The sequence below is a fragment of the Nodosilinea sp. FACHB-141 genome (assembly GCF_014696135.1).
Classification (GTDB): domain Bacteria; phylum Cyanobacteriota; class Cyanobacteriia; order Phormidesmidales; family Phormidesmidaceae; genus Nodosilinea.
The window spans coordinates 1-111,520 of record NZ_JACJPP010000011.1 but is presented as its reverse complement, the minus strand read 5'-3'; the positions used below and the strand labels follow the sequence as shown (position 1 = coordinate 111,520).

The 111,520-nt window shown below is 54.5% G+C and carries 120 protein-coding genes, 1 tRNA gene, 1 rRNA gene and 1 other annotated feature (1 of these 123 cut by a window edge); of the genes, 54 read left to right on the top strand and 68 right to left on the bottom strand.

What is annotated here, in order from left to right:
- Together H6F59_RS09140 and H6F59_RS09135 are read left to right on the top strand one after the other, a co-directional pair.
- Positions 1-516 carry the 3' portion of a histidine phosphatase family protein gene (locus tag H6F59_RS09140; protein ID WP_190697981.1) on the top strand. The gene continues 123 nt to the left of window position 1, outside the view, so 516 of the gene's 639 nt are visible here — the last part of the coding sequence; the start codon falls outside the window, past its left edge; it ends in the stop codon at positions 514-516.
- An 83-nt stretch (positions 517-599) separates the two neighbouring features.
- On the top strand, positions 600-1,814 hold the full coding sequence (locus H6F59_RS09135) for an acetate kinase (RefSeq protein ID WP_190697979.1): 1,215 nt from the start codon (positions 600-602) through the stop codon (positions 1,812-1,814).
- 44 nt (positions 1,815-1,858) lie between these two features.
- Here the strand turns inward: H6F59_RS09135 and H6F59_RS09130 are convergent, their stop codons facing one another.
- A complete protein-coding gene (locus tag H6F59_RS09130) occupies positions 1,859-2,407 on the bottom strand; it encodes an O-acetyl-ADP-ribose deacetylase (protein ID WP_190697977.1) in 549 nt (182 codons plus the stop codon).
- A gap of 459 nt (positions 2,408-2,866) precedes the next feature.
- Between H6F59_RS09130 and H6F59_RS09125 the strand changes: the two genes are divergently transcribed.
- A complete protein-coding gene (locus H6F59_RS09125) occupies positions 2,867-3,814 on the top strand; it encodes an alpha/beta fold hydrolase (RefSeq protein ID WP_190697975.1) in 948 nt (315 codons plus the stop codon).
- A gap of 59 nt (positions 3,815-3,873) precedes the next feature.
- Entirely contained in the window at positions 3,874-4,374 is a 501-nt protein-coding gene (locus H6F59_RS09120) for a hypothetical protein (protein ID WP_190697973.1), read from the top strand.
- 143 nt (positions 4,375-4,517) lie between these two features.
- Here the strand turns inward: H6F59_RS09120 and H6F59_RS09115 are convergent, their stop codons facing one another.
- Positions 4,518-4,814 (bottom strand): hypothetical protein, encoded by a 297-nt coding sequence (locus tag H6F59_RS09115; RefSeq protein WP_190522758.1) that lies wholly within the window; start codon positions 4,812-4,814, stop codon positions 4,518-4,520.
- A gap of 183 nt (positions 4,815-4,997) precedes the next feature.
- On the opposite strand from H6F59_RS09115, the gene trpS reads away from it, so the two are divergent.
- Both trpS and H6F59_RS09105 read left to right on the top strand, forming a co-directional pair.
- Positions 4,998-6,008 carry a tryptophan--tRNA ligase gene (gene trpS / locus H6F59_RS09110; protein ID WP_190697971.1) on the top strand — a complete coding sequence of 337 codons (1,011 nt, stop codon included), beginning with the start codon at positions 4,998-5,000 and terminating at the stop codon, positions 6,006-6,008.
- A 60-nt stretch (positions 6,009-6,068) separates the two neighbouring features.
- On the top strand, positions 6,069-6,992 hold the full coding sequence (locus tag H6F59_RS09105; protein WP_279308347.1) for a methylenetetrahydrofolate reductase: 924 nt from the start codon (positions 6,069-6,071) through the stop codon (positions 6,990-6,992).
- On the opposite strand, the gene H6F59_RS09100 is transcribed toward H6F59_RS09105, so the two are convergent.
- The 5 genes from H6F59_RS09100 to H6F59_RS26355 form a co-directional block, all read right to left on the bottom strand.
- Positions 6,978-8,354: a cytochrome P450 gene (locus H6F59_RS09100; protein ID WP_190697968.1), complete on the bottom strand. Its 1,377-nt coding sequence runs from the start codon at positions 8,352-8,354 to the stop codon at positions 6,978-6,980. The genes H6F59_RS09105 and H6F59_RS09100 overlap by 15 nt on opposite strands.
- 111 nt (positions 8,355-8,465) lie before the next feature.
- On the bottom strand, positions 8,466-9,710 hold the full coding sequence (locus H6F59_RS09095) for a glycosyltransferase family 4 protein (RefSeq protein ID WP_190697965.1): 1,245 nt from the start codon (positions 9,708-9,710) through the stop codon (positions 8,466-8,468).
- Between the two features lie 843 nt (positions 9,711-10,553).
- On the bottom strand, positions 10,554-11,096 hold the full coding sequence (locus H6F59_RS26025) for a hypothetical protein (protein ID WP_199325710.1): 543 nt from the start codon (positions 11,094-11,096) through the stop codon (positions 10,554-10,556).
- A 130-nt stretch (positions 11,097-11,226) separates the two neighbouring features.
- Positions 11,227-11,889, bottom strand: a complete 663-nt coding sequence (locus H6F59_RS09085; protein ID WP_190697962.1) for a DUF2301 domain-containing membrane protein — start codon at positions 11,887-11,889, stop codon at positions 11,227-11,229.
- Between the two features lie 59 nt (positions 11,890-11,948).
- Positions 11,949-14,195, bottom strand: coding sequence for a GAF domain-containing sensor histidine kinase (locus tag H6F59_RS26355; RefSeq protein ID WP_242021361.1), 2,247 nt, complete (start codon positions 14,193-14,195; stop codon positions 11,949-11,951).
- Between the two features lie 200 nt (positions 14,196-14,395).
- Between H6F59_RS26355 and rplS the strand changes: the two genes are divergently transcribed.
- The 8 genes from rplS (at position 14,396) to rplL (ending at position 18,573) form a co-directional block, all read left to right on the top strand.
- A complete protein-coding gene (rplS, locus tag H6F59_RS09075) occupies positions 14,396-14,761 on the top strand; it encodes a 50S ribosomal protein L19 (RefSeq protein ID WP_073609590.1) in 366 nt (121 codons plus the stop codon).
- A gap of 47 nt (positions 14,762-14,808) precedes the next feature.
- Positions 14,809-14,881: transfer RNA gene (locus H6F59_RS09070), tRNA-Trp, on the top strand.
- A 204-nt stretch (positions 14,882-15,085) separates the two neighbouring features.
- The gene (gene secE, locus H6F59_RS09065) at positions 15,086-15,331 is read left to right on the top strand and encodes a preprotein translocase subunit SecE (protein ID WP_190522747.1); all 246 of its coding nucleotides are present in this window, start codon (positions 15,086-15,088) and stop codon (positions 15,329-15,331) included.
- A complete protein-coding gene (nusG, locus tag H6F59_RS09060; RefSeq protein ID WP_242021360.1) occupies positions 15,331-16,029 on the top strand; it encodes a transcription termination/antitermination protein NusG in 699 nt (232 codons plus the stop codon). The genes secE and nusG overlap by 1 nt, the downstream gene beginning before the upstream one ends.
- Before the next feature lie 3 nt (positions 16,030-16,032).
- Positions 16,033-16,458, top strand: coding sequence for a 50S ribosomal protein L11 (gene rplK / locus H6F59_RS09055; protein WP_073609593.1), 426 nt, complete (start codon positions 16,033-16,035; stop codon positions 16,456-16,458).
- A gap of 92 nt (positions 16,459-16,550) precedes the next feature.
- On the top strand, positions 16,551-17,264 hold the full coding sequence (rplA, locus tag H6F59_RS09050) for a 50S ribosomal protein L1 (protein ID WP_190697959.1): 714 nt from the start codon (positions 16,551-16,553) through the stop codon (positions 17,262-17,264).
- A gap of 54 nt (positions 17,265-17,318) precedes the next feature.
- Positions 17,319-17,476, top strand: a sequence feature (ribosomal protein L10 leader region).
- Between the two features lie 67 nt (positions 17,477-17,543).
- On the top strand, positions 17,544-18,104 hold the full coding sequence (rplJ, locus tag H6F59_RS09045) for a 50S ribosomal protein L10 (RefSeq protein WP_190522740.1): 561 nt from the start codon (positions 17,544-17,546) through the stop codon (positions 18,102-18,104).
- 61 nt (positions 18,105-18,165) lie between these two features.
- Positions 18,166-18,573 carry a 50S ribosomal protein L7/L12 gene (gene rplL / locus H6F59_RS09040; RefSeq protein WP_190522738.1) on the top strand — a complete coding sequence of 136 codons (408 nt, stop codon included), beginning with the start codon at positions 18,166-18,168 and terminating at the stop codon, positions 18,571-18,573.
- Between the two features lie 393 nt (positions 18,574-18,966).
- Here rplL and H6F59_RS09035 read toward each other — a convergent pair whose 3' ends face one another.
- Positions 18,967-20,301, bottom strand: coding sequence for a TrkH family potassium uptake protein (locus H6F59_RS09035; RefSeq protein ID WP_190697956.1), 1,335 nt, complete (start codon positions 20,299-20,301; stop codon positions 18,967-18,969).
- 133 nt (positions 20,302-20,434) lie between these two features.
- Between H6F59_RS09035 and H6F59_RS09030 the strand changes: the two genes are divergently transcribed.
- On the top strand, positions 20,435-21,295 hold the full coding sequence (locus tag H6F59_RS09030) for a methyltransferase domain-containing protein (protein WP_190697953.1): 861 nt from the start codon (positions 20,435-20,437) through the stop codon (positions 21,293-21,295).
- A 78-nt stretch (positions 21,296-21,373) separates the two neighbouring features.
- On the opposite strand, the gene H6F59_RS09025 is transcribed toward H6F59_RS09030, so the two are convergent.
- A complete protein-coding gene (locus H6F59_RS09025; protein ID WP_190697950.1) occupies positions 21,374-22,714 on the bottom strand; it encodes a DUF3747 domain-containing protein in 1,341 nt (446 codons plus the stop codon).
- Between the two features lie 414 nt (positions 22,715-23,128).
- Positions 23,129-25,174, bottom strand: coding sequence for a hypothetical protein (locus tag H6F59_RS09020; protein WP_190697946.1), 2,046 nt, complete (start codon positions 25,172-25,174; stop codon positions 23,129-23,131).
- Positions 25,175-25,435: 261 nt separating this feature from the next.
- Between H6F59_RS09020 and H6F59_RS09015 the strand changes: the two genes are divergently transcribed.
- Entirely contained in the window at positions 25,436-25,618 is a 183-nt protein-coding gene (locus H6F59_RS09015) for a CsbD family protein (protein ID WP_190522730.1), read from the top strand.
- Positions 25,619-25,777: 159 nt separating this feature from the next.
- On the opposite strand, the gene H6F59_RS09010 is transcribed toward H6F59_RS09015, so the two are convergent.
- Together H6F59_RS09010 and H6F59_RS09005 are read right to left on the bottom strand one after the other, a co-directional pair.
- Positions 25,778-26,131, bottom strand: a complete 354-nt coding sequence (locus H6F59_RS09010; protein ID WP_190697943.1) for a Spx/MgsR family RNA polymerase-binding regulatory protein — start codon at positions 26,129-26,131, stop codon at positions 25,778-25,780.
- A gap of 116 nt (positions 26,132-26,247) precedes the next feature.
- Positions 26,248-26,475, bottom strand: a complete 228-nt coding sequence (locus tag H6F59_RS09005; RefSeq protein WP_190522726.1) for a Calvin cycle protein CP12 — start codon at positions 26,473-26,475, stop codon at positions 26,248-26,250.
- Positions 26,476-26,813: 338 nt separating this feature from the next.
- On the opposite strand from H6F59_RS09005, the gene H6F59_RS09000 reads away from it, so the two are divergent.
- Complete coding sequence (locus H6F59_RS09000) at positions 26,814-28,064, top strand: FIST N-terminal domain-containing protein (RefSeq protein ID WP_313887164.1); 1,251 nt, start codon at positions 26,814-26,816, stop codon at positions 28,062-28,064.
- 98 nt (positions 28,065-28,162) lie between these two features.
- Here H6F59_RS09000 and H6F59_RS08995 read toward each other — a convergent pair whose 3' ends face one another.
- Entirely contained in the window at positions 28,163-28,921 is a 759-nt protein-coding gene (locus H6F59_RS08995; protein ID WP_190697938.1) for a hypothetical protein, read from the bottom strand.
- Between the two features lie 168 nt (positions 28,922-29,089).
- A complete protein-coding gene (locus tag H6F59_RS08990; protein WP_190697936.1) occupies positions 29,090-29,815 on the bottom strand; it encodes a M15 family metallopeptidase in 726 nt (241 codons plus the stop codon).
- Between the two features lie 470 nt (positions 29,816-30,285).
- On the opposite strand from H6F59_RS08990, the gene chrA reads away from it, so the two are divergent.
- Entirely contained in the window at positions 30,286-31,560 is a 1,275-nt protein-coding gene (chrA, locus tag H6F59_RS08980; RefSeq protein WP_190697933.1) for a chromate efflux transporter, read from the top strand.
- Positions 31,561-31,581: 21 nt separating this feature from the next.
- Here chrA and H6F59_RS08975 read toward each other — a convergent pair whose 3' ends face one another.
- On the bottom strand, positions 31,582-32,280 hold the full coding sequence (locus H6F59_RS08975; RefSeq protein WP_190697931.1) for a response regulator transcription factor: 699 nt from the start codon (positions 32,278-32,280) through the stop codon (positions 31,582-31,584).
- Between the two features lie 210 nt (positions 32,281-32,490).
- On the opposite strand from H6F59_RS08975, the gene H6F59_RS08970 reads away from it, so the two are divergent.
- Positions 32,491-32,898, top strand: coding sequence for a DUF6713 family protein (locus H6F59_RS08970; protein WP_190697928.1), 408 nt, complete (start codon positions 32,491-32,493; stop codon positions 32,896-32,898).
- A gap of 124 nt (positions 32,899-33,022) precedes the next feature.
- Positions 33,023-33,967, top strand: coding sequence for a hypothetical protein (locus tag H6F59_RS08965; RefSeq protein WP_190697925.1), 945 nt, complete (start codon positions 33,023-33,025; stop codon positions 33,965-33,967).
- Here H6F59_RS08965 and H6F59_RS08960 read toward each other — a convergent pair whose 3' ends face one another.
- The 8 genes from H6F59_RS08960 to H6F59_RS08925 form a co-directional block, all read right to left on the bottom strand.
- A complete protein-coding gene (locus H6F59_RS08960) occupies positions 33,968-34,276 on the bottom strand; it encodes a DUF3181 family protein (protein ID WP_190697922.1) in 309 nt (102 codons plus the stop codon).
- Between the two features lie 16 nt (positions 34,277-34,292).
- Positions 34,293-34,577: a 2TM domain-containing protein gene (locus H6F59_RS08955; protein WP_190697919.1), complete on the bottom strand. Its 285-nt coding sequence runs from the start codon at positions 34,575-34,577 to the stop codon at positions 34,293-34,295.
- 28 nt (positions 34,578-34,605) lie between these two features.
- Positions 34,606-35,139, bottom strand: coding sequence for an RNA methyltransferase (locus H6F59_RS08950; RefSeq protein ID WP_190697916.1), 534 nt, complete (start codon positions 35,137-35,139; stop codon positions 34,606-34,608).
- A gap of 115 nt (positions 35,140-35,254) precedes the next feature.
- Complete coding sequence (locus H6F59_RS08945; RefSeq protein WP_190697914.1) at positions 35,255-35,902, bottom strand: DUF3386 domain-containing protein; 648 nt, start codon at positions 35,900-35,902, stop codon at positions 35,255-35,257.
- A 449-nt stretch (positions 35,903-36,351) separates the two neighbouring features.
- The gene (locus H6F59_RS08940; RefSeq protein ID WP_190697912.1) at positions 36,352-37,788 is read right to left on the bottom strand and encodes an aspartate aminotransferase family protein; all 1,437 of its coding nucleotides are present in this window, start codon (positions 37,786-37,788) and stop codon (positions 36,352-36,354) included.
- Between the two features lie 75 nt (positions 37,789-37,863).
- Positions 37,864-38,634, bottom strand: coding sequence for an anti-sigma factor (locus tag H6F59_RS08935; RefSeq protein ID WP_190697910.1), 771 nt, complete (start codon positions 38,632-38,634; stop codon positions 37,864-37,866).
- Positions 38,635-38,638: 4 nt separating this feature from the next.
- Positions 38,639-39,220 (bottom strand): sigma-70 family RNA polymerase sigma factor, encoded by a 582-nt coding sequence (locus H6F59_RS08930; RefSeq protein WP_190697908.1) that lies wholly within the window; start codon positions 39,218-39,220, stop codon positions 38,639-38,641.
- Between the two features lie 159 nt (positions 39,221-39,379).
- Positions 39,380-40,039, bottom strand: a complete 660-nt coding sequence (locus H6F59_RS08925) for a CHRD domain-containing protein (protein WP_190697905.1) — start codon at positions 40,037-40,039, stop codon at positions 39,380-39,382.
- Between the two features lie 226 nt (positions 40,040-40,265).
- Between H6F59_RS08925 and H6F59_RS08920 the strand changes: the two genes are divergently transcribed.
- Together H6F59_RS08920 and H6F59_RS08915 are read left to right on the top strand one after the other, a co-directional pair.
- On the top strand, positions 40,266-41,321 hold the full coding sequence (locus tag H6F59_RS08920) for a dipeptide epimerase (RefSeq protein ID WP_190697902.1): 1,056 nt from the start codon (positions 40,266-40,268) through the stop codon (positions 41,319-41,321).
- Positions 41,302-42,345 carry a DUF1611 domain-containing protein gene (locus tag H6F59_RS08915; protein ID WP_190697899.1) on the top strand — a complete coding sequence of 348 codons (1,044 nt, stop codon included), beginning with the start codon at positions 41,302-41,304 and terminating at the stop codon, positions 42,343-42,345. Before H6F59_RS08920 ends, H6F59_RS08915 begins: the two co-directional genes overlap by 20 nt.
- Positions 42,346-42,350: 5 nt before the next feature.
- On the opposite strand, the gene infA is transcribed toward H6F59_RS08915, so the two are convergent.
- The 21 genes from infA to rplC all read right to left on the bottom strand — a co-directional run bounded on the left by infA (position 42,351) and on the right by rplC (position 53,513).
- A complete protein-coding gene (gene infA / locus H6F59_RS08910; RefSeq protein WP_017297627.1) occupies positions 42,351-42,575 on the bottom strand; it encodes a translation initiation factor IF-1 in 225 nt (74 codons plus the stop codon).
- 57 nt (positions 42,576-42,632) lie between these two features.
- Positions 42,633-43,187, bottom strand: coding sequence for an adenylate kinase (locus tag H6F59_RS08905; protein ID WP_190697896.1), 555 nt, complete (start codon positions 43,185-43,187; stop codon positions 42,633-42,635).
- Entirely contained in the window at positions 43,187-44,500 is a 1,314-nt protein-coding gene (gene secY, locus H6F59_RS08900; protein ID WP_073609617.1) for a preprotein translocase subunit SecY, read from the bottom strand. The genes H6F59_RS08905 and secY overlap by 1 nt, the downstream gene beginning before the upstream one ends.
- A gap of 108 nt (positions 44,501-44,608) precedes the next feature.
- Positions 44,609-45,055, bottom strand: coding sequence for a 50S ribosomal protein L15 (rplO, locus tag H6F59_RS08895; RefSeq protein ID WP_190522691.1), 447 nt, complete (start codon positions 45,053-45,055; stop codon positions 44,609-44,611).
- 36 nt (positions 45,056-45,091) lie between these two features.
- Positions 45,092-45,613, bottom strand: coding sequence for a 30S ribosomal protein S5 (gene rpsE / locus H6F59_RS08890; protein WP_073609619.1), 522 nt, complete (start codon positions 45,611-45,613; stop codon positions 45,092-45,094).
- 66 nt (positions 45,614-45,679) lie between these two features.
- Positions 45,680-46,039 (bottom strand): 50S ribosomal protein L18, encoded by a 360-nt coding sequence (rplR, locus tag H6F59_RS08885; protein ID WP_190522689.1) that lies wholly within the window; start codon positions 46,037-46,039, stop codon positions 45,680-45,682.
- 3 nt (positions 46,040-46,042) lie between these two features.
- Positions 46,043-46,582 carry a 50S ribosomal protein L6 gene (gene rplF, locus H6F59_RS08880; RefSeq protein WP_190626129.1) on the bottom strand — a complete coding sequence of 180 codons (540 nt, stop codon included), beginning with the start codon at positions 46,580-46,582 and terminating at the stop codon, positions 46,043-46,045.
- An 81-nt stretch (positions 46,583-46,663) separates the two neighbouring features.
- Positions 46,664-47,065, bottom strand: coding sequence for a 30S ribosomal protein S8 (rpsH, locus tag H6F59_RS08875; RefSeq protein WP_035991897.1), 402 nt, complete (start codon positions 47,063-47,065; stop codon positions 46,664-46,666).
- A gap of 26 nt (positions 47,066-47,091) precedes the next feature.
- On the bottom strand, positions 47,092-47,637 hold the full coding sequence (rplE, locus tag H6F59_RS08870) for a 50S ribosomal protein L5 (protein ID WP_190522683.1): 546 nt from the start codon (positions 47,635-47,637) through the stop codon (positions 47,092-47,094).
- Between the two features lie 64 nt (positions 47,638-47,701).
- Positions 47,702-48,049: a 50S ribosomal protein L24 gene (gene rplX, locus H6F59_RS08865; protein WP_199308986.1), complete on the bottom strand. Its 348-nt coding sequence runs from the start codon at positions 48,047-48,049 to the stop codon at positions 47,702-47,704.
- Entirely contained in the window at positions 48,049-48,414 is a 366-nt protein-coding gene (gene rplN / locus H6F59_RS08860; protein WP_073609625.1) for a 50S ribosomal protein L14, read from the bottom strand. The genes rplX and rplN overlap by 1 nt, the downstream gene beginning before the upstream one ends.
- A gap of 8 nt (positions 48,415-48,422) precedes the next feature.
- Positions 48,423-48,674 carry a 30S ribosomal protein S17 gene (gene rpsQ, locus H6F59_RS08855; RefSeq protein ID WP_190522681.1) on the bottom strand — a complete coding sequence of 84 codons (252 nt, stop codon included), beginning with the start codon at positions 48,672-48,674 and terminating at the stop codon, positions 48,423-48,425.
- Between the two features lie 16 nt (positions 48,675-48,690).
- Positions 48,691-48,963, bottom strand: a complete 273-nt coding sequence (gene rpmC / locus H6F59_RS08850) for a 50S ribosomal protein L29 (protein WP_190697893.1) — start codon at positions 48,961-48,963, stop codon at positions 48,691-48,693.
- Positions 48,964-48,967: 4 nt separating this feature from the next.
- Positions 48,968-49,387 (bottom strand): 50S ribosomal protein L16, encoded by a 420-nt coding sequence (rplP, locus tag H6F59_RS08845; protein ID WP_190522676.1) that lies wholly within the window; start codon positions 49,385-49,387, stop codon positions 48,968-48,970.
- Between the two features lie 55 nt (positions 49,388-49,442).
- Entirely contained in the window at positions 49,443-50,177 is a 735-nt protein-coding gene (gene rpsC, locus H6F59_RS08840) for a 30S ribosomal protein S3 (RefSeq protein ID WP_190522674.1), read from the bottom strand.
- 66 nt (positions 50,178-50,243) lie between these two features.
- Positions 50,244-50,600, bottom strand: a complete 357-nt coding sequence (rplV, locus tag H6F59_RS08835; RefSeq protein WP_190522672.1) for a 50S ribosomal protein L22 — start codon at positions 50,598-50,600, stop codon at positions 50,244-50,246.
- A 24-nt stretch (positions 50,601-50,624) separates the two neighbouring features.
- A complete protein-coding gene (rpsS, locus tag H6F59_RS08830) occupies positions 50,625-50,903 on the bottom strand; it encodes a 30S ribosomal protein S19 (protein ID WP_190522670.1) in 279 nt (92 codons plus the stop codon).
- 48 nt (positions 50,904-50,951) lie between these two features.
- Positions 50,952-51,815, bottom strand: a complete 864-nt coding sequence (gene rplB, locus H6F59_RS08825; RefSeq protein WP_190697890.1) for a 50S ribosomal protein L2 — start codon at positions 51,813-51,815, stop codon at positions 50,952-50,954.
- A gap of 53 nt (positions 51,816-51,868) precedes the next feature.
- Positions 51,869-52,171 (bottom strand): 50S ribosomal protein L23, encoded by a 303-nt coding sequence (locus tag H6F59_RS08820; protein ID WP_190524364.1) that lies wholly within the window; start codon positions 52,169-52,171, stop codon positions 51,869-51,871.
- Positions 52,167-52,799: a 50S ribosomal protein L4 gene (gene rplD / locus H6F59_RS08815; RefSeq protein ID WP_190697887.1), complete on the bottom strand. Its 633-nt coding sequence runs from the start codon at positions 52,797-52,799 to the stop codon at positions 52,167-52,169. Before rplD ends, H6F59_RS08820 begins: the two co-directional genes overlap by 5 nt.
- Before the next feature lie 78 nt (positions 52,800-52,877).
- The gene (rplC, locus tag H6F59_RS08810; RefSeq protein ID WP_190697884.1) at positions 52,878-53,513 is read right to left on the bottom strand and encodes a 50S ribosomal protein L3; all 636 of its coding nucleotides are present in this window, start codon (positions 53,511-53,513) and stop codon (positions 52,878-52,880) included.
- Between the two features lie 469 nt (positions 53,514-53,982).
- On the opposite strand from rplC, the gene ndhN reads away from it, so the two are divergent.
- The 15 genes from ndhN (at position 53,983) to H6F59_RS08735 (ending at position 66,022) form a co-directional block, all read left to right on the top strand.
- A complete protein-coding gene (ndhN, locus tag H6F59_RS08805) occupies positions 53,983-54,450 on the top strand; it encodes an NAD(P)H-quinone oxidoreductase subunit N (RefSeq protein ID WP_190522662.1) in 468 nt (155 codons plus the stop codon).
- A gap of 72 nt (positions 54,451-54,522) precedes the next feature.
- Complete coding sequence (gene ldpA, locus H6F59_RS08800) at positions 54,523-55,839, top strand: circadian clock protein LdpA (RefSeq protein WP_190697881.1); 1,317 nt, start codon at positions 54,523-54,525, stop codon at positions 55,837-55,839.
- Positions 55,832-57,706, top strand: coding sequence for a R3H domain-containing nucleic acid-binding protein (locus H6F59_RS08795; protein ID WP_190697878.1), 1,875 nt, complete (start codon positions 55,832-55,834; stop codon positions 57,704-57,706). The genes ldpA and H6F59_RS08795 overlap by 8 nt, the downstream gene beginning before the upstream one ends.
- A 151-nt stretch (positions 57,707-57,857) precedes the next feature.
- Entirely contained in the window at positions 57,858-58,259 is a 402-nt protein-coding gene (psb27, locus tag H6F59_RS08790) for a photosystem II protein Psb27 (RefSeq protein ID WP_190697875.1), read from the top strand.
- A 166-nt stretch (positions 58,260-58,425) separates the two neighbouring features.
- Positions 58,426-58,539 (top strand): 50S ribosomal protein L36, encoded by a 114-nt coding sequence (gene rpmJ / locus H6F59_RS08785; protein ID WP_071527191.1) that lies wholly within the window; start codon positions 58,426-58,428, stop codon positions 58,537-58,539.
- A 212-nt stretch (positions 58,540-58,751) separates the two neighbouring features.
- Positions 58,752-59,135 (top strand): 30S ribosomal protein S13, encoded by a 384-nt coding sequence (gene rpsM, locus H6F59_RS08780; protein WP_190522654.1) that lies wholly within the window; start codon positions 58,752-58,754, stop codon positions 59,133-59,135.
- Positions 59,136-59,303: 168 nt separating this feature from the next.
- Positions 59,304-59,696 carry a 30S ribosomal protein S11 gene (gene rpsK / locus H6F59_RS08775; protein WP_073609638.1) on the top strand — a complete coding sequence of 131 codons (393 nt, stop codon included), beginning with the start codon at positions 59,304-59,306 and terminating at the stop codon, positions 59,694-59,696.
- 68 nt (positions 59,697-59,764) lie between these two features.
- The gene (locus tag H6F59_RS08770; RefSeq protein ID WP_190522652.1) at positions 59,765-60,712 is read left to right on the top strand and encodes a DNA-directed RNA polymerase subunit alpha; all 948 of its coding nucleotides are present in this window, start codon (positions 59,765-59,767) and stop codon (positions 60,710-60,712) included.
- 104 nt (positions 60,713-60,816) lie between these two features.
- Positions 60,817-61,167, top strand: coding sequence for a 50S ribosomal protein L17 (gene rplQ, locus H6F59_RS08765; protein WP_190522649.1), 351 nt, complete (start codon positions 60,817-60,819; stop codon positions 61,165-61,167).
- A gap of 45 nt (positions 61,168-61,212) precedes the next feature.
- Positions 61,213-62,085, top strand: coding sequence for a tRNA pseudouridine(38-40) synthase TruA (truA, locus tag H6F59_RS08760; RefSeq protein ID WP_190697873.1), 873 nt, complete (start codon positions 61,213-61,215; stop codon positions 62,083-62,085).
- Between the two features lie 82 nt (positions 62,086-62,167).
- Positions 62,168-62,626 (top strand): 50S ribosomal protein L13, encoded by a 459-nt coding sequence (gene rplM, locus H6F59_RS08755; protein ID WP_190522645.1) that lies wholly within the window; start codon positions 62,168-62,170, stop codon positions 62,624-62,626.
- Positions 62,626-63,039: a 30S ribosomal protein S9 gene (gene rpsI, locus H6F59_RS08750; protein ID WP_190697870.1), complete on the top strand. Its 414-nt coding sequence runs from the start codon at positions 62,626-62,628 to the stop codon at positions 63,037-63,039. Before rplM ends, rpsI begins: the two co-directional genes overlap by 1 nt.
- 126 nt (positions 63,040-63,165) lie before the next feature.
- Positions 63,166-63,414: a 50S ribosomal protein L31 gene (rpmE, locus tag H6F59_RS08745; RefSeq protein WP_190697867.1), complete on the top strand. Its 249-nt coding sequence runs from the start codon at positions 63,166-63,168 to the stop codon at positions 63,412-63,414.
- Positions 63,415-63,471: 57 nt separating this feature from the next.
- Positions 63,472-64,572 (top strand): peptide chain release factor 1, encoded by a 1,101-nt coding sequence (gene prfA / locus H6F59_RS08740; RefSeq protein WP_190697864.1) that lies wholly within the window; start codon positions 63,472-63,474, stop codon positions 64,570-64,572.
- 115 nt (positions 64,573-64,687) lie between these two features.
- Entirely contained in the window at positions 64,688-66,022 is a 1,335-nt protein-coding gene (locus H6F59_RS08735) for a DNA repair exonuclease (protein WP_190697861.1), read from the top strand.
- Here the strand turns inward: H6F59_RS08735 and H6F59_RS08730 are convergent.
- The gene (locus tag H6F59_RS08730) at positions 66,015-66,761 is read right to left on the bottom strand and encodes a sulfite exporter TauE/SafE family protein (RefSeq protein ID WP_190697858.1); all 747 of its coding nucleotides are present in this window, start codon (positions 66,759-66,761) and stop codon (positions 66,015-66,017) included. The genes H6F59_RS08735 and H6F59_RS08730 overlap by 8 nt on opposite strands.
- A gap of 174 nt (positions 66,762-66,935) precedes the next feature.
- Between H6F59_RS08730 and H6F59_RS08725 the strand changes: the two genes are divergently transcribed.
- Positions 66,936-69,461 (top strand): M48 family metalloprotease, encoded by a 2,526-nt coding sequence (locus H6F59_RS08725; RefSeq protein WP_190697855.1) that lies wholly within the window; start codon positions 66,936-66,938, stop codon positions 69,459-69,461.
- 687 nt (positions 69,462-70,148) lie between these two features.
- Positions 70,149-70,598, top strand: a complete 450-nt coding sequence (locus H6F59_RS08720; protein ID WP_190697852.1) for an RNA-binding protein — start codon at positions 70,149-70,151, stop codon at positions 70,596-70,598.
- Between the two features lie 93 nt (positions 70,599-70,691).
- Here the strand turns inward: H6F59_RS08720 and H6F59_RS08715 are convergent, their stop codons facing one another.
- The gene (locus tag H6F59_RS08715) at positions 70,692-71,147 is read right to left on the bottom strand and encodes an SRPBCC family protein (RefSeq protein WP_190697849.1); all 456 of its coding nucleotides are present in this window, start codon (positions 71,145-71,147) and stop codon (positions 70,692-70,694) included.
- Positions 71,148-71,389: 242 nt separating this feature from the next.
- On the opposite strand from H6F59_RS08715, the gene H6F59_RS08710 reads away from it, so the two are divergent.
- Both H6F59_RS08710 and ppk1 read left to right on the top strand, forming a co-directional pair.
- Entirely contained in the window at positions 71,390-73,051 is a 1,662-nt protein-coding gene (locus H6F59_RS08710; protein WP_190697846.1) for a mechanosensitive ion channel, read from the top strand.
- Positions 73,052-73,293: 242 nt separating this feature from the next.
- The gene (gene ppk1, locus H6F59_RS08705; protein ID WP_190697843.1) at positions 73,294-75,462 is read left to right on the top strand and encodes a polyphosphate kinase 1; all 2,169 of its coding nucleotides are present in this window, start codon (positions 73,294-73,296) and stop codon (positions 75,460-75,462) included.
- Here the strand turns inward: ppk1 and H6F59_RS08700 are convergent.
- Together H6F59_RS08700 and clpS are read right to left on the bottom strand one after the other, a co-directional pair.
- Positions 75,451-76,323: a CPBP family intramembrane glutamic endopeptidase gene (locus tag H6F59_RS08700; RefSeq protein ID WP_190697841.1), complete on the bottom strand. Its 873-nt coding sequence runs from the start codon at positions 76,321-76,323 to the stop codon at positions 75,451-75,453. The genes ppk1 and H6F59_RS08700 overlap by 12 nt on opposite strands.
- A complete protein-coding gene (gene clpS / locus H6F59_RS08695; RefSeq protein ID WP_190522622.1) occupies positions 76,316-76,603 on the bottom strand; it encodes an ATP-dependent Clp protease adapter ClpS in 288 nt (95 codons plus the stop codon). Before clpS ends, H6F59_RS08700 begins: the two co-directional genes overlap by 8 nt.
- Positions 76,604-76,914: 311 nt before the next feature.
- On the opposite strand from clpS, the gene H6F59_RS08690 reads away from it, so the two are divergent.
- Positions 76,915-77,313, top strand: coding sequence for a hypothetical protein (locus tag H6F59_RS08690; RefSeq protein WP_190522620.1), 399 nt, complete (start codon positions 76,915-76,917; stop codon positions 77,311-77,313).
- 138 nt (positions 77,314-77,451) lie between these two features.
- On the opposite strand, the gene H6F59_RS08685 is transcribed toward H6F59_RS08690, so the two are convergent.
- Positions 77,452-77,685, bottom strand: a complete 234-nt coding sequence (locus tag H6F59_RS08685; RefSeq protein WP_190522619.1) for a hypothetical protein — start codon at positions 77,683-77,685, stop codon at positions 77,452-77,454.
- A gap of 316 nt (positions 77,686-78,001) precedes the next feature.
- On the opposite strand from H6F59_RS08685, the gene H6F59_RS08680 reads away from it, so the two are divergent.
- The 3 genes from H6F59_RS08680 (at position 78,002) to H6F59_RS08670 (ending at position 81,921) form a co-directional block, all read left to right on the top strand.
- Entirely contained in the window at positions 78,002-78,319 is a 318-nt protein-coding gene (locus H6F59_RS08680; RefSeq protein WP_190522617.1) for an STAS domain-containing protein, read from the top strand.
- A 78-nt stretch (positions 78,320-78,397) separates the two neighbouring features.
- Positions 78,398-81,052, top strand: coding sequence for a TIGR03960 family B12-binding radical SAM protein (locus H6F59_RS08675; RefSeq protein WP_190697838.1), 2,655 nt, complete (start codon positions 78,398-78,400; stop codon positions 81,050-81,052).
- Between the two features lie 23 nt (positions 81,053-81,075).
- Positions 81,076-81,921: a hypothetical protein gene (locus H6F59_RS08670; RefSeq protein ID WP_190697835.1), complete on the top strand. Its 846-nt coding sequence runs from the start codon at positions 81,076-81,078 to the stop codon at positions 81,919-81,921.
- 50 nt (positions 81,922-81,971) lie between these two features.
- Here the strand turns inward: H6F59_RS08670 and H6F59_RS08665 are convergent, their stop codons facing one another.
- The 4 genes from H6F59_RS08665 to H6F59_RS08650 all read right to left on the bottom strand — a co-directional run bounded on the left by H6F59_RS08665 (position 81,972) and on the right by H6F59_RS08650 (position 85,064).
- Positions 81,972-83,081: a substrate-binding domain-containing protein gene (locus H6F59_RS08665; RefSeq protein ID WP_190697832.1), complete on the bottom strand. Its 1,110-nt coding sequence runs from the start codon at positions 83,079-83,081 to the stop codon at positions 81,972-81,974.
- A 487-nt stretch (positions 83,082-83,568) separates the two neighbouring features.
- Entirely contained in the window at positions 83,569-83,874 is a 306-nt protein-coding gene (locus H6F59_RS08660; RefSeq protein ID WP_190697829.1) for a hypothetical protein, read from the bottom strand.
- 38 nt (positions 83,875-83,912) lie between these two features.
- Complete coding sequence (locus H6F59_RS08655; protein WP_190697826.1) at positions 83,913-84,575, bottom strand: DUF938 domain-containing protein; 663 nt, start codon at positions 84,573-84,575, stop codon at positions 83,913-83,915.
- Positions 84,576-84,683: 108 nt separating this feature from the next.
- Positions 84,684-85,064 carry a hypothetical protein gene (locus H6F59_RS08650; RefSeq protein ID WP_190697823.1) on the bottom strand — a complete coding sequence of 127 codons (381 nt, stop codon included), beginning with the start codon at positions 85,062-85,064 and terminating at the stop codon, positions 84,684-84,686.
- A gap of 116 nt (positions 85,065-85,180) precedes the next feature.
- Between H6F59_RS08650 and H6F59_RS08645 the strand changes: the two genes are divergently transcribed.
- The 3 genes from H6F59_RS08645 (at position 85,181) to H6F59_RS08635 (ending at position 87,020) form a co-directional block, all read left to right on the top strand.
- Positions 85,181-85,324 carry a hypothetical protein gene (locus H6F59_RS08645; protein WP_190697820.1) on the top strand — a complete coding sequence of 48 codons (144 nt, stop codon included), beginning with the start codon at positions 85,181-85,183 and terminating at the stop codon, positions 85,322-85,324.
- 430 nt (positions 85,325-85,754) lie between these two features.
- The gene (locus H6F59_RS08640) at positions 85,755-86,255 is read left to right on the top strand and encodes a DUF2199 domain-containing protein (RefSeq protein WP_190697817.1); all 501 of its coding nucleotides are present in this window, start codon (positions 85,755-85,757) and stop codon (positions 86,253-86,255) included.
- A gap of 207 nt (positions 86,256-86,462) precedes the next feature.
- Complete coding sequence (locus H6F59_RS08635; RefSeq protein WP_190697814.1) at positions 86,463-87,020, top strand: hypothetical protein; 558 nt, start codon at positions 86,463-86,465, stop codon at positions 87,018-87,020.
- A 219-nt stretch (positions 87,021-87,239) separates the two neighbouring features.
- On the opposite strand, the gene H6F59_RS08630 is transcribed toward H6F59_RS08635, so the two are convergent.
- The 5 genes from H6F59_RS08630 to H6F59_RS08610 all read right to left on the bottom strand — a co-directional run bounded on the left by H6F59_RS08630 (position 87,240) and on the right by H6F59_RS08610 (position 92,176).
- Positions 87,240-87,827 (bottom strand): general stress protein, encoded by a 588-nt coding sequence (locus H6F59_RS08630; RefSeq protein ID WP_190697811.1) that lies wholly within the window; start codon positions 87,825-87,827, stop codon positions 87,240-87,242.
- Positions 87,828-87,995: 168 nt separating this feature from the next.
- Positions 87,996-88,892, bottom strand: coding sequence for an ROK family protein (locus H6F59_RS08625; protein ID WP_313887160.1), 897 nt, complete (start codon positions 88,890-88,892; stop codon positions 87,996-87,998).
- Between the two features lie 68 nt (positions 88,893-88,960).
- Positions 88,961-89,755 (bottom strand): YdcF family protein, encoded by a 795-nt coding sequence (locus H6F59_RS08620; protein WP_190697808.1) that lies wholly within the window; start codon positions 89,753-89,755, stop codon positions 88,961-88,963.
- Between the two features lie 75 nt (positions 89,756-89,830).
- Positions 89,831-90,253, bottom strand: a complete 423-nt coding sequence (locus H6F59_RS08615) for a hypothetical protein (protein ID WP_190697805.1) — start codon at positions 90,251-90,253, stop codon at positions 89,831-89,833.
- Between the two features lie 132 nt (positions 90,254-90,385).
- Positions 90,386-92,176, bottom strand: coding sequence for a PP2C family serine/threonine-protein phosphatase (locus tag H6F59_RS08610; protein WP_190697802.1), 1,791 nt, complete (start codon positions 92,174-92,176; stop codon positions 90,386-90,388).
- Between the two features lie 213 nt (positions 92,177-92,389).
- Between H6F59_RS08610 and H6F59_RS08605 the strand changes: the two genes are divergently transcribed.
- Both H6F59_RS08605 and H6F59_RS08600 read left to right on the top strand, forming a co-directional pair.
- The gene (locus tag H6F59_RS08605; RefSeq protein WP_190697799.1) at positions 92,390-92,815 is read left to right on the top strand and encodes an NfeD family protein; all 426 of its coding nucleotides are present in this window, start codon (positions 92,390-92,392) and stop codon (positions 92,813-92,815) included.
- Between the two features lie 58 nt (positions 92,816-92,873).
- Complete coding sequence (locus tag H6F59_RS08600) at positions 92,874-93,830, top strand: SPFH domain-containing protein (RefSeq protein ID WP_190522587.1); 957 nt, start codon at positions 92,874-92,876, stop codon at positions 93,828-93,830.
- A 243-nt stretch (positions 93,831-94,073) separates the two neighbouring features.
- Here the strand turns inward: H6F59_RS08600 and H6F59_RS08595 are convergent, their stop codons facing one another.
- The 5 genes from H6F59_RS08595 to H6F59_RS26720 form a co-directional block, all read right to left on the bottom strand.
- Positions 94,074-95,726 (bottom strand): ATP-binding protein, encoded by a 1,653-nt coding sequence (locus tag H6F59_RS08595; protein WP_190697797.1) that lies wholly within the window; start codon positions 95,724-95,726, stop codon positions 94,074-94,076.
- Between the two features lie 63 nt (positions 95,727-95,789).
- Positions 95,790-97,508 (bottom strand): EAL domain-containing protein, encoded by a 1,719-nt coding sequence (locus tag H6F59_RS08590; RefSeq protein WP_190697796.1) that lies wholly within the window; start codon positions 97,506-97,508, stop codon positions 95,790-95,792.
- Positions 97,509-98,184: 676 nt separating this feature from the next.
- On the bottom strand, positions 98,185-99,750 hold the full coding sequence (locus tag H6F59_RS08585) for a peptide ligase PGM1-related protein (protein ID WP_190697792.1): 1,566 nt from the start codon (positions 99,748-99,750) through the stop codon (positions 98,185-98,187).
- 244 nt (positions 99,751-99,994) lie between these two features.
- Positions 99,995-101,476, bottom strand: coding sequence for a D-alanyl-D-alanine carboxypeptidase/D-alanyl-D-alanine-endopeptidase (gene dacB / locus H6F59_RS08580; RefSeq protein ID WP_190697789.1), 1,482 nt, complete (start codon positions 101,474-101,476; stop codon positions 99,995-99,997).
- A 34-nt stretch (positions 101,477-101,510) separates the two neighbouring features.
- On the bottom strand, positions 101,511-103,721 hold the full coding sequence (locus H6F59_RS26720) for a transglycosylase SLT domain-containing protein (protein WP_190697786.1): 2,211 nt from the start codon (positions 103,719-103,721) through the stop codon (positions 101,511-101,513).
- Between the two features lie 206 nt (positions 103,722-103,927).
- Between H6F59_RS26720 and H6F59_RS08570 the strand changes: the two genes are divergently transcribed.
- The 4 genes from H6F59_RS08570 to H6F59_RS08555 all read left to right on the top strand — a co-directional run bounded on the left by H6F59_RS08570 (position 103,928) and on the right by H6F59_RS08555 (position 109,334).
- Positions 103,928-105,421: a leucyl aminopeptidase gene (locus H6F59_RS08570; protein ID WP_190697783.1), complete on the top strand. Its 1,494-nt coding sequence runs from the start codon at positions 103,928-103,930 to the stop codon at positions 105,419-105,421.
- Positions 105,422-106,255: 834 nt separating this feature from the next.
- Positions 106,256-107,044, top strand: coding sequence for a hypothetical protein (locus H6F59_RS08565; protein ID WP_190697780.1), 789 nt, complete (start codon positions 106,256-106,258; stop codon positions 107,042-107,044).
- Positions 107,045-107,377: 333 nt separating this feature from the next.
- Positions 107,378-107,680 carry an RNA-binding protein gene (locus H6F59_RS08560; RefSeq protein ID WP_190697777.1) on the top strand — a complete coding sequence of 101 codons (303 nt, stop codon included), beginning with the start codon at positions 107,378-107,380 and terminating at the stop codon, positions 107,678-107,680.
- 160 nt (positions 107,681-107,840) lie between these two features.
- A complete protein-coding gene (locus H6F59_RS08555) occupies positions 107,841-109,334 on the top strand; it encodes a YcjF family protein (protein ID WP_190697774.1) in 1,494 nt (497 codons plus the stop codon).
- 160 nt (positions 109,335-109,494) lie between these two features.
- Here H6F59_RS08555 and H6F59_RS08550 read toward each other — a convergent pair whose 3' ends face one another.
- The 5 genes from H6F59_RS08550 to rrf all read right to left on the bottom strand — a co-directional run.
- Complete coding sequence (locus tag H6F59_RS08550) at positions 109,495-109,785, bottom strand: hypothetical protein (RefSeq protein WP_190697771.1); 291 nt, start codon at positions 109,783-109,785, stop codon at positions 109,495-109,497.
- 141 nt (positions 109,786-109,926) lie between these two features.
- The gene (locus H6F59_RS08545; protein ID WP_190697768.1) at positions 109,927-110,334 is read right to left on the bottom strand and encodes a biopolymer transporter ExbD; all 408 of its coding nucleotides are present in this window, start codon (positions 110,332-110,334) and stop codon (positions 109,927-109,929) included.
- A 39-nt stretch (positions 110,335-110,373) separates the two neighbouring features.
- Positions 110,374-110,832, bottom strand: a complete 459-nt coding sequence (locus tag H6F59_RS08540; protein ID WP_190697764.1) for an EVE domain-containing protein — start codon at positions 110,830-110,832, stop codon at positions 110,374-110,376.
- The gene (gene tsaE / locus H6F59_RS08535; protein ID WP_190697760.1) at positions 110,807-111,313 is read right to left on the bottom strand and encodes a tRNA (adenosine(37)-N6)-threonylcarbamoyltransferase complex ATPase subunit type 1 TsaE; all 507 of its coding nucleotides are present in this window, start codon (positions 111,311-111,313) and stop codon (positions 110,807-110,809) included. Before tsaE ends, H6F59_RS08540 begins: the two co-directional genes overlap by 26 nt.
- A 101-nt stretch (positions 111,314-111,414) precedes the next feature.
- Positions 111,415-111,520 (bottom strand): 5S ribosomal RNA (gene rrf, locus H6F59_RS08530); the annotation flags it as partial.

The following is a 111,520-nucleotide window of genomic DNA, read 5'->3' as shown; positions in this document are numbered from 1 at the left end:
GACAAATACCAGCTCCTGCCCTGGCAGGCCATTTACGCCAGCCCGCTGCGGCGCACCGTGGCGACCGCTACCCCCATTTGTAAGGCGACGGGCCTGACGATGGAGCAGCGCGACGGGCTGAAGGAAATGTACTTTGGCGAGTGGGAGGGCCAAACCCACGAGGAGGTGGAGCGCCGCTATAGCAAAGACTACGTTCGCTGGCTGGCCGAACCCGCTTGGAACCCGCCCACTGGAGGCGAAACGGGGGTACAGGTGGCTAGCCGCGCCGCCCTGGTAATTGCCGAAATTGAATCCAACCACAGCTCCGGCAACGTGCTGATTGTGTCGCACAAGACTACGATTCGGCTGATTCTCTGCAATCTTTTGGGTATCGATAGCGGTCGGTACCGCGATCGCATTGAGCTGCCCGTCGCCTCGCTCAGTGTGGTGCGGTTCGACCAGCATGGGCCAATGCTGGCCAAACACGGCGATCGCTCCCATCTACCCGAGGAGCTAGATTCAAGACCGGGAACGTAGGTACTAAGGAATGGCGATTTTAGATTTTGGGCGGCTGGTGGATCAGAAGGTGGGACGATAATGGCCAAATTTCGTAGGGTGCCATGAAAATTTTGGTGCTTAACGCCGGGTCGAGCAGCCACAAAAGCTGCCTGTTTGACCTCAGCCAAGGGGCCGAGGACGCTACGCCCCAACCCCTGTGGCGCGCCGCCCTTGACTGGACCCATCAGCAGGGCAAGGTAGAACTCTCCGCCAGCGGTGCAGGAGAATCGATTCAGCAGGTGCTACCCATTGCCGACAAAGCCGAGGGCCTGGAGGCGATGGTGAAGACCCTGGTGGAGGGGCCAACTCAGGTGCTAGAAAGCCTTTCAGATATTGACGCCGTAGGCCATCGCGTGGTGCACGGCGGTCGCGAGTACATCGACAGCGTGCGCATTGACAATCAGGTTAAAGCCGCGATTCAGCGGCTGATTCCGCTGGCCCCGGCTCACAACCCAGCCAACCTGCAGGGCATCGAGGCGATGGAGGGCATTTTAGGCCATGTGCCCCAGGTGGCAGTGTTCGATACCGCGTTTCATGCCCGCATGCCCGAGGCGGCAGCGACCTATCCCGGTCCCTACGCTTGGATCGAGCAGGGCATTCGTCGCTACGGGTTCCACGGCATTAGCCACCAGTACGTGGCCCAGCGGGCGGCGGATCTAATGGGGCAAGACATCGCCAGCCTGAAAATTCTCACCTGCCACTTGGGCAACGGCTGCTCATTGGCGGCGGTTAAAAACGGCGTCTGCGTTGATACGACCATGGGGTTTACGCCGCTGGATGGCTTGATGATGGGCAGTCGCTCAGGCAGCGTTGACCCTGGCATTCTCATCTATTTGATGCGGCAAGAGGGCTACACCGCTGACCAACTCGACCAGCTATTGAACAAAGAATCTGGGCTAAAGGGACTTTCGGGCCGCTCTAACGATATGCGCGCTGTGGCGGAGGCGATGGAGCAGGGCGATGCCCAGGCCAAGCTAGCGATTGAGGTATTTATCCACCGTCTGCGGCGCGAGATGGGGGCGATGATTGCCAGCCTGGGCGGGCTGGATGGGGTGGTGTTTACTGCTGGCATGGGCGAAAACAGTCCCCCGCTATGGCAGCAAGCCTGCGAGCCATTTGAGTTTCTGGGACTGCAGCTAAAGCCTGACCTCAGCAGAACCAAGGATGACCAGGATATTGCGGCGGCAGATTCAGCGGTGCGGGTGCTGGTGGTGCACACTCAGGAAGAGTGGGCGATCGCCCAGGCCTGCCACGATCTTCTGCAACAGGCCACCTGAGCCTCAGCAGCGACATGGCCTAAGTAAAACAGCTTCAGAGCTTATTAGCCGACTTCAGAGTTGTTTTTGCTCTTGTCCAGTACCGACTGATAGACCTGGTGAGCACGATCACTAAAGCAGACAAACCGGACCTGCTTGAGAGAAGATGTCTGATCTAGCGCTGCTTTGACGGTTGCGATCGCAATCTGAGCCGCTCGTTCTAGCGGAAAGCCATAGACCCCGGTGCTAATAGCGGGAAACGCCAGGGTGCGAAGGCCATACTCGCTGGCGAGGGCAAGGCTGTTACGGTAGCAGCTGGCCAATAGCTCATCCTCATTGTGGTGCCCCCCATGCCACACCGGCCCCACTGTGTGAATGACCCACCGGGCCGGTAAGTGATAGCCTCGGGTGATTTTGGCCTGCCCAGTCGGGCAGCCGCCCAGCTGACGACACTCAGCCAGCAGTTCTGGCCCGGCGGCTCGATGAATCGCCCCATCTACCCCGCCACCGCCCAGCAACGACTCATTGGCAGCATTTGCGATCGCATCCACATCCTGGCGCGTAATGTCGCCTTGCAGCACAAGCATTTGATCCCACACATCAGGGGTAGCCATAAGCAAAGTATCCTCACTGGCACCGATTTAATCCTGATTTCGGTAATGAATAAAACTCAGGTTATCTCTACACTAAAACATCCCTAGCCCGCTGCCCACATCTCTTCAATAACAAGTTATTTCATACCCTACGCGAACGAAGCATACAACTATTGGTTGATAACAATTACTGAATTAATTATTTAGGATTTTACCTTAAGGCATAAGCTAACCACTTCTAAAACTTAACAATAAGCACCCGAAACTCCAGCAAGGGTTGTCATATTTCCGCCAGTTAGTGCTAGCGCTCGCTAAGCTGATTATGACAGGAGCTAGTAACTTAATGTTTACGGTTCCAAGCATGCGGCTTAGGAATTGTCTTGAACCTGAAACCGTGAGCTGTATACCTTACATAATTTTCCACCTTTAGTGTGGCCGTCTACTAACTCCAGGTCCGCTCATTTTTTAGAGAGTAATATCATGTTTGTTCCACCCGGTTTTTCCAGTCGCTCTATCACAACCCGGTATGGCCGCATGGTTTACTACACTCCCGAGGGCCAGCCTTGGGAAGAACCAAATCGGCCAGAGGCCAAAGAGACCCTGGTCTTTCTCCACGGTTTTGGGGGTGGTTCTTCAGCCTACGAATGGTCTAAGGTGTATCCCGCTTTTGCCGCAGACTATCGAGTGTTAGCCCCAGATTTAATCGGCTGGGGCCGCTCAGATCATCCGGTGCGAGACTATTGCGTAGATGACTACATTGCGATCATTACCGAGTTTTTAGAGCAGACCTGTGACGGGCTTACCACTGTCATTGCCTCGGCACTGACGGCTGCTTTTACGGTGCGTGCGGCCATTAAGCGACCTGACTTGTTCAAATCGCTAATCATTACCACCCTAGCTGGGTTAGCCGAGTTTGGCCAAGACTATCGCCTCGGCGGGTTCGCCCAGTTTGCTCAATTTGTCAGCTTGCCCATCCTGAGTCAGCTACTCTACAACACGGGGGTAGCGAATAGTTTTGGCATTCGCAGTTTTTTAGAACAGCGGCAGTTTGCTCAGCCAGAGCGAGTTTCTTCAGAAATTGTTGAAGCGTATTTGCAATCAGCCCAGCAGGAAAATGCTGAGTATGCAGCCCTGGCTTTTGTGCGAGGTGACCTGTGTTTTGACCTATCGCAATACATAAGTCAGCTCACGGTGCCCACGGCAATTATTTGGGGCAAAAATTCTCAGTTCACTGGCCCAGATATCGGTCGCCGTCTTATGGCGATTAATCCCCAGGTGATTCAAATTTTTTATCAGCTCGATGATGTTAGATTTACCCCCTACCTAGAGCTACCTGGGGTCACCATTGGCTTAATTCGCAAATTTTTGCCCCAGCTTAATACTAGTGCAGCCTCAGATGCAAATGTCAGCACTTTGCCCGCTGAATGAGCAAGCTAATTAATCTACAAGTATTTTCTTAATCCTAGCAGCCATGGAGATAATGCTACGTGAGTAACCCTTCTCTTTTTGATTGGGTATCAGTACTAGGACCAATCTTATTCTCTTGGCCGCTGCTGATCACCGTCGTCTTGATATTGTTTTACAAACCTCTGTTTAACTTATTGGAGCAAATCTCAAACCAAAATATTCAAAAAGCTAAAATCGGCCCCTTTGAAATTGAAGAAGCCGAACAACCCTATGTTGAGTCTATCCAATTATTGCTAACTAGCCTGGTTTCTGAAGATGAGCTAAATCATTTGCAGCAGCTTAATAGTGGCGGCGAATCTACATCCTACGAAGGCACTACTGAGTTCACAACAGAACTAAAACGGCTGTCTAGCTTAGGCTTTATCAACCTGAAAGTAGACCTTGATAAAATGCCCAAATCAGGTGAACTAAAGCAACAGGTAGAACTCACAGAAAAGGGCAAACAATATCTGACCCTCCGGGACAGCCTTTTAGCCGAGCAACCTGAGCACAAAGACCAAGGCAAAAAAATTGAAACATAGACGAGGTTGAGCCGTTGCCTAGCTCACCCTTGTAGCAAAACTTGAGGACCTTGGCGCTGTTCGCAGCAGGTAGTTGTAGTTAGACGTAGGATAAGCTCTGGCATTGCCCATCCTACGAAGGTTTTACATTAAATTGCGCTTTCTTACTGCTCCTGCATCAGTCGCAGGTAGTTTTGCTTGAGCTGAATGTGGCTCTCGCTGAGGCGATCGGAGAGGTTTTTCTCGACCTCAGAGAGCTGTTCCCAAAACAGAGAAGAGCGCTGGGTGCCAATGTACTCTCGCCAAAGCTGCTCTAGCAATTCAGCGGCAACAGGGCTTTCGGTTTTGAGATCCCCGACTACCTCTTGAAAAGCCTGGTGGGCTTCGGGGTGTTGCTGCACTTCTTTGGCCAAGCCAATGGCGGTTTGTAGACGGGTCGACAGGTCGGTGGGGAGAGTCATAGTAGTTATGGATTTATGATTGCATTTTACAAATCTAAGCAACTTAACCTTTCCCGACAAGGAAAGCCTGACTATTGGTCAGTTGCTGGCTACTGCGGCGGGCAGAGATTGGGGTAGATTCATAGGGGGTTCGCCCGCTGGCGTTATGCCAATTCCTTTTACGTAGCTACACTCCCTAGACCTATGGCCAAACAGCGCATTCTTTCAGGCATTCAGCCAACGGGCAACCTCCACCTAGGCAACTATCTGGGGGCAATTCGCAACTGGGTTGATCTGCAAGAAGAATACGACGCCTTTTTGTTTATGGCCGACCTCCACGCCATTACGGTGCCCCACGACCCCAAGCGGCTGGCGGAGGATACCTATAAGGTGGCGGCCACCTACATCGCCTGCGGCATTGACCCCGACAAAGCCACTATTTTTGTGCAATCGCACCTATCGGCCCACTCAGAGCTGGCTTGGTTATTTAACTGCATCACCCCGCTCAACTGGCTAGAGCGCATGATTCAGTTCAAAGAAAAGGCGATTAAACAGGGTGAAAACGTCAGCATTGGTCTGCTCGACTATCCAGTGTTGCAAGCCGCCGACATTTTGCTCTACGACCCCGACCTGGTGCCTGTCGGCGAAGACCAAAAGCAGCACCTAGAGCTTACCCGCGACATCGCCGCCCGACTCAATTTTCAGTTTGGCAGCGAAGAAAATCCGGTGCTTAAGGTACCTGAACCAATGATTCGCGCTGACGGGGCGAGGGTGATGAGCCTGACTGACGGAACGAAGAAAATGTCGAAGTCAGACCCCTCTGACCAAAGCCGCATCGATCTGACTGATCCCACCGATGCGATTGTCAAAAAGATCAAGCGGGCTAAGACCGACCCCGAGCGGGGGCTGTGGTTTGATGACCCAGCCCGGCCTGAGTGCAACAACCTGCTGACGCTGTATATGCTGCTGTCGGGCCAGACCAAAGAGGCGGTGGCGATGGAGTGCAAAGAGATGGGCTGGGGCCAGTTTAAGCCGCTGTTGGCCGACACGGCGGTGGCAGCCCTAGAGCCAATTCAGAACCGGTTTAACGAGCTGATGGGCGATCGCCCCTACCTAGAAAGCATTCTCAGAACCGGGCGTGAAAAAGCGGGCGACGTGGCCAATGCTACCCTGGCTCGGGTAAAAGACGCCCTAGGCTACTCCAAACCGCTGTAGCTGGCGAGATATACTAATCAATTCAATCACCCTGTTTGTACAGATCCAAAGGAGGATGGCTTGGCTTCTGCACCCCTGGGTTATCGGTTGCGCACGGCGGCCCAAGCCGACCAGTTTTTGGTAACGGCAGAGGTCATGCCACCCAAGGGGGGCAACCCAGAGCACATGTTGGCTATGGGCCAAATGCTCAAGGGTCGGGTGCACGCCGTCAATGTCACCGACGGCAGCCGAGCGGTCATGCGCATGTCGTCGTGGGCAGCGTCGCTGCTGCTCCAGCAGCAGGGGATTGAAGCGGTGTGCCAAGTAGCCTGCCGCGATCGCAACCGCATTGCCCTCCAGGCTGACCTCATGGGGGCTCACGCCCTTGGGCTGCGCAACATTCTGGCTCTCACTGGCGACCCGGTTAAAGCCGGTGACCACCCCGAAGCGCGATCGGTGTTTGATCTAGAGTCAGTGCGGCTGCTCAAACTGCTCGAAAAACTCAATTTTGGCGTAGACAGCAACGACAAGCCCCTCACCGATGGCGCGCTAGATCTGTTTGCCGGAGCTGCGATCGACCCACAATCAACCAGTTGGTCGGGGTTGCAGCGGCGGTTTGAGGCCAAGGTCAAGGCCGGGGCGCAGTTCTTTCAAAGCCAGCTAATCACCGACTTCGATCGCCTAGCCAAGTTTATGGACCAGGTGGCGTCCGGCTATAACCGCCCCGTGCTCGCCGGAATTTTTCTACTGAAGTCGGCTAAAAACGCCAATTTTATCAACCGCAATGTGCCCGGGGTCAATATTCCCCAAGCTACTGTCGATCGCCTCGCCGCCGCCGCCGACCCGCTGCAAGAAGGAGTTAAGATCGCCGCCGAGCAGGTGCAAGCCGCTCAGCAAATTTGTCAGGGAGTACACCTGATGGCCGTGCGTCGCGAAGATTTAATTCCCCAAATTCTCGACCAGGGGGGAGTAGCGCCCGTCGATGCGGCCCTAGCCGAGCGGTAGTGCCTGACGTTGAGCCGCCCGCTGGGCTAGGGGTGTCATCCGCAAGTTTCCTGGTGGCGCTAGAGTCAGGCCGCGACGCACGGGTTTGAGCGGACGTCGCAGCCCCTCGGGTAACTCCAACTCCCAATGGCGCAGAATTGTCGCCAGCACTAGCTTCATTTCCATCAGCGCAAAGGCCGAGCCAATGCAGCTGCGGTGACCGCCCCCAAAGGGAACGTACTCGTAGGGTGAATACTGCCGCTCCAAGAATCGCTTGGGCCTAAACGCCTTGGGTTCAGGGTAGAGATCCTCCCGGTGATGCAGCAGGTAAATGTTTGGAAACAGCACCGCCCCAGACGGAAACTCGTAGCCCGCCACGGTCATCGGCTGGTTGAGAATGCGAATGCCCGTGGTGGGGGCGACAGGGTAAATGCGCAGGGTCTCCTGGCAGACGGCGGTGAGGTAGGGCAGATTGGCATCGGCCAAGGGATCGGCGGATAGACCTCCGGCATCTAGCTCTTGGTGTAGACGCTCATTCACCTCGGGTAGCCAGTGCACCCAGTACAGCGACCAGGCCAGAGCAGAAGCGGTGGTTTCGTGGCCTGCCACCAGCAGCGTCATCAGCTCATCATGGAGTTCGCCGTCGCTCAGGGGTTCACCTTGGGCATCGCGAGCGCTGATCATCATCGAGAGAATGTCGGTGCCATCGGGATAGGGTTGCTGACGGCGATCGCTGATCTCGGCGTAGATCAGAGCATCAATCTCAGATTTGATCCGCACAAACCTTCCCCAGGGGCTCATCGGCCCCCAATCTTTCTGCAGCCCTGGAAAGAAAATAAAGAAAGCGCTGAAGGGAGTGCCCAACCCCTCTAGCAGGGTACTGAGCAGCTGCCGCAGGCGATCGTAGCGATCGCCGTCACCCAGACCAAATACAGCTTTTAAAATTACCCTAAGGGTGATGTCCTGCATGGCGGCTCGCACGTTAAACGCCGTACCCGGCTGCCAGCTGGCCATGGCCTGTTTGGTCAAAGTGCAGATTACATCGCCGTAGGCGCGCATGCGATCGCCGTGGAAGGGCGGCATCAACAAGCGACGGTGGCGGCGGTGGCGCTCTCCATCCAGCAACAGCAGCGACTGGTTGCCCAGCAAAAAAGTCAGCCCACTCCCCGGACTCTGGGACGGAATGTGAAACTGAGCCGCATCGGCCTGAAAAATAGCCTGAATCACTGCCGGGTCAGCCACATAGATTGAAGGCGGCTTCTCCCCCACCTGAAACACCGACCCGTAGCGCCGGTAGTTGTCTTCAAAATAATCTAGCGGGCGCAGAATGAGCTTGGGTGCGCGCTGCCAAAAGGGGGTATTGGAGCCAGGAAGAGTAGGCATGCTGAAAAGACGTATAGGGCATTGAGGCGACAAGCATTCATCCAACTACTTCAATGCTAGACCATCCCAAAGGCATACCCGCCCCACCACCACAGGATTAATTTACCCTCACTAAGAACTGGTTAGAATTGGTTGTAAACGACTGGAGCTAAGCTGTTGCTGTTGATAGGAGCATCGCTCCAGGCTGTGCTTAAACAACCATCGGCGACTATCAGGTGTATCGCTGATCCACTGGTCGATCAGCTGATGCCACTTGACCGGCAGCTGCAATCTAGCCCAAGCATCAGCAGAGTTTAAAGATAGCGTCTGGTACAGCTCTGCGTTGGTCAGCAGAGTTTCAATACAGCGAGCCAGTGCAGCTACATCTTTCTCAGGAAACATCAATACATCTCGTCCTAGCTCGAACTTGCCTAAAAACATCGGGTGGTCAGAAACAATTAGCGGCGTTCTAACGGTCAAAGCTTCGTAAATGGTCAGGGGCAAGCCCTCAGGATAGGCATGGCGGCTAGGCACCAGTACAATATCAGCCCAACGCATTTTTGTTAGCACCTGATCGTGAGATAAACCACCCACCAGCGTCACCTGATCGTTTAACCCTAGACGATTAATTTCAGCTTTGAACCAGTCAAGGTCTCCCTTACCAATCAAGGTCAAGTTGGGAGTAATACCAGACTGCTTCAACTCTACTAAGGCATTTAGAGCATCATTCACTCCCTTCGTCTGAACGATGCGGCCGACATAGACAATGTTTTTATTGTCGATAGCTGCCTTCCCCAATTTTTTTGGCGCAAAATCTTTGGGAGTAATCTCGTAGGGGAAGTCCCAAGGGATAACTTTACTGGGCTTAACACCAATATTTTTTAGGGAATGACATGCGCTCAAACCATGGTTAGCAACTAAGTGAACAGCTTCGTTATTCAACGTGCTTGATAGGCGAAAATTGCGAAGCTTTGCCGATAGCCCGCTTCCTTGAAAGGAATCAGCAAACAGACCTATAACTTTTACATTATTTTGCTTGGCCCACTTGAACGCAGCGACCAACGGGAAATGAACCACCAGGTGGGTAGGCTTTTGCTCTTCAAGCAATTTCAACAACCGTCTTGGCTCTTTGTAAGGATCAAGGTTACCACCCACAGCTCTAAGGCCAGGCTCTAAAAGTTCGCTATATTCAGAACTGGTTTTACAGCAGAAATGGATAACCTCGTCAATCTGGCGACCTATTTCAATAGAGCTATTTATAGTATATTGATGGCTGAAATATTCTTGCTTACCTGACTCAGCAAGTAGGTTATAAGCCTCCCGAAAATCACCGGCATACTGAAGAATCACCAAACGCACTTGAGCTAAGGTAGACATAATTAATCAATTTACTAAATTTACGACTATAGCTTTGAGAGGTTAGCCACACAAAACACTGTGGGTGCAATCCGAAAATCCTTGAGGTAATAAATAGCTACACAAGCTAACCATCTACAAGCTAGGAGTGCAGCTTGTACTGAATAGATGACAAACTAGCCTTTAAAACTCTCTGCTTAGGAAAAGGACGGTGTTATTAATTCGATAGTTCCCTTTAAAGACCAGCATCATAAAATTTATCTCTTGCTGCTATTGGTTTTTTGGGGACATTTATGAGGGAAACTCTGCAACCTAGAGCATCGAGATTCTGAGCCGACCAGGAAAGCGCAAAGCTAAAGGGCAAGTCCTAGCTATCCACCACAGTAAGTTAGTAGATAAACACTAGCTCACAAGTACAGTCTATCTATAGCCAAGTGCTTCTGCTTTGAAAGAAGGTAAAATCTAAGAAAGCTTCAGATAAACTTCAAAAGTATAAATTCATTCAAGGTTAAAAAAGAAAATTAGCTTGCAGGCATGAAAAGCCATCACAAATTTCTAAGACTTTTGTAACCAAGTCAAATTTGAACTTGGGACATGAGTCCAGCCAGTTTGTTAGCCGCGTATTTTTTGTACTTTGCGACCTAAATATAGTGATAATAGAAATGCAAATATACCTTTGGGTAGATTGACGTTTTCTAGAAATGCAGACGCGGTGAGCCGGTTGAACGTCTTTGTAATCTCCTAAAGCGATCGCTACATGCCAAGCTTCACCAGCACAAATAACATGCTTTAGGCCCGCAATTACTACTACGGATGTATCGGCATCTTGCTACACCCCAAGGATCATTAGTACTTAGATTGAAGCTACAAGAACTCTCGTAAGAACTCGTAAGGTTCTATGTCCCACGAGGGTTCGGGCACTAAGTAGCTAAGGCGAGTCAGAATATCGGCCTCGACGGCGACCATGTGCTCGTGATCAAAAATTTCTGCCAGTGCTTGACGATCGCGATCGCGTAACGGGGACAGTGGGTTCGCCAACTGAGGCGCCAAATCCCTCAGAGAATAGAGCGCTGCTGTAGTCTCACCAACCGTCGGATCGGTTTGAGAACGGCGCGGCCTTGTAATGGACGCTCTTTCCGAGCCAGTTACTGTTTCTGGAATGCTGAAGGCCTCGCGCTGCATCCCTTTCGGCTTAGCCGCAACAGCTTGGCTAAAACCAAACAAGGCCTTGACCCACGGATCATCGCTCAGGGATGCTGTGCCTGAATCAGGTGTCTTCTTTTGGCCAGAGCGATCTAACCTCTGCGAATTGGATTGCGTGAAGGGTGGGGCGACTGCAGGAACAGGAGTGTTGCTCATATTGCCTAAGAAGAAATAGGTGCTGGCGAAATGAGACTCAAAGACCATCACTGCCCGTCGGCATAACATCTCAGTGGGTCATAGGGCTAGCACAAGCATATCCCCAGTATAAATGCGGAGGTAGACCAGTCACTCTACCCCTAAGCCAGTATTGTCAACAGAGCGTAAGCCTTGAAGCTTAGGCGTTTGAGCGCTGCTGTTTTAGGTAGGCAAAAACCGATTTATCGCCAATGTCAGGCACAATGGGCTGCACAGCTTTGCGCAGCGCAAATACCAAAAACAAAATTGCCCAGCCTGCTAGCAGGGTTTGCTCTGCCACCAGCGGCAGCATGCCAAATAGGTGACCCAGCAGCAGCAGTGGCACCAGGGGCGTGAGCAGCTTGGTCTCTACACGGTCAAAGCAAAAAGCTTCCTTAAAGAAGATGCCGGTCAGCGCTACGAAGGTAAAACCCAGACCCCACAATACCGCAGGAGTTTCCACTACCGTTTGAGCCAAGGGGCCGTCAATTCCGTGGGAAAGTGCCAGCGACGCCAGCCCGCCCACCAGCCAAGCCCCTTGCAGCGCTCGGTGCAGCGGCACTAGGTAGATATGAATTGTGGCCAAGCTCAGTCCCAGGCCTAGCCAAAACAGCGTGTAGAGCAGGCTGATAGACTGCACCAGAGTGGAATTTTGGTTAAACCCCAGGGCCAGAACCGTACCTAGGCCAAAGGCTAAAGCCGCCACCACCAAGCCCGTACGATAGAGCACGACCCCTCGGCGATCGCCCTGAGTAATGGTGTAGTCGCCAAATTGCCCGGTGTAGATCGCCGGCGAAGGGATCTCGTTTACAGCGCTGTCCATTGGCGTTTATCCAGTAGAGACTACGGTTGACTCGTGTCTCTATCTTATCGAGTTAAGGGCTATCGAGTGAGCGCCGGTTGCGTAGGCAGAGTGATGGTAAAACAGGTTTGCCCAGGATCACTAGTAACCGCGATGTCGCCCCCCAGATGGGCGACCAGCTTTTTCACCAAAGCCAGACCTAGACCTGTCCCTCCCTGCTTCCAGGGGTCAGCGCTGGGCACCCGATAAAACTTATCAAAGATCCGGGTCATTTCCTCTGCTGGAATCGTCACCCCACTGTTGGTAAGGGCAATGCACACCTGTTCGCTAGGAGCCGCCGGGTTAGGCAAAACCTCTAGCGTAATAGATTCCCCCGGCGGGGTATATTTGCACGCATTGTTTAGCAATTCAGCCAGCACTCGCTCTAGGCTAGCCAGATCGCTATACAACACTGGCAGGGTCGAAGTTGCCACTAACCTCAAGGTTTGATTGCGGCTCTTAGCGCGGGTCACAAAGCTGTCAATCCAGCCTGCAAGCCAGGGTTCTAGCAAAATTGGCTCGGGCTGAATGGGATGGTTGCCCACATCTAGCCGCTGGAGGTCGAGCAGATCGTTGATTAGGCTAATTTCGCGCTCACACTCCTCTTGCAAAATACTGTAGTAGCGGCCAATGCGGGTTCGCTCCGCCTTAGGTTTTTGCAGATCGGCAGTGAGGTCAAATTCTTGATTTAGGGTGACCCCTAGCAGTTGCAGTGCCACCCGCATGCTGGTCACCGGGGTGCGCAACTCATGAGAAACGGTGCTGAGAAAGTCGTCTTTGAGGGTATTGAGCCGCTCTAGCTCGGCCACCTGCGACTGGGCCGCCTGGTAAAGTCGCGCTTGGCGAATGGCGATCGCACATTGGTTAGCCACCTGCTGCACCAGGCGAATCTCAATGTCGTTAAAGCCGTAGTCGCGATCGTTGATCAGCCAAAGATCGCCCAGCACACCCCGATCATCTACCACCGGGCAGGCCAGCATGGCCACATAGCCCCGCACCGGGTTCGGCTCCACCGAGCAAAACTGAAAATACTGCCCGTCCAGCAGCTGATGGTACACCTCCGGGAAAGCCTCCATTTGAGCAACTCGGCCTTGGTACGACGGGCTAGAGCTGTTGTACTCGTAATAGATCGTCGAAGTGCCCTGCTCAAGGTCGTAGAGCGATGTATTCGACCCCTTCACCTCTAGGGCCTCGGTCAGCTCCTTCACCGCCGTCAGCATAATCTGATTGACGTCTAGGCTGTCGCGCACCCGGTCGGTAATCCGTTTAAGGGTCGCCTCAAACTCAAGGGCGGTCTGCAATTCCTCGGTTCGCTGGGCCACCTGCTGCTCCAGGTCAGTATTCAACCGCTGCACCTGATTGTACAGACGAGCCTGCTTAATGGCACCGCCCACCTGGGTTGCCACTTCTCGCAAGGTCTCGATTTCCCAGGCGGCCCAAGGACGGGGGTCGCTGTTGAGGGCACACACCAAACCGTAAAGAGCATCCCCCTGCACAATTGGCATCACCAGGCAGGCATTGACCTGGGCCTGGGCGAACTTGGCCAGATAGTCCGGTGGCAGAGAAGCCGAGGCCATATCGTCGATCACCTCCATCTCGCCTTGGCGGTAGCGCATCAGATCCGCCGGAATAAAGTTGAGATCGGTCTGAGCTGTGACCGCATTGGCCATGGTGCTACTGGCCGACTCAGCCACCACCCCGTTGTAGTCAGGGTCAAAACTATAAAACAGCACTCGGTCGATGCCCAAAAAGCGACGCACCTCGTTTACCGTCGTCTGCAGCAAGTCTTCAGAGTTGAGCGATCGCAGCAAGTGCTGAGCGATCGCCCCCAGCAGCCGCTCTCGCTCCGACTGCCGCCGTAGGGTTTGCTCCACCTCATGGAGAGGAGTCATATCCTGTAGACTCACCATCAGCTGAGGTTCGCTGTCAGCAGCCCCAAATCGTTTTACCGTCGCTAGCAGCCGACGGCATCCCCCCGCCGCATTGGCGATCTCCACCACAGCAGTTTGCTCATCGCCACTAGCCAAGGCTCGCTGGCCCGCCGCTAGCACTGGTTGGCCGATTCCCGACGGCAGTATCTCCACACCCTGCCGCTGGTCGCTACTAGCCAGTCGATCGCCTCCCAGCAGAGCAACACAGGCCCGGTTGTGAAAGCACCAGCGATCGTGAGCGTCCGTTATCCAGAGCGGCGTTGCGATCGCATCGAGCACCTCCCCAAGGTCGGCATTGGCGACCTCAGGTAAAGGTCGCTCTTCCTGGGGCAAGGGGTCGAGGGGCAGAGTAGACATAACCGTGGGGGCTTAGGAAGATTTAGGTAACAATAACCTTGGCAAAAAGCGGCGCATGCTCTACAAACACTATGCCCAGAGCCGCCAGAGAATACCCAGCCCAACCCCACAAAAATCCATTGCTGAAAAACATTGCCTAAGCTGTTTGCTTAGCGCCGCCCATGGTCTATAATCGTAGACTGTGCACATTTGCAGGCCCTATGAACGCAGAGGAAATCATCCGCTCGATTGAGGCGGAGCAGCTAAAGACCGACCTTCCCACCATCTACGTCGGCGACACTATCCGAGTTGGCGTGCGCATTCAAGAGGGTGGCAAAGAGCGGATTCAGCCCTATGAGGGCACCGTTATCGCCATGCGCAATGGCGGTATCAATCGCTCCATTACGGTGCGAAAGATTTTTCAGGGAGTCGGCGTTGAGCGAGTTTTTCTCGTCCATGCCCCCAAGGTGGCCAGCATTGCTGTGCTGCGCCGGGGTAAGGCTCGTCGGGCCAAGCTCTACTACCTGCGCGATCGCGTGGGCAAAGCTACCCGCTTGAAGCAGCGTTTTGATCGCCCAATCAACTAGAATTGAGTAAAGTTGGGCAGTGGTGCTACAGTGGCACCTGGTTTCATGCGTCCTTAGTTCAGTTGGTAGAACGCGGGTCTCCAAAACCCGATGTCGGGGGTTCGAGTCCTCCAGGGCGCGCTGAGTAAGGCAGAGACATTTCCCAAAGCTCTTAGACCTTAGGGCCCGCTAGAGCAGCGGGATCTGTCACTGCCCCCAACTCGTGATTAAACCAGGAGCCATCAGCCCTTCGGTCTAATGTTTTCTCAGGTTAGCTAAGCCGGTTTGCCGGTCCGTGTTTTCCCGTTAGTTCAGTGTGGATAAGCGCCAACAGGAGCCAAGCCAGTGGTTAAAAAAGACACCGCAATAGAGTCTAAGGGTAAGGCTGCAGACCCTCAGGTTGCCGAGCAGGGCTTTAGTGTGGTGACCTTCTTGCAGGGCACCAAGGAAGAACTGGGAAAAGTTGTTTGGCCTAGTAGACAGCAGCTCATCAGTGAGTCTGCCGCCGTTATCCTTATGGTTAGCCTTTCCGCAACGCTGATTTATCTAGTTGACCGACTGTTTGGATGGGTTTCGGGGCAAGTATTCTAATGGCGGTAACTGAAGAAGACTTCGACTACGATGACGCTCCTTTGGACGAGGATCTAGGGGCTGAACCTTCAGCAGAAAGAGCTGAGCAATCTACCGAAGAAGGCAACGAAGGTGAAGCGGCCCGCTTCTACCAACGCAAAGCTAGGTGGTATGCCGTCCAGGTGGCCTCTGGCTGCGAAAAGCGCGTCAAGCTCAACCTCGAGCAGCGCATTGGCACTCTCGATGTGATGAACCGAATTTTTCAGGTTGAGATTCCTCAAACGCCAGCGGTTAAGCTCCGCAAAGACGGCAGTCGTCAAAATATTGACGAGAAAGTCTTCCCAGGCTACGTGCTGGTCCGGATGTATATGGATGACGAAGCCTGGTCGGTGGTTAAAAACACCCCTCACGTCATCAATTTTGTCGGGGCTGAGCAGCGCCGGGCCTATGGTCGCGGTCGCGGCCACGTCAAGCCCATGCCATTAGGCATGAGCGAGGTGAAGCGCATCTTCAAGCGCACCGAAGAGCAAAAGCCGGTGATCAAAGTCGATATGGCTCCGGGAGACAAAATTACTGTGCTCTCGGGTCCCTTCAAAGACTTTGAAGGCGAGGTGGTGGAAGTCAGCCCCGAGCGCAGTAAGCTGAAAGCTTTGCTGTCGATTTTTGGGCGCGACACCCCAGTGGAGCTGGAATTTAATCAAGTGGAAAAAGAGAGTTAATTAATGGCTAAGAAAGTTGTAGCGCTAATTAAGCTGGCACTTCCTGCTGGCAAGGCCAACCCAGCTCCTCCTGTCGGCCCAGCTCTGGGTCAGCACGGGGTTAACATCATGGCGTTCTGCAAAGAGTACAACGCCCGTACCCAGGAGAAAGTGGGTCTAGTAATACCGGTTGAGATCTCGGTCTTTGAAGATCGCAGCTTTACCTTTATTCTCAAGACGCCGCCAGCCTCAGTATTGATCAAAAAAGCAGCGGGCATTGAGCGTGGTTCGGGCGAGCCCCGCACCAAGAAAGTGGGTTCCATTACCCGGGCTCAGCTCAAAGAAATTGCCGAGACCAAAATGCCTGACCTCAACGCTAACGACATTGAGGCAGCCATGAACATTGTCGAGGGTACCGCTCGCAACATGGGTGTTACCGTTTCTGACTGAGCCATTGCCTAGGCTACTGGCTGTAACCTAAGTTTCACTTATTCACACTACGGGGAAGAGGCATTGCTTCGTTTGACCCCAAGGAGACCACCATGCCTAAAGTATCCAAGCGCCTGCGCGAAGCCCAGGCTAAAGTAGAAGACCGTCTCTATGAGCCCCTAGAGGCCCTAGAGCTGCTAAAGGAAACCGCTACCGCTAAGTTTGTTGAGTCGGCCGAGGCCCACATTCGCTTGGGTATTGACCCCAAGTACACCGACCAGCAGCTGCGTACTACGGTCATTTTGCCCAAGGGCACGGGGCAAACCATTCGAGTCGCCGTCATTGCTAAGGGCGAAAAAGTGGCTGAGGCCACCGCTGCTGGAGCTGACTTGGCGGGATCTGAAGAACTCATCGACGAAATTCAGAAGGGCATGATGGACTTTGACGTTCTGATTGCTACCCCTGACGTGATGCCTCAGGTAGCCAAGCTTGGTCGTCAACTCGGCCCCCGTGGCCTGATGCCCTCCCCCAAAGGCGGCACTGTAACCTTTGACTTGGCCAAAGCAATTGATGAGTTTAAAGCAGGTAAGCTAGAGTTTCGTGCCGACAAAACAGGCATCGTCCATGTTATGTTTGGCAAGGCCGACTTTAGCGCTGAAGATTTGCTAGTCAACCTCAAGGCGCTGCAAGAGACCGTTGACCGCAATCGTCCATCTGGTGCCAAGGGCCGCTATTGGAGAACCGTAGCGATCGCCTCCACCATGGGTCCCTCCATTCGCCTCGATGTGAATGCCCTGCGCGACTTCAAGATGTCAGACGCGGTCTAGGCCCAACAAGTTTTACCCCAGCCAGCTAGGAGTTACGCCCACTGACACAACCCCTCACAACTGCATAGACGACCGGAGACAGCAGGTAGCCGCCCAGCACTGCATAAACCCTGCCGAGGTTGACGTAAATGACTACGGTGCTCTTGCCCAAGCTGAGCACTTTGGGTTGTTGGTCTACCCCGGCAGAGCTGTCGGGGTTTTGTTTTACTAAGGGCTAAGTCTAAATCTGGATCGGGTAATTAAGTTCCCAATCCCCAACTTAAAGGAGGTGAGATCGATATGGGGAGAACCCTAGCGAATAAGAAAGAGCTGGTGGCCGAAATTCAGGCCCTGCTAGACGATGCTCAGCTAGCCTTTGTGATTGATTACAAAGGTCTGACGGTATCGGAAATCAGCGACCTACGCAACCGGCTACGCCCCAAGGGTGCCGAGTGTAAGATTGCCAAAAACACGCTGATGCGGATTGCCGTTGACGGCAACGAAAACTGGCAACCCATCACTGAGTTCCTCAAAGATTCTTCGGCCTTCGTGCTAGTTAAAGAAGACTTTGGCGGGGCAATCAAGGAATACCAGGCATTCCAAAAAGACACCAAAAAAACCACCCTCCGGGGCGGTGTCATGGAAGGTCAGGCCCTGAACGAAGACCAGATCAAGGCCATCACCGAACTGCCCACTAAGGAAGAGCTGATGGCTCGTCTGGCTGGAGCAATCAAGGCGATGCCGACTCGGGTGGCTGTGGGCGTCAACGCCGTACCGACCAAACTGGCGGTGGGTGTCAAAGAGGTGCCCGCATCTCTGGTCCGTGCTATCAAGGCAGTCTCCGAAAAAGATGCAGCCTAGGCTCATCTCTCTCGATTTTGTCTGTGTTTAATTGTTTTCAAATAGGAGTTAACCGGTAACTATGTCTGCTAAAACCGATGAAATTCTCGAACAGCTAAAGACCCTTTCTCTGCTAGAAGCTTCCGAGCTGGTTAAGCAAATTGAGGAAGCCTTTGGTGTTGACGCCTCTGCCTCCGCTGGCGGCGGCATGATGATGATGGCCCCCGGCATGATGGGTGGCGGTGGTGCCGCGGCTGCCGAGCCTGAAGAAGAGAAGACTGAATTTGACGTCGTTCTCGAAGAAGTTCCCGCTGACAAGAAGATCGCCGTTCTTAAGGTTGTGCGCAGCCTGACCGGTTTGGGTCTGAAGGAAGCCAAGGAACTGGTGGAAGCCGCTCCCAAGGCTGTCAAGGAAGCCACCACCAAAGACGACGCCGAAGATGCCAAAAAGCAGCTCGAAGAAGCCGGCGGCAAGGTTGCTATCAAGTAGCCTGACGTTTTGCCACTGAGACTAAAACGTTAGAAAGCTCCCTGTGAGACCACAGGGAGCTTTTTCTATAGTTAGTTAAGGATGGTTTTCTCACCTTAAACAGCGGCCCTCTGGCTACCCATCCCCGATAGAGAAGGATAGCATTGGGAAGATAGTTAGGTAGTTAATGGGAGTTAGCCATGGCGCAGCACCTGAAACGATGGGAGTCGCCCCGTAAGCTGGGTCGCAATGACAAAGGGCGAGGCGGTGCCGCCCGCCAGAGACAGCTGCAAAAACGCCAGCAGACTTTGCGTAAGCGCCCAGGGGGGCGATCGCCATCAGACCACACAAATACTCATCCGGGGGAGTCAACGGCTCCCCTTTTTGCTATCTATCCCCGTCCTGCTTGAGAGATTAGCCAATCAGCAACTCTTCTTCGGGATACTGCACAGAGGACGGTTTAGGATCGCCAAGCAGTGCCGCCATAAACAGCAGTACGCCTACCCGCCCCAAGTACATGGTGAAAGCAATCACGTACTTACCAACGTCAGATAGGTCGGCAGTAATGCCGGTAGAAAGCCCCACTGTGGCAAATGCAGACACGGCCTCAAAGAGAATATCGATAAAGCCGACGGTTGGATTAGTTAGAGACACTAGAGCTGTAGCTGCGACGACCGCCAGACCCGACCCCACCACCACGGAGATCGCCTTCAGCACCCGAATAGTAGCAATCTGCCGCCGAAATAAGAGAACCTGCTCTTTGCCTTGAAGCGCCATGCGGGTGCAGGCTAGCAAAATGCTCAGGGTAGTAGTTTTAATACCGCCGCCAGTGCTGCCGGGGCTAGCCCCAACGAACATCAGGGCAATCATGATAAACAGTGAGGCGTTGCCCATCGCGCCAATGTCAATGCTGTTAAATCCGGCGGTACGGGTAATAACAGCCTGAAACCAAGCCATTAATAACTTGTACTGAGGAGCCACCGGACCCAAAGTGTCGGGGTTTTGGTACTCGATTAGAAACAAGGCTAGGGTGCCTAGTACCAAAAGAGCAGCGGTAGTGCTGGTAACAATCTTAAAGTGAAGGGAGAACGGGTTGCGGCAGCGGTTGCCGCTCAGGCGATTGCGGGCCCATGACAGGAACTCCATAATCACCTGGTAACCAATGCCACCCAGGATGACTAGAGCGGTGATTACCGCATTGACCCAGGGGTCGAGCGCATAGCCAATAATATTGTCTTTAAACAGGCCAAAACCCGCATTGTTGAAAGCGCTGACGCTGTGGAACATAGAGAGCCACAGCCCATAGCTAGGCCCGTAGTCTCGACTGAAGATCGGATATAGGCAAAATAAGCCCGTCAGTTCAATGGACAGTGTCATAGCAATGATCGAGAGGATCAGAGGCTTACCGCCCGCCAGCACTGAGTTATCCATGGACTGCTGAATAGCGAGTCGTTCTCGCAGCCCCAACCGTCGCCCCAGCAGCAGCAGCAGGAAGGTGTTGACGGTCATGTAGCCGAGCCCTCCCACCTGAATCAGCGCGAGAATAGTCGCTTCGCCAAAGTCAGAAAAGTAGGTGCCCGTATCGACGACAACCAGCCCGGTGACGCAGACAGCGGAGGTGGCTGTAAACAAGGCTACAAGGGGGTCACCCCAACCCTGTTGAGTGCTAGATATGGGCAACGCCAATAAAATTGTACCAATGGCAATTAATACTAAAAAACCAAGGCATATGGTGCGCGGAACCGTCATCTGCATAGGTTGGGCATTCCGTAAGACACGGAGTAGAGAGGCAACCCTATATTTTCACGAGTTGACGCTCTCGACCACTATGCCGCAAGATTTAACCGGCTAAGCCACGCTGTTCTCTAGGTGTCGAGTTGTCATGACCAATGCCCTGTACAAGAAGATTCAGACTTTCTATGACGACTCCTCTGGGCTGTGGGAGCAGATCTGGGGTGAGCACATGCACCACGGCTATTACGGGGCCGATGGCCGTCAGCGCAAAAATCGTCGCCAGGCCCAAATTGATCTCATTGATGAGTGTTTGACCTGGGGGGACATTACCCAAGCAGAGGCTATTCTCGACTGCGGCTGCGGCATTGGCGGTAGCGCCCTCGAATTGGCAAACCGGTTTGGGGCCAGAGTGACCGGCATTACCCTCAGCCCATTGCAGGCTCAGCGAGCCACAGAGCGGGCTACAACAGCGAGTTTGAGCGGCGATGCTGCTCCTTGTGCAACGTTTCAGGTCGCGGATGCTTTGAATACTCCCTTTGCTGACCACAGCTTTGACCTGGTGTGGTCGATGGAGAGCGGGGAGCACATGCCCGACAAGGTGGCATTTTTGCAGGAGTGCTACCGGGTGCTAAAGCCAGGGGGCAAACTGTTGATGGCCACCTGGTGCCACCGCCCTACGGATTCGCTGGGAGGGCCGTTGACCTGGCTAGAGCAGCGGCAGCTCGACTGGATTTATCGCGTCTATGGCCTGCCTTACGTGATTTCTCTGCCTGACTATGAGGCGATCGCCCAAAACTGCGGCTTTGACCAGCTAAAAGCCGCCGACTGGTCGCTGGCAGTCGCCCCCTTTTGGGATGAGGTAATTGCCTCGGCCCTCAGCCCTGAAGGCCTAACGGGGTTAATTCAGGCGGGGCCTGGCACCCTTCAAGGGGCGCTGGCTCTGGGGCCGATGCGCCAGGGGTTGTATAGCGGCCTAATTCGCTACGGGCTGCTTTGCGCAGTGCGCTAAGCGAGACAACTCGAAAAAAAGGGTGAGTTCCGTGTGGAGCTCACCCTGGAGTTGGTGCCTAGTTATGACTTAGCTGACCTACTGGGGTCGAGCAGCCGGACAGTCAATGGCCCGCACGGCAACAGCGGCGGTGTAGTCACGCAGCGCGTTGGAGTTGGGCGAAAAGCTAGTTCCGGTTTCGTTGAGAGGAGTTGCGATCGCACAGAAGGCCGCCATCTGCTTAATCGTAGCCTCACCCCAGTGACCGCCGATGTCGGTGAAGGTAGGCGGGTTGCTGATGTTAGGAATAATTCCCACAGTGGCTGGTGCCGGGCTGACGCCGGGCGTACTACCCGCCGCGCTAGCGTTGGCTCGCACAAGTGCCAGCTTGTAGGTCATTGCCATCAGCTCGGCCCGAGAGACGTTGTCGGTTGGGCGGAAGTTGCCGGTGCCAGCGTCCCCGGTCACGATGCCCAGCTGCTTAGCCTGCTGAATTTTAACCGCGCTCCAGCGGTTGGCGGCTACGTCAGAGAAGGGGGCACTAGAGACCGCTTGGGGTAGGTTAGCCAGCGCCGAAGTTGGCAGAACTTTCCGGGCGGTTTCCATCATTACAGAAACCGCCTGCTCGCGGGTCAGCGGCGCAGTAGGCCGGAAGGTGCCATCCTCAGAAAATCCGGCAATAACTCCTAGGCTAGACGCACGGGTGATCTCGGCAGCATAGCGGTTGCCTCGAATATCGTTAAAGGCCACGGCGGGCGGCGTCACTGGCGGCGTCACTGGCGGCGTCACCGGAGGAGTACCGGTGACTCCACTTTGAATCTGAGCTAGGGTGAGGTCGTTGGTGAAGTACACCAGGTGCGAACTGACGATCGCTCCATTAAAAGTGCGCTTAGTCAGTGACCAGCCCGGGTTGAGGTCAAGCTGCGTGAAGCCTGTGGGGCTGATGCCGTTGGCGCGACCGATAGTAATGCGCTCGCGAGAAACGGTGCTGGGAGCAAACTGCAGCAGCAAATCACCGTCTTTCTGGTTGACCTCAAACCGAACCCCGGACAGATCCTGCCCCGCCAACCGGATAGCGTAGCCATTGGTATCGCGCTGTAGGCGACAGACGCCCGTAAAGTCAAAGGTATTCCACAGGGCATTTACTTGAGTAGGTTCGGCGCCAGGGTTAGCAATCGTCCAGCAGGGAGGATTGGGCTGAAGCTGCTCCACAATATAGAGTCGATAGGGCTGGGAAGTGCTTCCCGGTACCGCAACCACCAAAAAATTGGCCTGATTGATAGCGATGTTGCCAAAGGCCTGGGTCAGCAGCGTGCCGGTCTCGCGCACCGCGGGCTGAACTGAAGTGGAGGTGGGAGCAACGGCATGCCCTGCTCCGCCTACTACCCCGAGGGTAGCTGCAGTCAGCACAGCCGCTTTCAACATTGACGTAAAATTCATTGTCACCCGTCCTAGATAGCGATTTGTGATGGGGGAAATAGTTTCTTTACCTTAGCGCTGGCAATTAGGGCCAAACCTTTAACCTCAACCACTTATCAGACCGTCTGATAGTCAAGCTGACGACCCAATATCCAACGGCTGAATCTTAGTCACCCAGACCTACACTTGGGTCGCTGGCCTCAAGCTCAGACCTAAGCCAACCACGGCCAACGGTCACGACCAAACAAACTCTTCCAAGCTCAATTCAAACGAATTAAGTCAGCAAACCAACTCACGATTTAGCTTAGAAAAGCCGCCATTATTGTAGAGTTATCACCGCTATAGGACCCTAGTTTTTGCGGGAATTACTTAGGATTCGTTGCAAAACCTCACCTTACGGTTCTGTGTTCTTCTGAAGGCCCGTTGAGAACGTCTCTAAATCTGAAATTCGTCTAGGGAGATCGGGGGGAGTCCCGCAGGGGCGATCACGCGACTGACCGAGGCTTTATAGCTTTCCTGCTGGGTGACCATATCCACAGAAATGGCCTCAAACCACGCCTCCAAACAGCCAAAGGGAGCCGTTAGCTGTAGATTACCCTCAAGCTGCCCCTGGCCGTTGGGCAGCAGATTGAGCAGCTGACGCGGCTCGTCGGCCAGGGTGCGGGTTTGAGGGTCAGTAATCCACACTTTGAGATACAGGCGGTTGGGATGAAAGGGCACCCGCAGAGTCACGACCACTGGCTCACCCGCAGTCAGGTCACCCTCTGGCAGCTCTAGGGTAGGCATGGGCGGGGTCACCGTCTCTGGCGGCTCGGCCTCCGGGGCAGGCACCGCGGCGGCGGCTAAATCACGCAGAGTAGGGTCCTCGTCTTCATAGATCACCACCTCTCCAGCAAAAGGGACAAACGGCGGCGGCTCAAACGAGGTTTCTACCGGAGTTTCCACTGGGGCAGCGGCAACCTCGTGGCGCTGCTCGATCGCCTCCTGCTGAAGGTTGACGGCTAGCTCGTTGAGCCGATTCCAGAAGCGGTCCTGCAGCTTGAGGTCTTTGAACCCCATAGCCTCGTGGGAAATCAACTGGGGTACCGCGTCACGGGGTTTAGGGGTGGCACTAGGAGATGCCTGCCCAGTCAAGACGGCAATGGGGTCGTCGGCCTGGGGCGGCGAAGCAATGGGCGGTAAGCTTAACCCCCGGACCGGCTCTGGGCTCGGCGTAGCGGGGGCGCTCAGATTATCAAGGCTGCGATCGCCGGGAGGCGAGGAAACGGAGCGGGGGCGACCCACTAGGGGCAGCGACGGTTGACGAGCGGCCGCCTCGTGGGGAGAGGGGTAGTAGATTTTGGGCGGCAGCTCAGGACTGTTGCGGGGCAGGGTGAGAATGGGCATCTGCCGAGGCGGTGCCGCCCGGCCGACAATATCCCAGGTTTTGAGCTCGGGGGTGGGGGGTTGGGGAGAGGCTGGGTCCTCATCTGGGTCTTCGGCCGGAAAGACAACGTCTAGACCTGATTCGGTTTCGGCCTGGTTGGCGATCGCGTCAAACAGCGAGGCCACATCCACCGTGACCGTAAATCGCTGTAGGGCCGCTATCTCAGTCTCGACAAAGAGCCCTACCTCCCCTAGCAACAGCCGGGTCGACAGCTGAGCGGGCACGGTTACAGTCAGCGTCATGGTGCTGGGCAGCATGGCCACCGCCAGCGGCACCGGCGCCATAGCCACAGTAACTGCGGTCTGGGGGTCCGATAGCCGTAGCACCAGGGTCAGGGGCGGGCAAGGTTCACTATCAGACGGGCCTGTCACCGTCGCCGTTAGCCCCAGGCTTTCGCCAGCGCTGCCCAAGAGCGCGGCGTGGGGCAGCAGTAGCCCGTAGGGCAAGGGGGCTGTAGCTGAGCTAGCTAACTGGGTCTGAAACGCATCCATAGCCGCCGCTGTGGTCTGAAGGTCAACGACCGGCGCCGGGGCCGCCGAGGTTGAGCCAGCGGCTGCGGGTTGGCGAGAGGTGGCGATCGCCTCTAAGCCAGCACTGCCATCGTCGGCAAACCAGTCGCCCTCGTCGGCAGAGTCTTGGGCCACCACCTGCAGCTGCACCGCGTAACGCCAGGGTGAAGGGGCAGCAGCATTGTCAGCCTCCGGGTTTGCTTCTGAACTTGCCTCTGGGGCGACCGCGCTAGCGCACTGAATATCCCAAGTTCCCTCACCTAAGCGAGTAAATGGCATGACGACCATCAGGCCGTTTTCGTTGATCTGGCCCTTACGACGCAGAGTACGGCGCTGAGGTGGCACGCGATTCGCGAAACGATCCGTCCCAGAATCGCCTTGCGAATCGGCCAGCAGTTGGCCGATCTGAATATATACCGGAGTATTGGTATGGCTAGTGTGGGCCATCACGCGGTAGCGGCCCTCCAGAATTTCTACCTGGGATGTGTCGAGGGGCAACCAGCTCTGGTCACCCTCCTTTTGCAGCAGAAATTCCCAATACTCCATAGTTCAAGCCCCAGTTTAAGTCCTGAGTTTAAAGTCTGTTTGGGGAGACAAGCCACCCATGATGCTTCAGGATACTCCCTAGAGGCAAGCCTGCACTGTTACTCCAGCAAACATTCAGATCCAATACCCCAGCAAATATTCAGATCCAAACGGTAGCAATCCCTACAATTTGAGAGAGACTGCCTTATGCCTCTCTACAGAGGGAGCTTCCCTCGCTGCTTCCTAGAATGAAGGAGTAACCTCTCAGGAGATGATTACATTATGTCTATCGAAGATAGAGCCAAGGCCGCTGCCAAAGACGTCGAAGGCAAGCTCCAAGAAGGTGCCGGCAAAGTGACAGGCGATCGCCAAGCTCAAGCCGAAGGTAAGGCAAAACAGGCTGAGTCCGATGTGCGCCACGGTGTAGAAGACGCAAAAGACAACGTCAAGCGCGCTATTGACTAATGCCCTAGCAACTCTGCACAGGGACATCTAATCTTACAAGCTCCGATCCATAGAGGGTCGGAGCTTTTGATACGGAGGAGAGCGGTGTTAACCAACAGCCCCTTAGCGCGTTTCGCATTATTCTCAGCCCTATGCATCGGTGCTTTTGGCTTAGGGTGTTTAGCCTAGCAGGTCGTTCAGCTCGGCCTCGGTCGCCCGAAACCCAACCAGTACCGCCTGGCCATCTTTGACAAACAGGGGGCGTTTCAGCAGCATGGCATCGTCGGTAAAGGCGTTGACCCACTCGGGATCACCCCAGGTCTGCTTCTCGTCTCCTAACGCTCGGTAGGATTGCCCCGAGGTATTGCGCATGGGCTTGCTGCCTAGGCTATCTACCCAAGCCGCTATCGAGGCACGGCTTGGAGGGTGTTCTTTGGTATTAATAAAGTCGTAAGCAATGGCGTGGCTATCCAGCCATTGCAGGGCTTTTTTGCAGGTGCTACAGGTGGGAATGCCATAGACTGTTAGCGTCATAGCAGCGCTCAGTTAAGGGATAAATTCAAGCCAAGAACAGGGATTAAAACGCCAAAAACGCCTCGCGATCGAGACGTTTTTGCAGCGCTTAAGCTCGAGTGAGGTAGCCCGTTAGCTTAGGTGTCGTACACTCGGCACTCGTCGGCTTCAGGGTTGTTGTCGCAGTAGACTTCTAGAGAGTTTTTATCGGTGCCTTTGTCGCGCTGGTGAGAGGCTTCCGCCTGAAGCTCTTCTACGGCATCCCAAGCAGCGGCGCACTCCTGGGAGCTGCCGCCGCTGGCATCACAGGCGGCCCGGGCACCTTCAATTTCTTTTTCAATGCGCTCTTTGATGTTCTCGCTCATGTCCTTTCTTACCGTTTGTAAACAACTAGCGGGGGCCTGTGGCCTGGTCAGCAGAGGCAAACTATGGCTTTAGATTGTCAGATCCCAACTCCAGGCTCAGTATACTGCACCGATTCAGAGGCTCTGGCGGTGAAAACTCTACCCCATAGAGGCAGGGTTACGCCCTTGACAGACTCCCCGGTTGGCCCAGACGAGGTCAGTATAAGTACTCATTACCTATTGTACACATCTCCACAGTGGCAGGGGTAATCGTTGAACATTCTGAGCCCAGCTCAATTTACTCAGGGGGAGGAGCAATCCGATCTAGACTGGAACCAACCCAAGGAGGGGGCTACCCAATGACCGACATTCCCCAGCTAGACCTTCCGCCCATGGAGTGGGCCAATGCGGTATCGGCCCGTCCCTCCCTCGAGGGGGCCGTGAAGGACGTGGTAGAGCAGCTTAAGCACCGACTGACGGGCCCCCCTGATCTGGGCATTGTGTTTATTTCGTCGTCGTTTACCAGCGAGTTTGCTCGCCTGCTGCCCCTGCTCCACGACTTGTTGCCCATACCCGCTCTGGTGGGATGCAGCGGCGGCGGTATTGTCGGCATGGATGACAAAGGCCACCCCCAAGAACTAGAGGACACCCCAGCTCTAAGTCTGACGCTGGCGCGGTTGCCCGGGGTGACGGTGCGGAGCTTTCATCTGTCGAGCGATGACCTGCCAGATCTCGATAGCCCACCCAATGCCTGGTCTGAGCTGATGGGGGTCGCACCAGAGGCCAACCCCCAGTTTATTTTGATGGCTGACCCCTTTTCATCCAAGGTGACCGACCTGCTGCAGGGGCTCGATTTTGCCTACCCCAGCGGCGTGAAGATTGGCGGTCTGGCCAGCGTCGACGGGTTCAATCGCCACAGTGGGCTATTTTGCGATCGCACCCTGCACAGCGAAGGCGCGGTTGGAGTAGCCCTGGCGGGGCCGATCGTGCTCGATACCATTGTGGCCCAGGGCTGTCGCCCCATTGGCCCTGTCTATCGGGTGGATAAGGCCGAGCGCAACATTCTGCTGTCTTTGAGCGACTCAGAGGACGGCGACTCGGCGCGCCCGCCCCTAGAACTGCTGCAAGAGCTGTTTGAAACCCTATCTGAGGACGATCGCCAGCTGGCTCAGAGCTCCCTCTTTATCGGCATGGCCCAGGACAGCTTTAAGCTCAGCCTCAACCCAGGCGACTTTTTGATTCGCACGCTGCTGGGGGTTGACCCCAAAATGGGCGCAATCGCGGTGGGCGATCGGCTGCGCCCTGGGCAGCGAGTGCAGTTTCACCTGCGCGATGCCCACACCTCCGCCACTGATCTCGAAACCCTACTGCAGCACTACCAGCAGCAGGCTCCCGTGGCGATCGCTCCCGCCGGAGCGCTGATGTTTGCCTGTGTAGGACGCGGTGCCGGACTCTATAACCAGGCCAACTTTGACTCAGGTCTGTTTGCCCAATATTTGCCCGGGCTCCCCATAGGAGGCTTTTTCTGCGGCGGCGAGATCGGCCCCGTCGGGCAGACGACGTTTCTGCACGGGTTTACGTCGGTGTTTGGGATTTGTCGGCAGCCGTAGGGGTGGGGGAAAAGATAAGGGGGATGAGGAAGTGAGGAAGATGAGGAGGATTGAAATTTCTCAGATTCCCTATCTCCTTACCTTCCCTACCTCGCCCTCTACCGCAGGCCCAGCTCTGGGGAAGGGGTTAGACCGTCGATGGTTATCGTGTAGGTAATGGCGCTGGTGCCAATGCCCTGCCAGCCAGTGATAAAGCCACTTTCGTCGAGAACAGGATGGTGTTGAGGAGTGGTGACGGCAGCATAGTAAACCCCGGTAGCGGGCAGGGGTATGGTAGCTAAGTAAGGCTGCTGACCAGCGATGGTACGGCCGGCAGACAGCAGTCGGCCTGCGGCGTCGAATAAGAACAACTGAGCGGCATCGTCGGTGTAGAGCAACCCACGGCGCTGCTGAATAACGGTTAAATCGAGGTTGGCACTGTCTCCCTGAGCGCCTAGAAAGGCGTAGATGTCAACCCGACGGCTGACGGCTCCGGTGGTGACGCCGCTACCGCTGCGGGTGTTGACGCGCTGGGCCTCGGCTAGAGGATCAAGGGGAGTGTCGGCAGTAACGCCCAACCCGGCTTGCCAAAGCGCCTCGTACTGGCGCAGGGTCTGGTCGGCGGCAACGACAGGGGCACCACGGCCCACGCTAGAGTACACCCCTCGATCAAAATCTAGGGGTCGACCACTGTATCCGGGTAAGCCAAACCCAGCGAGCACGGGTTCACAGCCATCGATGGGGCTGACCACGGTTTGGTTTTGGCGAAATAGCTGCATTTGGCGACGAAACGTCGCCAGCTCGGCAAGAGTTTTGACGGGCAGGTCAGATTGTTCGAGCTGGCTGGTGTAGGCGATCGCGCTATCCCAGTCATTCAAGCAGACCGTCAACCGCAAAGCATTCTGCAGAACGGCCGTGGATTGGCCATGGGCTGGGGCAGCAGCCAGCGTTGCTAGCGAGACAATCGTTGACCAGCATAACCAAGACCTAACTTTTGTCGCCCTCATCGCCGCTGACTCCTCTAGGTACTGCCGCATCCGCTGGTTTCACTGTACCCACAAGTCTACCGAGGCTCGCCCATAGTGAGCCAAAAACTTGTCGCTGCCGGTTTCTTGCCGCCGCAGCCAGGCCCAGAGCTGATCGCCGAGCGAAAAGTGCCACCACTCGTTGGGGTGGCGACGAAACCCCGCCGACTCCATCGCCTGGTTGAGCAGGGTGCGGTGGGCGTGGAAGGTTTGCTCAACTGGGGTTGTGCGGTCGGCAAAATGGTCGGGGTGCGATCGCGGCGATACCTCATCAATGGGCGATCCCATGTCGACCACGCTCCCGGCAGCATCAATCAGCGTCACATCTAGCGCGGCCCCGGTGCTGTGGGGCGGCGGCGTGGCTGGGTCATTGCTGGGCATGGCCCAAAACTGGGCCACCTCCGCCATCACCTCGTCGCGCTGGGCAGGGGTTAGAGCCTCAGTTATCCATCCCCGAGCTTGTACCTGCTCTGTGAAAGTGTGCTCCACCATAAACCGCTGCACCGCTAGAGGGCGAAAGGCGTCAAAAATTTGTATGTGCCAACCAGAATGCTGCCGCTGGAGCTGATCCTGAGCTTCGGTTAGGGCAGCGAGTACGCCTGCTCTGAGAGAGTAGGGTGACTGGTTACCGTAGGGAGCCCCTAGCGATTGATAGGCATGAGGCTCTACTAGGGGAAAGCGATCGCGGGGGATGGGCACTAGCGGTTCACTGCGATCGCAGATTGGAATGGCCTGATAGGGTTTCATGTGCTTTTCCCCAGCTTAAAAAGTGTCAATAGTTAGCCTAATGCCATCATCAGGGAGTGCTCGTCCCTCAAAGCATTAATGCCTCCATAGAGATGGACGTGAGCTTGTACTCCAGCCTAATTCGCCTGCTTATTCTTCACCAAGCGGCGCAGAAGCCAATTTTTGGTCTTGGCCTTATCGAGGAGCCGAGCTATTACGGTTACAACCTCGGCGCAGGAACCCTTTACCCCATGCTCCGTCGTCTAGAGCGTAGGCTAACCTGGCGTCCGCAAAAGCAAGAGATAAACCCTAGAACCGACAACTTTACTCGGCTGATGAACTGGGCAAGCGGCGGCTAGAAGACGCCAAGCAAAAGGTCAAAGAGCTTCTCGGCGAACTGTATGAGGATTCAGCTTCGCGAATGTAGTGCTCGATATAGGGGCTAATTATCGAATTTCGATACAGTGGCTTCAGCATTATTGTTTTGCCCCATGAGCCAGCCGCCAGAATTAGATTTCCCAGCCGTAGAACCGGTTCAGGAGAGTTTATCGGCTCGGCTAAGCGAGCTAGCCCGCCTCTTTCTAAGGCTAGGAGCGATCGGCTTTGGCGGTCCCCAAGCCCACATTGCCATGATTCACGATGAGGCAGTGGTGCGGCGCGGCTGGCTCAAAGAAGAGCAGTTTCTTGAAGGGGTAGCAATCTGCGAAATGCTGCCCGGCCCCGCCTCAACCCAAACCGGCATTTATATTGGGTACTTGCGAGCGGGGCAGCTGGGGGCGCTGATAGCAGGCGTTTGCTTTATTCTGCCGGCTTTTTTGATTGTGCTCACCCTGTCGTGGGCCTACTTCAAGTTCCAGGGGGTGCCCCAAATTGAGGACTTGTTCTTAGGCATTTCGCCCGTGGTGATCGCCATCATTTTTGGCTTCTGCTGGAAGCTAGGCAAAAAGGCGATTAAAGACTGGCAGGGGCTGGCGATCGCCCTCACCGTCCTCCTTGTCTCCCTCGTCTTTCGCGTCAACATCCTGCTGCTCTTTTTGCTGGCGGGTTTAGCCGGCCTCGTCATCTATCGCCCCACCGCCCCACCGCCGGCTGGGCCATCGCCCCGCACGAGTGCCTGGCTTGCCCCCCTGCTGCCTATCACCCAGGGTATTCCCAATCTGCTGGCGAATCTTCCCGCCGACCCTGTCGCGGTTTCTAGCTTCTGGGGGCTTGATCGCATTCAAGACTACTTTGTCCCCCTCTCAACCTTCTTTCTCAAGACCGGGGCCTTTATCTTTGGCGGTGGCCTGGTGATTATTCCCCTGCTGGAGACGGCAGTGGTGGATGACTTTGGCTGGATGACCCGCAACCAGTTCATCGACGGTGTTGCCCTGGGCGAACTCACCCCCGGCCCGGTGGTGATCACCGCCGCCTTTGTAGGCTATAAGGTCGCTGGGGCGCTGGGGGCACTGGTCGCCACGATCGCAATCTTTACCCCGTCGTTTTTATTCATCATGTTTGCTTCACCGTTTCTGGTACGGCTGCGACGAAATCCCTGGGTCAAAAGCTTTCTCAAGGGAGTGATGCCAGCGGTGTTGGGGGCGATCGCCGCCGCTGCCATTCCCCTGTCCGTCGCCGCTCTGCAGCAAGACACCCTGCCCCGCACGGCTGTTGCGATCGCCGTAGGCCTTGCTGCCCTCATTGCCCTGGTGCAGTTCCGCCGCCCCACCTGGCAACTGGTGCCCGCTGGGGCGTTGATCGGCTTAATTGCAGGGGCTCTAACTTAAAACACCTGCTTACTTTCGCCCCTAGGTTGTTACCATGCCGTGTTCTAGGGCGAAGCGCACCAGCTCTGTGCGGCTGTTGGTGCCGGTTTTGCTGAACAGGCGGCTGACGTACTTCTCAACGTTGCGCACGCTGGTCTCTAGACGACTGGCGATTTCTTTGTTCATCAGCCCCTCGGCTACCAAGTCGAGCACGCTCTGTTCGCGGGGGGTGAGGTCGATGCGAATGTCGGAGGTTACTTTTGCGATACCGCCTTTCTGGGTCAGCATGGCCTTGATTTCCTCAATTTGGCGAGCCATGACGGCAATGTCAGGCACGTCGCCGGCATCAAGGGTTTGGGCAGCGCGACGACCCATCAGATTGCTGACTACCGCTACTAGTTCTTCGGGGTCAAAGGGTTTAGAAAGGTAGGCGTCGCAGCCCGCATTGTAGCCCTGAATGCGATCGCTGGTCATGCCCCGCGCCGTCAAAAACAGCACCGGTAGCCCCTTAAAGCGAATGTCGTCGCGCACTTGGGCCAAAAAGGCGTAACCGTCAACTTGGGGCATCATGATGTCCGAAATTAGGACATCCGGCGTCTCCTGTTGCAGCAGATCCCAGCCTTCCTTAGCATTGCTGGCCGATCGCACCGTAAAGCCGCTGTCCTCTAAATAGGCTTGTACCGCCTCGCGCAGACCTGGCTCATCGTCTACCAGTAAGATATTCCCGGTTTGCTCAGACATAACATCGCCCCAGATGACCTATCACTGCTCACTCTAACTCGGAATTGTCGGGGCGGAATCAGTTCACGCCCCAGAAGACAACAAGACGCTCAAGAATCAGAATTTATCAAATCCAAGCTTTGAAGGCCAAGCATTCTGCCTAAACCCTGGACAGCCGAGACGGCTATCCCACTGTCTTGAATCGTTGACCCAACCAAACGGTAACTCAAAATGGAAAACCTGCTGTTTTACCTGGGCTTTGCCACCCTCATGGCCCACGAACTCGACGCCATGACCCAAGCCGAGTGGCGACTTCTGTTTATTCTCAATCGTCTGCCTGACGCGATCGCCGAGGTGGCCTTTGTGCTGGTTCACATTCCCCTGGTGGCGGGGCTACTATGGTTAACCAATCACGAAGCTCCTGCTGTTCGTCGCTGGTCGCGCATTGCCGTGGCGCTCTTTCTCGTCATCCACGCCGGGCTGCACAAACGGCTTGAGCACAGTGCTCTTTATACCTTCGATTCTGAGCTCTCGCGGGGATTAATCTATGGCGGCGGCGTGTTGGGGCTGCTGTACTTGCTGACTGTTTTCATTGCTTCTCGACGAACCCTACAACTAGTCACCCAAGAGACGAAGTAGTTAGTACCGGCTCGCTCTCAAACGAGTTTTCAAGCGCAAATTTTGATCGACTACCATTAGGTAAAGATCTTATCCAAGTCAAAGACGCATTTGGCTTGGGCTAGCGATCATAGGAGTGCTGATTATGGACGGGTCATTTCCCCAGAGCATGCTGAAGAGTGAGTTGCTCAACCGCCTAGCCATTAACCTCGACACCGCCGAGGAGTTTGGCCCCATTGCCGAAATTTGGGTCAATGGGCGCACTCACCAGGTTAAGGGCATTGGCTGTAGCGCTGGCGGCCTGTTGAATCGCCAAAGCCGTCGGTTCCTGTGGTCTCAGATCGGCTCCGTTGGGCGCGATGGAGTGGTGGTGAAAGCCGGGGCACGAATTGAGGCAATTGACGAGCACCTGCAAGACTGCCTGCCCCTGGAAGAGATCGAGCTGTGGTCAGATCACGGCGATCGCATTGGCCAACTCACCGACTACCGCTTCGACCCCGCTACCGGCAACATTCTGCAATACCTATTCGTTCCGGCAGAAACTAGCCCATTGCCGGCTGGCCTTTATGCCCTGGCTCCAGTGGCCGTCATCAGCACCGGTCGCCGTCGCATGATGGCGGAGGACACTGCCCTGAGCGCTCCAGACCTAGTTCAAGCAGGGGTGCAGCCACCTCGACAGCCCGCTTCCACCGCCCAATCGCCCTTCAATCGCATTCCCTTAGACAAAATGCCCGACCCGCGTCGCAGCTGGGATGCTGCCGTTAAGGGCACCCAGACCATGCGCGATCAGGTGAATGAACAGTTTCAGGAAGGTCGCCACAAGTTGGGAGCCGAAGCCCAAGATCGCCGCCAAAAGCTCCAGGCCGAGGCCCAAGATAAGCTGGGCGGCCTGCTAGGCAGCGTTAAAAAGCGCACGCGTGGCTTGCGCAACCAGCTGCGCGAGGCCGTTACCGACGTCACCGCTGGGCTGCCCTCCGGCCCTAACTTGCGCGACGACAAGGTACCCACCATCGATGTGGATGCCATGGAGCTGTGGCCTGAGGACGATCTTCCCCCAGAGCACCCTACCTATCGCTCCGACAGACGTTAGCTATAGGTCGCGCTGGTAATCGGCGATCGCCTCTAGCAGATCGGCTTTGCCAGTAGCCGGAATTAGATCGGCCAGGGTGACGTTTTTTTGCCCACCGCCAATGGCCACCGACGTGCTGGTCAAAATATCCGCAACGGCAGATTCGGTCACCTTATCGCCAGCAACCAGGGGATAGAGCTTTTCGGCCAGGGGCGTGTGCAGTTTGGCGTCACCCAAATACAGGTGCCACTTGGCCACATCGAGATACACCTTATCGCCAATGGTGGCGGCTAAGGATTCTATGGCGCGGGCAGTAGAGGCATCAGACATAGCTTGGGTTCTCCATCTAGGGCTCTGTGTTGGGGTCAGGGTCAGCAGTGGACGCTAAGGGCACAGGAGAGTAGTCTGCGATCGCAAAAATATAGACAGCATTAGCTACCAAAATCGGCAACCAAGTCAGGGTTACCTTATTTGCCCAAGGCGCCCACTCAGGGTTGAGGGTATTAAAAAACCACAGCCCAGAGTTGACGGCAGTAAACGCCGCCACATGCACCGCAAAGTTAATGCGGTCCTCTAACTTGCGGTAGGCAGGATCTTCTCGGGTGGGTTTACGGGGCCAACGGGGTGGCATAGGCTACATCACAATTACGCTACACCCTTCATTCTAAAGGCGTTGGGGCTAAAGGCGGGGGAGGCATTCCCCACTGGCAAATGTAAGCGTAGATCGCTAAAGCCGCTGCCGTCTGCACATTGAGCGACTGCACCACCCCATACTGCGGAATCACCACTGCATGGTCGCAAGCTGCCGCCACCACGGATGGAATGCCTGTCAGCTCGCGTCCCAAAACTAGCACCATACGTTGAGGAAACTGCATTTCAGGCAGGGGCGTCGCTTGGGGATGAAGATCTAGGGCAATGGGGCTATAGCCCTGCCGCCGTCGGTCAGATAGCCACTGGGGCAACTGCTCCGCTGCGCAGGCCACCACGGGCTGCCACTGGTGGGTCGCCACCGCGACTTGGCGAAACTGGCGGTTTTGAGTTAGTGCTAACTCGCTCAGCACCAAAGCCTCTAGTCGAAAGGCTTCGGCAGTGCGGCACAGCATGCCCAAATTCATAGAGTTTTCGACCAAAGCGGCGCATACCACCAAAGGGTGACGGGGCAAATTGGGGTACTGAGTCCGGACTAGCGCCATAGATCCATAATTAACGACGACGCACGCGTCTGAGATCAATAAAAAAACCCGAAAAAACCCGTCCTGCCTAGACAGGACGGGTGAGGTGCCATCGTCAACTAGATGACCGCAGCCCTTAGGCTGCGATCAGAGCAATGTTAGAAAACACAAATTCCTGCTTATCGGTGTCGTCGTCAACCCCGGTTTCGATAGAGCGGCGAGAGAGAATGTAGTAGCCGCCAACTTCGGTGTATTCGTCTTCAAAATCGCTGAGGCCGCCCTTTTGTTCACCAGTTTTGGGGTCGTGGTAGACCGAATCGTAGCGGTGCGACAGGTAGCCGGACCCGGTGTTGTGGCTGCTATAGGTGTGAATCGTCACCACAACGCCATGGATGTGGCGGTGCACCATCGACACTTCGTTGTCTTTGAGCTGGTAGCGATCGCCCTCGGATTTGCCACCCATCAAAATCTCTACCGACCCGTCGGCTAGGGTCTCGCCATAGCTAAAGGTGTTGTTGCCGTGGGTGTCTTCAAACTCGCGCCGCACGCGGTGAATCGAGACCTCAAACAGCTGACCGTGCACCATTTTTTGGGCCGCCTCATCGGCGATGCCGCTCACTTCAAGCTTGAGGTCGGCGCTAACCTTGACCTGGCCACTGTGAACCTGGTCATTGTGGGTAAACGTCACATCGGCGGTATAACCGGGGAACGCTGCATCCCAGGTGTAGCGGTTTTCGTAGGCAGCGCGAAACAAGTCCCGTGCTGCAATCTGAGTTCCAACCATTAAAAAATTCTCCCGATTCATGTTTGGTGCACAAACAGCGTCCGGCCGCTGTGCTGGAGCTTCTTTAGCATAGCGATTCTAGGCTCCCCTGGGCTTGGCCTGGTCTTAAGTAGTGGGCAGGGTCAGTCGTCAATTGCAAAGAAATGTATTAATGTATTGTGGTTTACAGTGCTAACGGGGTCGCCTCTTTAGGATAAGGAGCCCATAATTCATTCAGGCCTGTGCTGCCTCAGCAGAACTGCGGCAGATCGGTTGCTAAAAGCTCAATTTAGTTCCAGTTTTCCACAGGCTGCCCGCGAGCCTCAGTTTTAAGGCATTCGCTAAAAGGCCTGCACAATCAGGGCTTTTGGGATAGCTTGTTTTCTTAAATTGTAAAAGCTCTAAGTTATCCACAGCTTTTTGGCAGTCTGTGGATAACTTGTTTTGGGTATGAACGGGCGATCGTGCCCTTAACCGGCAGCGCTGCTGGTATACTGATCTACAGCCTCAAAGAGCTGGCTCACCTCAGCCACCGTAGTAAACGGATTGAGCAGCACCGCCTTCAACCATTGCTGCCCCCGAAAGTTAGGCACCGACAAAAAGATCTGGTGCTGCTTCAGCAAGTAGTCCTGCAGATTAGCGTTCCAGGCATCCCACTGGGCTGGCGGCAGCGCGGTGGGGCAGCCGCGAAAGCAGATTAAATTCATCTCAGGCTCGCTGGCTAGTTCCAGGTAGGGCCGCTGGCGCACCTGGGTGACAAAGTGGTTGCTGAGGGCATAACTGGCCTCGATCAGTTCGGCGCAGCCCGCTTGGCCTAGATGCTGGAGCGTGAGCCACAGTTTGAGCACGTCGGCATGGCGGGTTCCCTGCACCGTCAGTTCCCCTAGATTTACCCAGTCAGGCTCAGTATTCATGTAGGGTGCCGACACGCGAAAGTGACTGTGGAGCAACCCCAAATCGCGAAATAGCACCGAGGCACAGGTCTTGGTGACATACAGCCATTTTTGGGGATTGAAGGTCACCGAATCAGCCTGTTCAATACCTATTAGTCGATGCCGGTGCTGGGGCGAAAAGGCGATCGCCCCACCATAAGCCGCATCCACATGGAACCACAGCCCGTGGGTTTGGGCAATGCGAGCGATTTCGGGCAGCGGGTCAATGTTGCCGGTGACGGTGGTGCCCGCCGTGCCCACCACTGCAAAGGGCCGCTGCCCCCGGGCGATCGCACCCTGAATTTTCTCTTCTAGGGCATTCGTGTCCATCTGAGCATTGGCGTTCGCAGGTACCAGCACCACCCCCTCCAGCCCCAGGCCCAGCACCATTGCCGCCTTTTGAATCGAGGTGTGAGCCATCTCCGAGGCCAAGATCACCGGCGGCGGCCCCCCGGCCAATCCCTGCCGCAAACAGTCCAGCTTTACGTTGCGAGCCACAGTGAGCGCCTGCAAATTCGCCAGGCTGCCGCCGCTGGCTAGCAGCCCCCCAGCCCGCCCTCCCAGCCCAAACATCTGGGCCACTTCAGCCAACAGCAGCGGCTCTAGTCGCGATAGAGCTGGCGACATCTCCACGCTTAGCATGTTGTTGTTCAGGGCTGCCGCCGCCCAGTCGCCCACAATAGAAGCAGTGCTGGGCAAGGGGTCCATGTGGCCCATATAGCCGGGGTGGGCTGGGTTCATCGACTGGGCCATGAGGTCACCCAGGGATGACAGCAGGGGGGCGATCGCCGTGGGCTGAACTGGAATACCGCTAAACTCAATCTCCTTAATTGAGGGCAGAGGGTCGTGGCTGCCTGCCCTTGTGGAATAGTCAAGAATTTGCTCGACCACCCGCTGCAAAATTGCTGCGATGGCCGCTCGGTTGTGGCCTTTGGGATCGATAAACGCAGTAGCAGGCAAAACCGATGGAGCCAACACACACCTCTTGTGGGAACTATGGCTCAATTATCTCGCCAATGCTCTATCCCATGCCAGAGAAACCCTGGGTTTCTACAAGGGCTGAATCAGCAGCGGGGGCGATAGGTGAGCCTGGGGAGCGGTGGCGCTCTCTTTCGTAATAGCCACGGCCCGCACAAGATCGCGATCGCGGCGGTACACCGGCGGCAGATCAATGGGTTGCGACACCTGACCCTGGTCATCCACAGTGAACACGGTAGTGAGAATAGCGTTTTTTTGATCCACGGTGGCTGTAGCACTGGGGTCTACCACCGTCCACAGCACATAAACAGCGCCGGGCTCCAGAGGAGGCAGGTTCTCTACCGTGAGGGACCCCGCCAGGGTACTGGGGTTGATCACCACCTGAGCTTGTCCCGCCGTCGCACCATCCTCAGAAGGACCCAGGGCAATAGTTAAGGATTCGTCCGGCTGGCTAGCGCGCTCAAGCTGTAGCGTGCGCCAAAGCACCAAGTTGCTTAAACTGAGACCCGCAATCAGCGCTGCTGCTGCTGCCCCCCAAATTCGTCCCCAGCGACGAGGCCGCAGCCCCGGTGACGCCACCGGGGCACTCACCGTTTCATCCCCAGCCTCAACCGGCTGGACAGCGGTTTGTAGCAGAGCCATTCTTAGATGGGCAGGCGGGCTGACAGGATTACCGTCATAGGCTACTTCCAGCGCCTGCTGCAGCTGGTCGATATCCTGCTGTAAATCGGGGTTGGCCGCCAGCAAATTTGCCAGGGTAGCCGACTCTTCTGGGCTGAGGTCGTAGAGGACATAGCCCGCTAGCAGCAGCTGCAATTGTTCTGATGAAATCGACCCAGTCATAGTGCTAGTTACCCCAATGCTCTTGGAGAATTTGTCGTAGCCTCAGCAGGCCTCGACGAGAATGAGATTTGACGGTGCCCAAGGGGGTATCGAGCTGTTCGGCAATGGCGGCCTGGGATAGCCCTTCGTAGTAGGCTAGGCGCAAAATCTCTTGCTGACTCTCAGATAGCTGGGCCAGGGCAGTCTGGATGTCTTGGGTACGCTCGGCTTGGACTACAGCCTGCTCTGGGGTCTGAGCTGGGGGTGTCATCTGAGTAGACTGAAGGCGCTCCACCGCCGCCCGAGCCACCTGACGAGATCGCAGGCGGTCAATGGCGCGCGATCGCGTCAGTATGGCCAAGAACGTGCGCAACGAGCCTCGCTGGGGGTTATAGGCCGTCGACGATAGCTTGGTAAAAATGTCTTGGGTCAAGTCTTCGGCTTCCTGGGTGTGGCCCAGCACTTTGAGAGCAATGCCGTAGACCAGTCCACCGTGGCGATCGTACAGAGGGCCAAGGGCGTCAGTTTGCCCTGCCTTTAAAGCTAACCAAAGGTCTGCATCCGGGGGCGCTTCAGCTTCAGTCGAGGTCAGTCGATCAAAATCCATATACATCGAATTCTCAGACACCAGACCCGTCTTGTGACTGGAGAATCGTACCGCAATCATTGCTTTATACAATGCCATGGTTCGGGTCTACTGCCATCCCGTCGAGTAGGACCAGCGCCCAGCCACCACCCAACGGGATATAGAGTACGTAGCGATCGCTTAAGCAGGCATTAAAATGCCCCGCAGTTCACCAGCCCGGTAGCGAGTGGTATGAAAGTCGACATACAGCGTGCCGTTTTGCAGCGCCTGAAGCTGTTCAGGCGTGAGGGTGTAGTCGCCCATGGCGCTGCCCCCGCGGCCATTCGGATTCATAGTTACATCTAGAGCGTACTGAAATGGCCCATTTTCACTAGAGCTACCTCGGTGAACGTGGAACGCCGAGGTGATATTGGGGTTGGGCGGATCGAGCGGATCGGTAGCATAGTCGCGCGGGGTACTGCTCAACTCCCGAAAGCTGCCGCGCACTACTAGGCGGTTGCCAGACAAGGCAGCCCCAACCACGCCACGAGCCTCGGTTTTAGCCGCTTTGGGTACAACATTCTGACCGCTGAGCATGGCTACATAGGTAACAATGGGCTCATCGAAGCCCTGAGCTAGTAGGGGAGCTGTCGCCGCTGCTAGGTTTGCGTCAATCTGTTCTCCTAAGGCAAAGGTGTCACTGGGGGCACTAGACCAAGGAGTTACTGATACGGTCACGGGGGTTCCCAACGGCGACTGAGCCATCACCCGACCCAGCATGGGGGAGTACAGTACGGTTACAAACAGGCAGGTGGCTAGGGCAATTAAGCTATTGCGCCAATGCTTTCGTTCTCTCAACATAATGCTTCATTCCACTCAACAAATGGCTAAAAGTCTCTTTGGTGAAGACTCATACCCAGTACGCAGCCCTCTACAAATTGGATGCGGTAGCATTGCATGAAACTCAGCTAGCCGAATAATCAGTGGCGCAACAGCTGGACTGATGGCAGGCCCGTAAGAGCATTGCTCTACTTCAGCGTTGACCTGCGGCGCTGCCATATACTGCCCCCAAGCTAGCTACCCCTCTATGGAAATCACCTGTCAGCCGTTTACTGTTCACAAGCGTGTACCGCTCACTATCAGTCGCGGCACCACGGCCCAATCAACCAACCTCTGGCTTAAGCTCAGCGCCGAGGGCATAGAAGGCTGGGGGGAAGCGGCTCCGTTTTCCATTGGCACTCACCAGCAAACGTTGGCCATCTTGCAGGCCGATGTAGTTCGCTTACAGACAGTCGCAGCCTCCTACCATCCGCTGGACCGCCAGGCCATTGAGTCGGCCATTGCAACGTTATCTCTCCACTCAGCCACCCGCGCCGCCCTCGACGTAGCTTTGTGGGACTGGTGCGGCAAGTTTGTCAGGCAGCCCATTTGGCGGCTGCTGGGGCTAGATTTAGGACGCATTCAGCCGACGTCAGTGACCGTTGGCATTTCATCGCCCGAGGCCGCCCGGCAGCGATCGCAGGATTGGCTACAGCAAACCTCCGCCCGCGCCCTTAAGGTGAAGCTCGGCAGTCCCCATGGAATCGAAGCTGATCAAGCCATGTTTCAGGCCGTCTATGACCATATTCCAGCCACCGTTAGCCTCAGCGTCGATGCTAACGGCGGCTGGAGTCTAGAGGAAGCCAAACAAATGGCGGATTGGCTGGGCGATCGCTGCGTCACTCACCTAGAGCAACCCCTACCCGTGAGCCAGGACGCTGATTTGGCCCAGCTCAAGCAGGACTCGCCATTGCCAATTTTTGTAGATGAGAGCTGCTTCAACAGTTCAGATATTCCTCGCCTAGCGCACTTAGTCGATGGCATTAACATTAAGTTGATGAAAGCTGGGGGGCTGACTGAAGCCCTGCGGATGATTCACACGGCGCGGGCCTGCGGCCTTCAGGTGATGTTCGGCTGCTACTCCGACAGCAGCCTGGCAAATGGGGCTATGGCTCAGCTTTCGCCCTTAGGTGACTATCTCGACCTTGATAGTCACCTAAATCTACAGGACGACCCCTTCAGCGGCCTTACCCTAGCTGACGGACACCTACTCCCTTCTATCAATCCTGGACTTGGACTTAGCTATGCACCTCAAGCCCGATAGTCGCATTGCCCTACTTATGCACGAGGGCACCCAAAGCACCATGGGTAAAACGGGCCTAGCCCTGCTGCGCTTTAGCCAATCGCCGATTGTGGCGGTGATTGATTATCAGGCGGCGGGGCGATCGCTCCATGACCTCACCGGCATCGACAAGCCCATCCCCGTGGTTGCATCGTTGACTGAAGCCCTGACTTACACCCCAGATGTGCTGGCCATTGGTATTGCCCCCTCCGGTGGCAAGCTGCCCGACGCCTGGTTTCAAGAAATTGAGCAGGCGGTCAAGGCAGGGCTAAGTATTGTCAACGGCCTCCATACACCTATGTCTACCCACCCAGCACTCCAACCCTGGCTAAGAGACCACCAATGGATTTGGGACGTACGCCAGGAGCCGGAAGGGCTGACTGTTGGGAGTGGGCAAGCCAGCCAGCTAAACTGCAAGCGCATTCTGACCGTAGGTACCGATATGTCCGTGGGCAAAATGTCGGCAACCCTAGAGCTACACCGCGCCTGCCTTCAGCGAGGGTTACGATCTAAAGTAATCGCCACGGGCCAAACCAATCTTATGCTGGGGGACGACGGTGTGCCGCTAGATGCCATCCGGGTTGATTACGCTTCAGGAGCCGTCGAACAGCAGCTTATGCGCCATGGTCCCCATCATGACTTCGTCTTTGTAGAAGGGCAGGGATCGCTACTCAATCCAGCCTCGACCGCCACACTGCCTCTGCTGCGGGGCACCCAACCCACCCACTTAGTGCTGGTACACCGAGCTGGGCAAAACCACATCCACAATTTTCCCCAGGTGAAAATTCCAGATTTACCCAGTGTGATCGCCCTCTACGAACAGGTGACAACAGCGGCAGGGGCGTTTCACCCAGCGAAGGTAGTCGCGATCGCCCTTAATACTGGACACTTAACCGCAGCAGCTGCCGAGGAAGCGATTCAGCTGGTCGAAGCCCAAACAGAACTCCCCTGTGCAGACATTTTCCGCACAGGGGCCGACAAACTATTGACACCCATCTTGGCTTAGTCAGGCTACTTCTTGCGAAGACGATAGGTAATGCGCCCCTTAGTGAGGTCGTAGGGGGTTAGCTCTACCTTGACGCGATCGCCTGGCAAAATCTTGATGTAATTACGACGAATTTTCCCAGAAATGTGGGCTAATACGTTAAATCCATTATCCAAATCAACCCGAAACATCGCGTTCGGCAACGATTCAGTAATGGTGCCCTCCATTTCAATTAGGTCTTGCTTAGACAAGCTGAACTCTCCCTCATTACACAATCAACAGGCTGAACTCTAGCATAACCCCAGTAACTACTCGATCACTAGGCGCTTTAGGTCAGCATGAACTACGTCCATGGTTTGATTACCATCCACCGACACCAGCTGCTGACGGCTGCGATAGAAATCAATTAGCGGCTCTGTTTGCTCACGGTATACCTGAAGCCGGTTTAGAATTACCGACTCCTCATCATCGTCACGCCCCCGCTGCAGCAAACGAGCAACAATCACATCGTCCTCAACATCCAGGTTCACCACAAAGTCAACGGGCTGCTCAATCTGCTCCAGCAGCTTCTGCAAAAACTCAGCCTGGGGTACATTGCGAGGAAAACCGTCCAGCAGCCAGCCTGCTTGGGTATCGTCCTGCCCTAACCGCTCTTGAATTAAGTCCAGTATCAGCTCGTCAGGCACCAGTTCCCCAGCGCTCATATACTGCTCTGCTTTTTGGCCCAGTTCACTACCCACCGCCACCGCCGACCGTAGAATATCCCCGGTAGAAATATGAGGAACTTCGCAGTCCTTAGCCAGCAGCAAAGCTTGAGTGCCCTTGCCCGCTCCCGGCGGACCCAGAAAAATAAGTCGAGTCACTACTGCTTCACCATCCCTTCGTAGCGTTGGGAGATTACGTAGGTCTGAATCTGCTTAGCAGTGTCAATAGCAACACCAACCAGAATCAATAGAGAAGTGGCTCCAAAACCCCGGAAGGTTTGCACCCGAGTCAAACTCTCTACCGCACTAGGCACAACCGCTACCATACCCAGAAAAACAGCCCCTAGAAAGGTCAGGCGATTTAGAATACGGCTGATGTACTCAGTGGTTGCTTTGCCGGGGCGAATACCAGGGATGCTAGCTCCCATCTTCTTCAGGTTTCGCGACACATCGTCGGGGTTCATTACCAGAGACGAATAGAAATAGCTAAAGAAGAGAATGAGAACCAGGTACAGCGAAACGTAGAACAGCGATGTTGGATTCAGATAATTGTTGACGAACTGACTGAAACCAGGATTAGTGATGTACTGAGTCAGCGAAATCGGCAGCACCAGCACCGCAGAGGCGAAAATAATCGGCATTACTCCACCCTGGTTAAGCCGCAGGGGTAAGTAATTGCTCTGCTCCAAGTAGAGCTTGCGACCCACTTGGCGACGAGCAGAAATGATGGGAATGCGGCGAGTCCCCTCCTGCACAAAGACAATGCCCACAATCATTGCCAGAAAGGCCAGCATCAAAATAATAATGCCGCCCACCAGACCGCGATCGCCGCTCTGCGCCAGCTCAATAGTTTGACCTAAAGACCGAGGAAGAGTAGAAACAATGTTTAGAAAAATCAGCAACGAAGCACCGTTGCCGATACCACGCTCGGTGATTAACTCACCTACCCACATCACAAACATTGATCCGGCTGTCAGAGCAATTACCGTCTGAGCTACAAACGCAGGACCAGGAACTTCCGCAAATTGATAGAGCAAGAAGGAGGCCAGCAAGGTACTCTGCAAAATCGCCCAGCCCAGGGCTACGTAGCGAGTAATTTGGGAGATCTTGCGACGACCAGCTTCTCCTTCATTCTTTTGCAGGTCTTCCAGCTGAGGCAGAGCCGCCGTCAACAGCTGCATAATGATCGAAGCATTGATGAAGGGCAGGATTCCTAGAGCAAAGATACCCAGAGCGGACAGACCGCCCCCCACAAATATATCTAAGAAACCTACAAAGCCAGCCAAGCTGCCCGACTGGATAGAAGCACCAAAAGCTTGGCGATCAATACCTGGTACCGGAATAAAAATCCCTAGCCTAACTAATACCAGAAGCCCTAGGGTCACCAGCAAACGGCTTCGCAGGCCAGCGGCCTGGGCCATTTGCATAAATGTCTCCTGCGCGCTTGGATTTTTACCCCGACTTACGACCATGCATGTACCTCAGGCCTACATTTAGCAATACATTGACGGCAATAAGTAACCGCAGAATCTACGGTTACTTTCCCTGACTTTAGTCTAAAGGATGAGCGAGCCATCTCACTATGCAACAACTTCCCATGTACCGCCAGCCTGCTCAATTTTCTCTTTGGCAGACTGAGTAAAAGCTGCCGCTCTAACGTTTAGAGCTACACCAATTTCACCATGACCCAGCACCTTCAAAGGACCGTCATTGGTGGTCAATATACCTGCTTCGAGCAGAGACTCAAGCGATACCTCAGTCCCTGCTGCCAGATCAGATAGCCCTTTGACGTTGATAATGGTGTACTCCTTCTGATTGACCAGAGGGAAGTGCTTGAGCTTAGGAATGCGTCGGTAGAGAGGCATTTGGCCACCCTCAAAGCCAGGTCGGGTACCGCTACCCGAACGAGACTTTTGACCTCGCATACCAAAGCCACAGCTTGCGCCCTGGCCAGCAGAAATACCGCGACCGACGCGGCGACGGCGGCGCTTAGAGCCGACTTGTGGTTGTGCGTCGTTGATTCTCATGGCTGAGGAAAATAAAAACAGCGATACCGAAATGAATTAAATGTACAGGCTCTCAACCGGGATATCCCGTTCTTCAGCTACGTCAGCAAAGGTGCGCAGAGAAGCTAAAGCGTCTGCCGCAGCTCGAGCATTATTGAGAGGGTTGTTAGAGCCTAGCTGCTTAGCCAAGACGTTTCGTACCCCAGCTAGTTCAAGCACCGTGCGTACGGCACCACCAGCAATTACCCCAGTACCAGGGGCAGCAGGGCGCATAAACACCTTGGCACCACCGCCAATCCCATTGGAGGGATGAGGAATAGAGTAGGAACGAGTCAAAGGCACATCTACTAAATGCTTTTTGCCATCGGCTACACCTTTCTTGACAGCGCCAATAACATCGCCTGCCTTACCAACGCCAACGCCGACCTGGCCTTTCTCATTGCCGACAACCACAATGGCGCGGAAGCTAAGTTTTTTACCCCCCTTCACCACCTTGGTCACACGACGAATTTGAACAACGCGCTCCTGCCAGTCGGTCTTCTTTTCTTTAGTACGCGCTTCTTTGCGACGGTTTGCCATGCCTTTCCCCAGCCTTGTTTACATCAAGCAAAATCAGGTGCTTTATATCCAACAATCACTCTTGGCCTACAGGCTCAAGCCTGCTTCACGGGCCGCTTCAGCCAAAGCCGCTACTCGTCCGTGATACAACTTACCGCCTCGGTCAAAAACTACTTGAGTAATCCCAGCCTTTAGCGCGCGCTCAGCCACTAGCTTACCGACTACAGCAGCCGAGTCCTGAGTAGCCCCCGACTCATCCTTCAAAACGTCAGGCTCAACAGTCGAGGCAGCCACTAAAGTATGGTGAGCAGTATCGTCGATAATCTGAGCGTAAATATGCTGGTTTGAGCGGAACACGGCTAACCGAGGCCGCTCAGAGGTGCCAAACACACGGCGGCGAATGCGGACGTGGCGGCGACGGGTTAATTCTTTACGACTTGCTTTCATGGCTTATTTCTTCCCTGACTTACCGGCCTTACGTCTGACCTGCTCACCGGCGTAGCGTACACCTTTACCCTTATAGGGTTCAGGAGGTCGACTCGCCCGGATGCTTGCGGCAATGTTGCCTACTAATTCTTTGTCAATGCCGCTAATGATGACATTGGTGTTGTTCTCAACAACAAACTCAATGCCAGCGGGGGGTTCAAATATAACAGGGTGGCTATACCCGAGGCTGAGGTTCAAGTTGCGGCCCTGCACCTGTGCCCGATAACCAATACCCTGAATCTCTAGGCGCTTTTGGTAGCCGTTCGAAACCCCCTCAACCATATTAGCCACTAGGGTGCGGCAGAGACCGTGACGCTCGCGGGCTAGACGAGAATCATCTTTGCGGTTGACCAGAACAGTTTCCCCATCCTGAACCACCATTACTCCGCTGGGCAGGGTACGAGACAGCTCGCCCTTAGGCCCTTTAACCTGAATGTCCTGACCGTCAATTACGATTGACACTTTAGCCGGGACTGGGATTGGCCGTTTGCCAATACGTGACATGATGCAAAACTCCTAAATCCTTAGCACTCGATAACGCCCTTGATGACTAGCCGTTAGCTAACAACATTGCTGTTCAGCTACTTACCAGACATAGCAAAGCACTTCGCCACCAATACCCTGACGACGGGCATCGCGGTCAGTCATGATGCCGCTAGAGGTAGAAACGATTGCAATGCCAATACCTCCCAGCACCCGAGGTAGCTCTTTTCGATTGGAATACACGCGCAAACCGGGCTTGCTAACGCGAGTAAGGTTGCGAATGATGGGCTGACGAGTCTTGCCCTTGTACTTAAGGGCGACTACCAGTTGAGGACGCTCTTCAACAGTAGTTTCAGAGTAATCCGTGATGAACCCTTCTTCCTTAAGCACCTTTGCAATACTCCGGGTCATCCGGGTAGAAGGAATACCTACAGTTTGGTGCCGCGCCAGATTCGCATTTCTGATGCGAGTCAACATATCCGCAATTGTGTCGTTAGCAGCCATAGTTCTAGTACGCGTATAAACCTGTGTTAGTTGTCACGGAACGGCATACCCAATTCCTTGAGTAGCGCTCGGCCTTCTTCATCGGTGCTGGCGGTGGTCACAATGGTGATATCCATACCGCGAATTTGATCGATGCTGTCGTAGTCAATTTCAGGAAAAATCAACTGCTCTCGCAGACCCAAGGTATAGTTGCCGCGTCCGTCGAAGCTCTTAGGGCTAATGCCGCGAAAGTCACGAATGCGGGGCAGGGTCAGGTTGATGAGGCGATTTAGAAAGGCGTACATGCGGTCAGAACGTAGGGTGACCATAACCCCCACGGGCATGCCTTGACGAATTTTGAACCCTGCGATCGCCTTTTTGGCGCGGGTTACCACCGGACGCTGACCGGTGATTAAAGCCAGTTCGCTCAGAGAGGACTCCAGCGCTTTGGCATTCTGAGACGCTTCACCTAGACCCCGGTTGACGGTCACCTTAACAACCTTAGGAACTTGGTGAATGTTGTCGTACTTAAACTGTTCCATCAGCTTAGGTACAACGGTGTCTTTGTATATGGTCTTTAACTGGTCGGTCATGGGTCGTTTCTATCGCTTTCCTGGGCTTGGTCAGGACTAGAGGATGAACGTAAGACTAAAAGCCTTAATCAATGATTTCACCGGTCTTTTTCAGCATCCGCACCTTACGACCGTCATCAGTAAAGGTGTAGGCAACTCGGCTGGCCACTTTCTCCTTTTCGGAGTAGAGCATGACGTTGGAGCTGTGAATAGGAGCCTCTTGGGTCACAATCTGGCCCGATTCCCCTTCCTGCTGAGGCTTAACGTGTTTGGTGCGGATATTTACGCCTTGAACAACCACCTGGCTGGTTTTAGTAATAACGGTAAGCACTTCACCTACCTTGCCGCGATCGCGTCCAGCAATTACCTGAACGGTATCTCCTTTGCGCACATGCACCTTATGGCGCACGGGCTGCTTTGATGTTGTTGCCATTACAGAACCTCCGGTGCCAGCGACACAATCTTGGTGAAGTTTTTGTCGCGCAGCTCACGGGCTACTGGCCCAAACACGCGAGTGCCTTTAGGATTGCCGTCCTGGTTAATAATCACGGCCGCGTTGTCGTCAAAACGAATGCTCATACCGCTACTGCGGCGCAAGCCCTTCTTAGTGCGAACCACTACAGCCCGGACTACATCCGATTTTTTCACGGCCATGTTTGGCAGTGCATCTTTGACGACAGCAATGATTACATCACCCACTCCGGCATAGCGGCGATTACCACCCAGTACGCGAATGCACATGAGCTTCCGGGCACCGCTGTTATCGGCCACATTTAAGTACGATTCCTGCTGAATCACAATTCCCCCTATGCGTCTGCCGCACGATTAACAATGTCAGCTACCGTCCAACGCTTGGTCCGGCTCAGGGGACGGGTTTCAAGAATTCGCACCTGATCGCCTTCCTGGCACGTATTCTCTTCGTCATGGGCCTTATAGCGCTTTGTCCGCACCACAATCTTGCCGTACTTAGGATGGGAGGTGCGACTTTCCACAGCAACCACGACGGTTTTGTCCATCTTGTTGCTGACGACCATTCCCACTCGTTCTTTAACCGCCATCTAATTCACCTATTCCCTACGCTGTTACCGATTCTGTTGTGGCTGCTGCCACGGCGGTGGCTTGGGCCTCTGCCTCTGCCTCTAGGGCAATTAGCTGGCGTTCCCGCTGAACCGTCATAAGCTGAGACAGACGATGACGGAGGTGCTTAAACTGATGCACCTGCTTGTCGAGTTGGCGAGTAGCTTTTTGAAATCGCAGTTGAAATAGCTCACGCTTGGTTTCGGCGATCGCATTTAGCAGCTCTTCATCGCTCAGGCTGCGCGCCTCTTGAATCTTGGTTAATGCCATTGGCCTACGCCTCCTTGCTTTCGCGGGCGATGAACTTAGTCTTGAACGGTAGCTTGAACGCGGCTAGTCGCATCGCTTCCCGAGCAGTGGCTTCAGGTACCCCAGCAATCTCAAAAACGATTCGGCCGGGTTTCACCACAGCTACCCAAAACTCAGGATTACCCTTACCAGAACCCATCCGGGTTTCTGCGGCACGCATGGTCACAGGCTTGTCAGGAAAGACGCGAATCCAGATTTTGCCGCCTCGCCGTACATAGCGAGTCATAGCTCGACGAGCTGCCTCAATCTGACGAGCAGTTAGCCAGCAGGGCTCGGTTGCCTGAAGGGCAAAATCACCAAAGTTGATATCGCTGCCTCGCTGAGCCATTCCGCGCATACGCCCGCGGTGCTGCTTGCGAAATTTAGTTCGTTTTGGACTTAGCATGGATCGGCACTCTTGAAGTCACAGGTAAAATCAATCAAAGAAACGCGAGGACAGCCTAATCTTCATTAGAGCGGTCATCAAACTGCTGACGACGACGGGGCTGACGGCGACGAGGCTGAGCATTGGGGGAAGCAGCTGGAGCTTCCTCTTGACCGGGAATAATCTCGCCCTTAAAGATCCAAACCTTGACACCCAAAATGCCGTAGGTAGTTTGAGCAGTGGTGTAGGCGTAGTCAACATCAGCCCGTAGGGTGTGAAGAGGTACCCGACCTTCCCGAGTCCACTCAGTACGAGCGATTTCTGCACCGTTCAAACGACCACTCACCTGAATTTTGATACCTTCCACCCCAGCGCGCTGGGCACGCTGAATAGCTTGGCGTACCACCCGACGGAAAGAAACCCGGCGCTCTAGCTGCTGAATAATGTATTCAGCCACAAGAGCAGCGTCCGCATCTACACGGTTCACTTCCACCACATTGACGCGAATTTGGCGGTTCGAGTCCTTGAGTAACTTCTGCACACCCACTCGCAGAGACTCAATACCTGCTCCGCCCCGACCTACAACGACCCCAGGACGAGCAGTCCGCAACTCAAGATCAATTTGGTCAGCCTTGCGCTCAATGCGAATATCGGCAATACCAGCATTGTTCAAAGTCTTCTGAACATACTCGCGAATGCGATAGTCTTCCTGAAGCAAATCAGGATAACGAGTGCCCTCTGCAAACCAGCGAGAGCGGTGCTCTTGAACTATGCCAAGGCGAAACCCGGTTGGATGAATCTTGTGTCCCACGAACTAACCCTCTGGAAATTGGTTTTTGAACAACTGGTGTTTGGACAATGGAATCAATACAACAAGCTATTCAGCAGCCGGAGCTACAGCAATAGTGATGTGGCAGGTCGGCTTGCGAATTTGATAAGCCCGACCCTGGGCTCGCGGGCGAAACCGCTTTAGAGCTGGACCTGCATCAGCAAATGCTTCGCTCACTACCAAACCCGTTGGGTCAAGACCATTGTTGTGCTCAGCATTAGCTACAGCAGAACGCAACACTTTAATGATGGGTTCGCACGCTTTGTAGGGCATAAACTCCAGGATGATCAACGCATCCCGATAGCTCTTGCCGCGAATCTGGTCGAGCACCCGACGCACCTTACGGGGCGACATGCGTACATAGCGAGCTACCGCCTTAACCTGCTCTGAGGTATCCACAGCCATTTTTCCAGTTCCTCTACCTAATACCTAACGACGAGCTTTTTTATCGGTCTTGGCGTGGCCGCGAAAGGTTCGCGTGGGGGCAAATTCACCCAGCTTATGGCCCACCATCTGTTCAGTCACATAAACCGGCACATGCTGGCGACCGTTGTGCACCGCGATCGTATGACCAATCATCTGGGGCAGAATTGTAGACGCCCGCGACCAGGTCTTGATCACTTGCTTATCACCCCTAGTGTTTAGGGCTTCGATCTTAGAAAGCAGGTGGTCGGCCACGAACGGCCCTTTTTTTAATGAGCGAGACATGATGCTTCAGCCCTAACAACAATCAAGAAACAGCCAACAAATTGCCAATTAGGCGTTACGACCGCCACGACCCCGCTTAGATACGCGACGACGACGACGTACCACGTACTTGTCGCTATCCTTATTCTTCTTGCGAGTTTTGTAGCCCAGGGCTGGTTTACCCCAAGGGGTTACAGGACCAGAACGGCCAATAGGCGCCCGACCCTCACCACCACCGTGGGGGTGATCAACCGGGTTCATCACACTACCGCGCACCTCAGGGCGGCGACCCAGCCACCGCTTACGGCCCGCCTTACCAAGGCTGACGTTGCGGATATCGGCATTGCCGACCTGACCAATAGTGGCATAGCACTCACGACGCACTAGGCGAACCTCAGTTGAAGGCAGCTTAAGCGTGACGTAGTCACCTTCCTTAGCTACAACTTGGGCACCAGTACCAGCAGAGCGCACCATTTGTCCGCCTTTCCCAGCCTGCATCTCGACGTTGTGCACCGTTGTGCCCAGGGGGATTTTGTAGAGGGGCAGAGCGTTGCCCACTTCTAAAGGTGCATCAGGACCAGCCACCACGGTTGCTCCTACCGCTAGGCCAGCGGGACAGAGAATGTAGCGCTTTTCGCCATCTTCGTAATGAAGCAGGGAAATACGTGCGTTACGGTTAGGGTCGTACTCAATAGAAGCGACCTTGGCGAGCACACCTAGCTTATTGCGATGGAAATCGATGACGCGGTACAAGCGCTTATGACCGCCACCCCGATGGCGACAGGTAATTACCCCTCGGTTGTTACGCCCCTTGGGACGATGGGTGGAGTGAGTTAGAGACTTTTCAGGCTCGCTGCGGGTAATCTCGGCAAACTCAGAAACGGTTCGCTCACGAGTACCAGGGGTATAAGGTCGATAGGAACGGATGCCCATGGGAGTACTTGCTGGCTACACGGCTAAAGGTTAAGACGGTGAAAACTTGATCCCTAGAGATCAGGGAAAAGAGGAATGGTGTTCCCAGGGGCCAGAGTGACCACAGAACGCTTGTAATGAGGACGATGGCCTACAAAGCGCCCCATCCGACGTTTCTTCTTGGGAGGGTTGTAGGTATTGACCGACACGACCCTGACTTCAAATAATTCCTCGATCGCTGCCTTGATCTGCAGCTTGTTAGCACGAGGATCGACTTCAAAGACGTACTGGTTGTTCTCCAGCAGCAGGGTAGCCTTTTCGGTAATCAGGGGCCGACGGATGAGATCAGCCAAAGACGGAGTATTGTCGGCGTTAATCACTGTAAACCTCCTGAATAGCCTCTAGGGCAGGGGATGTAATGACAAGGTGGTCAGCATTCAGCAGATCGTGAATGTTGAGATTGGCAGCGGTAATCAGCTTGACATTCTCAAGGTTGCGAGCCGAGAGGTAGACCAGTTCTTGTCGTTCGGCAATGATCAAGAGAATCTTGGCATTGGGATCAATACCCCAGCGAGCGATGGCATCGAGCAGCTCACGGGTTTTGGGGCGAGAAAATTTATTCTCAAACCCTTCCACCACCACTAAATCATCAATCCGGCTCTGGAGGACGGTGCGTAAAGCTAACCGCCGCTCTTTGCGGTTCATCTTGACACTGTAGTCGCGAGGCTTAGGGCCAAAGATGACACCACCGCCGCGCCAGAGAGGAGAACGGTTAGAACCAGCTCGGGCCCGACCGGTACCCTTTTGACGCCAGGGCTTGCGGCCACCACCTCTGACTTCAGCACGGGTCTTAGTAGAAACCGTGCCTTGACGGGCGTTGTTCATCTGACGCACTAGAGCGCGGTGAACAATGTGAGAGGCAGACTCTTCTTTGGCAACCTGAAGATCTAAGGATGCCGTACCCGCCTCTTGGCCCTCCCAGTTTTTTACGACGCACTCAACCATTGTCTGAACCTATCTCTTAAAAAGCTTTGGATGCCCGAAAGTCAAAGACTTAAACCGCTTGCTGCAACCCTGGAAGAATTAGGCATTTACCCATTGGGCTGGAGCAATACTCAACAACCCACCGGGCTTACCAGGAATGGCACCTTTGATCAGCAGGATGTTGCGATCGCCATCTACCCGCACCACCTCCAGTTTGCGAATGGTCACGCGGGCGTTGCCCATTTGACCAGCCATCCGCTTACCGGGATAAACACGACCAGGAGTCGTACCTGCGCCAGTAGAACCAGGCAAGCGGTGGTTCTTGGAACCGTGAGCCATCGGACCACGGCGGAAATTGTGGCGCTTTTGATAGCCCGCGAAACCGCGACCCATGCTCTTGCCGGTGACATCCACCAACTGGCCCTGGCTAAAAGTTTCGGCAGTTACGGTCTGCCCCAACTCAAAACCATCGGCGGCATCAACTCGATATTCTTTCAAGTGACGCAAAGGAGCGCTGCTAGAGCGAGCCAGATGGCCCAACTCAGGCTTGTTGAGCTTCTTTTCGGTCACTTCATCAAAACCTAGTTGGATAGCTGCATAGCCATCGGTATCTAAGGTCTTTATCTGAGTAACAACGCAAGGACCGGCCTGCACCACCGTGACGGGGATAGCATTGCCTGCCTCATCGAATACTTGGGTCATGCCCAGCTTTTTGCCGAGAATACCGACTGCCACAGTCCTGTCTCCCTACTAACACACTACGAAATGCGCAGGACTCCCTAAATGGAAGAGCTTTGCGCATCAACGACATCAACTTTTGAACACCCCAAACCGAAAAGTTCATCGGGGGTAAGCGCTGCCGGCCTAAACCGGTCACGATTCAAAAGAAAGTTGACTTACTCTGACACAGCTGACCTTTGAGCCAGAACCGCAAACACCTTGGTGTTAGGGCATCAGAACAGTCAAATGCCAGGACTTGGGTAACCCGCTGGACTACTCAGTATCCTTTTTTGTCGGCGATTTACCATAGTACACTCCTTGTCAGCACATGTCTATAACCATTTTCAGAAAAGTTCTAAAGTTTGGCTGCTGACTTAACCTGCGCACAGACAGATCAACCAGATAAACGCTTCTGGCTAGCTAGGTTTACTCTCTGCATGAACGCAGTACAATAACACCTGATAGCCAATGGCCGAGGATAATTATGGCGCTGCTGACAACGGGTAAGCCCTTTATTAAGGATCTGGAGAGCAATGGCGCGATCGCCGTGCGCATGCCCCTGGAGGGAGGATTTGAAGGTCGCTACGAGCGCCGGTTGAAGGCCACCGGTTATGAAACGATGAACCTCACGGCCCGTGGCTTAGGGGATCTGTCGTCTTATCTCACCGCTATTCATGGGGTGCGCCCGCCTCACTTGGGTAAGAAAACTTTGGGCAGCGGTGCAGCGGTAGGCTACACCTATTTTATTCCCCCTGTACTTACGTATCGTCTAGATACCATGTCGGCTAAGGCTAAAGGCATGGTGCTATGGCTGATTGAGGGGCATATTTTGTCGCGACAGGAGCTAGCCTATTTGGTTAGCCTGCCAACCCTTGAGCCCCGGGTAAAGGTGGTAGTCGAAATGGGGGGCGATCGCTCCTTTAGCTGGGAGCCCTTGGCCAATCTGATATAGACCCGATGCCAGTCTAAGATCCGAGGCTGGCCCTCAAAGAGCCGGGTTATCCCCGCTAAAACCCACGCCCCCATGGACATTGAAACCGCCTCTGGAGCTGTACCAGGGGCTCTTTGTTTAGAAAGCCACCTACCGTTTCCCCATCGATCGCTACAGATGGGGCAGTGGGTGAAGCTAATTTGCGGTGCCAGCTACCAAGACATGCCGACGGTGCGGCGATTGGTGATGCTCTATGCCCTAGCGGGAGTAGATTGCATCGACGTAGCCGCTGATGGAGCAGTGGTGACCGCTGCCCGCCGGGGATTGGCGGATGCTGTGCGCTTGGCGGAGTATTTGAACGGCAGCGAAGCGTCTTTGGAGAATTACAACTACCTAATCCCCGGATTGCCCTGGCTCATGGTGAGCCTCAATGACAGCGAAGACCCTCACTTTCGCAAGGCTCACTTCAATGCGACGCACTGCCCACCCGAGTGCGATCGCCCCTGCGAACCCATCTGTCCCACTGCTGCCATTCAGTTTCAGGCCCCTATGCAAGGGGGAGTCACTGCGAACCTCTGCTACGGCTGCGGTCGCTGCATCGCCGTTTGCCCAGTTGATAATATTGAAGCCCAATCTTATCTAGCTCGTCCAGAAGCCTTCTCTAGTGAGCAACTGGCCCAAATTGACGCCGTAGAAATTCACACTCAAACTGGGCATCATGCTCAGTTTGCACAGCTCTGGCAGCGGTTGCAATCCTGGCGCCCCCACCTCAAGCTAGTCTCCATTAGCTGCCCAGACCATGACCAAGTGGTGCCGTATCTATGGCACCTCTATCACCTGATGGCACCGTTGGAGGTGCCCCTGATCTGGCAAACGGATGGTCGACCCATGAGCGGTGACCTGGGTAAGGGCACAACCCACGCCGCCATTCGTCTAGCCCAAAAGATTCTCGATGCAGGGCTACCGGGCTATGTGCAACCCGCTGGCGGTACCAATGGCTACACTGTAGATAAGTTGCTCAATCTCGGTTTGGTCAATACAGCATTTCCACCTCAGCCTGATGCGTCTCAACCCAATGCCTGGTCTTCTCAGCAGGTTGGGATGGCCGACAGTGATATAGCTTTAGCCCCCAAAACTATTTCGGGCATTGCCTACGGTAGCTACGGGCGATCGCAAGTAATGCCGCTGCTTGATGCCCTTGACCAAGAGCTTCAACCCTGGCTGGGGAATGACTCCCTTGACCAGCCCGCCATCGGTCAAAGCACTTCAGTCAGTGACAACTCCAAACCAATCGTTGCCCCTTGGCAGCGGCTAGACAGTAGTGTCTTGGGCCAAAGCCTAGCCTTGGCCCGGCAGCTGGTAGGCCCACTCAAATCCCATAGACATTTTTTACCAACACGTTATGGTTAGCTATAGCGACGATCGCTCGATGAGTGACGGATCGAGCAGCAACGCCCCTGCCGACAATTTTTCTGCCATTAATAACCTTGCCGTGGACTTTTTACCCACCGAATCTGAAGGGACAGCCCAGCATCAGTCTGCCCCTGCCCAAGACACGCCCATTGATGACTTAGAGCAAATCCTCAGTATTCTACCTCCGTCCATCCGCGCTCAGCTTCTGCACCACCCCCAACGTCAAAGTCTGATTGAGGTCGTTTTAGACCTGGGTCGCCTGCCCGAAGCTAGGTTTTTTGGCAGCGTTGAGTATCTGTCTGAAGAGCCCGTTACCCATGCCGATCTGGACCATTGCATCAAGCGGGTGGGCATCTTTGGCGGCGATAACCGAGCCGGCATTGAGAAAACTTTGCACCGCATCAGCGCCATTCGCAATCGCTCTGGGGAAGTGATTGGCCTTACCTGCCGCGTGGGGCGAGCGATTTTTGGCACTATTGGTATGATTCGAGACCTGGTGGAAACAGGTCGGTCCATTCTAATGCTGGGTCGGCCCGGTGTAGGTAAAACCACAGCTCTGCGCGAAATCGCTCGAGTGCTAGCCGATGACTTGCAAAAGCGGGTGGTGATCATCGACACCTCTAATGAAATTGCGGGCGATGGCGACATTCCCCATCCCGCCATCGGTCGAGCACGGCGCATGCAAGTAGCCCGCCCTGAAGAGCAACATCGAGTCATGATCGAGGCGGTGGAGAACCACATGCCTGAAGTGATTGTCATTGATGAGATTGGCACTGAGCTAGAGGCCTTAGCGGCCCGCACCATCGCTGAGCGTGGGGTACAGCTAGTGGGTACCGCCCACGGCAATCAGCTCGAAAATCTAATTAAGAACCCTACTCTTTCAGACTTGATTGGCGGCATTCAATCGGTCACGCTTGGGGATGAAGAAGCTCGCCGTCGAGGCAGCCAAAAAAGCGTGCTAGAGCGCAAGGCTCCTCCGACTTTTGACATCGCTGTGGAAATGCTAGAGCGGCAGCGCTGGGCCATCCATGAGGACGTGACGGTCACTATTGATAATCTGCTGCGGGGGCGCCAGCCGGGGCTACAAATTCGCACTGTGGATGAGAACCAGAAGGTAATTATTACCCACGAGCTACCGGGCTCAGGGCGAGAGGTCGCCAAGCCATCGCGATCGGGTATGGGCTGGCGCGCAGCAGGGCAAATGGTGCCTCCGACCAATGCCGCGATCGCCCAGCGCACTGCAGGCAACGGCAACAACATTCGGCCTCTGGGCAAGGTCTATAGCCAAGAACCGACCACTGACCCCATGTTCGCCCACCTGCTGGAGACGACTCCCGATGACGACATCATCGGGCCCAATGGGGAGGATGCCATGCGCCTCTATCCCTATGGCCTCAGCCGTTACCAGATTGAGCGGGTGATTCAGACCCTGCACATGCCTGTAGTGATCACTAAAGATTTGGACAACGCTGATGCCGTGATAGCGCTGCGATCGCACGCTAAGGCCCAAGCCAAGCTCAAGCACATGGCCCAGGGGCGGCAGATTCCTGTCCACTTGGTCAAGTCCAACAGCATCCCCCAAATTACCCGCGCCCTCCAGCGCCTGCTGGACATGGATGACAATCCAGCCGCCATTGATCTAGAACTGTTTAGTCACAGTGGCGGTGACGATGAGCTAGAAGCCTTAGAAGAAGCTCGTCTAGCCGTTGAGCAAATCGTGATTCCCAAAGGCCAACCGGTTGAACTGCTGCCCCGCTCAGCCCACATCCGCAAGATGCAGCACGAGCTAGCCGAACATTATCGGCTCAAATCCCTCAGCTGCGGCGAAGAACCTAACCGACGGTTGCGCATCTATCCGGCCTGAGGCAGAGCACCCATCAACAACCAGAGAATACTATGACCACGGTGCGCTATAGAATGAAAGCACCAAAATGACACCAGCGCAGCTTTAGCACGGGATTTAGTGCCTATTTTCTCTGGCCTGTCGTTTGACCTAACCTCTTTCAAAGAATCCTATGAAATCTTTAATTTCTCGTCTCTTGGCCTTGGTACTTGTGGCCGTTGTTGGCCTCACAGGGTGCGGCGCAGGCGTCAGCGGCAGGCTCAGTGGTGACTATCGCCAAGACACATTGATGTTGGTAGATAGCCTTAGAACCTCGATTAACCTACCTGACGATGACCCCGCTAAGGTAGAGGCCCAAGCTGAGGCCAAGGCCGTCATTAGCGACTTTGCCTCTCGCTATCGCCGAGATACTTCTGTAGCCAACCTTAGCTCATTTACCACGATGCGCACGGCACTAAATGCGATCGCAGGTCACTACAGCAGCTATCCCAACCGCCCCCTGCCTGAAAAACTCAGGACTCGCGTTGAGCAAGAACTGAAGCAAGTGGAATCTGCCCTCAAACGTGGAGCTTAAGGGTAGAAGCCGCATTTTTTCGCCAACTTTTTGATTAGTTCCTAAAAAGAGGTCGTCCTTAGACGACCTCTTTTTGCTTCGGGCATAGCCCTAGAGACAAATTTTATTTGACGGATTGCCGTCAGCTTGCTAGCATAGCAATTCTGTAGTGAAGTGCGAGTTGGACATGAAAGTCCGTGCGTCTGTGCGCAAGATGTGTGATAAGTGTCGTGTGATCCGCCGCCGTGGCCGGGTCATGGTGATTTGTTCTAACCCCAAGCATAAGCAACGACAGGGGTAACGTAGGGTCTGACAGGGCTTTTACAACAGTGTAGATGCCATTTCAATCTGTCAGATGGTCTTGAATATACTGACTCAGGACAACTGAATCTAAACGTTCTGTTCGAGTTTCTGTATAGGCTTTTGACGGTTTGGGCAGCGGCCTAACATAGCAGACTGAGTAGCCGTAGCTGGGCTGCATGGTTAAAACCACATACTGGGGAGATAGTAAAGGTGGCACGGATAGCAGGCGTGGATTTGCCACGCGACAAACGAGTTGAAATTGGCTTGACCTATATCTACGGTATTGGCCTTACCCGTTCTAAGGAAATTCTCGCTAAAACTGGGGTTAGTCCCGATGTGCGGGTTAAGGACTTAACCGATTCCGACGTAGCAAAGCTACGTGATTCCGTCGAGAGCGACTATCAAGTAGAGGGCGATCTACGACGGTTGGAAAGTATGAACATCAAGCGATTGATGGACATCGGCTCCTACCGCGGACGGCGTCACCGCGCTGGCTTACCAGTGCGTGGGCAGCGTACCCGAACTAACTCTCGCACCCGTCGAGGCGGCACCCGTCGCACAGTGGCTGGCAAGAAGAAAGCGCCTCGTAAGTAGAACTGCTTCGCCTCCTTAGCCTCCAGTCAATATGGGGGGTTAGAGCAGAAAGCTCGCTAAGCTTTGTAGCGAGTTTTTCTGACTGTTTACCGGTGTTTGCTAGTGTTAGTGGCCCACCGATAATCGCATTGACTCAAGTTTCCTTGAATTGAATTTAGTGACAACGCTATGGCCAAACCAACTCGAAAGACTGGACCTCGAAAGAGTAAGAAGAACGTACCGAGCGGTGTCGCTCACATTCGTTCAACATTCAACAACACCATTGTGACTATTACTGACCAGTCAGGAGAAGCAATTTCCTGGGCTTCAGCAGGCTCTAGTGGATTCAAGGGAGCAAAAAAAGGCACCCCCTTTGCGGCTCAAACGGCGGCTGATAGTGCTGCCCGACGGGCAATGGATCAAGGGATGCGGCAGATTGAAGTTATGGTGAGCGGTCCTGGGGCTGGTCGCGAGACCGCTATTCGTGCCTTACAGGGAGCGGGTTTAGAAATTACTCTAATTAGAGACGTTACTCCTATTCCCCACAACGGTTGTCGACCACCCAAGCGTCGTCGGGTTTAGGCACTTACTATAGTGTCGTTGGCGCATTTGGCGGGCAGGGTATCGCGAGGTTTAAGGGAGGCAGGATTTTGGCACAGTTTCATGTTGATTGCGTAGAGTCTGTCGTTGAAAACGACCAAAGTCAGTACGGTCGATTTGTCATCGAGCCTTTAGAACGTAGTCAGGGTACCACCGTAGGCAATGCACTACGGCGGGTATTGCTATCCAACCTAGAAGGTATTGCAATTACAGCCGTGAGAATTGCTGGGGCAACCCACGAATTCTCGACTATTGTCGGGGTGCGGGAAGATGTTCTTGACATTCTTCTCAACATGAAGGAGATCGTCTTGAGGAGCTATACTAGCCAGCCTCAAATTGGTCGTCTTCTTGTTCAAGGTCCTGCTCGGGTGACTGCGGGTCACTTTGAACTACCCTCTGAAGTAGAAGTGGTCAATCCTGAGCAGTATGTGGCGACAGTTGCCGACGGACATACGCTCGAGATGGAGTTTCGGGTTGAGCGTGGCCAGGGCTATCGAGCCGTGGAACGGAGTAAAGACGATGCTACGGCGCTGGACTTTATTCAGCTTGACTCGGTGTTTATGCCCGTCAAAAAGGTCAACTACACCGTCGAAGAGGTTGTAGTCTCTGGGTCCATGCAGCGCGATCAGCTGATCATGGACATCTGGACGAACGGCAGCATTACTCCTCAGCAAGCGATGAGCCAGGCCGCTGATATCCTAGTGGGTCTGTTTATGCCCCTTAAGGATGTCACCCTAGAGCCCAAGTTTGACGAAGAGGTTAAGGAAGAAGACCCCAACAACCAAATTCCTATTGAGGAACTAAGGCTTTCGGTGAGGGCCTACAACTGCCTCAAGCGAGCTCAGATCAATTCTGTGGCCGATCTGCTGGACTTCAGCCAAGAAGACCTCCTAGAGATCAAGAACTTTGGCCAGAAATCTGCCGAAGAGGTGATTGAGGCTCTTCAGGAGCGTTTGGGTATCACCTTGCCCCTTGAGAAGGCGTCTAAGACAGCTTGATCCCAGGGTTGACGTAGAACCGAAAAGCCTGATGCGCTGAGCCGTTCTGATTGTTCCTTGGTTATCTATATCTTTTATTTTGTCGTTCATCTGAGTTCAGTCCCATGCGTCACCAGTGCCGCGTTCATCAACTCGGGAAACCTGCAGACCAGCGCAAAGCTCTGCTGCGTTCCCTAACCACAGAGCTAATTCGCCACGGTCGAATTACCACGACTAAAGCTCGGGCTAGAGCCGTGCGTGAAGAAGCTGACCGTATGATTACCCTAGCCAAAGACGGTTCTCTACCAGCTCGTCGCCAGGCAATGGGATATATCTACGACAAGCAGTTAGTCCATGCTCTGTTTAGTCAAGCAAGCGAGCGTTACGGCAGTCGTAATGGAGGCTACACCCGTATCGTCAAAACCGTTCGCCGCCGGGGCGACAACTCAGAGATGGCCATCATTGAGTTGACTTAACCTCTCTCCCCTGCGTTTCTGCTTATTAACCCTTAGCCCGTATTGATGGAGAAGTCGTCACCCATACAGCGCAGTCTGGAAAGCCAGCCCGCAGAGTTTGCTCAGTCAACTCAGCGGGTGGCTTTGGTAGTGCAGTATGTGGGCACCCGCCTCCATGGCTGGCAGTGGCAACCCAATGCTCGTACGGTGCAGGGTGAGATTGAAGCGGCCGTGCGTTCAGTTCTGGGCTATGCGGTGCGTCTTAGCGGTGCAGGGCGAACCGATACGGGTGTTCATGCAGCGGCTCAGGTAGCTCACTTTGATGCGCCTAGCTTTATCCCAGCACACCGTTGGGCCGACGTGCTCAATGCCCGACTGCCGGAGGATATTCTGATTCGAGCTTCGGCGGCAGTGGCTGATACCTGGCATGCTCAGTTCTCAGCCTGCTGGCGGCGATATCGATATACCCTTTACACGGGTCAGCGGCCTAATCTGTTTGTGCGTCCTTTTGTCTGGCACTACTACCGTCAATATTTAGACCAGGGAAAAATTCAGGTGGCCCTCGATGCCATGGTGGGCCATCATGATATGACGGCCTTTCATAGGGCGCGCTCAGGCAAAAGTCATTCCTGGGTAGACCTACAGATAGCTGAGTGTCACCGCCAAGATACCTTCCTCACTGTTGAGCTTCAGGCCAAGGGTTTTTTGTACGGTATGGTGCGGCTGATTATGGGCTTGGTGGTAAAGGTAGGCAGTGGTGAGCTGACGCCAGCGCAGTTTGGTGAACTGTGGCAACAAGGCCAGCGTCAGCAGGTTAAGTATGCAGCCCCCGCCCAAGGGTTGTGCCTACTTCGGGTCGGCTACGACGACCATCCCTTTGCTCAGGAGGTTTGGTTTGATACTCAGCCCCACTTTTTCTGGGGTCCGGCGGTAGCCTAAGGTTTGTCTAAGTTTGTCTAAGTTTGTTTAACTCGTTCGTTTTACTTAGTGTGGTTTATTCAGGAAAGGCAGCTCAAGCGCTATGACTACTAAGACCTACATCCCCCCTACCGATTCTATTCAGAGGCAGTGGCACGTAATCGACGCTGAAGGTCAGCGCCTGGGACGATTGGCCACCGAAATTGCCACCATTCTGCGCGGCAAAAACAAGCCAACCTTTACCCCCCACATGGACACTGGCGACTTTGTTGTCGTGGTGAACGCCGAGAAAGTGGTAGTTACAGGCCGTAAATCTAGCACTAAGCTCTATCGCCGCCACTCAGGTCGTCCGGGGGGGATGAAGGTTGAGACCTTCGACAAGCTTCAGACTCGTATTCCTGCGCGGATCATTGAGCAGGCTGTGAAAGGTATGCTGCCGAAGAATTCTTTAGGTCGCAAGCAGTTCACCAAGCTTAAGGTGTATGCCGGGCCGGAGCATCCTCATCAGGCTCAAAATCCTGTAACCCAAATCGTAAACACTATTCCTGGAGAAGCTAAATAATGCAGGCTACCGATCAATCTGAACGAGCTGTGTACTGGGGTACTGGTCGCCGCAAGACCTCCATCGCGCGGGTACGTCTAGTGCCTGGAAGCGGTCAGCTGATAATCAATAAGCGCCCTGGTGATGATTACCTACAGTTCAACCCAGCCTATCTAAACGCCACCAAGGCTCCCCTCGAGGTGCTGGGTTTGGAGAATGCCTACGATGTTTTAGTCAACGTCAAGGGTGGTGGTCTGACAGGTCAAGCTGATGCAATTCGGCTTGGTGTGGCCCGAGCACTATGTGAGCTGGACCCCGAAAACCGCAAGCCTCTCAAAGTAGAAGGGTATTTAACCCGCGATCCTCGTGCTAAGGAGCGCCGTAAGTACGGTCTGAAGAAAGCCCGCAAGGCACCTCAGTTCTCCAAGCGCTAGATTGGATCTAGTGATTTAGGCATGGTTTGGCAGAACTCAACTTTTGGGTTTTTGCCACACCGCTAAATCGCTGCTTCTGCTCTGCCAAGTCTGTCTCATTCTATTGACGTTGTTTTACACCCTGTTATGGCAAAGTCTGATATTCATCCCAATTGGTATCCTGAGGCCAAGGTCTTCTGCGACGGTAAAGAGATTATGACCGTAGGCTCTACCAAGCCTGAACTGCATGTAGACGTATGGTCTGGGAATCACCCTTTCTATACCGGTACCCAGAAAATTATTGACACTGAAGGCCGCGTTGAGCGCTTTCTGCGTAAGTATGGTATGGCTGATACATCGGCTACTACCACCGATGGCGCTGCCGACAAGGCCTAGTTTGCTGTGCTGTAGTAGGGCAAGGCATTCTGGCTAGACGGTGGATAAAAGGGGACTATGGCTGAGGCATACTTAATTGAAAAACTCAACTCTGTGGAACAGACGTTTCAAGAGCTAACGCGGAGAATGGCTGACCCTGATGTAGCCAAGGATCCGGATGAGTTTCAGCGTATTGCCAAGTCTAGATCCTCGCTGGAGGAAACGGTCACAACCTACGCTGAGTGGAAGTCTACTGGCGAGGAACTGGCTGACGCGCGCGAAATCTATAAGGAAGCTAACAGCGATCCCGAGATGAAGGCGATGGCCGGTCTAGAGGTTGAGGCTTTAGATGCAAAGCTAGCGGAGCTAGAAGCTCGACTCAAGGTACTACTGCTGCCGCGCGATCCCAATGATGACAAGAACATCATGTTGGAAATTCGTGCGGGTACCGGCGGCGATGAGGCGAGCATTTGGGCTGGGGATTTGGTGCGGCTCTATTCTCGCTATGCCGAAACACAGGGTTGGCGCGTGAAGCTGCTCAGCGAGTCGGCAGCCGATATGGGCGGCTTTAAGGAAGCAATTCTAGAAATTGCGGGCGATCGCGTCTATAGCCAGCTCAAGTTTGAGGCGGGAGTTCACCGTGTCCAGCGGGTGCCGGTCACCGAGGCGGGTGGGCGGGTGCATACGTCTACGGCTACTGTGGCAATTATGCCTGAGGTAGACGAAGTGGAAGTGCAGATTGATCCGAAGGATATTGAGCTCACCACAGCGCGATCGGGTGGAGCTGGCGGACAGAATGTCAACAAAGTAGAGACGGCGGTCGATCTGATCCACAAGCCCACGGGCATTCGGGTGTTTTGCACTGAGGAGCGATCGCAGCTCAAGAACCGTGAACGGGCCATGCAGATTCTGCGGGCTAAGCTCTTTGACATAAAGATGCGAGAGCAGCAGGAAGCCGTATCTTCGATGCGAAAGTCGCAGGTGGGCAGCGGGGCGCGATCGGAAAAAATCCGCACCTACAACTACAAAGACAATCGGGTGACTGATCATCGCCTCAACCAAAACTTTACCCTTACCCCGGTCTTAGAAGGGGATATTGAGGACCTGATTCAGTCATGCGTTAGCCGAGACCAGCAGGAACGATTGGAAGAGCTGGCGGCTGAGTCATCCGCTGTCTAGGAATCTTTGATGTCACGGGCAGTGAGGCTACCAGCCAGAAATTTTCTAGCCAAAATCAAACCTCCAAAGTTCAAAATCAGGACTAGGCTGAGGAAGTAGCGCTGCGGACAGCCTGATGGCCAAGTTTCTTCACATTGCCGACATTCACCTGGGGTTTGACCGCTACGACACTCCTGAGCGCACCAAGGATTTTTTTCGCGCCTTGCAAACGGTGCTGGAACGATATGCTGTCGAGGAGGAAGTGGATTTTGTGGCGATCGCGGGCGATCTCTTCGAGCACCGCAACATTAAACCCGCTACCCTCAACCAGGCTCAGGTTTGTCTCCAAACACTGAAGGATGCCAACATTCCCGTGGTGGCCATTGAGGGCAATCACGACAACCGCCCCTATGGCACTCGCACTAGCTGGCTCAAGTATCTCTCTGAATGGAACCTGCTCAAGCTGCTAGAGCCTAACGACGGAGCTAACGCCGAAGAGCGACTCACCCCGTGGGATGACAGCACCCGTTCCGGAGGCTACATTGATCTACCCTGCGGTGTGCGGGTGATTGGATCAAACTGGTATGGGGCCACTGCCCCTCGCGCCATTGAGCTATTAGCTGGCTCTATCAAAGACCTGCCCCCCGGTCCCAACTATACAGTTTTGATGTTTCACCACGGCCTAGAGGGGCAAATCTCTCGCTATGCTGGAGCACTGCGCTATAGCGAACTGCTGCCGCTCAAGGAAGCTGGGGTAGACTATTTGGCCTTAGGACACATTCATAAGAATTACACCGCCGAGGGATGGGTTTTCAATCCTGGCTCTCTGGAAGCTAACAATGTCGAGGAAAGCCGCTACCCTCGAGGCGCTTATTTAGTAGAACTGTTGCCCGATCGCATCGACGCGCAGCTCAAGACGGATTACTTTCAGCGACCCATTGAACGGGTAGAGCTGGTGGCCAAAGGACAGGAAAGCCTAGACGAGCTGAACCAGATGGCCCTAGATTGTGCGATCGCTGCCGCTGCTAAACATCAGAGCAGCATCGCCCCTATTTTGGAGTTAAAAATTACTGGTCAAGTGGGCTTTGATCGGCTCGAACTCGACACACGTCGCCTACAGGAAGCCATCAAAGCCGCCAGCAATGCACTGGTGGTGCTAGTTAAGTATGACGTTGAGGATGTGGCCTACCAAACTCCCCTCAACGATGGCCAAAATCGGGTTGAAATCGAGCAATCTATTTTTGAGGATATGCTTACTGCCCACCGCGACTACAAGAGCAGAGCCCCAGAGCTCGCCCAAGGACTTACAGACCTCAAAGATCGACAGCTTTCTGGAGCAGACGAAATCTCACTCTACGGGCTCGTCGAAACGTTATTGGATTTAGACCGCCCAATGGAATTTTCCGAAGAACCATCAGAACCAACTCAAGACGCCTTAGAGAATTTGCAAGCCAACAGTCAGCCTACATAAACCAGACAGTCAAAAAATGGCGCTGTTGCCAAATCATGGTTACACCGCTTACCGCTACAAAAGCAAACACCAGCTGTCTAAACTGCTGGGCCGACATTTTTGCCAGCACCATCTTGCCCAGCCAGTTAGCCGGTATCGCACCCAACCCAATCACCAACCCGTAGAGTAGGTAGTCTGAGCTAAGGCTGCCAAAGGCAGCGTAGGTCGTTAATTTAACCAGGTGTAGCACCGCCTTATTAAATGCCTTAGTAGCTACCATGGCTTCTTTTTCTAACCCGTAGTTTAGGTACAACGGATTCATTACTGGGCCAGTGCTGCCAATTAGCCCAGACCCAATGGCGTTGATAAAGGACAGCGGCAAAAAGTACCAGGCCTTAACCGCGAACTGAGCATCTTCGGGAGTCAACAGATGATTGGCGACCATGGTCAGCAGCCCGATGCCGAGCAGTAGTTGTAGACCCTCTGCATGAACCTGGGTGAGTCCATAGCAGCCAATAATTGCTCCTACTATGGCCCCAGGCACGTACCAGGCCGTTACTTGCCAGTCCACATAGTGCCAAAAAGAAATTCCCCGCTGGGTATTGCCAATCAGCAGTCCGATCGTAATTACTGGAGCTACCGCTGCGGAGCCGAGCAGCAGGGAAATCACGGGAATTAGAATAAACGGACTGCCACCTCCTGCTAGCATGCTGAGAAACCAAGCCAGGAAACTAGCAACAAAAAGGCTAACGGCAATCATAGATCAGCGGCAACGGGGGCACTGTTGCTTAGTCTAGAGGGCAACTGCTGTCCGCTACCAAGGTTTGTCTCGCCAACTGTTAACAGACGGTCATCCGCAGGAGGAAGAAACAGAATGGGAATAGTTGGCTATCCTTGAACTTCTCCTTTGCTTTTTACCCTTAATTAGCGGCGTATGGCGCAGCCCATAGACCCCAAATCCCAAGCTTCTGCCCCTGGCAATCGTGGTGCCTCAGCCAAGCAGGTGTACGAGCAGGCGGTAACTGCCTTCAAGGCCCAAAGCTATGACCAAGCTCTAGCGCTTTTTCAACGGTTGGGACGATTGCCGCCAGGTTCTCCTTACTATCTCAAAGCTGTGATGGGGCAGGTGAGAGTATACCAGCGACTGAAGCAGGTTGACCAAGCCCGATTGGGTTGCCAAGTCCTGCTCGACAGTTCTTCATCCGAGGCTCGCCAGTGGGCTCAACAGGTTTTGAGCCAGCTGCCCAACAAAACTAAGGGGGAGGTCCCCTCAGTAACCCAGGAAACCGCCTTACCAACTAAGGCCGATTTGAGTGGCTTTGTGCCGTTAGCAGGCATCGCAAGTTCTCAAACCCCACCGCCTTTACCACCAAAACCTGCTTCCAAAACGCCCATTCCCCTCCCTAGCCCAGAAGAACTTAACCAACCAAGGTCGGAAGACGACAATTTGGACGCCGCTGAAGAGAGGGAACCAGAGCCGACGTACCAATCGCTCTTTCACTTTCAGCAGCTTAATCAGCGCTCGGGTATCGATCAAAACGACAGCGATCGCCCTCCAGATGCCACTATCGATGCAACGATTCCAGCTTCTAATGCTAGTGCTGAGCCTATCTCGCGCTCAAAGGCTATCCCAAGCCATCAGCGGCAGCTCCAAGCTTCTCTGCCAAAGTACCCGCTGGGGCTATGGTTACAGCAAGCCTTTACAGCGATCGCCCTGCTCTGGATAACAAATTGGGCCATTCATTTTGCCCTCAGAACAGCGGATAGATTGCTGCGGTGGGTGCGGTGGCCGGTACAGCTCAGTCTGCCGGGAGCATACCAGAACTACACCGTTTGGGTAATCGGTAGCCTGGTGCTACTAGCCCTAGCCAGTCCGTGGATTATGGATTTTGCCCTGACTTTTTGGCATGGCCAAAAGCCTCTATCAACACGTCAGCTCCAAGGACACAGCCCAGGAACACTGCGCCTCTTGCGCCAAGTGTGCCGCCAGCGCGGTTGGCAACTGCCCGAGCTGCGGGTTATTCCCGATCCGGCCCCCCTATGCTTTAGCTATGGCTGGTTGGCGCGCAACACTCGCATCGTCGTCAGCCAAGGCATTTTAGACCAGGGGTCTGATGAAGCCATAACGGCGCTATATGGGTACGAGCTAGCTCGGATGGTGAATGGTAGCGGGTCGGTTCTCTCAGCGGTAGGGTTGCTGCTGCTACTGCTTCACACCGCCTACCATCGCCTAGCCCAGATTGGGGATAGGTTGACCCAGCCCTTCCTACGCACCCCCCTGGGAATATTCTCCAGCATCTTTTATGGCCTGTTTTGGCTGCTGCGGCAGCTCGTGCTATGGCTGTCGCGAGCGTGCTGTGCCTGGGGCGATCGCCGCGCCACCGTGCTCACACAGCACCCCGACCACCTCACGGATGGACTGTTACAGCTTACTGAGGCGATCGCAGCCGACCTTGAGCGGCGGGGCACCCTCCACCCCTTGCTCACCAGCCTAGAGGTTTTAATGCCCGTCAGCAGTCGCCAGGCAGTTACCCCAGGCAGCATGCTGGCAAAGGCAGGGCCTGATGGTCAAAACCTGAGCGCAGCAGACAACTCCCCCAGCGATCGCTTCGCAAATCGCGCCACCACCATCGCTAACCTGATTGCAGTAGATAGCCTCAACCCCTACCGCCAATGGCTGCGCGTCAGCGCCTCCCACCTGCCTTTAGGAGAAAGGCTGCTTGAGCTCAGCCAGCAGGCAACCCTTCGTCAGCAGCCCACCGCGATCGCCTTACCGCTAGCATCTCCTACCCCAGGCAACTTTTCACCCCGGCTACTGCTGCTGCAAAAGAGTCCGCTAACGGGTCTGCTGATAGGGGGTGGAATTGCCATGGGGTTGTGGTTTGTAGGCGGCATTGTCAATCGGCTGGGTTGGCAACGGTTAAGCTGGCTCTACCAAGACCCCAGCATTCTGATGGGAGGGCTGTGGCTGGGTCTCGGATTAGGCTTGTTGCTGCGCATTAACGCTCTGTTTCCCGAGCCGGGTAGCTCACCTACTACCCGACAAACCAGCTCCCCAGCCCCAGACAACATTGCAGAGCTGATCAACAACAGCTCAGTCCTCCCTGTACAGGGAAAGCCTGTCACCCTCCAAGGCCAGCTACGGGGTGCCACCGGGTTAGAAAATTGGGGTTGCCAAAATTTGTATCTCGAAGATACCTCAGGGCTAGTCAAACTGGTCAACCCAGTCCCCTTGGGCAGTCTTCAGGCGTTATTTCAGCACCACCCCCGGCAATGGACTGGTCAAGCTGTTACGGTCAGTGGCTGGAGTCGCTATGGCGGCGGCCTGTTATGGGTCGACATTCATCAAGTGCAGCTGGACTCCCGTCATCGCTTTCAGGCCTATGGGCCGATTTGGGCTACGCTCTTGAGCTTAGCTATCAGCTTGATTGGAGTTTTGACAATTTTCCGAGGGGGCTAACCGAGAAAACGTAAAGTTGTGTTGCGGAAACGGTGCATTCAATGTTAAGTTAGTTTACAGAAACGCATTCCTGGGTTCCAGGGTTAACCGTTCAGGGTTGGCTTTGGGGATTGTTAGGTAATGGGTTCTCCTACTCTCAACACAGCAAATGAACCAGCCCTCGTCGGCTGGTTTTTATTTGGAGGGTCGATTTTGGCTGGCGGTGGCGCCAGTAGCGGGGCTCTAACGTGTTACCGTAATAATAAATAACTTAGAGAGGGATGGAGCACTAGAATCTCATCAACCAAGGACCTAGCTCATGGTCTACGCAGGTTAGATCTTTCCTTGGGAAGATGGTTGAAGTAGGAAGCTTCTGAGAAACTTGAGAGGTTTGATAAGTCGTTTCTTTCCAAGGCGACAATTGTGATCATCCTACAAGCTTTAGAGTTTTAAGATTATTCATAACAGTCGATAGGGCTTAGGGGCGATCGAATCGAGCAAGAATTTGTTAAATTGATGCAGGATTTAGATTTGACGTTTTAACGCGGCTTTATCGGGTTTTTTAGAGCAAAATCTGTAATCCTGATAGAAATTGATTGTGTGAATAGGGTTGTCAAAGGTGGCGGTTGACTTGCTATTCAAACTTCACTTGGCAAGTCATCGATTTCGATTTTGGCCCTTTGTTTTAGAACACCAGAGGTATCTCAAATGTCAATTCGCCTTTACGTCGGTAACCTTTCTAAGGATCTAGAGCGGCAGGAGTTTGAAAACGTTTTTGCCGACTTTAACGATGACCTAGTCTCTGTCAAGCTGATTGCCGATAAAAAAACTGGAAAATGCCGGGGATTTGGCTTCGTAACCGTAAAGACCGACGAAAAGGCCGATGAGATTGTCGAAAAACTAAACGGCCAAATGCTTGCAGAATTGCCCATCAAAATTGAAAAGGCGCTGCCCCGCACCAAGCCCGAGGGTGAAGGGGAAGCTCGCCCCAGCGGCGGCGAACCCACTGGTAAGCGAGCGGCTAAAAGCAATACCCGCAAGTCATCTACTCCAGCAGCGGCGACCACTAGCAGTGCCTCCGTTCAGCCCGATCCTCGCTGGGCTGGCGAATTAGAGAAGCTTAAGCAGATGCTGGCGACCCAAACGACCTCTAGCTAGACTGCTCCAGACGTAATTCCATCTTAGTAACGCCTAGGCCGTAGAGACAAAGCTCCCTACGGCTTCTTTTGTTCGTGGTAGCCCATGCTGCGATCAGCATCGATTGGTCTGGGTTTCAGCCACCTGTTTCAGGCGGCTCAGCTGCGCCGCCATGTCTCGCTGAGTCAAGCTGGCGGCAAACCAGTTAAATCCAGCTTGTACGACGGGGTTGGGAATCTCAAACTCAAACCGATTTAGCAGTCGGGTTCCTGCTGGTTCGGGGGTGCATTCCCAGCGATCGCGCCCGTCGAAAAATCCTTCAAACGCCCACACAATCAGCCCTGGCTGACGCTCAACTACGGTACTCATCAGCGCAGGCTGCCACAGCGGTATCTGAATGACAAACCGGCTTTTGGCTCCCAAATCGGTGCTCCAGTCGCCAATAGGGTCGCAACGCAGGGCCGGGTTGAGCCAGCGGTGCATCAGATCTTGGCGAGTTAAACACTGTTCGACCTGGCTAGCGCTGGCGCTGATGGAAATGCTGTGCTCAATGACGCGGCGAGTAGACATCTTGACGGACTCCTGAGAAAATCAGCCCGAGTGTAGGTTCCAAAATCCTCAAAAACTTGTATTTTTGGGAGGTTTCTATCGTAACTGCCCTGGGCGGTCTCGTTTTTAAGCTGAAACGCTGGTTCATGGGATGACATGATTTGGCTATCAGTTTATTTGCCTGTAGTGAATGGCTAACAGTCGAGATCGCGCAACGGCCCCCTGCACGGTGCTCTTTCAGGATGCTCCCAACTACAAGGATCATGATTGATTTTTTCTCTCTAACACTGCTCCAGGTGACTGAGCCTGGAGTTCAACCTGCTAACCCTGAGCCGCTAACTGGCCCTGTGGAGTCTTCCAGCCGCTTTGTGCAAGAGGCTTCTGGGCAACTGGGGCGCTTTTTACCCAGCTTAATTGGGGCGATCGCGCTGCTGCTGCTGGGCTGGCTTATAGCTACAGTGGCAGCCTTGGTGGTGCGCAGTCTATTGCGGCGTACCGACCTGGATAACCGCCTTGCGAACTGGGCTTTGGGTCGCTCGCCGGATCAGTCGATACCCATTGAGAAGTGGGTATCGACCCTCGTGTATTGGGTAATTTTTCTGTTCGCCATTGTGGCGTCGCTCAACGCCCTTAACTTGGCCGGGGTGTCGGCCCCGCTCAACAATTTTCTCGACCAAATCTTTCTCTACATACCCCGCATTGGTGGCGCGCTGCTGCTGCTAGGGGTGGCCTGGCTGGCGGCGACTCTGGTGCGATCGCTCGTTGTCAATGGCCTAGGTCGCTTCAACCTAGATGACCGCCTGGCCCAGCAGACTGGCATGGACCAAGGCAGTTCCCCGGTCGTGCTGAATGAAACCATCGGCAACGTGCTGTACTGGTTTATTCTGCTGCTATTTATTCCGCTAATTTTGAGCGCCCTGCAGCTGCCCGGGCTGCTGGCTCCGGTGGAAGGGTTAATTAATTCTTTCCTCCAAGCTATTCCCCGCATTGTCACCGCTGGAATTGTCCTAGCTATTGGCTGGGTGATTGCTCGGATTGTGCGCGGCGTGGTGACCAATCTGCTGCTGGCTGCTGGGGTCGACCAGCTGGGTCGCCGAATGGGGCTGCAAAGCAGCGCGACGGGGGGTGTTTCCCTCGCCAGTCTAGCTGGCACCTTGGCCTACGTGCTGGTGCTCATCCCCGCTGTGGTAGCCGCCCTCAACGAGCTCGATATCGAGGCTATTTCGGCTCCCGCCATTGGGATGCTGGAGCAGATTCTGACCGCGATTCCTCAAGTGATTATGGCTGGGGTTGTGATTGCCGCTGCCTACTTTGTAGGGCGCTTTGTGGCTGACCTGGTCACGAGCTTGCTGCGGGGAGCTGGTTTTGACAACATCCTGGGCATTTTAGGGCTACCAGAGTTAAATCTGGGCACAGGAGCTACGGTACAGTCAGGGCTCGATGCCGAAGGCCGTCCCATGGCTACGGTGCAGACCCCAAGCCGCACCCCCTCAGAGATCGTTGGCATCATCACCCTGGTGGCGATCGTGCTGTTTGGGGCCGTGACCGCCACAGAAATTCTCAATTTCGCCGGTCTGACGGAGATTGTGCGGGCAATTCTGCGCATTGGAGCCCGGGTGCTCAGTGGCGTAGTGGTATTTGCGGTAGGCCTTTACCTAGCCAATTTGGCCTTTCGCCTGGTCAACGCTATGGGCACCGGACAGGCAAGGGTACTGGCCCAAGCGGCCCGCATCGCTATCTTGATCTTTGTGGGAGCCATGGCCCTACAACAGATGGGAGTGGCCCCCGACATCGTCAACCTGGCCTTTGGGCTACTGCTGGGGGCGATCGCAGTGGCGATCGCGATCGCCTTCGGTCTGGGTGGGCGCGACGTTGCCGCTGACCAACTGCGGGAGTGGCTATCTTCCTTTAAACAACGCCAATAATCGCTCTAACTACCCCTAAGAGCACCGGCAACCGGCCGGAGGGTTGACCCCTCCGGCCGGTTGCCGCGTTAGTATGATTAACTCGGCCTTAACAAACCGGCTTATGGGTTGTAACCCAGAGCTAGTGGTATCTATGGACAGCTAAGACCAGGTTCAATCCATAGGTCTAGATGCCAAATAACCGGAATAGGAAAACCCTGAATGGGGTAACCGGGAGTCATTTTTAGGGGAGTCTTAAAACAATGGCCACGGTAGAGCGGCGCAGTAGCAAACCAGAGGCCAATCTCAGCGACCCTCAGTACTACATTAGCCGCGAGCTGAGCTGGATAGAGTTCAACCGGCGGGTGCTCCACGAAGGCTTGGACGAGCGCACTCCATTGTTAGAAGCGCTGAAGTTTTTAGCGATTTTTAGCAACAACCTGGACGAATACTTTATGGTGCGGGTAGCGGCCCTCAAGCAGCGGATCGAGGCCCAGGTTACCCGGCGATCGCCCGATGGGCGATCGCCCCAGGAGCACCTCGACGATATCAGCGCCGCACTGCGCCCTATTGTCGAGCAGCAGCATCAGGACTTCAGCACCGACTTGAGGCAGCAGATGGCCGACCAGGGGATTTGGCTGCTTGACTATGAAGAGCTGTCAGCGGCCCAGCGAACCTACTGCCGCGACTACTTTGAAGAGCAAGTTTTCCCGGTTTTAACCCCCCTGGCCGTCGATCCAGGACATCCATTTCCGTACATTTCGAACCTCAGCCTAAACCTGGCAGTTGTGGTGAAAGACCCTCGTACCCAACAGCCTCACTTTGCCCGCATTAAAGTCCCTCGGGTGCTGCCCCGGTTTATTCCCCTGCCAGAACCGCAGGCTGAAGAACCCGACAGCAAAACCTATCGCTGGTTAGGGGTGCCCCTCGAACAGATCATTGCCGCCAATCTGTCTGCTCTTTTCCCAGGCATGGTGGTGCAGGAACACTCCTGCTTTCGCATTACCCGCGATGCCGATCTGGCCGTCGAAGAAGACGAAGCCGACGATTTGATGCTCGCCGTTGAGCAAGAACTGCGTAAGCGTCGCTGGGGCGGCTCGGCGGTACGCATGGAAATTCAGCGGGACACCTCAGGTCCGGTGCGCGCCATGCTGACAGAAGAACTGGGCCTGGCCGAAACCGATGTGTACAACGTCGACGGGTTGCTGGGGCTGGGAGACCTCATGACCTTCATGGCCCTTCCCCTACCTAACCTTAAAGCCCCCAGTTGGACAGCCGCCGTGCCTCCTGCCCTAGAGCGCCTCAGCCCGCCAGGGGTCGATGACGACGACACGACCCTTGAAACCGCCGAAGAGCTATTCTCGTTGCTGCGGTGTCAAGAGCAGCTTGTCCACCATCCCTATCACTCGTTCTCAGCGACGGTGCAGCGATTTATCACTCAGGCAGCCCACGACCCCCAAGTGCTGGCCATCAAGATGACGTTGTACCGGACCTCTGGCGATTCTCCCATTGTCAGCTCCCTGATTTCTGCCGCAGAAAACGGTAAACAGGTGACTGTCTTGGTCGAAATCAAGGCCCGCTTTGACGAAGAAAACAACATCAACTGGGCCCGCAAGCTTGAACAGTCAGGCGTGCACGTAGTCTATGGCCTGGTGGGTCTCAAAACCCACTGCAAAGTCACGCTGGTGGTGCGCCGGGAGGGACAGCACATTCGTCGGTACTATCACATCGGCACCGGCAACTACAATCCCAAAACCGCCAGGATCTACACCGACCTCGGTTTACTCAGCGCCCGAGAGGATGTAGGGGCCGACATCTCTGACATATTCAACTATCTCACTGGCTATTCTCGCCAGCAGGTCTACCGACAGCTGCTCGTTGCCCCCCTCACCCTGCGCCAGCGATTAGTGAGCCTGATCGAGCACGAAATAGCCTGCCAAAAAAAGGGCAAGGGGGGCCGCATCATCGTCAAGATGAATTCTTTGGTAGACCCAGATTTAATTGCGCTACTCTATCAGGCGTCCCAGGCAGGGGTCTCAATTGACTTAATTGTGCGAGGCATCTGCTGCCTGCGGCCAGGGGTGCCGGGGGTGAGCGACAATATTCGCGTTATCAGCATCGTAGGGCAGTTCCTAGAGCACTCTCGCATTTTGTATTTTCAGCAGGGGGGAGAGGAGGTTGTGCTGCTGGGCAGCGCCGACTGGATGCCGCGCAACCTCGATCGCCGCGTGGAGGTGATGGCGCCCGTTACTGACCCAGCGCTGCAAGCAGAGCTCAAGGCCGTGCTCAACCTGTGCCTAGAAGACAACCGGCAGGCTTGGGATCTGGCGACTGACGGCAGCTACCGCCAGCGTCGCCCTGAGGCAGACGAGCAGATTCGCAGTGTTCAGGAGCAGCTAATGGCCAACGCGGGCAAATCTTTAGCGGGGTGAACGGCTCCAGCGAAACACCACTACCCCCAACCCGGACAGCAGCGTTAGCCCTAGTAGCCCAGCAAGGGGGTTGCCGTCTAGGCCAGTTACCCAATCGGGAACGACACCAGTGGGCTGAAGTAAGTTACCCACCTCAAGCAAATAGTAGCCCCACACCAGACCAGCGTGGAGACCTACCGGATGGCCCAACCCAGTTTTGTTGAGTCCTACGGGTATTCGGCGGGCCCAACCCAGCACCAGACCCAACAGCAAAAGCCCTGCTAGCTGAGGCAGCAGGGCCAAAATTGCGTCGAGGGGCTTAATAAAGTGAGCGATCGCAAAAATCAGACTGGTTGTCCCTAGTGCAGCTCCGGGCGACCAGCCCTGCTCCATCTCCCGCAGCAGCCAGCCTCGAAACAACACCTCCTCCGACCAACCGACAGCGGTAGCCGCCAGAGCCCCAATTAGAGCTGTTTGCAACAGACTGACACCCCGCGCACCATCCGCGTCCAGCACGGCCCAGCTTAAAGCCAGCTGCACTACCGCCAGTAGTGCCAGGCTCACTGCTCCGATCAAAGCACCTGTTGCCATGCCCTGGCCCAATTCTCGGCGGCCAACAAATCCGATCTTGGCCCAGGGCTGCGTTTCAGCGCGCACCGTCCGTTCCCAGCGGGGCAGCACCAGCAAAAAGACAACGTAAAGCAAAGCAGTAGGAAATAAATCGCCCCCCGGCAGCAGGCTACGCGCAGCTAAGCCATACAGCGGCAAAGCAAAGGGCAACCAGAGCACCACCACAATTAGCAAAAAGACCACTACTCGCACCAGTGGTGGGTAGTGGGCCAGCTTAGCCCAGGGCAGCTTAACCCCAGACAGCTTATTCATCTGGCTCGATAGTGCTAGTCAGCCCTAGGTTGCACAATCCCTCGCTGTAAAACTCAGCATGTTCGAGGGCACAGGTAATCACCAGGGCTACCCCAGCGGTGTGGGCCTGCATCATGATGTCAACGGCCTGAGGCATCGTCAAACTGGGCACCACCTTTAGCAGTGACTCCACCACATGCTCCATTGAGTTGAAGGCGTCGTTGTGAAGCAACACTCGGTAGCGGGGCGCCGGCTTGCGCACTGTAGATGTCGTAGTCCGCTCGATGGTTTCAACTGACACAGTAATACCTCCTTGCGAAGCTCCAAGGCGGAGATTGTCAAAAGTATCCCTGCCCAGGTCAACTTTCCCATCATAAAACTTCACGATGGTTTTAGCATGACACTAGAGGTAGTCTTGAAAAAATCTCAACCCGGCCCTACCCAGCTCAGGGCTATAACTTAGTTCAGCAATTGTCTGACATTTAGGCTAGTAAGAGAGAATGAGACCATTTAGCCTGTTCAAAAATTCCAGCGATCGCACCAATACGATGGGTACCATAGGAGACAGTTGACAGGCGCTACTGTCCCATTCGTTTTCCTGTTGGATCGTTCATGACTCTGGTTACAGGCCAAATCGTATTTTTAGAGTGCCGCCAAACCCGTCTTTATGCTGAAGTCATTCAGGTATTAGCACTTCGCCCCACCGGCTGGATAAGGCCTTTGGCGCTGGTCAGCGAAACCGAGATGATTGCCCTAGGAGCAGATTTCGACGCCACAAGTCTGACAGCTACCAAACCAGCAGTACCTGACATGCTCTGGCCTCTAGAGCAGCTGCAACCGGCCTTAGACACCGAAGTCATCCCCCTACTAGCCAGCCTCTCGGCTAAATCCCCAAACTCAGCATCCGTATTACCTCCAGACTCTGACCGCAGACATTTAACTGTCAACGAGTTTGTGCAGTGGCTATGGGCCGATCGCCAAGCTTCAGACCCAAGCAGCTTCCATGACTAAGCAACAATCCGGACGGTTTCTGTAAAGCTTTCATAAAGATACTGAGGTCACCCTAGGGAAAGTTCCGAGGTGACCTGAAAATGCTGTGCATCTGGGTAGGTTATTAGGTCTAGCCAGGGTCAACCGGCTCGCTCATAGCTAGCTAGATACTGAGTGCTGCAGTGACTCACCGTATACCCCAAATCCCGGAACCAGCCGAATGCGGCCTTCGTCCATTTCGTACATGAGCAGCTCTAGAGCTTCGGAGTCACCAATAGGCAAATAGCCTAGGCGAGACAGTTCAGCGTTAATACCCTGCTCAATATCAGGGGTCAGCAACCCACTGTGGAGTGCTTTTTCTACCAGTCGACGAATGGAAAATGTGGGGGCCATGAACCATTACCTGAGCGTGATTTCGTTACTATCCATTGTCGAGCTTGGCCACGTTACAGACAGTGATGATACCCCGCAGAAGTTGTGCACTCTACCACGTTGATTCGTGATTCAAATCACAAAATGATTCAGCCATTGGAGATATGTTCAGTAGATTCACGGAAGCACAGAATTGATGAGGTCTGAATCTATATCAAGATACGACCAACTATGTCCTTAGATATACCCAGGCCGGTCTGATTCCGATTATCGTCTTCATATGGCAGGCTGGCCCTAATAGTTTCTAACTTTATCCATAATTTTGGAGTGTACGAGTATGCAGACTATGACTAAAGAAATGGCTATTTTTCAAGCCCAGGGCTCTCTCAACGCGTCTAACGCCCATGAGTTCCATTCGTCTTTAATGCAGAAGATCCAGTCTGACCGGGCCGATGGCCTGTTCGTAGACATGAGCCAAGTCGAGTCGCTTGATAGTGCTGGGCTGATCTCTTTGGTGTCGGCATTGAAGCACGCTCGTCAGCTACAAAAGCGCCTCTGCCTCTGCTCTGTGCCGCCGGCTATTCGCATTGTGTTTGAACTCACCCAGCTCGATCGCGCCTTTGAGATGGTGGATGAGCTGCCGGTAGCCGCTTAATTTCAGGCTCGGCCAAGCTTACCCCCGCCTCGCTATAGTATGGTGGTCATGCTCGCGAGCGTTTGGGGCAGCTAGATCGTGTCTGTATCAATTAACACATTGGTGAATGCCGAGGTTTCTCGGCCAGGTCGCTATCTGGGTAACGAACTTGGTGCTGCTCACAAGCCCTGGGACGGGGCTAGCGTGCGCTGGGTGCTAACTTATCCTGAGGTTTATGAGGTTGGGGCCTCTAACCTGGGCCACATCATTCTCTATAGCATCTTAAATGCCCAACCTCGGCAGCTGTGCGATCGCGCCTACCTACCGGCCCCTGACCTAGCTGCTAAGCTCAAAGCTACCCAGACGCCTCTGTTTGCGGTCGAATCGCAGCGATCGCTGACCGACTTCGACATTCTGGGTTTTAGCCTCAGCTATGAGCTAGGGGCCACAAACATCCTTGAAATGTTATCGCTGTCGGGCATTCCGCTCACCTGGCAGGAGCGCGACCAGGCCAAAGCCTTTGCCCCCGAGGCAGGCTCCTGGCCATTAATCTTTGCTGGTGGCCAAACTGCCACCTCTAACCCCGAACCCTACGCCGACTTCTTTGACTTCGTGGCCCTGGGTGACGGCGAGGAGTTACTGCCCGAAATCGCCTTAGTAATGGAAGAGGGCAAGGCCGCTGGCTTGAGCCGAGAGGTCCTACTGCTCGATCTGGCCCAGGTGCCAGGGGTCTACGTGCCTCGGTTTTACGACATGGCCGACGATGGCTCGGTGCATCCCAATCGGCCCGACGTACCCGCACGGGTGCTGCGCCGGGTGGCTACCCCCATTCCCGCCTATGCTATGGGCCTGGTGCCCTACGTCGAAACGGTCCACGATCGCCTGACGGTGGAAATTCGGCGGGGTTGCACTCGGGGCTGCCGCTTTTGCCAACCAGGTATGCTGACACGCCCGGCCCGGGATGTGGAGCCAGAGGCCGTCATCGACGCCATTGAGACCGGCATGCGCAAGACCGGCTATGACGAGTTTTCGCTGCTGTCGCTGAGCTGTTCTGACTATCTAGCCCTACCAGCGGTGGGGGTAGAGGTTAAAAACCGCCTCAAGGACGAAAATATTTCGCTGTCGCTGCCCAGCCAGCGGGTCGATCGCTTCGATGAAAACATTGCCAATATCATTGGCGGCACCCGCCTCACTGGGCTCACCTTTGCTCCCGAGGCAGGCACCCAGCGCATGCGCGACATCATCAACAAAGGGCTGACCAACGAAGAACTGCTGCGCGGCATCAAAACCGCCCACGAGCAGGGCTGGGGCCGGGTCAAACTGTACTTCATGATCGGCCTACCCGGCGAGACCGATACTGATGTTCTAGGCATTGCTGAAACTGTGCGCTGGTTGCGCCAAGCCTGTACCCAGCCAGGACGACGTCCCCTGGCCTTTAATATCACCATTTCTAATTTCACCCCAAAACCCCACACCCCGTTTCAGTGGCATTCGGTCTCGACGGAGGAGTTTCGTCGCAAGCAGCGGCTGCTGCGAGAAGAATTTCGGGTTTTGCGCTGGGCCAAGGTCAACTTTACCGACGTGCGCATATCAGCGATGGAAGACTTTGTCGGCCGGGGCGATCGCCGCCTGTCTGCCGTGGTGCGCCGCGCCTGGGAACTAGGGGCCGGCATGGACAGCTGGTGGGAGAGCTTAGAGAATGCCTTTAAAGCTTGGACCCAAGCCATTGACGAAGCCGATCTGACCTGGAAGTACCGGAAGGTCGATCAGGGCGAATGGAACGTGATGGACACCGATGTGACCGATGTCGGGGTCGACCGCCCTAGCCTTGATACCCCCTTGCCCTGGGATCACGTGGATACTGGCATCGACAAAGCCTGGCTCAAAGACGACTTACTCCGCGCCGTAGAGGCGGCCACAGTTCCCGACTGTTCCTTTGAGGGCTGTAGCCACTGCGGCGTCTGCGGCCCCGACTTTGGCCACAATGTGGTGGTGCCGCCGCCGCCAATTCCCGCTTTCCTTGGCCACGGCCAGCCCAACTCCGAGCGAGTGCAGCGCCTGCGGGTGACCCTGGGCAAGCTGGGGTCGATGGCCCTACTTGGCCACCTAGACATGGTGCGCCTGTTCGATCGCGCCCTGCGGCGGGCTGGGCTACCTATCGCCTTCACCGGCGGTTTCCATCCGGGTCCACGCTTGTCACCCGCTAATGCACTCCCTCTAGGGGCTACCAGCAGTGGCGAAGTGGTGGATTTTGAGCTGACACAGGCGATCGCCCCCGCCGACTTTCTTCAGCGGCTAGGGGCTCAACTGCCGCCGGAGATTCCGCTCTACGCCATCGCTGAGGTGCCTCTAGATGAGCCTTCTGCGACTAAGCTCCTTGACCAGGCCGAATACTACCTACACGTAAGTTTAGAAGACATTGGCGCAGCATCTCTAGACTGGGAGGGTTGGATTGAGAGCGTCCTCGCCCTCGATGAAGTGCCTTGGGAAAAGAAAACTAAGTCTGGAAAGATGCAACTCATTAACTTGCGAGAGCGCTTGCATGAGCTAACGGTGGTTAGCCCAGACCACCCTCTACCCGTGGGTCTGGAGTATCCTAAAGGTAGCCTTGGAGTCTGGCTCAGAGCTGTAGGCCACTGTCGCAACGACGGGAACCTGCTGCGCCCAGAGCACGTCGTCTCCATGGTAGAGAAGGTAGCTAGCCAGCCACTAGCGCTACAGCACGTGCATCGCAGCCGACTCATTTTTCTTTAGAAAAACCCTGAGGGGACACAACCATGGACGGAGCACCAGGCCATTCACCACGGGTATTAGTGAAGGGGCAAATCTGGGACTCTAGGGTCCAGCCCCAGTCGAGGAGGTTTCGGCAGCTCTGGTTAGCGATCGCCGGAGCAGGCCTGCTGATGTTAGGAGGCGCCAACCGTTCCCAAGCGCAGTCGTCGGAAGCTTGTGTTGTTCAGGGAAGCGAGGAGGTAGCTATCATTGACGCGGCCTGCTGCCCAGACGAACTGCTCACCGCCTACTGGCCGGGGCGATCGACAGAACTCAATAAAACATTTTGTCAGCTATTGGTGTTTCCCACCGCGACCTTGGCCAACGGCGACGACTTTACCGATCGCATTGTCGATGGCTCACTGTCTAGCGATAGCCGCCGGGCCTCCCCTACCACTATGACCCTGCCCAGTCTGTGGTGGAATCGCGACTCGCTGACGTCGCATCTAGGCGGGCGTCGCCTGGTGGAATCTTGGATTTCTTACCAAATTGAAGACTCAGGCACGACGGTGGTCGACGTGATGGTGAATCCCCAAATGTGGTCGGTGCTGACCTACAACGAGCGCTACGCTGTGCTCAACCAGTTTGGCACAGCGGCCCGAGATTTTGGACACAACCTCCGCTTCTTCCAAGGCAATCCTCGCACCTCACGGATGGTTGGGCTCTACGCCTGTGATTTTGTCGACCAGTCGGGGCTGCCCTTAGACTCTGAGAATAGCGTGTCTGCCTGCTCAGCCAACCTAGACTCATCCTTGATTGTGCAGCTTCAGCGCAACCTGTTGGCAGAGGGAGAGCGCCGTTACCAGCCCACCCCCACGGCCCAGGCCTTAAAACCCAGTGAAAGTCCATAGAAGGCTAGCTACCCTCAGGACGGAGTTATCATTGGCCCGAGCATTTTGAGCTAGGCGCGTAAGCTTTGCCACAGACGACCGTAGCGATCTTCAGCTTCGGCCTTGAGAGGAAGTAGAAACTCGCTTTGGTCGGCGATCGCCGGAGTCAGCACGATCTCTGGCGGCGTTTGCAGGGGCTCGGGCCGTTGCTGCGGGTCAACCCCCCACAGCAGCGGCGAAGTAGTGTGGCCAAAGATGGCGAGCTGAGTGGCAAAGTCATCCCCCAGGCAAAAATTGAGCCAGTCGGTAGCGGCCGGAGCAGGGGCGGGCACTGCCTGGGGTCGTACCCAGAGTTGGGCACTCAGCAGCGTTCCCTCAAGGGGCACCGCGACGGCTAAGTGGCGATACTGGCGTAGCAGCGGCAGTACGTCGTCTGACCAACCAACCACGGCGGTCGCGTCGCCAACAATCAAACTCTCAAGGTAATAATTAGAGTCGTAGGCTCGCACTTGCTGGTGCAGCTCGGCTAAAAAGGTGTTTAGGCCTGAAACAGCGGCGGGGTCTGCACTGTTGGCCGAGGACTTCAAGGCTTTTTGAGCCAGCCCCAGCACCAGACGGGGATGGTCAGGCAGCACCAGGCGGCGCGCCAGCTCAGGTCGTAGCAAGTCGGCCCAGGTTTTGAGCTGAGCTGCCTGACGGGGTAAACGAGTGGGGTCGTAGAGCAGGACCAGGTGGCTCCAGCGATAGGGTACAGCCCAGATGCTGCCCTCGGGGTTGGGGGTGCCGCTGCGATCGCGCCGCACCAGATCGAGCCAGACCTGATTTAGATCCCCCCAGCGAGAAACTGACGCCACCTCAATCGGCTGCACCAGCTCCTGGCGAATGGCGGGGGCCAGCCAATAGTCGGCTAAACTTACCCAGTCGGCCATCGGTGCCAATTCATTTCCCTCGCCGTGCCAGTCTTGCAGCAGACTATACAACTTCAGCAGCGAATCCTGCGGCGTCACGGCCACACTGCTGCCCCGCTCCGGCAGCTGCTGAAACGCTTTGAGCAGCTGAGCGGGCACCGAGTTGGGCACCATAGCTAGCCGCAGGTTAGCAGCGCTGGACCGCTGGCAACCGGCCAGCAGCGTAGCCAGGGTCACCCCGCTGGCCCCCGCCAAAAAGCTGCGACGATTCATGAGCATTTGACCCCCGCGCCCCTTTGCCAAGGGAGAATACTGATCTAAACCATAGCGCTTTAGTCTACGCCCATGAAAGCCGTCCGCAACATCGTCAATGTCTCGATCACCATCATCTTGGTGTCGTTTATCGGTCTCAGCCTGGCTCGGCTGGTGTACTTTTTTCTCCAAAGCCAGCAGATCATTTAGAGCACTGCGATCTCTAGTCAACCTTTTACTTCACATTCCTCTGCGCAAACTACGCTTGGTGACGTTGAGGCAGCCCGCGATTCCGGAACGGATCGCTGATCCCTGCATCCAGCACAAGCCCCTGGTGCCGCGATCGCAATCAAGAACCCATCCTCGGCTGACCAGACCTGTGGCTCAAGCTCGACTGGTTGCAGATGATGGAATCTTTCTAAGCTAGAGAGGCGGTGAACTCGCTGAAAAGTCTTCTAGAAGCTGACCTACAGCGCAGAATCACACCGTAATGGAAAACAACCACAAGCTAGCGATAGCCTTTGCTGGCGGGCTGGCCTAACGTGGACGAGATTCGCATTGCCAGCTCGGTCAGGTTGTCGCTATCGGTGCAGAATTGCTCGGCGGCGGCGCGTGGCTCCCCAGCGCTAACCAAGTATTCCACCAGCAGGTTAAATAGCATATCTTCAGCCAGCTCGCGCTGGTCGGCCCAGCCCCGTTGCTGGTAGTGCAAATACTCTTGGCAACGCAGGGCTAGATCGTGATAGGTAATATCGCTGGTTAAAAACTGAAGGCTGCTGACAATCATGGCGACCTCAGAACGCAGGTTAGCCACAGTCTAACGAAATGGTCCCAGCGAAGCGGCCGTCAGGTTTAACCGATCGCCCTGAACACCACCGAAAGATTGTTGGCAGGCATGGTGATGGTTTCGACTAGCGCCAGCCCATAGACTTTGGCGGCGGCTACCACCGCGTCTAAATCGCGCACGCCCCAGTCAGGGTTTTGGGCCTGTAAGCTGGCGTCAAACGCCTCGTTACTGAGGGCGGTATGCTGCCCGTTTTGTTTGTAAGGCCCATAGAGATACAAAATACCGCCGGGCGGCAAAATTCGCCCCGCTGCCGCCAGCAGCCCTAAGCAGGCAGCCCAGGGAGCAATGTGAATCATGTTGATATTGACCAGGGCGGTGATTGGATGCTGCTGCAAGTCTAGCTCCGAGAGCAAATCTCTAAAGTTTTCAGATTCGACTGGCCACAGAGGGGCGGCCGCATCTAACGCGATGGGCGTGTGCAGGTTTGCGGCAGGAGCGGCCTCTCGCCAGGCGGCGATACTAGCTCGGGCACCGGGGTCGAGGTCTGAGGGCAGCCACTGCCGAGGCGCGAGGTGAGGCGCAAAGAACACGGCGTGCTCTCCGGTGCCGCTCGACACTTCGAGCACGGTGCCGGTGGGGGGCAGCACTCGCTGGAGCACCGCTAAGATCGGCTCGCGGTTGCGCTCGGTGGCAGGAGCATAGCGACGGGCATCGGGCGAGGTGAACATGGCAAGGGGTGGGGCGAGGTGGGAGCGCTTAATGTCCGGTGAGGGCAAGCTTTGCCCATGCTACAGGGATACTGTATTGCTCAAAGTTTACCTGTTCTTGCCCTAAAGCTACTGAGATAGGTCTTCGCCCGTCGCCAAAGATTTTTTGCGGGACGATCGCTTGCGCATAGTCGCTCTTGTGTAGCCGATGGCCTGAATTTCGTCACTGTTGGGCCCAAACTGACCGACAACAGACTGCTTCATGGCTAAAACGGCGTTGTGAAATTCCCACTCGGCCGCACGAGCGCGATCGCGAGTAGCCTTGAACGTCGCTTCCATCACAACTTCGTCTTGCTGGCTCTGCCGCATGGCTTGGTAGGCCTGCTGCAAGGTTTGAGACGATGCCTCTGGTCGCATGGGCGCATAGTTGGCGATCGCCCTCAGACTGTTGAGAGCTTGAATGTCTTGGGCAATGCGCTTAGGCGCGAGGCGGCGGGTCGTATCGGTCATGGCGGTTTGGGTGGGTTGTGGGAAGGCGGCAAAACGCACCGCGTTAGCCCGGTGCTGTCTCGCCTAGATTCACAATGCCCAGTTGGTGGGGGCTTTGCTCAGAGTGAAACCCAGTTGTGGCATCGGAAAACGGCTCTGGGGGCGATCGCAACGCTGTTGCAGCTGAAGACAATGGCGTTGTGACCGGTGACAACGGTGTTGCAGAGGATGACAATTGGGTTGCAGCAAAGGGCAATAGTGTTGTGGAGCGATCGCGCTGAGTTTGCGATCGCAACAACGCTGTTGCAAAGCTCAGCAATGGCCCTACTTAGAGCCATCACTCTACAGATGTCGCTGGAGGGGTGAAGCACCAGCGACATCCAACAGCAGCAAGCCTGCTGGGTTCCGCTGGTGCTCGGTTTAACCTACAAAAGCGCTAGGGCCTTGGAACCTCTCGCCTGCGGGTCATGAAGCTGATATATTTGCCACTGCGACCGGTGGGGATGAGTTCTGACAAGGTGATTGATCTATCTGTTAAGGGCACCATAGTTGCCAAGCTGAGTGTGGCGTAGAGTCTCTTGCCGATAGGTTGGTAAAGCAAAAGTGTTGGGGTAGTTGCCCTCTGGGGTAAAGACCGCCTGTAGCTACTTTAAGCATTTTTCTCTGTTGCAATCACGCCTCGATCGAGAGGTTTACTTGAGGTTAAGGATTATGCTTCCATTCCTCTGTAGCGTGTGCGGTCAGTATCACGACAATCTTCTGATGGATTTGGCCTATCAGCGTCCCGCTGATGTCTTTAAAGTTCCTGCCAATGAACGTCCTCAGCGAATCCGCGTGAATGAGGATTTGTGTATTATCGATGATACCGAATTCTATATTCGCGGTGTGCTCATGCTTCCTGTACATGAGCTTGTTGATTCGTTCCGCTGGGGCGTTTGGGCCCAAGTTGACAAGGAAGCATTTGACTACTATCACACGCACTGGAATGTCCCATCCACAGATAACTTCAGGTCTCTATATGGTGTGTTATCCGGGGGCATTAGTGCATATCCAAACAGTGATCAACTGATGATTACTATTCATTTGCAAGCAAACAATCAGCGCCCACTGTTTGTCGTTTTAAATCAGAAGCATCCACTTGGAGAGGCTCAACGACAAGGTATTTCACTGCATGATATTGAAAAATTTATTGCGCCGGTTGTCAACCGCTAAGTCGTTAAAACTGTACCAGCAAAATGTAGCCTGTAGGCTGGGTTAACGAAGGAAACTCAACAACTTCTTGACCACATACATTACGCACTTCAGCGATCGCTAGCCAACCCTTACGTGCTCTGAAGTCTTTCTAATTAAGGGCGCCATCTGGGCACCTTTGAAGAAGCTACAGCTATCTGTACTTCTTCATCTCACGGTCCAGGTGCTATGAAAACAGTTCGCCCCGACTCCCTGACAGCCCAGTTCTACAACGATGGCCTCGTCATTTTTCTATATGACGATCAAAGCCAAGCAGCCATAAAAGCCATTAATCCCTCCATTCTTGAAGGGTACGGTAACAGCGACATTAATTCTGAGCTTTTTGAGGTCGCAGAGAAAGGTCTTCTAGTCGCTTATGAACTGCGTCAAGACGACGAGATGGCCTTCGAAGTAGCCATAGGAAACCCTTTGAACGACCAAGAGCGTGAGGCTGTGGGTATCTACCCCCACGTACAACGTGCCTATCTCAATCTACCCTCTGGCAAACTAGCGATCGAAGGCTATGGTAATCTCCGGCTTTCCCCTGACTTCGACCCCAACGAGGAACCGGGAGCGCTACTCGATGTTCCCCCCGGCGAATACATTGTGAGTATTTACAGCCTTGTTGGGTGTACTGAAGAAGCGCTTGAAGAGTCGACCAAACCTAACCATCTGTTTGTGCTAACTCCCCTCAGTCAGGCGGAACCCCTCTCAGAGCGAAAGCCACTGCTGCATGGTTATGGTTGAAATCCATGCACGGTTTTCAAGCTATCAGTATGAGTGTTACGGTCAGAGCTAGCTCGCACAACGCTCGTGCGAACAGAGCAAAAGTTGTTAGTAGAAGTCCAAGATTGTCGCTGCTGCACACCTTATACCGTCATGCGGCTTAAATTCCTAATGGCCCACGAAAAAGAGGGCCCAGCCAAGCTGCGCCCTCAATCTTAAGCTCTGACTAAACAGCTGTTATTAGCCACCTGTGTAGACAGGAGAGCCGGTAGCGCCATAGACACCCCAGTCGCGAATGCCGTTTTGACTTAGCACCGATTCAGCGGTCTGAATCTCTTGCTCGCTGCCTTCTACCAACACTAAGTAATCGTCGTTGTTATACACGCGATCGTTGTAGTAGTTGGCGCGATCTTCGGGTACGCCCCAGCCAATGAGCCCACCGAGTAAGCCGCCGCTGGCTGCACCAATACCGCTACCTAAGAGCGTGTTGGCAAGCAAGATGCCAGCCCCCGCAAGTGGCCCCACACCGGGAATAGCCAACACACCCAAGCTACCAATTAGACCAACGGCACCGCCGGTCACGGCACCGGCCGTTGCACCAGCACCGGCACCGTCTTGGGTCTGCTCAGCCTTGGTCTTATCGGGGTCGAAGTCCCCATCAGTAGTTAGGTCATTCAACCCTTCTCCAGATTTAGCCACCACTGAAACGCGGTCCATGTGAAAGCCTGAATCACCTAGTTGGTGCAGGGCTTGCTCAGCTTCCTGCCGAGTCGAAAACAGGCCAACGGCACGGCTGTGTCGAGTAGATTGACTATCAGTCGTTCCCATAAAAATTTATTCCAGTGAGGATTGCTAACGGCAAAGCCCGTGGCACACGCCACTGCTTGCCTACCCTATGATTGCTAACCAAGGGCTTGATCACCTCGCTCGGTGGCTAGAGACAAAGGATACGCAAGGGCTAGACTTTAGCCCTTGCGGTAGCAAAGGGAAATGTAGTTAGCCATACTGCTGTAATGCCAGGCGAGCCGCTCCAGCAATGCCCGCCTGATTGCCCAGCTCCGCCACCAGTACCTGCATTCCCTCGCGAGAGCTGAGCAACACGCGGGTCTCTAGCTCTGCTAAAGTCGTTGGCAAAAACAGTTCCGCCGCCGCGCTGATACCGCCGCCGAGAATCACCGCCTCTGGGGTCAGCACATAGACCAGGCTGGCAATGCCCGCGCCCAACCAGCGACCGTAGGTTTGCCAAAAGGCGATCGCACCCTCATCCCCCGCCTTGGCCTGGTCAAACAGCGTCGCCGGGGCCAACCCCGTCTCTCGGCGAATCGCCTGTACCGAGCAGTGCTGCTCCAGCGATCCTCGGTTGCCGCTATTACAGGGCGGCCCCTCAGGATTAAGGGTGATCAGCCCCAGTTCCCCAGCAGTGCCGTTGCGGCCCACAAACAGCTTGCCATCCAGAATGATTGCACCGCCGACCCCCGTGCCCAGGGTAAGCGTCAGCACGTCTTTAAAGTTGCGCCCGGCCCCCAGCCAAGCTTCCCCCAGGCCGGCACAGTTGGCGTCGTTGGCCACCGTGACCGATCGCCCCGTCTTTGCTTCCAGCGCATCGGCGATCGGCACATCGTGCCACCCAGCTAGGTTAATGGCGACGCGGGCAATCCGGCCAGCGGCATCAGCGGGGCCGGGGGTGCCTACGCCAATGGCAACGGCCTCGCGGTTAGGGTCGAGAGTGGCGATCGCATCGGCCATCGCCGCAATGACCAACTCTGGGGTAGCGGGCTGAGGCGTAGGCACAGCAAATTCGGCCAGGCAATGCCCCGACTGGGTAAAGCGTCCCAGCTTGATCGCAGACCCGCCCAAGTCAACGCCAATTACCTGCTGCTCTGTCATACCCATGACTGACCCAACCTTGCAAACTCACGCCAGGGCCATTGTCTCAGATTGTCTGAGGTTTATCTTTGCGCCTAAAGCCAGCCCTTAAGTCGATAGATGCCGATGCCAATGTATTCCTTAAGAGCGCGGGTGAGGTAGTGCAGGTTCTCAGTCTGGGGCACCAGTCTCAGAGCGCGGCCCTGCCAGGTAGTCAGCCCTGGGTCAGCAGGGTCTTGGGCCACATGAAAATCGGTCGGCGCCGGGATGGCCTCAAACCCCTGCTTTTCGAAAATCGCCAGGGAACGGGGCATGTGCATCGCTGAGGTCACCAGCAAAATGCGCTCAATGCCGAGATTGGCCAACAAAACCTGGGTGTAGGCCGCATTCTCAAACGTGTTGAGCGAGTCGGGCTCAATCAGCATGGCACTAGGGGGCACCCCTAACGCCTCGGCTAGCTCAGCCATATCGGCTGCTTCAGAACGACTTTGCCCCTGTCCCCAAGTAATGCGCCCGCCGCTCAACACCAGCAGCGGCGCCTTGCCTTCTAGGTAAAGCCGCGCCCCGTGCAGCACGCGATCGCCCTCTTCAGCCACATCAATCCAAGGCCGGGGCGGAAACTTAGGCTTAATCGCGCCCCCCAGCACTACGATCGCCTCTGCCTCCGGCAAATTTACCGTGTCCTGGTAGCGCCACTCCAGCGAGCGGATCATCGCCGTCGATACCCAGCTATTGCTGCTGATTAGCAGTAGGCCTAGGGCTAGGGCGATCGCACCCGCCGCCCATCGAGGTCGGCGCTGAACGCAGATCAGCGCCACCACCAGCAGCACACAAGCCAACCCCAGCGGATAGATCAGCAGCGGCAGCAGCTTCGACAAAAACAAAAACATCTCCGCCCTATTCCCTCACGCCCACCTAATTCTTCGAGCCCTACCCGGCCAGTCAGGATAACTCCTCACCCTGCACTACCCTTCACCCCGCTTAGCCAACAGCTCCCTCATCTCTTCTAGTAGATGCTCCTGCTCCGTTTGCAGAGTTTCTAACCGGCCCATGATCTCACTTAACCGCTCATCCCCAGCAGCCAGCTTCGGCGGCTTAGCCCACTGCCGCACCAGCAGTCCAGACAATCCACCAAAAATCCAGCCGCTAAGCCGAAATGGCAGCTTGACGAGGGATAGCCAAAACCCTTCGGTGAGGCGGGCGATCGCACTCCACAACCCCGCAAACAGCAGCAGACTCACGACCACCAGCACCAGCACCCACAGCGGATGCCCCGCTAACCAGCCCATCAGCGGATGCTCTATCAGCCAGTCCTGCACCGGCCTCAGCAGTGCCGACTGAGCCGCATCCGTCCACGAATTCGTAAAAGTATCCGTCAACCCTCCCATACTGCACCCACCTACCTAACCTTCAAGAGACCCCAGCCCTCCCTCACATCCACCAACACCAGAACTCACCCTTGTCTACTCCCCTACTCCCCCACTCCCCTACCCATCCACCCGCCTACTCATCCACTCCCTCTAAGGCGCCGGAGCCACAGGCGGCGTCCTCTGCGGCTCCGGCGGCTCCGGAGATCGACTAGCCAGCAGCCACCAGCCCAGCAGCCCCAGCAGCAGGGCAGAACCCGACACCGCCAGCACCCAGCGGGGCACTCCGCGCGGCGGTTTGCGTTCCGCCGGAGTAGGCACAAACTCGTCCTGGGGCAGGTTTTCACCGTAGAGCTTAGCCCCAGCGGGGATGGCGGACTCCTGTCGGGCACCAGCTCCAACTGGAATGTCTTGGCCTGTCGCAGCAGGAACCAGAAGCTTGTGCTGCATCAGTACGACGGTGGTATTGTCGTGGCCATTTTTTTGGTTAGCCAGCTCAATCCAGGAGGCCACCGCCGAGTCGAGGGTGACAATATCTTTAACAATCAAGCCAATGTAGTTGGCCCAAGCATCTTCAATGCGGTAGTTATCGCTGAGGCCGTCGGAGCAGAGCAGCAAAATCCCCGTTTCGTCGAACACAAAGCGCTGAATATGGGGCTGGAGATGGTCACCACTGCGGGTGCCCAGGGCCTGGGTGAGCGCTCCGGCGTCGCTGCGCTCCAAGGCGTGGGGCAAAGTTTGCCGACAGGCAATCACCTCGCGCCCGGCAATATCATCGTCTACTGTGAGCGGGTGGCAGTAGTCGGGAGTGATCCAGTAAGCACGGCTGTCGCCGACATGGGCCAGGTACACTTCATTCACCCGTCCCCAGCCGTCGTCAGTTTGCACCCGCTGGGGAATGACCACCGCCATCACCAGGGTGGTGCCCATACGCTGACGACCGGCCCAGCCGTGGTTGTCATTTTGAAAACTGATCAACTCGTTGACAATGCGAATCACCGCCTCAAGCTGCTGAACGACAACCTGAGGCGGCAGTCCCCGCAGCTCGTTTTGGGCTTCGGCCAGCAGCGCTTGCAGCTGAATTTGCAGTGCCTGCACCGCTAGCTGGCTGGCCACTTCGCCGCCGTCGTGGCCCCCCACCCCGTCGCACACCATCGCCACTTGCATGGGGGCGGCTTCGCTCTGGGTGCCCAGGGGCCAGCAGGCATCTTCGTTGCGGGGCTGGGTTGGGCCCTGGGCGGTGGCTCCAGACAAAGTAATCCGGGTGGGCACTAGAGCGGCCTGGCGCAGCAGAATTTGGTTAAGTTCAAGCGCTACGGTGTCGAGGTCGACGGCATCGGCGTCGATGCGGTTAACCAGCGATCGCAGCGGCTCTGACACAGATAGGTGTAGGGGAGACAGCAGCGATCGCCACAGCTCCACTAAATCGGCCAGGGTAGTCGGGTTCCCGTCGGATTGCAACTCCACCAACCGCAGCCGCCAGCCATCTACCCGCAGATTGCCAGGTACGAATAAGCTCCTGGCTAAGCCCAGTTCGCCCAGCGTTCCCCACAGTTCCCAAAGCTGCCACAGCCAGTTAGCCTGGCGCAGGGGTGAAGCGCTAAACAGCCCGCCCGCCAGCTCTGGCAATAGCTCCCCCGCTTGAAAATGAATCGGGGCATTCTCCAACAGCAAAATCGGCGGTGCCCCAGTGCGCTCTAGCACGCCATATAATCCCGGCACATGCAGCCGATGGGGGTGCGCCTTAAGGTAAGGCAGCGCCTCCCCAGGAAAGGCGTCGGGAGCACTGGGTCGCTGGTCGGGCTGGGTGTCGAGCCAAATGCGCGGACCCACTATCCGATAGCGCTGCCCCACTAGCTCATCGACCGGCAGGGTCTCAATATCAGTGCCGATCACCCAGAGGTAAGGCTTATAGCGGGAGGGGCGGCGCTCAACACGGTTCATAGCGTTTACGGGCGGGTACAGGCACGCGGCAGAGGTCTATTAAAACAACGTAATTAAGCCCCCAAAAGGCCTGAGGCTAAAGATAGATTAATCCTAGAGGATAGCGAGACATTCAGAAGGGTAACCTGGGTTGGGTTTCGTGGATCAGTAATCTCGACGGAGGCCTAAATTGGGACCATTTTGTTTTAGCCTTAACGTTTCTTGTGGGCTGCTATGAATTACCCTCTGTTTTGGGCCATTCTGGGGGCGATCTTCTGCCTCATGGAGTTATTTTTGCCCACGGGCTTTGTGGAGTCCACTCTGGGTGTGAGCGCGTTTATCGTGGCCTTCATCGCCCTCGGGGTGCCTTCCTTTAGCGTTCAAATTGTGGCTTGGGTGACGCTGTCTCTCGTGCTGATCTTCCTGCTGCTGCGGTTTGTGCCCAAGCGCACCCCCTATAGTCTGCAAGAGTCGACCGAAGCCCGCACATTAACCGCCATTGCCCCTGGCCAAACTGGACGGGTGATCTACGAGGGCAACTCTTGGCAAGCTCGCTGCGACGATGAAACTATCACCATTGGGGCCGATCAGCCAGTGGTGGTGGTTAGGCGCAAGGGCAACACACTCTATGTCATCCCTGAAAGCGCGCTGAGAACCTAGGTAGGCGATACCACAGAGTTTCTAACCACTACCGCAAACTATTTGAGGAATCACGTCTATGGGCGGCTTTTTTAGTTTTCTGATTGTGCTGATTTTTGGCGGGTCGATCGCCGCCAGCTCCGTCAAAATTATCAACCAAAGCGACGAAGCCCTGGTCGAAACCTTGGGCAAATACAACGGCAAAAAACTCACCCCCGGCCTTAATTTTCTAATTCCCTTTCTCGACAAGGTGGTGTTTAGGCAAACCATTCGCGAGCGCGTGCTCGATATTCCGCCCCAGCAGTGCATCACCCGCGACAACGTCTCGATCACGGTAGATGCGGTAGTGTACTGGCGAATCGTGGATATGGAGAAGGCCTACTACAAGGTCGAAAACCTGCAATCGGCGATGGTCAACCTAGTGCTTACCCAAATTCGCGCTGAAATGGGCCAGCTTGAGCTCGACCAAACCTTCACCGCCCGCTCTGAAATTAACGAAATTCTGCTGCGCGAGCTGGACATCTCCACCGAGCCATGGGGTGTGAAGGTAACTCGAGTCGAACTGCGCGACATTGTGCCTTCCAAAGCGGTGCAAGAATCAATGGAGCTACAAATGGCGGCCGAACGCAAAAAGCGGGCCGCTGTGCTGACCTCCGAAGGGGAGCGCGAAGCGGCGGTTAACTCTGCCAAAGGTCGGGCTGAGTCGTCGGTGTTAGATGCCGAAGCTCGTCAAAAGGCAGCCCTTTTAGATGCCGAAGCTCAGCAAAAAACTATTGTGTTGCGAGCCGAGGCACTGCGCCAAGAGCAGCTACTTCAGGCCAAGGGCACAGCTGAAGCCATGCAGGTAATTGCCAAAACCCTCGCCATCGACCCCGGCACTCGCGAAGCGCTGCAATTTATCATCGCCCAGCACTATATGGAGATGGGGCTCAAGATCGGCAGCAGCGACAGCAGCAAGGTGATGTTTATGGACCCCCGCAGTATTCCGGCAACGCTAGAGAGCATGCGGGCGATCGTCGGTGAAGGACAGTCGTAGAAAGGCTTAGCTGCGTGGATAGGTTGGATATTTGGCGTCGCAAAATCTAACTGCATCCCAGCTCTGTGAGGTTGTAGAGCGTTACCCCTTTAGAAAGCCAACAGAACCTAGATACTCCATGCTGACTAATGGCTAAGCCTTAGCTAATGAATGCTAATTTGAGCTGCATTAACGAGATACTGCGTTGATGCAGTTCAAATTGATCAGCGACAGTATAGGGATTTCGCTTGTCTTGAACTAGGGTTACTGTAGATTTTCAGTATTGCAAGGTAATGTGATAGTGAATGTTGTCCCCTTACCAACCTCGCTCTCCACAGAAATAGTGCCTTGATGAGCCTGAACCCCCTGCTTTACAATTGCTAAACCTAACCCAGTTCCTGCAATATAATCAACATTTTTAGCCCGATAAAAAGGCTCAAATATGTTCTCTTGGTTCTCTTTTGAGATACCAATACCCTGATCCTGAATTTGCAGAATCAGATAATCTTCTTGATGACGGCATGAAACTCTTACATCCCCTCCCTCATGGGAATACTTGACTGCATTAAAGACTAGATTAGTCAAAATCTGCCTGACAATCATTTCGTCTAAAACAACATTAATCTTTTCTGGAGAAGCATCAAAAGAGATGTTGCACCGGGTTTGAGAAATAAGCTTTATTTGCTCTACTACATCTTGAATTAGCTCCGAAAAATCAAGCAAAGTAGGTTTGAAGGTTTGTTTAGCTTCCTCAACCTGACCAATAGCCAAAACTCCATCCATAAGTTCGGTCATAGTTTGAACCGCGTCTTGGATTCGCTGAAAAGCGTCATCTTTCTCCTTTCGGTCCCAAGTATGGCTGTAGTTCTTCAAGAGTTCAGCGTAGAGAACAATACTAGTCAACGGAGTACGAAATTCGTGGGATGCCATGGAAATGAAGCGAGTTTTTAGTTCGCTCAGTTCTCGTTCTTTTTGAAGCGCTTTTTCAACAATCTGTTCTGCCTGTTTACGGTCTGTGATATCAATGTGGGAACCGGCCATTCGATAAGGCTTGCCTTGGTCATCCCAGAGGGCAACCGATCGAGATAAAATCCAGCGGTAAGTTCCATCTTTATGCTGGAGGCGGTACTCCAGGTCATAGGTCGAAATCTCACGCTTCAAATAAGCGGTCAGGGCATTTTGTGCTCGTTGAACATCTTCAGGATGTAATCGCTCAAACCATTCTTCTAAGCGATTGGGAATTTCGTGATCTGCATAGCCCAAAATGTTCTTCCAGCGAGGTGAAAAGAAGACCTCTTTGGTCTTCATGTCCCAATCCCATATTCCCCCGCTAGAGCCAAGAGTTGCCAATTCAAACCGTTCTTGGCTAAGACGTAATTTTTCTCCAATCTGATGTACGTCCAAACTAATTTGAGCTAAGCTTGCCAAATCACGCCGTTGTTCAATTTGCCTTGCAACTTGGCGGCTGATGATCTTTAAACTCTCAGTCTGCTCAGCACTCAGCCTTCGTGGCTCCTGATCTAGAACGCAAAGGGTACCGATCGCAGAGCCCTCGGAAGTCATTAACGGAGCACCCGCATAAAATCGAATATGCGGATCACCAGTAACTAAGGGATTCTCAGAAAACCGTTCATCAGTAGATGTGTCTGGGACTAAAAATAAATTGGGCTGCAAAATGGCATGAGAGCAAAAGGCTATATCTCGATGCGTCTCGGTCATTAATAGCCCAACTCTAGATTTAAACCATTGGCGATCGGTATCAACTAAGCTAACAAGAGCGATCGAAGTGCCGCAAATTTGAGAAGCTAGGCGAGTTAAATCATCAAAGCTATCTTCAGGAGCAGTATCAAGAATACTCAGACTATGTAAGACTTTTAGCCTTTCTGCTTCGTTATCGGGAAGAGGGGCAATTCTCATGGAACTCTATTTTTTGTTTTGATTTTCAAGTCAAAGTGAATATTGTTGAGAATGCTTTACTTGCTATAAACGTTTATCTTCGGCCAAGAAGGCTTCAAACTGTTCTGCAGGAACAGCTGGGCTGAATAAGTAACCCTGAATTGCCTGACAACCTTGCTCTCGCAAAAAATTAAACTGCTCTTGAGTTTCTACGCCTTCAGCGATAACTCGTAACTTTAAGCCCCGAGCCATCGCAATTATTGTTGTAACAATTGTGGCATTTTGGGGAGCCTGAAAAACGTCGTTAATAAAGGAGCGATCGATTTTCAAAATATCAAGCGGTAGACGCTTAAGGTAATTTAAAGATGAATAACCCGTACCGAAATCGTCGAGAGAGATCTTAATTCCTACAGCTTTTAACTCTCCTAGAATAGCGATCGCAGACTCTATATCATCCATCAAGCTGGTTTCGGTAAGCTCTAGCTCTAAGCAATTTGGGTCGAGCTGGGTTTGATTTAAGATCTGGGTAATAGTTTGAACTAGATCCACTTGCCTTAATTGAAATGCTGACAAATTGACAGAGACTTTTAAGGGAATAGGATGAAGATCTTGCCAGATCCGAGTTTGAGTACAAACGGCTTCTAAGATCCAATTGCCAATTTCAATAATGTGCCCTGTTTTTTCTGCGATCGGGATAAAGACATTTGGGTCAACCATCCCTAACTCAGGATGATGCCATCGCAGTAAAGCTTCGGCTCCCATGATGCGTCCAGTGATTAAATTAATTTTAGGCTGATAAAAAATTTGAAACTCAGAGTTTTCTAGAGCAGTGTTTAATCCCTTTTCTATTAAATTATTTTGTTCAGACTTAGCTCCCATTTCCACCTCGTAGAAATGATAGCTATCTTTTCGGGACTGCTTAGCAAAACCCATAGCCATTTCGGCATGGCTCAGCAATTTACCAAAATCACTTTGATCATCGGGATAAAGAGCAATGCCAATAGTAGCCTGCACCTGGATCTTATGGTCATTCAGCCAATAAGGGCTAGCCAGACTGGTTAAAATAGCCTTGACTTGATCCTCAACAGTTTTTTTGTCTAAGACGTTAACCAGAATCATGCTAAATACGTCAGCATTGATTCGAGCTACTATGTTTTCTTGGCCTGCAACTTCGAGCAGTCGTTCAGCTACGGCTTGAAGTAATAAATCCCCCGTTGAGTAACCGAACGTGCTGTTGACAGATTTAAATTGGCATAGGTTTATGCACAGAATCGCCATCATTTGCTGACGGCGTTTTGCTATTGCCAGAGCTTGCTGAAATTTTTGATATAGCAGAATACGGTTGGGCAGCTTAGTTAATGCATCCTGATAGGCTAAGGAACTAATTTGATCCGTCGCACTCTTCATCTCTGCAATGTAGGGATCAACAATCGTATTTTTCTTGTGTAGCCGACTGGTAATTGCGTCTGCTAATTCAGCAGTTGTGAACGGCTTAGCAAGATAGTCGTCTGCACCCAAATTCATTCCTTTACGAATGTCTAGTCTGTCAGCCTTAGCCGACAAAAAAATGAATGGAATGACCATCATTTCCGGATCTTGGTGCAAGATCCTGTAGACCTGATAGCCATCTATCTCTGGCATCATAATATCGCAGACGATCAGGTCTGGAAAATGCATTTTTGCCAGGTCAATTCCAGTCTTGCCATTCTCCGCTCCAATCGCTTCGAAGCCGAGGCAGCTTAAAGACTGGACAATGCCTTTTCGAAGATCTTCAGTATCTTCAATGACTAGAATTTTTGCCATGGCTGCATCTTTTCCTACAACACTTTAACGTTCCCAAAAACAGGTAGAACTACCGTCTCTAGCATGATAACTATATGAACAAGCAACCCTCGAGAAGCCTTGTGAAATATATTTATTCTTGACGGATGCACTACATGAATGATTCCTAGCAGTTTTTGCTGAATCGAAGACTTAGGCTACACCGCTGAACACGCTATATATATCAGGTCAAGAGAATCCTGATGGCAGTTTTATCGGTGGTGTGCCAAGCCCTACTGGCCTCAGCTCAAGGCAAAAAGGTAGGACAAGTCAATAGAAGCCAGCCTGAATTTTAAAGACTTGTATATTTTGATTAATGGAAGCTTTAACTTGGACAGCACCCCGACAAACTTTAGAATACCCAAGCGTTCGAGATAGGCTCATACCATCGCGATCCATTATCTATTGAATCGATTGATGGCATTAAGAACATCAAAGGCAAAAGTTTTTTTTGAGATGGTGGCACACTTCTGTCGACACAATCCGAAGGCATTGAACACAGGCCAAGCCCTTTCCTCAGATGGAGATATCATGCTTTAGCATCCAAACCAAACCGCCTGCCTTAGATCAAAGCAGGCATAGCTACAGAGTTCGTGTTTTGTTAGCGATCGCAACCCATCACCAAGGGTCAGCAGGATCAATCTCTTAGCGACATCGATCACATTGTAGATTCGTCTAGAGCTGCCACTACCTGGTCGTAGATTTCGCGGGCGTGGTTGGGGCTCGTGCCAATGCAGGTGAGGCCAACCTTGCCGTACTCCGACAGGCAGCCCATCAGGTGAAAGGCGGCCCCCACGCCGCTGATCGAGTTAAAGTGCAGCTGTTTAGCCACGATGATATCCATCAAATCGCTGGGCAGCAGACCTTTGTAGTGGGGCTTTTGCAGGTTGTCGGAGGCGCGGTAGTAGCGCACCTGCTCTTGCTTGGTATAAAACAGCCCGTCAGCTTGATGAAAGCGGCCCTCAGTAAGCATTTTCATGGCCATGAGGGGATGGGTGGTGCCGCCTTTACGCAGGTTGATCTCGATCGCCTGGAGATCCCACTGAGGGGCTTTGGGATCACCCTTGGCGACGGCAATAAAATCGACGCCGTAGCGCTCTAGGGCACCTTGGCGAGCCAGTTCTTCACCAACGCGCTGGCCCATATCTTGAATCTCAAGCCGGTAGTCAGGCCGAGCTGGGAAGGAGCAACCGAGGAAGATCTGTCCATCGGGACCGCCCAGTTCTTGGTCGTGGGTGGAGAGAATTTCGACCTCGCCGAGGGGGGTGATGCGGCCCTGCACGCTGGGAGATTCTTTGTGGTCACCTTCGACAAAAGCTTCGGCGATCGCCCCGAGCACCGGGATTTTGGCCGAGAAATGCTCCCAAGTTTCGATATCACTCTGAAAGCTCAGGGTGTGGAAGGCTTCGGTTAAGGCCCGAACGCGATCGCCATGGCCCGCGCTGCCCGGAGCCACGGCCGACAATTTCCGCAGATCTAAAAGCGCGTTACCTTCCCCTGAGAAGCCTTCGTTGAGCTTGATCACCATGCGCTTGAGGTTGGGGTCTTGCTCCCACACTTCGGCGGTGACCTTGGCTAGAGATGCTTCGTCGAACACTAGCTCACTGCCAATTGGGTGGGGAATGCCACAGCGTCTAAAAATTTCGCGGCTGCCGCTCTTGGTGCCCCAGTGCAGTAGGTCGGGGTCGAGAGCCAGCAGAGGCAACCCCAGGGCCAGGGCCAGATCGCGCTCCCAGGCGGTGGAGTTGTAGCAGGTCATGTAGGCGCGATCGGGATTGATCGCCTTGCGAATGCGGTTGAGCAGGCGGGGGCGCTCTAGCAGCTTTTGGCTGAGGGGCTTGCCCGAGCTATCGTAGGCCGACAGCAGGGTGAGGCGATCGCGCGCGTGGGAACTGGGAATGCCCGGCAGCAGCTCTAGATAGTAATCGATGATGCTGGGGTGCAGCGGCTGGGAGGTGACATAGACCAGGTGCGTGTTTGGGTTGCGCAGCCGAATCAGCGAAAACAGCAGCCGTTCTTCGTAGTGGTTCACCCCCTCAATTTTCTGCAGCTCCTCCTGATCGAGGCTGAGGGAGGGCACCACCACCACGTGCCGTTCCTGGGTGTCAAATTCGTCGGTTGAACACCAGCGATCGCGCAGCATCTGCTGTAGTTGCTGAAAGCTGGGCCCAGCCTGCAAGCGCACCGGTTCTGTAGCCATAGCCGCCTCGTTCGCCGTCACCATACTGACTACCCTCGCGCTCGCTCAATCGTTTTTAGAATGAAATTGGCATGAAAGTTTCGCAATGAGACGAGTATAGACGAAAGCCTTTGTCAGCCCGCTCAGGCCTAAGCACAAGCGCCATTACTCCACCCCAGATAAATATTTTCACACCAACATTGAGCCCCTGCTATCCCCACTAAGACATAGGATCCAGAGCTTTAGCTACCATTTCCTCAGCAGGGGCTCAACCAACTACCGCTAGGGACTAACAGCCTTCTTCAAGCTGCGCCACCAGCAGCAACAGTTGGTCGATCTTTTGCCGCAGCACCGTGGCAGACTGGTTTGAATGGTTGATCAACAGGCTAAACACCAGAGGCTCATAGTTGGGCGGCTGCACGTAGCCTGACAGCGCTACGTTACCGGTCAGCGCCCCCGATTTACCCTGCAAGCGCCCCTCTAGCACAGTGCCCCGTAGCCGATTGCTCAGGGTACCGCTCCGGCCTGCGATCGCCAGCGAATCTCGAAACACGGCTCCTTGAGGATGGGTGGTCATCACCTGTAGGGTCTCTACCAGCGCGATCGGCGACACTAGGTTGTGCCTCGATAGCCCGGAACCGTCCGCCAGCCGTAGGGCTGTCGCATCTACTCCGATCTCTGCCAGGGCCGCTCTAACCGCCTCGCCCCCCGCCTGACTTGCCTCCGCGACATCGTCCCCCTCGGTGATATTCCCCCCTGCCGTCACCCCTAGGGTTTTGAACAGGGCCTCGGCGTAAAGGTTATCGCTATCGCGGTTGGCCAAGACCATAAGCTCCCGGACAGAGGGAGACTCTACCGCTGCCAATTCTGAGTCTGCGATCGGAGCTGGGGTTTGCACAATCACCGTTTGCCCCACTGCCACCGACTGCCGCTGAAGGGCTTGTTCCATGGCTGCCGCAAACTGCTGGGCTGGATTTAGCACCGCCAAATTCAGGGTCTGGGAACTGCTCCCCTGGGTTAGCTGTCCCGTCAGCCGGATTGTGGGCGAATCTCCCGTGCGCCAAAGAGCTAAAGGTGTGGCGGGTGCTCCAGCCGCCACAGTTGTGGAATTGTTTGCCACTGGCAGCGAGTCAGCGGGTAAGGGCTGGGGCCACACCACCGCTAGCGGACTGCCCACCTGGGTGGGGGACAGTTGTAGGGCGATCGCATTGCGGTTGAAAATCAAGCTGTTGACCGGAGCCGCGTAGGCAAACTGGGCGTCTTCCCACTCCCAGGTAGGGTTAGTAGCAAACCCTGGAAAATATGAGTCGTCAATGGTGAGGCGGCTGACCTGATTTACCCCAGCCTGGGTCAATTGCTGCACCAGACTATCGATCTGCGCCGTTGTCAGACTGGGATCACCCCGTCCTACTACCCGCAGCGCGGTGCTTCCCCCTGGGCCAGGAGTGCCATAGACGGAAGTGCGCAGGCGGTAGTAGCCCCCCAGTTGGTGAGCCGCCGCCGCCGTGGTTAGCAGTTTGATGTTAGAGGCTGGTGTAAAGAGGCGATCGCCGTTGCGGTTGTAGAGCGTACGGCGATTTTGCCCCTGAGTTTGCAGCACCATCCCGGTGTAGGCCTGGTCTAGAGGAGGCTGGCTAAAGGCGCTGTCTAACTGAGTGGTCAACTGGGCTGGGCATAGGGCTGCGAAAGCAGCGGCAGTGGGAAAGGTTGTGCTCAACAGACCTAAGGCAATCCCTAGGCCGACAGACTCAATCCGTGGAAGTTTCACCATGGGCAAACCTATCAAACCTGCCTAGCGTTTAGACCTAGCCCCTAAAACCGCGATGGCGCTTTTGCAGGGTTTCGACTTGAGCAGCGATCGCCGGATCGTACAGCCGCAGATAGTTCCAGTAGCCGCCAAACACCGATTGCACATAGCCCTTCGTCTCGGGGTACGGAATTTTCTCAGCAAAGTCGTCAGCATCAACAAAGCCGCCCTTGTTGATCCAACTCGCTACAGCGCCCGGTCCAGCGTTGTAGCTGGCCACCGCAAACAGCGAGTGGTTGTCGTACTCGGCGTGGGTGTAGTCGAGGTACCAGGTGCCCAGCTTAACGTTGTCTTCAGGGTTGTTGAGGTCATAGCTTTCTAGCCCTGCTTTCCCCTTGATCCACTCGGCGGTAGCTGGCATCACCTGCATAAGGCCCGCCGCCCCCACCCCAGAGCGAATTTTGGCCTCAAAGCGCGACTCCTGGCGCATAAGCGCCGCCACCAGCAGAGGGTTGAGCTGACGATCTGCCGCCCAGGTGGTAATCAAACCTTTGTAGGGCATCGGATAGACTCCATGCCAAAAGTCGGGGCGCTGCTTGAGCTCGCGAACTACCTCAATGTCTTTGGGATCCTCGGCCAGGCTAAGGCTCGATACCTGGTAAATGCCGTTGATGTTGTCGTTGGTTCCCAACCGCATCAGCCCATCGACAAACTGCTCTTCCGGCGTGGGGTCTTGGTAGTTGACGTACTCCATCTGCCACTGCTCCCAGGCTCGCTGGTCTTGCCCCAGCAGGTAAAGCTCTTGCAGTGTGTCAGAACCCGTAGGGAGTGGGGTGCGGTGGGCAGGCGGGGTCACCGCCGGAGTTTGCGATCGCACCGATTGAAAGTCGCCCACATTCCAGCCCAGGGCGACCGCCGACCGCCAGGCGTAGTACGACTCCGGATGGCGGGCAATCACGCTTTCGAGGGCAGTTTGCGCCACCTCATTTTGACCTAACTGCCGGCCCCATTTGCCTACCCAGTATCCAGCATCGGCAGCCAGATCACTGTCGGGGCTGTACTTGAGCACGTCGCCACCCCAGCTGACGGCCATGGTCAGGTCACCCTGCTCGGCGGCATTGAGGGCATTTTGCAGGCGAATGTCGGCTGCTGCATCGGAGTCTCGATACTCCTTGAGAATTAGCTCGCGGGTGCCCTGGGCCGATTCAGTGCTGTTTAACTTGTCGAGAATTTTGGCCCGCTCCAGCAGCGCTGCTGCCGCCCGCTCGGGAAAGCGGCTGACCACCTGATCGAGCACCCCGAGGGCCGCTTCGTCGGGCACGCTCTGGGCCAGACGCAACAGCCCGGTGGCGGTTTCGGGCGCGTCGGGAAACTGCTGATCGAGCCTACTGTAGAGGGCGATCGCGCGATCGCGCTGGCCGCTCACCTGGGCTCCTCGCGCCGCCCGGTAGAGGTTGCGGGGCGATGGCGGAGCCTGGGCGTAGGCCGTCCCTGCGTTGCCATAGCTGTCGATTCGCCAAAATCCAAAGCCCACGGTCTGCCAATCTTCCGGGCTAAGCTGGCTAGCAAACTCAGTTTTGAGCCGCAGCAGAGCCGCCCCAGCATTAGGGTGATACAGCCCGGCGCGCGCCATAATCATCAGCAGCGGCAGGGTGTCGGCCCGGTTTGGGTTAGCGGTCAGCCGCTGGTGGGCCACCTCTACCGCTTTGGGATGGTTGGGGAACTGCTGCACCAGGCGATCCCAGTAGGCTGGGTCTTGCTGACCCAGTTCAAAGAGCAGCGGGGCGATCGCGCCATTCTTCTCATACTCTTTCAGCAGGCGCTGCTGGGTTTGCTGGGCGGCCTCGGCCTGCCCAGCTGCCCGCTGGGCCTGGGCTAGCGCCAGCGCCACGTAGGGGGCCATCGCCGGGTACTCTTTCTCCAGCCCCTCTAGCAGGGGAATCGCACTACCGCCGCGATCTTGGGCAATTAAATCTAGCGCCAGCAGATAGCGCGCTCGGCTTTGGCTGAGCGCATCTCCCCCATCGGCCAGGGCCACCAGCGCCTCTTGGCGCTGCTCAGCAGGCTGTAGGGCGAGGGCCAGCACCGGGTCATCGGCATCTAAAGCCGGCGATCGCCCCAGGCCCGGCAGCAGTGATTCTTCCAAGATTGTTGTAGAGTCGCCCGGTGACGACACCGTATTCACCAGAGCAGCGGCCATCCCCAAAGACAGGGCACCAAGCCCCGCGATCGCCACCAGGGGCAGCTTCGCCTTTAACCGTTTCACCATGGCACGCCCATGCACTCTAGATAAGGGTTGTAGTCGAAAAGTTAGCCCGTGGCGCAGTAGGGAAGCCGAAGTAAAATCTCTCCCTGGCTGACCCATGCCGTTATATCTTACCTAGCCAATCCAGGATCGATGACTTCATCCGCCCCGTCCCCGCCAAAGGCTGCCCAAGGTTTATAGTAAACAGAGCATACTAGCCCCAAGGTTGAATGGAATTTCACGCCTCTAACACTCCCCTTCTAGACTGGTCTGGCGACGCCCTGATCATTGGCCTCAGCGAAGACGCCCTGCCCCTTAGCGGCACCCTGGCCGAGCTCAACAGCCGCGTCTCTGGCCTGCTGCAAGACCTGATCGACGATGTTGAATTCACCGGCAAAGACGGGGCCACCGCCATCACCCGCGTGGGCAGTGGGGCCAGCTTCCGCAAGCTAGGGCTGGTTGGTCTAGGGGCTAGCAGTGCCATGACGGCCGACACATTGCGCCGCGCCGCCGCCGCCGCTGCCCGCCTCGCCAAAAAAGAAAAATCGGCCTCCCTCGGCCTAAGCATGCCCCTTGTGCAGAACGATCCGGCCCTCACCACCCAGGCCCTAGCTGAAGGCGTCAGCCTAGCCCTTCACCAAGACAACCGCTTCAAGTCGGAGGATAAAAACGGCAAAAAGAACGGTAAAGCCCCCGTCGAACATATTCACCTGCTCGATTTAGCCGGGCAAGAAAGCAGTCTTCAAACCGCCCAAGCGATCTGCGATGGCGTTATTTTGGCCCGTGAACTGGTGTCGGCCCCGGCTAACATTGTTACCCCAGAAGCCCTAGCCCAAACCGCCCAGGACATCGCTACAGCCCATGGCCTAGAGCTAGAGATCCTAGAGCAAGCCGACTGCGAAGCGCTGGGCATGGGTGCCTACCTAGGAGTAGCTAAGGCCTCCGACCTACCGGCCAAGTTTATTCACCTTACCTATAGGCCTGCCGGTACACCCGCTCGCAAGCTGGCTATTATCGGCAAGGGGCTCACCTTCGACTCCGGCGGTCTCAATATTAAGGGTGCGGGCAGCGGCATCGAAATGATGAAAATTGACATGGGCGGCGCCGCCGCTATGCTCGGAGCCGCCAAGGCGATCGCCCAGCTCAAGCCTAATACCGAAGTTCACTTCATCAGCGCCGCCGCTGAAAACATGATCAGCGGTCGAGCGATGCGCCCCGGCGACATTCTCACCGCCTCTAACGGCAAAACCATCGAAGTCAATAACACCGACGCTGAGGGTCGCCTCACCCTGGCTGATGCCCTGGTGTTTGCCGAAAAGCTGGGCGTAGATGCGATCGTTGACTTGGCTACCCTCACCGGAGCCTGCATCATTGCCCTAGGCGACGATATTGCCGGACTGTTTAGCGAAAATGATGAGCTAGCAGGGGCGATCGCCGCTGCCGCCGAAGCCGCTGGCGAAAAGTTCTGGCGTCTGCCCATGGAAGAAAAATACTTTGACGGGCTTAAGTCCATTGTGGCCGACATGAAAAACACCGGTCCCCGCCCCGGCGGATCTATCACAGCCGCCCTCTTCCTTAAGCAGTTTGTCACCTCCACTCCCTGGGTTCACCTCGACGTAGCCGGCCCCGTGTGGACCGAGAAAGAAAGCGGTTACAACAACCCCGGCGGCACAGGCTTTGGAGTACGAACCCTAGTGAACTGGGTGCTTAGACAAGATGCTTAGACAATTCTAACTACGTTGGGCGGTAACCCCGTAACCTTGATGATACGAACAAGCATCATCAAAGTCGCGGGGTTATTTTCATCTGTTCATCTATTGATGCATTGACAACAGATCTACATTGAGCGGAACAAACCATTCCTAAGCCCGTCTTAGCCTTGAGCACACACGCGATACGCCACAGAGCAGTGACTTAATCCGAAATGACTAAAATCACTGACATTTCAAGCGACTCTTGTGCTTAGAAACACTTAATAAGCTATGTTCTCTGTGCTAAAACACAGTAAATCAGATAGACCTCGCCGCAACTCTGTTGAGCTTTGAGTTCGCTGTTTCATTTAAGTAGCAGTTAATCAGGGCATCACCTTTTTACCTCCTCTTTAAAGGTGAAAGTTTTCTATTTGTGGGCGTTTCAGTAGCAAGTTATTAGTTCCTAGTCAGTGCTGTTCTGAACGATCTACTTCTTTGTATTTCCACGTCAGCACTCTAAGTCTCTGTGATTTTTTCAGCTACTTAGAGTTTTTTTAGGTGCCCATTAATTTTAGTTGAGCAGCCGTGCTTAGCTTTTTCCTAGGCAAACTTTAGGTTGAAAAGACCTATTTAAATTGGTTTAAAGGGTCGTTTTTAGGAACTTAAGGTTTCATCCTAAAGGTAGTTATTTTCCTTCCAGTTTTAGCTGTAGAGTTATCCCAACTATGCAATTCGTCACTCGATGAATACAATCATGGTTTAAAAGTGAGCACACCGCCTTAGCCATTCTTGCTTTTGATGGAACCCAGATGATTACTCCAGAGGTGTCATCGCTGCCTATTTGTGTTGTCTCATTGGAATAAGCCCATGAAGTTCACCGATTATTTTGACCGCATTGCGATCGTTTATCTACCGGAGCGGAAACGACGGTTTAGAAGTATTCAGCGCCAGGTCAAACGCTTGGGCATAGAAGACAAAGTGCAATGGTTTCAGGGTTTAAAGTTTGATGATGCGGGACAATTTCCCAAGGCCAGTGTGAGGGGCTGCGTCATGAGCAACTATGAGCTGCTTCGCAAAGCTGCTGATGACAACGTTGAACGTCTCCTACTATTTCAAGAAGACTGTGTACTCAGCCAACGCCTGATCCGCCAAGAGTCAGCAATCCTAGATGAACTCACCGATCGCCGCTGGGATTTTGCTTACTTTGGCTGTCAGCCTTACTCTAACGATATGGCCAACGGTAAAAAAACAACCATTGCCCCTACGCCCGATCGCTTTTTCTCCCAAATTAGGGTTCGCCAAAACATTCGTGAAACCCATTTTTGGACTTGCCAAGGCCGGGCCATTCCAAAACTTGTTGAATTCATGGAAGCATCCTTCGATCGCCCTATGAATCACCCAGACTGTGGCCCCATGTATTTTGATGGATACATGAATGAAATTCGCTACCGCAACCTAGACCTAGTTACCTTAGCTGCTGCACCCAATTTAGGTTGGCCCTTAAGCAGCGTAAGCAACCTCAACCCAGGCAGATTAGACCGCATTCCTGGGGTGTCTTCAGCTTTGCATGTTGTTCGAGGAACCAAGAATTTTTGCTTAGAAACAGCAGACTTTGTTCGTCACAGCTTAACGCCTAGCGATCAGCAAGTCGGTTAAAGCTTTGCCAAGCCCTGTCTACCCTAGTGCTATTTAGGCGTCCTGTAGGCATTGCATCTTGTTCAGCATCCTGCAGGTCGCGAACCAGATTCAGACAAAAGATAGTGATTCTCGGTAAGCCTAGTAGCACTGAACCCTAGAGCAGTTTCCTCCTGCTCTAGGGTTCAGTTGTAAGAAACCGTCCAGGTGTGAGGTGGGCTACTGCTAGCGACAAACTGATCGGCTATCATGGCAGCAAATATTGCCCCTGAGAGCCCCAGGATAAAGCTTCTTGCTTCCTAGCCTACTGGTGCAATACCTAAAACACCTTGGCATTTTGGTTCGGAGAGACTCGTGACTATCTACATTGGGAACTTGTCCTTTCAGGCTTCTGAGGACGACATCAAAAGCATTTTCGCTGAATACGGTGAGGTCACCCGTATTAGCCTACCTATCGATCGCGAAACCGGTCGCAAGCGTGGCTTTGCATTTGTCGACATGGCTGACGAAGCTAAAGAAGACCAGGCTATCTCCGAACTAGATGGAGCCGAGTGGCTGGGTCGCGAATTGCGCGTTAATAAGGCCCGTCCTCGCACCGATAATGGCGGTCCCGATCGCTCCAATCGCAGCGATCGGTTCTCCCACAACCCGCTCTAAACCAGTACTTCTAACCCTCAGCCTAGATTGCAGGTAGCTCTGCGCAGAGTTGTATTGGTTGCTGGGTAAGAGGGTTATTTTAACGGTCTTGCCATAGCAGGCTTTAAACCGCGGTTTTACGCTATTCTTCATCCACTGCCGTTGGTTGAACAGGATAGCTATGGGACGGTGGCAATGGGTACTTTTTCCGCTAGGGCTACTGGTTGGCTTAGGCGCATTGCTGTTGCTAGCCGACTCATTGCTGCGCCTCTACACCTTGTTAGCACTAGTGTCGCCCCTGCTAGCTCGGGCAACGCTGAGCATAGTGATAATTCTTGGCCTAGCATCGCTAGGGGTTGTCATCCACCGAATGTGGCCTTTTTTGCGTCCTCGCCGACGTCGCTATCTTCAGACCCCTCGTCATGCTGAAGAGGCGGCAACGGTCAACCTACTTGCTGTGCAGCGCCAGGTTGAACAAATTCAAGATCAGGTAGCCCGCCAAGCGCTACAGCAAAAAGCGTTAAATCTACAGTCAGATCTAAATACCCGTCCTCTAACCATTGCCGTATTTGGAGTGGGGTCAGCGGGAAAAACAGCGCTAATCAACGGGCTTTTAGAGCAATCCGTCGGTGAGATAGGCGCCGCTATGGGTACAACACAAGTTCAGCACGCCTATGCCTGGACGATACCCAACAGTTCTAGAAACATTCAAATTATAGATACGCCCGGTATTGCAGAAGTCGGCATTGCTGGCACAGAGCGGGAAGCAGAAGCTCGCAGAACCGCGGCCGAAGCCGATTTAGTTATATTTGTGCTTGACGACGACCTGCGGCAAGCAGAATATACCGTCTTGAAAACGTTGATGGACGTAGGCAAGCGGGTGTTGGTAGTGCTCAACAAAGCCGATCGCTACGTTGAAGCCGACTTAGAAGCATTGCTAGACCGCCTGCGATCGCGCCTTGTGCCACCCCTCAACCCCGATGATGTCGTTGCCGTGGCGGCACTACCCCAGCCACTGCCCCAGGTAGGCGGTGGTTGGCTGCAAATGCAGCCTAATCTCTTACCCCTAAAGACACGTCTCGCCGACCTACTCCGCCAAGAAGGCGAAACCTTGATCGCTGACAACCTGTTGCTACAAACCCAGCAGCTTGGAGAAACAGCTCGGCAGATGATCAATGACCAAAGGCAGATCCAAGCCGAGACCATTATCGACCGCTACCAGTGGCTTGGGGCCGGGGCGATCGCAGTTACCCCCCTGCCCGGCCTTGACTTTTTAGCTACAGCCGCTATCAATGCCCAAATGGTTGTTGAACTGAGTCAAGTTTATGGCTGTGAGGTCAGCCTAGAAGAAGGAAAAGCCCTAGCTCTGTCAGTAGCTAAAACACTAGCCGGTCTAGGGTTAGTCAAAGGCACTGTAGACCTATTAGCCATAGGATTGCAAACCAATTTAGCTACCGTGATTGCCGGGCGCGCATTAAAAGGAGCCAGCGGTGCTTACCTAACCCGTATTGCTGGCAAAAGCTTTGTAGAGTATTTTCGCCACAATCAAAGTTGGGGAGACGATGGGATGGGTGCGGTTGTCGAGCAGCAGTTTCGCCTCAACCAGCGCGATGCTGTCATGAAAGCGTTTATCAAAGAGGCAATTGCTCGAATCACACCAACAGTCCAAGGGTAATCTTAAAGAAAACCCAGCAATCCTTTTTCAGTAAGCTGATCAACCAGAGAACAGCCAACTTTCCGGGCATACTACAGGGCAGCCATATCTATTCACCCCCGCCAGCCCTAAACTCGGTTACTTGCCGAGAGAGCTGGCTTTTTATTGAGCTTTGCGGGTTCTACCCCAACCCTAAATCCTCAAAGTCAGGACAGTCAATAGCAGATTCTGACAAAGCAATCTTGGGATGGATAGGGCACTTCAGGCGATGGTCGTTGGTAAAGTAGCGGCACTCCGCACAGGGAATTTTGTGCATCACTGTTGCTCTGTTAACCCCATCTCGTATGGTTACTACCAGATTCCAAAGGGTTAGTCCTATCATCGACCAAGCCACAGCAAAGCAGAAAGGCACTAGCGCAATCTGCACTAGCGACACTAACCACACTGGCAAAGCCATGAGTTGTAGCACCATAATTCAAATATTGAAATTCATTCCCTCAGCTTCAGCTATCATTTTAGGCTTGGTGCTCACTGTGATCCACAAATTATTGAATCTAGATGTCCTGCAATAGGGCGCTAAGAGAGTTAAGTGCTGCTGTGTTGCTTCAGATCCTTAGGGTTGGTTGCCTTCAGTTGCGATCGCTAACTGCACTCCAGGTAAAGTTCGTAGCTGATCCATAACTGCCACGACCTGCCCATGACTCACTGATTGGTCTGCTCGAATTACCACAAGGCCACCATCAGACAGGACACCCAAGGTCTGAATTGCCTCTAAAAGCTGCTCATCTGTTACCGCACGAACGCCCACAAATAGCTCACCAGCCGCATTCAAAGACACCACAACCTGTCGTTGGTCTTGAGTTTCCGCTGTTTCTGCCCCCGGCAGCACCACCGGCAGCCCCTCATTACGGCTCAGAAACAAACTAGAAAGAATAAAAAACGTCAACACCGCAAAGACCACGTCAATCATCGGCACAATGTTAATTTGCACAGGCGTTTCCGGGTCTTCAGGGAGGTGCATAGTTAGAACTCTGAATAAAGCGTGAGCATTTTTGAAGAACTAAGCAGCTTGAATTTTGTGTAACAACTTTTCAGCCACCATATCATCAACCGGCATTACAGATAGACGATTGCCTTGTCGCACCACCCATAACTCCTCGGGAGAAAACGTTTTCCGAAGCTCGTCTAAGGAAATAACAGATTTGAAGGTTTCTAAATAGCCAACCGTCACGGTATGCCAACGTGGTTTTTCCCTAAGTGATTTTGGATCGTAGTATTTGCTTTCCCGATCAAACTGAGTAGGATCAACTACGTTGATTTCTACAACTTCCATCAAGCCTACAATTCCCGGCGGCTTAGTATTTGAGTGATAGAAAAAAGCTTTATCCCCTATAGCCATGCTGGCAATAAAGTTACGAGCCTGATAGTTACGCACTCCATCCCAAACTTCAGTGCGATCGCGCCTTAGATCTTCAATACTATAAGCATCAGGTTCAGACTTCATCAACCAGTAAGCCATCGCCAATCACATTCTTTAATAAAGCTATTTGAACATTCCCATGGACCATTAGCATAGCTTGCCTTCCACCCCTGGCTGCATGCTCAAGTCTAAGAGTTATCGCCCGCTGCGGACGTTCACTCATACGCTCTGCCCACTCAATTGCTAGCACACCAGGAGGCATCTCACCTCCTTCACAATATACTTCCTCTAGTTCCAGCGCATCTACCTGACTCATTTCCAAACGATACAAGTCTGCGTGATAGAGAGGAATACGCCCTTCCAAATACTCATTAACAAGAGTAAACGTAGGACTACTAATCGGCTCCGCAATTTCAAGACCTGCACCGAGCCCTTGCACCAATGTTGTCTTCCCGGCACCTAGATCTCCAAATAGGAGCAATATCGTTCCTTTAGGACAGCGTTGCCCTAATTTATAACCAAGCTCATAAGTTGAGTCATGATCTGGCAAATCAACAATAGAGGAAAAGAGCTTACTCATCAACAAGGAAACCTCGACATAGCCCTCGATTCACTAAACATAGCCTCAAATGAGAACCCCTCCAAGCACTCCGAGGAGCAGTTGAAGGGGTTCAAGTAAGGACCTGGCATCGAGCTATTTTGACAAGGGGCAACCCCCTCACTATCTTCGCCGCAGCTGCGTTTCACGACTGAGTTCGGGATGGGTCAGAGTGGGACCACAGCGCCA

Coding starts and splice junctions, on each gene's coding strand:
- H6F59_RS08610 (WP_190697802.1), bottom strand. CDS start 92,176: ATGAACCGTGTTGAGCGCCGCCCCTCCCGCTATAAGCCTTACCTCTGG.
- H6F59_RS26720 (WP_190697786.1), bottom strand. CDS start 103,721: ATGGTGAAACGGTTAAAGGCGAAGCTGCCCCTGGTGGCGATCGCGGGG.
- H6F59_RS09100 (WP_190697968.1), bottom strand. CDS start 8,354: ATGCCTACTCTTCCTGGCTCCAATACCCCCTTTTGGCAGCGCGCACCC.
- H6F59_RS08690 (WP_190522620.1), top strand. CDS start 76,915: ATGACTCTGGTTACAGGCCAAATCGTATTTTTAGAGTGCCGCCAAACC.
- H6F59_RS08960 (WP_190697922.1), bottom strand. CDS start 34,276: ATGTCTGATGCCTCTACTGCCCGCGCCATAGAATCCTTAGCCGCCACC.
- rplB (WP_190697890.1), bottom strand. CDS start 51,815: ATGGGCATCCGTTCCTATCGACCTTATACCCCTGGTACTCGTGAGCGA.
- rplQ (WP_190522649.1), top strand. CDS start 60,817: ATGCGTCACCAGTGCCGCGTTCATCAACTCGGGAAACCTGCAGACCAG.
- rplX (WP_199308986.1), bottom strand. CDS start 48,049: ATGGCAACAACATCAAAGCAGCCCGTGCGCCATAAGGTGCATGTGCGC.
- rpmE (WP_190697867.1), top strand. CDS start 63,166: ATGGCAAAGTCTGATATTCATCCCAATTGGTATCCTGAGGCCAAGGTC.
- H6F59_RS08640 (WP_190697817.1), top strand. CDS start 85,755: ATGCTTCCATTCCTCTGTAGCGTGTGCGGTCAGTATCACGACAATCTT.
- H6F59_RS09095 (WP_190697965.1), bottom strand. CDS start 9,710: ATGTCTACCTTAGCTCAAGTGCGTTTGGTGATTCTTCAGTATGCCGGT.
- H6F59_RS08595 (WP_190697797.1), bottom strand. CDS start 95,726: ATGAGAATTGCCCCTCTTCCCGATAACGAAGCAGAAAGGCTAAAAGTC.
- tsaE (WP_190697760.1), bottom strand. CDS start 111,313: ATGAGTAAGCTCTTTTCCTCTATTGTTGATTTGCCAGATCATGACTCA.
- H6F59_RS09115 (WP_190522758.1), bottom strand. CDS start 4,814: ATGACTCTCCCCACCGACCTGTCGACCCGTCTACAAACCGCCATTGGC.
- H6F59_RS09135 (WP_190697979.1), top strand. CDS start 600: ATGAAAATTTTGGTGCTTAACGCCGGGTCGAGCAGCCACAAAAGCTGC.
- H6F59_RS08665 (WP_190697832.1), bottom strand. CDS start 83,081: ATGAATCGTCGCAGCTTTTTGGCGGGGGCCAGCGGGGTGACCCTGGCT.
- H6F59_RS08685 (WP_190522619.1), bottom strand. CDS start 77,685: ATGGCCCCCACATTTTCCATTCGTCGACTGGTAGAAAAAGCACTCCAC.
- H6F59_RS09000 (WP_313887164.1), top strand. CDS start 26,814: ATGACCGACATTCCCCAGCTAGACCTTCCGCCCATGGAGTGGGCCAAT.
- rpmJ (WP_071527191.1), top strand. CDS start 58,426: ATGAAAGTCCGTGCGTCTGTGCGCAAGATGTGTGATAAGTGTCGTGTG.
- rplA (WP_190697959.1), top strand. CDS start 16,551: ATGCCTAAAGTATCCAAGCGCCTGCGCGAAGCCCAGGCTAAAGTAGAA.
- prfA (WP_190697864.1), top strand. CDS start 63,472: ATGGCTGAGGCATACTTAATTGAAAAACTCAACTCTGTGGAACAGACG.
- H6F59_RS08725 (WP_190697855.1), top strand. CDS start 66,936: ATGGCGCAGCCCATAGACCCCAAATCCCAAGCTTCTGCCCCTGGCAAT.
- H6F59_RS08990 (WP_190697936.1), bottom strand. CDS start 29,815: ATGAAACCCTATCAGGCCATTCCAATCTGCGATCGCAGTGAACCGCTA.
- H6F59_RS09125 (WP_190697975.1), top strand. CDS start 2,867: ATGTTTGTTCCACCCGGTTTTTCCAGTCGCTCTATCACAACCCGGTAT.
- H6F59_RS08680 (WP_190522617.1), top strand. CDS start 78,002: ATGCAGACTATGACTAAAGAAATGGCTATTTTTCAAGCCCAGGGCTCT.
- H6F59_RS08655 (WP_190697826.1), bottom strand. CDS start 84,575: ATGTTCACCTCGCCCGATGCCCGTCGCTATGCTCCTGCCACCGAGCGC.
- H6F59_RS08930 (WP_190697908.1), bottom strand. CDS start 39,220: ATGGATTTTGATCGACTGACCTCGACTGAAGCTGAAGCGCCCCCGGAT.
- H6F59_RS08540 (WP_190697764.1), bottom strand. CDS start 110,832: ATGGCTTACTGGTTGATGAAGTCTGAACCTGATGCTTATAGTATTGAA.
- H6F59_RS08920 (WP_190697902.1), top strand. CDS start 40,266: ATGGAAATCACCTGTCAGCCGTTTACTGTTCACAAGCGTGTACCGCTC.
- rplL (WP_190522738.1), top strand. CDS start 18,166: ATGTCTGCTAAAACCGATGAAATTCTCGAACAGCTAAAGACCCTTTCT.
- H6F59_RS09010 (WP_190697943.1), bottom strand. CDS start 26,131: ATGACGCTAACAGTCTATGGCATTCCCACCTGTAGCACCTGCAAAAAA.
- H6F59_RS26025 (WP_199325710.1), bottom strand. CDS start 11,096: ATGGTCTTTGAGTCTCATTTCGCCAGCACCTATTTCTTCTTAGGCAAT.
- H6F59_RS08590 (WP_190697796.1), bottom strand. CDS start 97,508: ATGGCAAAAATTCTAGTCATTGAAGATACTGAAGATCTTCGAAAAGGC.
- H6F59_RS26355 (WP_242021361.1), bottom strand. CDS start 14,195: ATGTCTACTCTGCCCCTCGACCCCTTGCCCCAGGAAGAGCGACCTTTA.
- H6F59_RS08605 (WP_190697799.1), top strand. CDS start 92,390: ATGAATTACCCTCTGTTTTGGGCCATTCTGGGGGCGATCTTCTGCCTC.
- H6F59_RS08935 (WP_190697910.1), bottom strand. CDS start 38,634: ATGACTGGGTCGATTTCATCAGAACAATTGCAGCTGCTGCTAGCGGGC.
- H6F59_RS08975 (WP_190697931.1), bottom strand. CDS start 32,280: ATGTCTGAGCAAACCGGGAATATCTTACTGGTAGACGATGAGCCAGGT.
- H6F59_RS08670 (WP_190697835.1), top strand. CDS start 81,076: ATGGACGGAGCACCAGGCCATTCACCACGGGTATTAGTGAAGGGGCAA.
- rplM (WP_190522645.1), top strand. CDS start 62,168: ATGACTACTAAGACCTACATCCCCCCTACCGATTCTATTCAGAGGCAG.
- H6F59_RS08625 (WP_313887160.1), bottom strand. CDS start 88,892: ATGGGTATGACAGAGCAGCAGGTAATTGGCGTTGACTTGGGCGGGTCT.
- H6F59_RS08965 (WP_190697925.1), top strand. CDS start 33,023: ATGGACGGGTCATTTCCCCAGAGCATGCTGAAGAGTGAGTTGCTCAAC.
- truA (WP_190697873.1), top strand. CDS start 61,213: ATGGAGAAGTCGTCACCCATACAGCGCAGTCTGGAAAGCCAGCCCGCA.
- rpsK (WP_073609638.1), top strand. CDS start 59,304: ATGGCCAAACCAACTCGAAAGACTGGACCTCGAAAGAGTAAGAAGAAC.
- H6F59_RS08925 (WP_190697905.1), bottom strand. CDS start 40,039: ATGTTGAGAGAACGAAAGCATTGGCGCAATAGCTTAATTGCCCTAGCC.
- nusG (WP_242021360.1), top strand. CDS start 15,331: ATGGCGGTAACTGAAGAAGACTTCGACTACGATGACGCTCCTTTGGAC.
- H6F59_RS08650 (WP_190697823.1), bottom strand. CDS start 85,064: ATGACCGATACGACCCGCCGCCTCGCGCCTAAGCGCATTGCCCAAGAC.
- H6F59_RS08620 (WP_190697808.1), bottom strand. CDS start 89,755: ATGTTTTTGTTTTTGTCGAAGCTGCTGCCGCTGCTGATCTATCCGCTG.
- H6F59_RS09025 (WP_190697950.1), bottom strand. CDS start 22,714: ATGAATTTTACGTCAATGTTGAAAGCGGCTGTGCTGACTGCAGCTACC.
- H6F59_RS09030 (WP_190697953.1), top strand. CDS start 20,435: ATGACCAATGCCCTGTACAAGAAGATTCAGACTTTCTATGACGACTCC.
- ppk1 (WP_190697843.1), top strand. CDS start 73,294: ATGGCCACGGTAGAGCGGCGCAGTAGCAAACCAGAGGCCAATCTCAGC.
- rpmC (WP_190697893.1), bottom strand. CDS start 48,963: ATGGCATTAACCAAGATTCAAGAGGCGCGCAGCCTGAGCGATGAAGAG.
- ldpA (WP_190697881.1), top strand. CDS start 54,523: ATGGACATTGAAACCGCCTCTGGAGCTGTACCAGGGGCTCTTTGTTTA.
- H6F59_RS08600 (WP_190522587.1), top strand. CDS start 92,874: ATGGGCGGCTTTTTTAGTTTTCTGATTGTGCTGATTTTTGGCGGGTCG.
- rplR (WP_190522689.1), bottom strand. CDS start 46,039: ATGAAAGCAAGTCGTAAAGAATTAACCCGTCGCCGCCACGTCCGCATT.
- ndhN (WP_190522662.1), top strand. CDS start 53,983: ATGGCGCTGCTGACAACGGGTAAGCCCTTTATTAAGGATCTGGAGAGC.
- H6F59_RS08735 (WP_190697861.1), top strand. CDS start 64,688: ATGGCCAAGTTTCTTCACATTGCCGACATTCACCTGGGGTTTGACCGC.
- rplE (WP_190522683.1), bottom strand. CDS start 47,637: ATGACCGACCAGTTAAAGACCATATACAAAGACACCGTTGTACCTAAG.
- H6F59_RS08915 (WP_190697899.1), top strand. CDS start 41,302: ATGCACCTCAAGCCCGATAGTCGCATTGCCCTACTTATGCACGAGGGC.
- rplS (WP_073609590.1), top strand. CDS start 14,396: ATGAACGCAGAGGAAATCATCCGCTCGATTGAGGCGGAGCAGCTAAAG.
- rpsI (WP_190697870.1), top strand. CDS start 62,626: ATGCAGGCTACCGATCAATCTGAACGAGCTGTGTACTGGGGTACTGGT.
- rpsE (WP_073609619.1), bottom strand. CDS start 45,613: ATGGCAAACCGTCGCAAAGAAGCGCGTACTAAAGAAAAGAAGACCGAC.
- rplP (WP_190522676.1), bottom strand. CDS start 49,387: ATGCTAAGTCCAAAACGAACTAAATTTCGCAAGCAGCACCGCGGGCGT.
- H6F59_RS09020 (WP_190697946.1), bottom strand. CDS start 25,174: ATGGAGTATTGGGAATTTCTGCTGCAAAAGGAGGGTGACCAGAGCTGG.
- psb27 (WP_190697875.1), top strand. CDS start 57,858: ATGAAATCTTTAATTTCTCGTCTCTTGGCCTTGGTACTTGTGGCCGTT.
- H6F59_RS09005 (WP_190522726.1), bottom strand. CDS start 26,475: ATGAGCGAGAACATCAAAGAGCGCATTGAAAAAGAAATTGAAGGTGCC.
- H6F59_RS08730 (WP_190697858.1), bottom strand. CDS start 66,761: ATGATTGCCGTTAGCCTTTTTGTTGCTAGTTTCCTGGCTTGGTTTCTC.
- rplK (WP_073609593.1), top strand. CDS start 16,033: ATGGCTAAGAAAGTTGTAGCGCTAATTAAGCTGGCACTTCCTGCTGGC.
- H6F59_RS09085 (WP_190697962.1), bottom strand. CDS start 11,889: ATGGACAGCGCTGTAAACGAGATCCCTTCGCCGGCGATCTACACCGGG.
- rplF (WP_190626129.1), bottom strand. CDS start 46,582: ATGTCACGTATTGGCAAACGGCCAATCCCAGTCCCGGCTAAAGTGTCA.
- H6F59_RS08945 (WP_190697914.1), bottom strand. CDS start 35,902: ATGGTTGGAACTCAGATTGCAGCACGGGACTTGTTTCGCGCTGCCTAC.
- rplJ (WP_190522740.1), top strand. CDS start 17,544: ATGGGGAGAACCCTAGCGAATAAGAAAGAGCTGGTGGCCGAAATTCAG.
- H6F59_RS09035 (WP_190697956.1), bottom strand. CDS start 20,301: ATGACGGTTCCGCGCACCATATGCCTTGGTTTTTTAGTATTAATTGCC.
- H6F59_RS08570 (WP_190697783.1), top strand. CDS start 103,928: ATGGAATTTCACGCCTCTAACACTCCCCTTCTAGACTGGTCTGGCGAC.
- secY (WP_073609617.1), bottom strand. CDS start 44,500: ATGGTCGTAAGTCGGGGTAAAAATCCAAGCGCGCAGGAGACATTTATG.
- H6F59_RS08715 (WP_190697849.1), bottom strand. CDS start 71,147: ATGTCTACTCGCCGCGTCATTGAGCACAGCATTTCCATCAGCGCCAGC.
- rpsH (WP_035991897.1), bottom strand. CDS start 47,065: ATGGCTGCTAACGACACAATTGCGGATATGTTGACTCGCATCAGAAAT.
- dacB (WP_190697789.1), bottom strand. CDS start 101,476: ATGGTGAAACTTCCACGGATTGAGTCTGTCGGCCTAGGGATTGCCTTA.
- rplD (WP_190697887.1), bottom strand. CDS start 52,799: ATGGTTGAGTGCGTCGTAAAAAACTGGGAGGGCCAAGAGGCGGGTACG.
- rpsS (WP_190522670.1), bottom strand. CDS start 50,903: ATGTCTCGCTCATTAAAAAAAGGGCCGTTCGTGGCCGACCACCTGCTT.
- rplO (WP_190522691.1), bottom strand. CDS start 45,055: ATGAGAATCAACGACGCACAACCACAAGTCGGCTCTAAGCGCCGCCGT.
- rpsQ (WP_190522681.1), bottom strand. CDS start 48,674: ATGGCGGTTAAAGAACGAGTGGGAATGGTCGTCAGCAACAAGATGGAC.
- H6F59_RS08720 (WP_190697852.1), top strand. CDS start 70,149: ATGTCAATTCGCCTTTACGTCGGTAACCTTTCTAAGGATCTAGAGCGG.
- H6F59_RS08955 (WP_190697919.1), bottom strand. CDS start 34,577: ATGCCACCCCGTTGGCCCCGTAAACCCACCCGAGAAGATCCTGCCTAC.
- H6F59_RS08635 (WP_190697814.1), top strand. CDS start 86,463: ATGAAAACAGTTCGCCCCGACTCCCTGACAGCCCAGTTCTACAACGAT.
- H6F59_RS08710 (WP_190697846.1), top strand. CDS start 71,390: ATGATTGATTTTTTCTCTCTAACACTGCTCCAGGTGACTGAGCCTGGA.
- chrA (WP_190697933.1), top strand. CDS start 30,286: ATGAGCCAGCCGCCAGAATTAGATTTCCCAGCCGTAGAACCGGTTCAG.
- H6F59_RS08615 (WP_190697805.1), bottom strand. CDS start 90,253: ATGGGAGGGTTGACGGATACTTTTACGAATTCGTGGACGGATGCGGCT.
- H6F59_RS08550 (WP_190697771.1), bottom strand. CDS start 109,785: ATGGTGCTACAACTCATGGCTTTGCCAGTGTGGTTAGTGTCGCTAGTG.
- trpS (WP_190697971.1), top strand. CDS start 4,998: ATGGCCAAACAGCGCATTCTTTCAGGCATTCAGCCAACGGGCAACCTC.
- H6F59_RS08565 (WP_190697780.1), top strand. CDS start 106,256: ATGAAGTTCACCGATTATTTTGACCGCATTGCGATCGTTTATCTACCG.
- H6F59_RS08970 (WP_190697928.1), top strand. CDS start 32,491: ATGGAAAACCTGCTGTTTTACCTGGGCTTTGCCACCCTCATGGCCCAC.
- H6F59_RS08555 (WP_190697774.1), top strand. CDS start 107,841: ATGGGACGGTGGCAATGGGTACTTTTTCCGCTAGGGCTACTGGTTGGC.
- H6F59_RS08950 (WP_190697916.1), bottom strand. CDS start 35,139: ATGGCGCTAGTCCGGACTCAGTACCCCAATTTGCCCCGTCACCCTTTG.
- H6F59_RS08545 (WP_190697768.1), bottom strand. CDS start 110,334: ATGCACCTCCCTGAAGACCCGGAAACGCCTGTGCAAATTAACATTGTG.
- H6F59_RS09015 (WP_190522730.1), top strand. CDS start 25,436: ATGTCTATCGAAGATAGAGCCAAGGCCGCTGCCAAAGACGTCGAAGGC.
- H6F59_RS08700 (WP_190697841.1), bottom strand. CDS start 76,323: ATGAATAAGCTGTCTGGGGTTAAGCTGCCCTGGGCTAAGCTGGCCCAC.
- H6F59_RS09130 (WP_190697977.1), bottom strand. CDS start 2,407: ATGGCTACCCCTGATGTGTGGGATCAAATGCTTGTGCTGCAAGGCGAC.
- H6F59_RS08795 (WP_190697878.1), top strand. CDS start 55,832: ATGGTTAGCTATAGCGACGATCGCTCGATGAGTGACGGATCGAGCAGC.
- H6F59_RS08585 (WP_190697792.1), bottom strand. CDS start 99,750: ATGGTGACGGCGAACGAGGCGGCTATGGCTACAGAACCGGTGCGCTTG.
- H6F59_RS08630 (WP_190697811.1), bottom strand. CDS start 87,827: ATGGGAACGACTGATAGTCAATCTACTCGACACAGCCGTGCCGTTGGC.
- rplV (WP_190522672.1), bottom strand. CDS start 50,600: ATGGCTGTGGATACCTCAGAGCAGGTTAAGGCGGTAGCTCGCTATGTA.